General features: G+C 64.1%; 112 protein-coding genes (2 of these 112 running past the window's edge). 66 read left to right on the top strand and 46 right to left on the bottom strand.

Annotation, left to right across the window (positions count from 1 at the left end; genetic code table 11):
• The 3 genes from secD to PRtIB026_RS25090 all read left to right on the top strand — a co-directional run.
• Positions 1-112 carry the 3' end of a protein translocase subunit SecD gene (gene secD, locus PRtIB026_RS25100; protein ID WP_203650709.1) on the top strand. It extends 1751 nt beyond the left edge of the window, so the window shows 112 of its 1863 coding nt (coding positions 1752-1863); its start codon lies off the left edge, out of view; the stop codon is at positions 110-112.
• A 10-nt stretch (positions 113-122) separates the two neighbouring features.
• Positions 123-1031 carry a protein translocase subunit SecF gene (gene secF / locus PRtIB026_RS25095; RefSeq protein WP_110735797.1) on the top strand — a complete coding sequence of 303 codons (909 nt, stop codon included), beginning with the start codon at positions 123-125 and terminating at the stop codon, positions 1029-1031.
• 119 nt (positions 1032-1150) lie between these two features.
• Positions 1151-1699, top strand: coding sequence for a glycine zipper 2TM domain-containing protein (locus tag PRtIB026_RS25090; protein ID WP_050704355.1), 549 nt, complete (start codon positions 1151-1153; stop codon positions 1697-1699).
• Positions 1700-1897: 198 nt separating this feature from the next.
• On the opposite strand, the gene suhB is transcribed toward PRtIB026_RS25090, so the two are convergent.
• On the bottom strand, positions 1898-2716 hold the full coding sequence (gene suhB / locus PRtIB026_RS25085) for an inositol-phosphate phosphatase (protein WP_110735793.1): 819 nt from the start codon (positions 2714-2716) through the stop codon (positions 1898-1900).
• Positions 2717-2867: 151 nt separating this feature from the next.
• Between suhB and trmJ the strand changes: the two genes are divergently transcribed.
• From trmJ to PRtIB026_RS24980, 21 genes are all read left to right on the top strand, one after another.
• Complete coding sequence (gene trmJ, locus PRtIB026_RS25080) at positions 2868-3623, top strand: tRNA (cytosine(32)/uridine(32)-2'-O)-methyltransferase TrmJ (protein ID WP_203650711.1); 756 nt, start codon at positions 2868-2870, stop codon at positions 3621-3623.
• Positions 3624-3626: 3 nt separating this feature from the next.
• Positions 3627-4415: a serine O-acetyltransferase gene (cysE, locus tag PRtIB026_RS25075; protein ID WP_028689587.1), complete on the top strand. Its 789-nt coding sequence runs from the start codon at positions 3627-3629 to the stop codon at positions 4413-4415.
• 168 nt (positions 4416-4583) lie between these two features.
• Positions 4584-5075 carry a Fe-S cluster assembly transcriptional regulator IscR gene (gene iscR, locus PRtIB026_RS25070; protein ID WP_050704358.1) on the top strand — a complete coding sequence of 164 codons (492 nt, stop codon included), beginning with the start codon at positions 4584-4586 and terminating at the stop codon, positions 5073-5075.
• 44 nt (positions 5076-5119) lie between these two features.
• Positions 5120-6334, top strand: coding sequence for an IscS subfamily cysteine desulfurase (locus PRtIB026_RS25065; RefSeq protein WP_203650713.1), 1215 nt, complete (start codon positions 5120-5122; stop codon positions 6332-6334).
• Between the two features lie 46 nt (positions 6335-6380).
• A complete protein-coding gene (gene iscU, locus PRtIB026_RS25060; RefSeq protein ID WP_007929523.1) occupies positions 6381-6767 on the top strand; it encodes a Fe-S cluster assembly scaffold IscU in 387 nt (128 codons plus the stop codon).
• Between the two features lie 28 nt (positions 6768-6795).
• On the top strand, positions 6796-7119 hold the full coding sequence (gene iscA, locus PRtIB026_RS25055; protein ID WP_023630636.1) for an iron-sulfur cluster assembly protein IscA: 324 nt from the start codon (positions 6796-6798) through the stop codon (positions 7117-7119).
• A gap of 8 nt (positions 7120-7127) precedes the next feature.
• Positions 7128-7649: a co-chaperone HscB gene (hscB, locus tag PRtIB026_RS25050; protein WP_110735787.1), complete on the top strand. Its 522-nt coding sequence runs from the start codon at positions 7128-7130 to the stop codon at positions 7647-7649.
• Positions 7650-7692: 43 nt separating this feature from the next.
• Positions 7693-9555 (top strand): Fe-S protein assembly chaperone HscA, encoded by a 1863-nt coding sequence (gene hscA / locus PRtIB026_RS25045; protein WP_203650716.1) that lies wholly within the window; start codon positions 7693-7695, stop codon positions 9553-9555.
• 3 nt (positions 9556-9558) lie between these two features.
• The gene (fdx, locus tag PRtIB026_RS25040; protein ID WP_028689592.1) at positions 9559-9900 is read left to right on the top strand and encodes an ISC system 2Fe-2S type ferredoxin; all 342 of its coding nucleotides are present in this window, start codon (positions 9559-9561) and stop codon (positions 9898-9900) included.
• Positions 9901-9910: 10 nt separating this feature from the next.
• Positions 9911-10111: a Fe-S cluster assembly protein IscX gene (gene iscX, locus PRtIB026_RS25035; protein WP_028689593.1), complete on the top strand. Its 201-nt coding sequence runs from the start codon at positions 9911-9913 to the stop codon at positions 10109-10111.
• 89 nt (positions 10112-10200) lie between these two features.
• The gene (ndk, locus tag PRtIB026_RS25030) at positions 10201-10626 is read left to right on the top strand and encodes a nucleoside-diphosphate kinase (RefSeq protein ID WP_008092560.1); all 426 of its coding nucleotides are present in this window, start codon (positions 10201-10203) and stop codon (positions 10624-10626) included.
• Between the two features lie 28 nt (positions 10627-10654).
• A complete protein-coding gene (gene rlmN / locus PRtIB026_RS25025) occupies positions 10655-11797 on the top strand; it encodes a 23S rRNA (adenine(2503)-C(2))-methyltransferase RlmN (RefSeq protein WP_028689594.1) in 1143 nt (380 codons plus the stop codon).
• Between the two features lie 14 nt (positions 11798-11811).
• Positions 11812-12573 carry a type IV pilus biogenesis/stability protein PilW gene (gene pilW / locus PRtIB026_RS25020; protein ID WP_203650719.1) on the top strand — a complete coding sequence of 254 codons (762 nt, stop codon included), beginning with the start codon at positions 11812-11814 and terminating at the stop codon, positions 12571-12573.
• Positions 12570-13601 (top strand): RodZ domain-containing protein, encoded by a 1032-nt coding sequence (locus tag PRtIB026_RS25015; protein WP_203650720.1) that lies wholly within the window; start codon positions 12570-12572, stop codon positions 13599-13601. Before pilW ends, PRtIB026_RS25015 begins: the two co-directional genes overlap by 4 nt.
• A gap of 3 nt (positions 13602-13604) precedes the next feature.
• The gene (ispG, locus tag PRtIB026_RS25010; protein WP_011532347.1) at positions 13605-14714 is read left to right on the top strand and encodes a flavodoxin-dependent (E)-4-hydroxy-3-methylbut-2-enyl-diphosphate synthase; all 1110 of its coding nucleotides are present in this window, start codon (positions 13605-13607) and stop codon (positions 14712-14714) included.
• Between the two features lie 24 nt (positions 14715-14738).
• Positions 14739-16025, top strand: coding sequence for a histidine--tRNA ligase (hisS, locus tag PRtIB026_RS25005; protein ID WP_186712888.1), 1287 nt, complete (start codon positions 14739-14741; stop codon positions 16023-16025).
• A gap of 38 nt (positions 16026-16063) precedes the next feature.
• On the top strand, positions 16064-16705 hold the full coding sequence (locus PRtIB026_RS25000; protein ID WP_203650721.1) for a tetratricopeptide repeat protein: 642 nt from the start codon (positions 16064-16066) through the stop codon (positions 16703-16705).
• Positions 16680-17849: an outer membrane protein assembly factor BamB gene (gene bamB, locus PRtIB026_RS24995; protein WP_189656930.1), complete on the top strand. Its 1170-nt coding sequence runs from the start codon at positions 16680-16682 to the stop codon at positions 17847-17849. Before PRtIB026_RS25000 ends, bamB begins: the two co-directional genes overlap by 26 nt.
• Positions 17850-17966: 117 nt before the next feature.
• Positions 17967-19430 carry a ribosome biogenesis GTPase Der gene (gene der, locus PRtIB026_RS24990; RefSeq protein ID WP_203650724.1) on the top strand — a complete coding sequence of 488 codons (1464 nt, stop codon included), beginning with the start codon at positions 17967-17969 and terminating at the stop codon, positions 19428-19430.
• A 293-nt stretch (positions 19431-19723) separates the two neighbouring features.
• A complete protein-coding gene (locus PRtIB026_RS24985; RefSeq protein WP_203650726.1) occupies positions 19724-20872 on the top strand; it encodes a pyridoxal phosphate-dependent aminotransferase in 1149 nt (382 codons plus the stop codon).
• On the top strand, positions 20860-21651 hold the full coding sequence (locus PRtIB026_RS24980) for an amidohydrolase (RefSeq protein WP_203650728.1): 792 nt from the start codon (positions 20860-20862) through the stop codon (positions 21649-21651). Before PRtIB026_RS24985 ends, PRtIB026_RS24980 begins: the two co-directional genes overlap by 13 nt.
• 101 nt (positions 21652-21752) lie before the next feature.
• Here PRtIB026_RS24980 and PRtIB026_RS24975 read toward each other — a convergent pair whose 3' ends face one another.
• Positions 21753-24308 (bottom strand): sulfite reductase flavoprotein subunit alpha, encoded by a 2556-nt coding sequence (locus PRtIB026_RS24975; RefSeq protein ID WP_267813169.1) that lies wholly within the window; start codon positions 24306-24308, stop codon positions 21753-21755.
• A 216-nt stretch (positions 24309-24524) separates the two neighbouring features.
• Entirely contained in the window at positions 24525-26804 is a 2280-nt protein-coding gene (locus tag PRtIB026_RS24970) for a TonB-dependent receptor (protein ID WP_203650735.1), read from the bottom strand.
• Between the two features lie 222 nt (positions 26805-27026).
• Between PRtIB026_RS24970 and PRtIB026_RS24965 the strand changes: the two genes are divergently transcribed.
• Positions 27027-27707, top strand: coding sequence for a Fe2+-dependent dioxygenase (locus tag PRtIB026_RS24965; RefSeq protein WP_203650738.1), 681 nt, complete (start codon positions 27027-27029; stop codon positions 27705-27707).
• Positions 27708-27710: 3 nt separating this feature from the next.
• A complete protein-coding gene (locus PRtIB026_RS24960; protein ID WP_203650740.1) occupies positions 27711-28469 on the top strand; it encodes a tetratricopeptide repeat protein in 759 nt (252 codons plus the stop codon).
• 163 nt (positions 28470-28632) lie between these two features.
• On the opposite strand, the gene PRtIB026_RS24955 is transcribed toward PRtIB026_RS24960, so the two are convergent.
• Positions 28633-29796 (bottom strand): type III PLP-dependent enzyme, encoded by a 1164-nt coding sequence (locus PRtIB026_RS24955; protein WP_110735754.1) that lies wholly within the window; start codon positions 29794-29796, stop codon positions 28633-28635.
• A 613-nt stretch (positions 29797-30409) separates the two neighbouring features.
• On the opposite strand from PRtIB026_RS24955, the gene PRtIB026_RS24950 reads away from it, so the two are divergent.
• The 3 genes from PRtIB026_RS24950 to PRtIB026_RS24940 all read left to right on the top strand — a co-directional run bounded on the left by PRtIB026_RS24950 (position 30410) and on the right by PRtIB026_RS24940 (position 34404).
• Positions 30410-30898, top strand: a complete 489-nt coding sequence (locus PRtIB026_RS24950) for a sigma-70 family RNA polymerase sigma factor (RefSeq protein ID WP_203650742.1) — start codon at positions 30410-30412, stop codon at positions 30896-30898.
• A 17-nt stretch (positions 30899-30915) separates the two neighbouring features.
• Positions 30916-31878 (top strand): FecR family protein, encoded by a 963-nt coding sequence (locus tag PRtIB026_RS24945; protein ID WP_203652593.1) that lies wholly within the window; start codon positions 30916-30918, stop codon positions 31876-31878.
• 108 nt (positions 31879-31986) lie between these two features.
• Positions 31987-34404 (top strand): TonB-dependent siderophore receptor, encoded by a 2418-nt coding sequence (locus PRtIB026_RS24940; protein WP_203650744.1) that lies wholly within the window; start codon positions 31987-31989, stop codon positions 34402-34404.
• A 114-nt stretch (positions 34405-34518) separates the two neighbouring features.
• Here PRtIB026_RS24940 and PRtIB026_RS24935 read toward each other — a convergent pair whose 3' ends face one another.
• From PRtIB026_RS24935 to PRtIB026_RS24920, 4 genes are read right to left on the bottom strand one after another with little or no spacing between them, the layout of a single operon-like run.
• Positions 34519-35676 carry a betaine/proline/choline family ABC transporter ATP-binding protein gene (locus tag PRtIB026_RS24935; RefSeq protein ID WP_203650746.1) on the bottom strand — a complete coding sequence of 386 codons (1158 nt, stop codon included), beginning with the start codon at positions 35674-35676 and terminating at the stop codon, positions 34519-34521.
• Entirely contained in the window at positions 35673-36326 is a 654-nt protein-coding gene (locus tag PRtIB026_RS24930) for an ABC transporter permease (RefSeq protein WP_203650748.1), read from the bottom strand. The genes PRtIB026_RS24935 and PRtIB026_RS24930 overlap by 4 nt, the downstream gene beginning before the upstream one ends.
• Entirely contained in the window at positions 36323-37234 is a 912-nt protein-coding gene (locus PRtIB026_RS24925; protein WP_203650750.1) for a glycine betaine ABC transporter substrate-binding protein, read from the bottom strand. Before PRtIB026_RS24925 ends, PRtIB026_RS24930 begins: the two co-directional genes overlap by 4 nt.
• A 13-nt stretch (positions 37235-37247) precedes the next feature.
• Positions 37248-37961 (bottom strand): ABC transporter permease, encoded by a 714-nt coding sequence (locus tag PRtIB026_RS24920; protein ID WP_046854270.1) that lies wholly within the window; start codon positions 37959-37961, stop codon positions 37248-37250.
• Between the two features lie 291 nt (positions 37962-38252).
• Between PRtIB026_RS24920 and PRtIB026_RS24915 the strand changes: the two genes are divergently transcribed.
• The 3 genes from PRtIB026_RS24915 (at position 38253) to PRtIB026_RS24905 (ending at position 40726) form a co-directional block, all read left to right on the top strand.
• On the top strand, positions 38253-38699 hold the full coding sequence (locus PRtIB026_RS24915; protein ID WP_234560402.1) for a type II toxin-antitoxin system RelE/ParE family toxin: 447 nt from the start codon (positions 38253-38255) through the stop codon (positions 38697-38699).
• Positions 38700-38702: 3 nt separating this feature from the next.
• Complete coding sequence (locus PRtIB026_RS24910; protein ID WP_203650753.1) at positions 38703-39032, top strand: helix-turn-helix domain-containing protein; 330 nt, start codon at positions 38703-38705, stop codon at positions 39030-39032.
• 110 nt (positions 39033-39142) lie between these two features.
• The gene (locus tag PRtIB026_RS24905) at positions 39143-40726 is read left to right on the top strand and encodes a peptide chain release factor 3 (protein ID WP_203650755.1); all 1584 of its coding nucleotides are present in this window, start codon (positions 39143-39145) and stop codon (positions 40724-40726) included.
• Between the two features lie 159 nt (positions 40727-40885).
• Here the strand turns inward: PRtIB026_RS24905 and PRtIB026_RS24900 are convergent, their stop codons facing one another.
• The 13 genes from PRtIB026_RS24900 to PRtIB026_RS24840 all read right to left on the bottom strand — a co-directional run bounded on the left by PRtIB026_RS24900 (position 40886) and on the right by PRtIB026_RS24840 (position 56680).
• Positions 40886-41965, bottom strand: a complete 1080-nt coding sequence (locus PRtIB026_RS24900) for a polyamine ABC transporter substrate-binding protein (protein ID WP_203650756.1) — start codon at positions 41963-41965, stop codon at positions 40886-40888.
• Positions 41966-42017: 52 nt separating this feature from the next.
• Positions 42018-42359, bottom strand: coding sequence for a cupin domain-containing protein (locus PRtIB026_RS24895; RefSeq protein WP_203650757.1), 342 nt, complete (start codon positions 42357-42359; stop codon positions 42018-42020).
• Positions 42360-42392: 33 nt separating this feature from the next.
• The gene (locus PRtIB026_RS24890) at positions 42393-43799 is read right to left on the bottom strand and encodes an NAD(P)/FAD-dependent oxidoreductase (RefSeq protein WP_267813162.1); all 1407 of its coding nucleotides are present in this window, start codon (positions 43797-43799) and stop codon (positions 42393-42395) included.
• 64 nt (positions 43800-43863) lie between these two features.
• Positions 43864-44673: a helix-turn-helix domain-containing protein gene (locus PRtIB026_RS24885; protein WP_203650758.1), complete on the bottom strand. Its 810-nt coding sequence runs from the start codon at positions 44671-44673 to the stop codon at positions 43864-43866.
• 366 nt (positions 44674-45039) lie between these two features.
• A complete protein-coding gene (locus tag PRtIB026_RS24880) occupies positions 45040-46008 on the bottom strand; it encodes a peptide ABC transporter ATP-binding protein (RefSeq protein ID WP_110735730.1) in 969 nt (322 codons plus the stop codon).
• Entirely contained in the window at positions 46008-46976 is a 969-nt protein-coding gene (locus tag PRtIB026_RS24875) for an ABC transporter ATP-binding protein (RefSeq protein WP_028689621.1), read from the bottom strand. The genes PRtIB026_RS24880 and PRtIB026_RS24875 overlap by 1 nt, the downstream gene beginning before the upstream one ends.
• 10 nt (positions 46977-46986) lie before the next feature.
• Positions 46987-47913 carry an ABC transporter permease subunit gene (locus tag PRtIB026_RS24870; RefSeq protein WP_028689622.1) on the bottom strand — a complete coding sequence of 309 codons (927 nt, stop codon included), beginning with the start codon at positions 47911-47913 and terminating at the stop codon, positions 46987-46989.
• A gap of 10 nt (positions 47914-47923) precedes the next feature.
• The gene (locus PRtIB026_RS24865; protein WP_028689623.1) at positions 47924-48934 is read right to left on the bottom strand and encodes an ABC transporter permease subunit; all 1011 of its coding nucleotides are present in this window, start codon (positions 48932-48934) and stop codon (positions 47924-47926) included.
• Positions 48935-49010: 76 nt separating this feature from the next.
• Entirely contained in the window at positions 49011-50606 is a 1596-nt protein-coding gene (locus tag PRtIB026_RS24860) for an ABC transporter substrate-binding protein (RefSeq protein ID WP_203650759.1), read from the bottom strand.
• Between the two features lie 72 nt (positions 50607-50678).
• Entirely contained in the window at positions 50679-52058 is a 1380-nt protein-coding gene (locus PRtIB026_RS24855) for an OprD family porin (RefSeq protein ID WP_203650760.1), read from the bottom strand.
• Positions 52059-52215: 157 nt separating this feature from the next.
• Entirely contained in the window at positions 52216-53808 is a 1593-nt protein-coding gene (locus tag PRtIB026_RS24850; RefSeq protein ID WP_203650762.1) for an ABC transporter substrate-binding protein, read from the bottom strand.
• 212 nt (positions 53809-54020) lie between these two features.
• Positions 54021-55646: an ABC transporter substrate-binding protein gene (locus PRtIB026_RS24845; RefSeq protein ID WP_050704070.1), complete on the bottom strand. Its 1626-nt coding sequence runs from the start codon at positions 55644-55646 to the stop codon at positions 54021-54023.
• Between the two features lie 311 nt (positions 55647-55957).
• The gene (locus PRtIB026_RS24840) at positions 55958-56680 is read right to left on the bottom strand and encodes an SIMPL domain-containing protein (RefSeq protein ID WP_203650770.1); all 723 of its coding nucleotides are present in this window, start codon (positions 56678-56680) and stop codon (positions 55958-55960) included.
• A gap of 201 nt (positions 56681-56881) precedes the next feature.
• On the opposite strand from PRtIB026_RS24840, the gene PRtIB026_RS24835 reads away from it, so the two are divergent.
• Together PRtIB026_RS24835 and PRtIB026_RS24830 are read left to right on the top strand one after the other, a co-directional pair.
• Positions 56882-58141 (top strand): ATP-binding protein, encoded by a 1260-nt coding sequence (locus PRtIB026_RS24835; protein WP_203650772.1) that lies wholly within the window; start codon positions 56882-56884, stop codon positions 58139-58141.
• A complete protein-coding gene (locus tag PRtIB026_RS24830) occupies positions 58138-58698 on the top strand; it encodes a response regulator transcription factor (RefSeq protein WP_023632665.1) in 561 nt (186 codons plus the stop codon). The genes PRtIB026_RS24835 and PRtIB026_RS24830 overlap by 4 nt, the downstream gene beginning before the upstream one ends.
• Before the next feature lie 162 nt (positions 58699-58860).
• On the opposite strand, the gene PRtIB026_RS24825 is transcribed toward PRtIB026_RS24830, so the two are convergent.
• Positions 58861-59049, bottom strand: coding sequence for a hypothetical protein (locus PRtIB026_RS24825; protein WP_232857791.1), 189 nt, complete (start codon positions 59047-59049; stop codon positions 58861-58863).
• Between the two features lie 14 nt (positions 59050-59063).
• Entirely contained in the window at positions 59064-60698 is a 1635-nt protein-coding gene (locus PRtIB026_RS24820) for a phospholipase (protein ID WP_203650774.1), read from the bottom strand.
• A 189-nt stretch (positions 60699-60887) separates the two neighbouring features.
• Between PRtIB026_RS24820 and PRtIB026_RS24815 the strand changes: the two genes are divergently transcribed.
• From PRtIB026_RS24815 to PRtIB026_RS24805, 3 genes are all read left to right on the top strand, one after another.
• Positions 60888-61829: an AEC family transporter gene (locus tag PRtIB026_RS24815; protein ID WP_203650776.1), complete on the top strand. Its 942-nt coding sequence runs from the start codon at positions 60888-60890 to the stop codon at positions 61827-61829.
• Positions 61830-61877: 48 nt separating this feature from the next.
• Positions 61878-63233 carry an amino acid permease gene (locus PRtIB026_RS24810; RefSeq protein WP_203650778.1) on the top strand — a complete coding sequence of 452 codons (1356 nt, stop codon included), beginning with the start codon at positions 61878-61880 and terminating at the stop codon, positions 63231-63233.
• 688 nt (positions 63234-63921) lie between these two features.
• Positions 63922-65285, top strand: a protein-coding gene (locus PRtIB026_RS24805; RefSeq protein WP_203650780.1) for an IS3 family transposase whose coding sequence is annotated in 2 segments (ribosomal slippage) — positions 63922-64407 and positions 64410-65285 — 1362 coding nt in all. Because the reading frame shifts where the segments join, the coding sequence is not laid out codon by codon here.
• A 394-nt stretch (positions 65286-65679) separates the two neighbouring features.
• Here the strand turns inward: PRtIB026_RS24805 and PRtIB026_RS24800 are convergent.
• The 6 genes from PRtIB026_RS24800 to gatC all read right to left on the bottom strand — a co-directional run bounded on the left by PRtIB026_RS24800 (position 65680) and on the right by gatC (position 70881).
• Positions 65680-66066, bottom strand: coding sequence for a carboxymuconolactone decarboxylase family protein (locus tag PRtIB026_RS24800; RefSeq protein ID WP_203650788.1), 387 nt, complete (start codon positions 66064-66066; stop codon positions 65680-65682).
• A gap of 10 nt (positions 66067-66076) precedes the next feature.
• Entirely contained in the window at positions 66077-67120 is a 1044-nt protein-coding gene (locus PRtIB026_RS24795) for a calcium/sodium antiporter (RefSeq protein ID WP_203652595.1), read from the bottom strand.
• 61 nt (positions 67121-67181) lie between these two features.
• The gene (locus PRtIB026_RS24790; RefSeq protein ID WP_052896239.1) at positions 67182-67556 is read right to left on the bottom strand and encodes a septal ring lytic transglycosylase RlpA family protein; all 375 of its coding nucleotides are present in this window, start codon (positions 67554-67556) and stop codon (positions 67182-67184) included.
• A 113-nt stretch (positions 67557-67669) separates the two neighbouring features.
• Positions 67670-69115, bottom strand: coding sequence for an Asp-tRNA(Asn)/Glu-tRNA(Gln) amidotransferase subunit GatB (gatB, locus tag PRtIB026_RS24785; protein WP_110735697.1), 1446 nt, complete (start codon positions 69113-69115; stop codon positions 67670-67672).
• Between the two features lie 11 nt (positions 69116-69126).
• A complete protein-coding gene (gatA, locus tag PRtIB026_RS24780; RefSeq protein ID WP_203650796.1) occupies positions 69127-70578 on the bottom strand; it encodes an Asp-tRNA(Asn)/Glu-tRNA(Gln) amidotransferase subunit GatA in 1452 nt (483 codons plus the stop codon).
• A gap of 15 nt (positions 70579-70593) precedes the next feature.
• Entirely contained in the window at positions 70594-70881 is a 288-nt protein-coding gene (gene gatC / locus PRtIB026_RS24775; RefSeq protein ID WP_028689639.1) for an Asp-tRNA(Asn)/Glu-tRNA(Gln) amidotransferase subunit GatC, read from the bottom strand.
• A gap of 203 nt (positions 70882-71084) precedes the next feature.
• Between gatC and mreB the strand changes: the two genes are divergently transcribed.
• The 8 genes from mreB to tldD all read left to right on the top strand — a co-directional run bounded on the left by mreB (position 71085) and on the right by tldD (position 82175).
• The gene (gene mreB, locus PRtIB026_RS24770) at positions 71085-72122 is read left to right on the top strand and encodes a rod shape-determining protein MreB (RefSeq protein WP_003255163.1); all 1038 of its coding nucleotides are present in this window, start codon (positions 71085-71087) and stop codon (positions 72120-72122) included.
• 221 nt (positions 72123-72343) lie between these two features.
• On the top strand, positions 72344-73312 hold the full coding sequence (mreC, locus tag PRtIB026_RS24765) for a rod shape-determining protein MreC (protein ID WP_232855993.1): 969 nt from the start codon (positions 72344-72346) through the stop codon (positions 73310-73312).
• Positions 73312-73800 (top strand): rod shape-determining protein MreD, encoded by a 489-nt coding sequence (gene mreD, locus PRtIB026_RS24760; RefSeq protein ID WP_028689641.1) that lies wholly within the window; start codon positions 73312-73314, stop codon positions 73798-73800. Before mreC ends, mreD begins: the two co-directional genes overlap by 1 nt.
• 32 nt (positions 73801-73832) lie before the next feature.
• Positions 73833-74432 (top strand): Maf family protein, encoded by a 600-nt coding sequence (locus tag PRtIB026_RS24755; protein ID WP_028689642.1) that lies wholly within the window; start codon positions 73833-73835, stop codon positions 74430-74432.
• An 81-nt stretch (positions 74433-74513) separates the two neighbouring features.
• Positions 74514-75971, top strand: a complete 1458-nt coding sequence (rng, locus tag PRtIB026_RS24750) for a ribonuclease G (RefSeq protein WP_050704083.1) — start codon at positions 74514-74516, stop codon at positions 75969-75971.
• A gap of 82 nt (positions 75972-76053) precedes the next feature.
• A complete protein-coding gene (locus PRtIB026_RS24745; protein ID WP_203650798.1) occupies positions 76054-79869 on the top strand; it encodes a YhdP family protein in 3816 nt (1271 codons plus the stop codon).
• 12 nt (positions 79870-79881) lie between these two features.
• A complete protein-coding gene (locus PRtIB026_RS24740; RefSeq protein WP_203650800.1) occupies positions 79882-80733 on the top strand; it encodes a carbon-nitrogen hydrolase family protein in 852 nt (283 codons plus the stop codon).
• Positions 80734-80735: 2 nt separating this feature from the next.
• Positions 80736-82175 (top strand): metalloprotease TldD, encoded by a 1440-nt coding sequence (gene tldD / locus PRtIB026_RS24735; RefSeq protein WP_203650808.1) that lies wholly within the window; start codon positions 80736-80738, stop codon positions 82173-82175.
• Between the two features lie 122 nt (positions 82176-82297).
• Here the strand turns inward: tldD and yjgA are convergent, their stop codons facing one another.
• On the bottom strand, positions 82298-82819 hold the full coding sequence (yjgA, locus tag PRtIB026_RS24730; RefSeq protein ID WP_110735683.1) for a ribosome biogenesis factor YjgA: 522 nt from the start codon (positions 82817-82819) through the stop codon (positions 82298-82300).
• 109 nt (positions 82820-82928) lie between these two features.
• Here yjgA and pmbA point away from each other — a divergent pair, with 109 nt between their 5' ends.
• The 6 genes from pmbA to PRtIB026_RS24700 all read left to right on the top strand — a co-directional run bounded on the left by pmbA (position 82929) and on the right by PRtIB026_RS24700 (position 88270).
• Complete coding sequence (pmbA, locus tag PRtIB026_RS24725; protein WP_203650813.1) at positions 82929-84275, top strand: metalloprotease PmbA; 1347 nt, start codon at positions 82929-82931, stop codon at positions 84273-84275.
• Between the two features lie 219 nt (positions 84276-84494).
• The gene (locus PRtIB026_RS24720; protein ID WP_062572905.1) at positions 84495-84896 is read left to right on the top strand and encodes a hypothetical protein; all 402 of its coding nucleotides are present in this window, start codon (positions 84495-84497) and stop codon (positions 84894-84896) included.
• Positions 84889-86265, top strand: coding sequence for a class II fumarate hydratase (locus tag PRtIB026_RS24715; RefSeq protein WP_203650814.1), 1377 nt, complete (start codon positions 84889-84891; stop codon positions 86263-86265). The genes PRtIB026_RS24720 and PRtIB026_RS24715 overlap by 8 nt, the downstream gene beginning before the upstream one ends.
• A 25-nt stretch (positions 86266-86290) precedes the next feature.
• Complete coding sequence (locus tag PRtIB026_RS24710) at positions 86291-86752, top strand: hypothetical protein (protein WP_203650815.1); 462 nt, start codon at positions 86291-86293, stop codon at positions 86750-86752.
• A gap of 1 nt (position 86753) precedes the next feature.
• The gene (locus PRtIB026_RS24705) at positions 86754-87371 is read left to right on the top strand and encodes a superoxide dismutase (protein WP_203650817.1); all 618 of its coding nucleotides are present in this window, start codon (positions 86754-86756) and stop codon (positions 87369-87371) included.
• Positions 87372-87376: 5 nt separating this feature from the next.
• Positions 87377-88270 carry a ZIP family metal transporter gene (locus PRtIB026_RS24700; protein WP_203650819.1) on the top strand — a complete coding sequence of 298 codons (894 nt, stop codon included), beginning with the start codon at positions 87377-87379 and terminating at the stop codon, positions 88268-88270.
• Positions 88271-88428: 158 nt separating this feature from the next.
• On the opposite strand, the gene PRtIB026_RS24695 is transcribed toward PRtIB026_RS24700, so the two are convergent.
• The 10 genes from PRtIB026_RS24695 to PRtIB026_RS24650 form a co-directional block, all read right to left on the bottom strand.
• On the bottom strand, positions 88429-88701 hold the full coding sequence (locus PRtIB026_RS24695; RefSeq protein ID WP_203650821.1) for an HPr family phosphocarrier protein: 273 nt from the start codon (positions 88699-88701) through the stop codon (positions 88429-88431).
• 20 nt (positions 88702-88721) lie between these two features.
• A complete protein-coding gene (gene rapZ / locus PRtIB026_RS24690; protein ID WP_203650823.1) occupies positions 88722-89576 on the bottom strand; it encodes an RNase adapter RapZ in 855 nt (284 codons plus the stop codon).
• A 2-nt stretch (positions 89577-89578) separates the two neighbouring features.
• Positions 89579-90043 carry a PTS IIA-like nitrogen regulatory protein PtsN gene (ptsN, locus tag PRtIB026_RS24685; protein ID WP_203650825.1) on the bottom strand — a complete coding sequence of 155 codons (465 nt, stop codon included), beginning with the start codon at positions 90041-90043 and terminating at the stop codon, positions 89579-89581.
• A 12-nt stretch (positions 90044-90055) separates the two neighbouring features.
• Positions 90056-90364: a ribosome hibernation-promoting factor, HPF/YfiA family gene (hpf, locus tag PRtIB026_RS24680; RefSeq protein WP_011532415.1), complete on the bottom strand. Its 309-nt coding sequence runs from the start codon at positions 90362-90364 to the stop codon at positions 90056-90058.
• A 78-nt stretch (positions 90365-90442) separates the two neighbouring features.
• Positions 90443-91942: an RNA polymerase factor sigma-54 gene (locus PRtIB026_RS24675; protein WP_203650827.1), complete on the bottom strand. Its 1500-nt coding sequence runs from the start codon at positions 91940-91942 to the stop codon at positions 90443-90445.
• Positions 91943-92115: 173 nt separating this feature from the next.
• The gene (gene lptB / locus PRtIB026_RS24670) at positions 92116-92841 is read right to left on the bottom strand and encodes an LPS export ABC transporter ATP-binding protein (protein ID WP_011532417.1); all 726 of its coding nucleotides are present in this window, start codon (positions 92839-92841) and stop codon (positions 92116-92118) included.
• Positions 92842-93366, bottom strand: a complete 525-nt coding sequence (gene lptA, locus PRtIB026_RS24665) for a lipopolysaccharide transport periplasmic protein LptA (RefSeq protein WP_203650835.1) — start codon at positions 93364-93366, stop codon at positions 92842-92844.
• Complete coding sequence (gene lptC / locus PRtIB026_RS24660) at positions 93353-93925, bottom strand: LPS export ABC transporter periplasmic protein LptC (RefSeq protein ID WP_203650837.1); 573 nt, start codon at positions 93923-93925, stop codon at positions 93353-93355. The genes lptA and lptC overlap by 14 nt, the downstream gene beginning before the upstream one ends.
• A gap of 8 nt (positions 93926-93933) precedes the next feature.
• Positions 93934-94458 (bottom strand): KdsC family phosphatase, encoded by a 525-nt coding sequence (locus PRtIB026_RS24655; RefSeq protein ID WP_203650839.1) that lies wholly within the window; start codon positions 94456-94458, stop codon positions 93934-93936.
• Positions 94459-95433: a KpsF/GutQ family sugar-phosphate isomerase gene (locus PRtIB026_RS24650; protein ID WP_203650841.1), complete on the bottom strand. Its 975-nt coding sequence runs from the start codon at positions 95431-95433 to the stop codon at positions 94459-94461.
• Positions 95434-95677: 244 nt separating this feature from the next.
• On the opposite strand from PRtIB026_RS24650, the gene PRtIB026_RS24645 reads away from it, so the two are divergent.
• The 10 genes from PRtIB026_RS24645 (at position 95678) to hisC (ending at position 103605) form a co-directional block, all read left to right on the top strand.
• Positions 95678-96487, top strand: a complete 810-nt coding sequence (locus PRtIB026_RS24645; protein WP_028689661.1) for an ATP-binding cassette domain-containing protein — start codon at positions 95678-95680, stop codon at positions 96485-96487.
• The gene (gene mlaE / locus PRtIB026_RS24640) at positions 96487-97281 is read left to right on the top strand and encodes a lipid asymmetry maintenance ABC transporter permease subunit MlaE (RefSeq protein ID WP_110735650.1); all 795 of its coding nucleotides are present in this window, start codon (positions 96487-96489) and stop codon (positions 97279-97281) included. The genes PRtIB026_RS24645 and mlaE overlap by 1 nt, the downstream gene beginning before the upstream one ends.
• On the top strand, positions 97281-97766 hold the full coding sequence (gene mlaD, locus PRtIB026_RS24635; RefSeq protein ID WP_028689663.1) for an outer membrane lipid asymmetry maintenance protein MlaD: 486 nt from the start codon (positions 97281-97283) through the stop codon (positions 97764-97766). The genes mlaE and mlaD overlap by 1 nt, the downstream gene beginning before the upstream one ends.
• A gap of 9 nt (positions 97767-97775) precedes the next feature.
• Positions 97776-98429 (top strand): MlaC/ttg2D family ABC transporter substrate-binding protein, encoded by a 654-nt coding sequence (locus tag PRtIB026_RS24630; RefSeq protein ID WP_203650843.1) that lies wholly within the window; start codon positions 97776-97778, stop codon positions 98427-98429.
• Positions 98426-98728 carry an STAS domain-containing protein gene (locus PRtIB026_RS24625; RefSeq protein ID WP_203650845.1) on the top strand — a complete coding sequence of 101 codons (303 nt, stop codon included), beginning with the start codon at positions 98426-98428 and terminating at the stop codon, positions 98726-98728. Before PRtIB026_RS24630 ends, PRtIB026_RS24625 begins: the two co-directional genes overlap by 4 nt.
• A gap of 118 nt (positions 98729-98846) precedes the next feature.
• Entirely contained in the window at positions 98847-99086 is a 240-nt protein-coding gene (locus PRtIB026_RS24620) for a BolA family protein (protein ID WP_028689666.1), read from the top strand.
• A gap of 23 nt (positions 99087-99109) precedes the next feature.
• Entirely contained in the window at positions 99110-100375 is a 1266-nt protein-coding gene (gene murA / locus PRtIB026_RS24615; protein WP_050704103.1) for a UDP-N-acetylglucosamine 1-carboxyvinyltransferase, read from the top strand.
• A 93-nt stretch (positions 100376-100468) separates the two neighbouring features.
• Complete coding sequence (gene hisG, locus PRtIB026_RS24610) at positions 100469-101104, top strand: ATP phosphoribosyltransferase (protein WP_011532429.1); 636 nt, start codon at positions 100469-100471, stop codon at positions 101102-101104.
• Between the two features lie 126 nt (positions 101105-101230).
• Positions 101231-102553 (top strand): histidinol dehydrogenase, encoded by a 1323-nt coding sequence (gene hisD / locus PRtIB026_RS24605; protein WP_203650847.1) that lies wholly within the window; start codon positions 101231-101233, stop codon positions 102551-102553.
• Positions 102554-102555: 2 nt separating this feature from the next.
• Positions 102556-103605, top strand: coding sequence for a histidinol-phosphate transaminase (gene hisC, locus PRtIB026_RS24600; protein WP_203650849.1), 1050 nt, complete (start codon positions 102556-102558; stop codon positions 103603-103605).
• 2 nt (positions 103606-103607) lie between these two features.
• On the opposite strand, the gene PRtIB026_RS24595 is transcribed toward hisC, so the two are convergent.
• Both PRtIB026_RS24595 and PRtIB026_RS24590 read right to left on the bottom strand, forming a co-directional pair.
• Entirely contained in the window at positions 103608-103820 is a 213-nt protein-coding gene (locus tag PRtIB026_RS24595) for a hypothetical protein (protein WP_267813140.1), read from the bottom strand.
• A 698-nt stretch (positions 103821-104518) separates the two neighbouring features.
• On the bottom strand, positions 104519-105697 hold the full coding sequence (locus tag PRtIB026_RS24590; RefSeq protein ID WP_203647529.1) for an integrase core domain-containing protein: 1179 nt from the start codon (positions 105695-105697) through the stop codon (positions 104519-104521).
• 305 nt (positions 105698-106002) lie between these two features.
• Here PRtIB026_RS24590 and PRtIB026_RS24585 point away from each other — a divergent pair, with 305 nt between their 5' ends.
• From PRtIB026_RS24585 to PRtIB026_RS24570, 4 genes are all read left to right on the top strand, one after another.
• A complete protein-coding gene (locus PRtIB026_RS24585; protein ID WP_203650853.1) occupies positions 106003-106650 on the top strand; it encodes a FadR/GntR family transcriptional regulator in 648 nt (215 codons plus the stop codon).
• A gap of 13 nt (positions 106651-106663) precedes the next feature.
• Positions 106664-107944, top strand: coding sequence for a CynX/NimT family MFS transporter (locus PRtIB026_RS24580; RefSeq protein ID WP_267813139.1), 1281 nt, complete (start codon positions 106664-106666; stop codon positions 107942-107944).
• Positions 107945-108049: 105 nt separating this feature from the next.
• On the top strand, positions 108050-108508 hold the full coding sequence (locus PRtIB026_RS24575) for a nuclear transport factor 2 family protein (RefSeq protein ID WP_203650855.1): 459 nt from the start codon (positions 108050-108052) through the stop codon (positions 108506-108508).
• Positions 108509-108551: 43 nt separating this feature from the next.
• Positions 108552-108842, top strand: a complete 291-nt coding sequence (locus tag PRtIB026_RS24570) for a GIY-YIG nuclease family protein (RefSeq protein WP_203650858.1) — start codon at positions 108552-108554, stop codon at positions 108840-108842.
• A 75-nt stretch (positions 108843-108917) separates the two neighbouring features.
• Here PRtIB026_RS24570 and PRtIB026_RS24565 read toward each other — a convergent pair whose 3' ends face one another.
• The 3 genes from PRtIB026_RS24565 to yejK all read right to left on the bottom strand — a co-directional run bounded on the left by PRtIB026_RS24565 (position 108918) and on the right by yejK (position 111014).
• Positions 108918-109181 carry a DUF3077 domain-containing protein gene (locus tag PRtIB026_RS24565; RefSeq protein ID WP_198745792.1) on the bottom strand — a complete coding sequence of 88 codons (264 nt, stop codon included), beginning with the start codon at positions 109179-109181 and terminating at the stop codon, positions 108918-108920.
• 152 nt (positions 109182-109333) lie between these two features.
• Positions 109334-109576 carry a hypothetical protein gene (locus tag PRtIB026_RS24560; RefSeq protein WP_203650859.1) on the bottom strand — a complete coding sequence of 81 codons (243 nt, stop codon included), beginning with the start codon at positions 109574-109576 and terminating at the stop codon, positions 109334-109336.
• A gap of 430 nt (positions 109577-110006) precedes the next feature.
• A complete protein-coding gene (yejK, locus tag PRtIB026_RS24555; RefSeq protein WP_203650860.1) occupies positions 110007-111014 on the bottom strand; it encodes a nucleoid-associated protein YejK in 1008 nt (335 codons plus the stop codon).
• Positions 111015-111405: 391 nt separating this feature from the next.
• Between yejK and PRtIB026_RS24550 the strand changes: the two genes are divergently transcribed.
• Positions 111406-111687 carry an HU family DNA-binding protein gene (locus tag PRtIB026_RS24550; RefSeq protein ID WP_110738284.1) on the top strand — a complete coding sequence of 94 codons (282 nt, stop codon included), beginning with the start codon at positions 111406-111408 and terminating at the stop codon, positions 111685-111687.
• 50 nt (positions 111688-111737) lie between these two features.
• Here PRtIB026_RS24550 and rlmF read toward each other — a convergent pair whose 3' ends face one another.
• Positions 111738-112117, bottom strand: the 3' end of a protein-coding gene (gene rlmF / locus PRtIB026_RS24545) for a 23S rRNA (adenine(1618)-N(6))-methyltransferase RlmF (protein WP_203650861.1). The gene runs 571 nt beyond the window's last position; 380 of the gene's 951 nt are visible here — the last part of the coding sequence; the start codon falls outside the window, past its right edge; the stop codon is at positions 111738-111740.

Raw genomic sequence — 112117 nt, 5'->3', positions numbered from 1 at the left:
GGTCACCATGTCCCTCGGGATTTTCACCTCGATGTTCACCGCCGTCATGGTGACCCGCGCACTGGTCAACCTGACCTGCGGCGGGCGTGACATCAAGAAGCTGTGGGTTTGAGGGAGCTGCGATGAAAACCATCAACTTCATGGGCGTGCGCAATGTCGCGTTCGCCATCACCGTGCTCCTCACCGTGCTGGCGCTGTTCAGCTGGTGGCACAAGGGTCTGAACTTCGGCCTGGACTTCACCGGTGGCACGCTGATCGAGCTCACCTACGAGCGTCCGGCGGACCTGGAAAAGGTCCGTACCGAACTGGTCGGTTCCGGCTTCCACGACGCCGTGGTGCAGAGCTTCGGCGCCACTACCGACCTGCTGGTGCGCATGCCGGGCGATGACCCGCAGCTGGGCAACCGCGTGGCCGAGGCGCTGCAGAAGATCGGCGGCGACAACCCGGCCACGGTCAAGCGTGTCGAGTTCGTTGGCCCGCAGGTGGGCGAGGAGCTGCGTGACCAGGGCGGCCTCGGCATGCTCCTGGCCCTGGGCGGCATCCTCATCTACCTGGCCTTCCGCTTCCAGTGGAAGTTCGCCGTGGGCGCGATCATCTCGCTGATCCACGACGTGGTGGTCACCCTGGGCATCCTGTCGTTCTTCCAGATCACCTTCGACCTGACGGTGCTGGCGGCGGTGCTGGCGATCATCGGCTACTCGCTCAACGACACCATCGTCGTGTTCGACCGGGTGCGCGAGAACTTCCGCGTGCTGCGCAAGGCCTCGCTGATCGAGAACATCAACATCTCGACCACCCAGACCCTGCTGCGGACCGTCGCCACCTCGGTGTCGACCTTGCTGGCCATCGCCGCGCTGCTGTTTTTCGGCGGCGACAACCTGTTCGGCTTCTCCCTGGCGCTGTTCATCGGTGTCATGGCGGGTACCTACTCGTCGATCTACATCGCCAACGTGGTGCTGATCTGGCTGAACCTGAGCAGCGAAGACCTGATCCCGCCGGTCAAGACCGAGGGTGTGGACGAGCGTCCGTAAGGCTTGTTCCGCGCCATTTGGCGTAAAGAGAGGCGCGAGTGTTGAACTCGCGCCTTTTTTTTTGCTCCAAGGCAGGGAGAAGGCGGGCCGGAGCCCGCGGGTACGATCAGGAGGTTCACGTGAACAAATCAATGCTGGTGGGTGCGGTTCTGGGTGCTGTCGGTGTGACTGCCGGAGGTGCTGTGGCGACCTACAGCTTGGTGAACAAAGGGCCTGAGTACGCCCAGGTCACCGACGTGCAGCCGATCAAGCAGCAAGTGAAGACGCCGCGTGAGGTCTGCAAGGATGTCACCGTGACGCGCCAGGCGCCGGTCAAGGACCAGCACCAGATTGCCGGTACGGTGGTCGGTGCCATCGCTGGTGGCCTGCTGGGCAACCAGATTGGCGGCGGTACCGGCAAGAAGATCGCCACCGTGGCCGGTGCGGTCGGTGGCGGCTATGCCGGCAACAAGGTGCAGGAAGGCATGCAGGAGCGTGATACCTACACCACCACGCAAACCCGCTGCAACACGGTCAATGACATCAGCGACAAGGTGGTGGGTTACAACGTGACCTATTCCATCGGTGACCAGGTGGGCAAGGTGAAGATGGATCACGAGCCGGGCTCGACCATCCCGCTGGACAAGAATGGCAAGTTGGTCCTGGGGCAGAACCAGCCGGGGCAGTAAGCGGCAAGTGCCCCCCCTGTAGGAGCGGCCTTGTGCCGCGAAAGGGGCGCGAAGCGGCCCCGGGATCTTCGGCATATATCAAGATTGCCGGGGCTGCTTCGCAGCCCTTTCGCGGCACAAGGCCGCTCCTGCAGGCCATCGTGCAGGCACAAAAAAAGCACCTCGAGAGGTGCTTTTTTTGTGCTCGGCAATCGGTGCTTAGCGCTTCATGTGCTCCGGCAGGTGCGGCTGGATAGCAGTCAGCACAGCCTTGAAGCACTTGATGTTGCCCGCGACGATGTGGCCCTTCTCGAGGAAGTCGTGGCCACCGTTGAAGTCGCTCACCAGGCCACCGGCTTCCTGGATCAGCAGCACGCCTGCGGCCATGTCCCACTCGGACAGGCCCGACTCCCAGAAGGCGTCGAAGCGGCCGGCGGCTACATAAGCGAGGTCCAGGCTGGCGGAGCCGGCGCGGCGGATGCCGGCGGTCTGGCCGGTCAGGGCGCGGAACATGCCCAGGTAGTTGTCCAGGTCGGCCATCTGGTTGTCACGGAACGGGAAGCCGGTACCCAGCAGCGCGCCTTCCAGGCTGGTGCGCGAGCTGACGCGCAGGCGGCGGCCGTTGATCTGGGCGCCACGGCCACGGCTGGCGGTGAATTCTTCCTGGCGAACCGGGTCGACGATCACGGCGTGCTCGAGGCGACCGCGGTATTTACAGGCGATGCTGACGGCGAAGTGCGGAATGCCGCGCAGGAAGTTGGTGGTGCCGTCCAGCGGATCGATGATCCACAGGTAATCCTTGCCTTCTTCACCGCTGCCTGCATGCAGGCCGGTCTCTTCGCCCTGGATCGAGTGGTTCGGGTAGGCCTTGCGCAGGGCCTCGACGATGACCTTCTCGGCGGCGCGATCAACCTCGGACACGTAGTCCTTGGACTGCTTTTCGTCGACTTTGATGCTATCCAGGCGTTCGATGGAGCGGAAAATCAGTTCACTGGCGCTGCGAGCCGCGCGCAGGGCGATATTCAGCATAGGCTGCATGGGAAGGTCACCTGGAGATGTTAAAGAGGAAAGCCGATCATTCTAGCAGAAATCTTTGACGACAGAAGTGTCACATTTGCTTTCATGGCGTTACGCTGGTCGGTTCTGTAAGATCGAACCCTCCTGTTTCCGCATCCGAGAGCACGACACCTTGCTGCAAAATATTCGTGTTGTTCTGGTCAATACCAGCCACCCCGGCAACATCGGCGGCGCTGCGCGTGCCATGAAAAACATGGGCCTGTCGCGCCTGGTGCTGGTGCAGCCAAAAGAGTTTCCGGCCGCGGACGCCAGCGCCCGCGCCTCGGGCGCCGACGACGTGCTGGACAACGCCCAGGTGGTCGACAGCCTCGAGCAGGCGCTGGTCGGCTGCAGCCTGGTCATGGGCACCAGCGCCCGTGAGCGCAGCATCCCCTGGCCGTTGATCGACCCGCGCGAGTGCGGGGCGAAGGCCGTGGCCCAGGCCATGGGCGGCGAAGAGATCGCCCTGGTGTTCGGGCGCGAGCACGCCGGCCTGACCAACGAAGAACTGCAGCGATGTCACTTCCACGTGCACATTCCCTCGAACCCCGACTTCAGCTCGCTGAATCTGGCCGCCGCCGTCCAGGTGCTCTCCTATGAGGTGCGCATGGCCTGGCTGGCAGGGCAGGGCGCGGCGGCGAAGGTCGAGAAGGTCGAAGCCAGCGAGCTGGCGACCATGGACGAAATGGAGCTGTTCTACGACCACCTGGAAAAGACCCTGGTGGACATCGGCTTCCTCGATCCCGAGAAACCCAAGCACCTGATGGCGCGCCTGCGCCGGCTGTATGGGCGAAGCTCGGTCGAGCGTCCGGAAATGAGCATTTTGCGCGGCATTCTTACCGAGACCCAGAAGGTCGCACGGGGCGAGCCGCATAAAAGGAAGGACTGACAGATGTTCGAGCGTCTGCGTGAAGATATCCAGAGCGTTTTCCATCGTGACCCGGCGGCGCGCAACGCCTTCGAGGTCCTGACCTGCTACCCGGGGATGCATGCCATCTGGCTGCACCGCCTGGGCAATGCCCTGTGGCGGCGCGATTTCAAATGGCTGGCGCGGCTGGTGTCGAACTTCGGTCGCTGGATGACCGGTATCGAGATCCACCCGGGGGCGACCATCGGCCGGCGTTTCTTCATCGACCACGGCATGGGCATCGTCATCGGCGAGACCGCCGAGATCGGTGACGACGTGACCCTGTACCAGGGCGTAACCCTCGGTGGCACCAGCTGGAACAAGGGCAAGCGTCACCCGACCCTGGAAAACGGCGTGGTGGTCGGTGCCGGGGCCAAGGTGCTGGGGCCGTTCACCGTCGGCGCCGGGGCCAAGATCGGCTCCAATGCCGTGGTCACCAAGGCGGTGCCGGCCGGCGCCACGGCGGTGGGGATTCCGGGGCGGATCATCGTCAAGACCGAGGATGACGCCGTCGAGGCCAAGCGCAAGGCCATGGCCGAGAAGATCGGTTTCGACGCCTATGGCGTCAGCGGCGACATGCCCGACCCGGTGGCCCGCGCCATCGGCCAGATGCTCGACCACCTGCAGGCCGTCGACGAGCGCCTGGAGGGGATGTGCGGCGCGCTGACCCGGATGGGCAGTGACTACTGTGCCAAGGAGCTGCCGGCGCTGCCCGACGACGACTTCGCCGCGGCCTGCGCCGAACTGAAGCAGGGCGACACTCAGTCGCATTGATTGCGCTCTGCCGACACAAGGGGCGTGTGCTTGCGCCCCTTGTCTGCTACACTCGCGCCCGCCTCCCGCATGCATACCCGACTAAAGCACTAGGTCTAATAGTTGACTTAAATGCTCGGGAATCGCATACTCGCACACATCCTGTAACTCCCGTGGTACCCATACGCCATGCGACTGACTACCAAAGGCCGATACGCCGTGACCGCCATGCTCGACCTGGCGTTGCACGCGCAGCATGGGCCGGTGTCTTTGGCCGATATTTCCGAGCGCCAGGGCATCTCCCTCTCTTATCTGGAACAGCTGTTCGCCAAGCTGCGCCGCAGCAGCCTGGTCTCCAGCGTTCGCGGTCCGGGCGGCGGCTACCAGCTGTCGCGGGGCATGGAAACCATCCAGGTGGCCCAGGTCATCGACGCGGTCAACGAATCGGTCGATGCCACCCGTTGCCAGGGCCTGGGGGACTGCCACGCCGGTGATACCTGCCTGACTCACCACCTGTGGTGCGACCTGAGCCAGCAGATCCATGAATTCCTCAGTGGCATCAGCCTGGCCGACCTCGTCATGCGCCGCGAGGTGCAGGAAGTCGCCCAGCGCCAGGACCTGCGCCGCGTCGCAGGTCGAGTTGCCCAGCTGGACAAGATTGAGACGTCCGCCGTCGACTGAAACCGCAGCGACGAGCGACGCCACCGCCTGATAGGAGATACTCAATGAAGTTGCCGATCTACCTCGATTACTCCGCGACCACGCCGGTCGATCCCCGTGTCGCCCAGAAGATGGCCGAGTGCCTGCTGGTCGACGGGAACTTCGGCAACCCGGCCTCGCGCTCCCACGTGTTCGGCTGGAAGGCCGAGGAAGCAGTCGAGAACGGCCGCCGCCAGGTCGCCGAACTGATCAACGCCGACCCGCGCGAGATCGTCTGGACCAGCGGTGCCACCGAGTCCGACAACCTCGCCCTGAAGGGCGTGGCGCACTTCTATCAGACCAAGGGCAAGCACATCATCACCTCCAAGATCGAGCACAAGGCGGTCCTGGACACCGCTCGCCAGCTCGAGCGTGAAGGTTTCGAAGTCACTTACCTCGAGCCCGGCGAAGACGGCATCGTCACCCCGGCCATGGTCGAAGCCGTGCTGCGCGACGACACCATCCTGGTCTCGCTGATGCACGTGAACAACGAAGTCGGCTCGATCAACGACATCGCCGCCATCGGTGAACTGACCCGCTCGCGCGGCGTCTTGTTCCACGTCGATGCCGCCCAGTCGGCCGGCCGCGTCGAGATCGACCTGCAGAAGCTGAAGGTCGACCTGATGTCGTTCTCCGCGCACAAGGTCTACGGCCCGAAAGGCATCGGCGCGCTGTACGTCAGCCGCAAGCCGCGCGTGCGCCTGGAAGCCATCATTCACGGCGGTGGCCATGAGCGCGGCATGCGTTCGGGCACCCTGCCGACCCACCAGATCGTCGGCATGGGCGAAGCCTTCGCCATCGCCAAGCAGGAAATGGCCGCTGAAAACGTGCGCATCAAGGCCCTGAGCGACCGCTTCTTCAAGCAGGTCTCGGACCTCGAGGAGCTGTACGTCAACGGCAGCCAGACCCAGCGCGTGCCGCACAACCTGAACCTGAGCTTCAACTACGTCGAGGGCGAGTCGCTGCTGATGTCGCTGAAGGACATCGCCGTTTCGTCCGGTTCGGCCTGCACCTCCGCTTCGCTCGAGCCGTCCTACGTCCTGCGCGCCCTGGGTCGCAACGACGAACTGGCGCACAGCTCGATCCGCTTCTCCTTCGGCCGCTTCACCACCGAAGAAGAAGTCGACTACGCCGCGCAGGAAGTCTGCAAGGCCGTGAACAAGCTGCGTGAATTGTCGCCGCTGTGGGACATGTACAAAGACGGCGTCGACATCTCCAAGATCGAGTGGGCCGCCCACTAAGCAGTCGCCGGCAAGAGCGGCTCCCTGATGAGGAAGGAATTGCACCATGGCATACAGTGAAAAGGTCATCGACCACTACGAAAACCCACGCAACGTCGGCAAGATGAATGCCGAGGATCCGGATGTCGGTACCGGCATGGTCGGCGCTCCAGCGTGCGGCGACGTGATGCGTCTGCAGATCAAGGTCAACGAGCAAGGCATCATCGAAGACGCCAAGTTCAAGACCTACGGCTGCGGTTCGGCCATCGCCTCCAGCTCCCTCGCCACCGAGTGGATGAAGGGCAAGACCCTGGACGAAGCCGAAACCATCAAGAACACCCAGCTGGCTGAAGAGCTGGCACTGCCGCCGGTCAAGATCCACTGCTCCGTGCTCGCCGAAGATGCCATCAAGGCCGCTGTTCGCGATTACAAGCAGAAGAAAGGCTTGATCTAAGTCGACTGTCGCGAGGTAAGGAGTTCCGATGGCTATCAGCATGACAGAAGCCGCCGCCAACCACATTCGCCGCTCCCTCGACGGGCGCGGCAAGGGTGAGGGCATTCGCCTGGGCGTGCGCACCACCGGCTGCTCGGGCCTGGCCTATGTGCTGGAGTTCGTCGACGAGCTCGCCGCCGAAGACCAGGTGTTCGAGAACCATGGCGTGAAGGTCATCATCGACCCGAAAAGCCTGGTCTACCTCGACGGCACCGAGCTGGACTTCGTCAAGGAAGGGTTGAACGAAGGCTTCAAGTTCAACAACCCCAACGTGCGCGGTGAGTGTGGCTGCGGCGAAAGCTTCAACGTCTGAGGCTGGCCGTGGGTACTCCTTGTCATTTCGCCCTGTTTGAGCTGCAACCCGGTTTTCGCCTGGACCTCGACAAACTGGCTGTTCGCTACCGCGAGCTGGCCCGCGAGGTCCATCCGGACCGTTTCGCCGACGCTTCCGAGCGCGAGCAGCGCGTAGCCCTGGAAAAGTCGGCGGCCCTCAACGACGCCTACCAGACCTTACGCAGCGCGCCGCGCCGGGCCCGCTACCTGCTGGCCATCGGCGGCCACGAGGTGCCCCAGGAAGTCACCGTGCACGACCCGGACTTCCTGTTGCAGCAGATGCAGTGGCGCGAAGAGCTCGAAGAGCTGCAGGACGAAGCCGACCTCGACGGCGTCGCCGTGTTCAAGAAGCGCCTCAAGGTCGCCCAGGACACGCTGAACGAGGATTTCGCCGCCTGCTGGGATGTTGCTGCAGAGCGTGAGCAGGCCGAGCGCCTGATGCGCCGCATGCAGTTCCTCGACAAGCTCGCCCAAGAAGTGCGCCAACTCGAAGAGCGCCTCGACGATTAACCCCGGCGTTGCCCGTGATGACGCCTAAGGTACTCAGATAAGCATGGCCCTACTGCAGATCGCCGAACCCGGTCAGAGCCCCCAGCCGCACCAGCGCCGCCTGGCGGTGGGCATCGACCTGGGCACCACCAATTCTCTCGTCGCCGCCGTGCGCAGCGGGCGCAGCGAGCCGCTGCCCGATGCCCAGGGTAGTGTCATCCTGCCGTCCGCCGTGCGTTATCTCGACAACGCTGTCGAAGTCGGCCTGGCCGCGCGCGAGGCTGCCCCCAGCGACCCGCTCAACAGCATCCTGTCGGTCAAGCGCCTGATGGGGCGCGGCCTGGCGGACGTCAAGCAGCTGGGCGAGCAACTGCCGTACCGTTTTGTCGGCGGTGAATCGCACATGCCGTTCATCGACACGGTCCAGGGCCCGAAAAGCCCGGTGCAAGTGTCGGCCGATATTCTCAAGGTGCTGCGTCAGCGCGCCGAGCAAACCCTAGGTGGCGAGCTGGTCGGCGCGGTAATCACCGTGCCGGCCTATTTCGACGACGCCCAGCGCCAGGCCACCAAGGATGCGGCCAAGCTGGCCGGCCTCAATGTCCTGCGCTTGCTCAACGAACCGACCGCTGCTGCCGTGGCCTATGGCCTGGACCAGGATGCCGAAGGCGTCGTGGCGATTTTCGACCTGGGCGGCGGCACCTTCGATATCTCCATCCTGCGCCTGACTGCCGGTGTCTTCGAGGTGCTGGCCACCGGTGGTGACACCGCCCTGGGTGGCGATGACTTCGACCATGCCATCGCTGGCTGGATCATCGAGCAGGCCGATTTGTCCGCCGACCTCGATCCGGCCACCCAGCGCCTGCTGCTGCAGACCGCTTGCGCGGCCAAGGAAGCCTTGACCGACAGTGACGCCGTCGGCGTCCAGCATGGTGCCTGGCAGGGCGAGCTGACCCGTGCCGCCTTTGAAGCCATGATCGAACCGATGATCGCCCGCAGCCTCAAGGCCTGCCGCCGCGCCGTGCGCGACAGCGGCATCGAGCTGGAAGAGGTCGGCGCGGTGGTCATGGTCGGTGGTTCGACCCGCGTGCCGCGTGTGCGCGAGGCGGTCGGCGCGCTGTTCGGCCGTACCCCGCTGACCTCGATCGACCCGGACCAGGTGGTGGCCATCGGCGCTGCCATCCAGGCTGATACCCTCGCCGGCAACCGCCGCGAAGGCGGTGAGCTGCTGCTGCTCGACGTCATCCCGCTGTCCCTGGGTCTTGAGACCATGGGCGGGCTGATGGAGAAGGTGATCCCGCGCAACACCACCATTCCGGTGGCCCGCGCCCAGGAGTTCACGACTTACAAAGATGGCCAGTCGGCCATGATGATCCACGTGCTGCAGGGCGAGCGCGAGCTGATCAGCGACTGCCGTTCCCTGGCGCGCTTCGAGCTGCGCGGCATCCCGGCCATGGTCGCGGGCGCGGCGAAGATCCGCGTGACCTTCCAGGTCGACGCCGACGGCCTGCTCAGCGTCGCGGCCCGCGAACTGGGTTCGGGGGTGGAGTCGAGCATTCAGGTCAAGCCGTCCTACGGCCTGACCGACGGCGAGATCGCCCGCATGCTCAAGGACTCCTTCGAGCACGCCGGCTCCGACAAGCATGCGCGCCAGCTGCGCGAGCACCAGGTCGATGCCGAGCGCCTGCTCGAGGCGGTGCAGGGCGCCCTGGACGCCGATGGCGAGCGCCTGCTCAGCAGTGACGAGCGCGACGCGATCGAATTCCAGATGCAAGAACTACGTGATTTGCTGACCGGCACCGATGGCGCCGCCATCGAGCAACAGACCAAGCGTCTGTCGCAGGTGACCGATGCATTTGCCGCCCGTCGCCTTGATTCGACGGTCAAAGCCGCACTGGCCGGGCGCAACCTGAATGAGATCGAGGAGTAACCGATGCCGCTGGTGACATTCCTGCCGCATGAGAAGTTCTGCCCCGAGGGGTTGACCGTGGAAGTGCCGACCGGGACCAACATCCTGGAACTGGCCCACGACCATCACATCGAGATGGAAAGCGCCTGCGGCGGCGTCAAGGCCTGCACCACCTGCCATTGCATCATCCGCAAGGGCTTTGACTCCCTTGAAGAAGCGGACGAGCTCGAAGAGGACATGCTGGACAAGGCCTGGGGCCTGGAGGCGCAGTCGCGCCTGGGCTGCCAGGTGGTCGTCGGCGATGAGGACCTCACCATCGAGATCCCCAAATATTCGCTCAACCACGCCGCCGAAGCGCCGCACTGAGGGCCTGTACATGAGTCTGAAATGGGTTGATGTACTTGAGATCGCCATCCAGCTTGCGGAAAGCAAGCCCGAGGTCGATCCTCATTACGTGAATTTCGTCGATCTGCGCGCGTGGGTCATGGCTCTGCCGGACTTCGATGACGATCCGTCGCGTTGCGGCGAGAAGGTTCTCGAGGCCATCCAGGCGGCCTGGATCGAAGAAGCCGACTGAGCGCACGCCGCAGGTTAGGCAATCCCCTGGAACCCGCGTATAATTCGCGGGTTTAATTTTTCGCAACACTCATATTTCTGGAGTTTTCCATGGCTGTTCAACGTACTTTCTCGATCATCAAGCCTGACGCCGTCGCTAAAAACGTCATCGGCAAGATCACCACTCGCTTCGAAGAAGCCGGCCTGAAAATCGTCGCTTCGAAAATCAAGCAACTGTCCAAGGCCGAAGCCGAAGGCTTCTACGCCGAGCACAGCGCTCGTGGCTTCTTCGGTGACCTGGTTGCCTTCATGACTTCGGGCCCTGTCGTTGTTCAGGTTCTGGAAGGCGAAAACGCCATCGCTCTGAACCGTGAGCTGATGGGCGCCACCAACCCTAAAGAAGCTGCTGCCGGCACCATCCGTGCTGACTTCGCCGAGTCGATCGACGCCAACGCCGTTCACGGTTCGGACTCCGAAGCTGCCGCTGCTCGCGAAATCGCTTACTTCTTCGCTGCTACCGAGGTAACCACTCGCTAAGCGAAAGCTTACGGGTGAGGGTGAATCCATGACGACATCGACTGACAAGATCAACCTGCTGGGGCTGACCCTGGCGGAAATGGAACAGTTCTTCGACTCAATCGGGGAGAAGCGCTTCCGTGCCGGTCAGGTGATGAAATGGATTCACCATTTTGGCGTCGATGATTTCGCCGCCATGACCAATGTCGGCAAGGTCTTGCGCGAAAAGCTCGAGGCCGTTGCCGAGATTCGCGGTCCGGAGGTGGTCAGTGAAGACATTTCCGCCGACGGTACCCGCAAGTGGGTGGTCCGCGTTGCCTCCGGCAGCTGCGTCGAGACCGTCTACATCCCCACCGACGATCGCGGCACCCTGTGCGTGTCGTCGCAAGCCGGCTGTGCCCTGGACTGCAGCTTCTGCTCCACCGGCAAGCAAGGCTTCAACAGCAACCTCACCGCCGCCGAAGTGATCGGCCAGGTGTGGCTTGCCAACAAATCCTTCGGGACCGTCCCGGCCAAGATCGACCGCGCCATCACCAACGTGGTCATGATGGGCATGGGCGAACCCCTGCTGAATTTCGACAATGTCATCGCCGCCATGAAGATCATGATGGAAGATCTGGGCTATGGCATTTCCAAGCGTCGCGTCACCCTGTCCACCTCGGGCGTGGTGCCGATGATCGACGAGCTGGCCAAGCACATCGACGTGTCGCTGGCCCTGTCGCTGCACGCGCCGAACGACGAACTGCGCAACAAGCTGGTGCCGATCAACAAGAAGTACCCGCTGAAGATGCTGCTGGAGTCGTGCATGGGCTACATGTCCACCCTCGGCGGCAAGCGCGTGCTGACCATCGAGTACACCCTGCTCAAGGATGTCAACGACCAGCCCGAGCATGCCGCGCAGATGATCGAACTGCTGCGTGATGTGCCGTGCAAGATCAACCTGATCCCGTTCAACCCGTTCCCGCATTCGGGCTACGAGCGACCGAGCAACAATGCCATCCGTCGCTTCCAGGACCTGCTGCACCACGGCGGCTTCAACGTGACCACCCGCACCACCCGCGGTGACGACATCGACGCCGCCTGCGGTCAGCTGGTGGGTCAGGTCAACGACCGTACCCGCCGCAGCGAGCGCTACATCGCCGTACGTCAGCTGGCTGCCGACGAGCCGCAAGACAGCGCTGCGCGCCCCTGACGAGCACCTGCCCCATGAGCCTGCGCGCCGCGCTGTCGATCCTGACGCTTTCGCTGCTGGCCGGCTGCGTGTCCGGCGGCGCGGGCGACCCCCTGGCCAGCCGCCAGGGGCGTGAGGCGGCGGGGCAGGCCTACGTGCAGTTGGGGCTGGGGTATTTGCAACAAGGTTTGACCGAGCGCGCCAAGGCGCCGCTGGGCAAGGCCCTGGCCCTGGACGCCCGTGACGCCGAGGCTCATGCAGCACTGGCCCTGGTGTTCCAGGCCGAGGATGAGCCCGCATTGGCCGGCGAGCACTTCGCCAAGGCCTTGGCCATCCGCCCGGATGACACACGAATCCGCAACAATTACGGCAGTTTCCTATATGCTCAGGGCCGTTTCGACGAAGCCCGGGCGATGTTCCTCCAGGCTGGGGCCGATACCCTGTATCCTGAGCGTTCCCGCGTGTACGAGAACCTGGGGCTCACCGCCCTGAAGCAGGGGCAGGGTGATCAGGCGCGTGCCTACCTGGAAAAAGCCCTTCGGCTCAATCCGCGGCAACCGAAGGCATTGCTCGAAATGGCTGAGTTGTCCTACGAAAACAGGCATTATGTGCCGGCCCGGGATTACTACGATCGATTCAGCCAGCTGAGTGACCAGGATGCCCGCAGCCTGCTGCTCGGCCATCGCCTGGCACTCGCCCTCGACGAACAGGGCACCGCGACCCGTTTGGGCCAGCAATTACAACGACTTTATCCCGGTACGCCGGAATATCAGCAATACCTGTCGGAGCAACGATGAAAGCCGCGCACACTGAAGTAGCAGCAGCGACTCGCCAGAACCCCGGTGATGTCTTGCGCCAGGCCCGCGAAAAACGCGAATGGAGCCAGGCCGAGGTCGCTCGCAAGCTCAACCTCACGGTATCTTCGCTGAACAACCTGGAAAACGGCGCCTTCGACAAGCTGCCCGGGCACACCTTCGCCCGTGGCTACATCCGCGCCTACGCCAAGCTGATGGACATGGACCAGGCGCCCCTGGTCGAGGCCTTCGACCAGATCACCGGCACCCACGCCCAGGGCAGCGAAGTGCACGCCCTCGGCCGCATCGAAGAGCCGGTACGCCTGTCGCACAATATCCTGCGGGTGGTCAGCCTGTTGCTGCTGGTCGCGGTGGTCGGCGGTGGCTTCTTCTGGTGGCAGGACCAGAGCAGCCTGCGCGGCAAGGACCTGGCCAAGATCGCCCTGGAGCACGTCGAGGTCGAGAGCGCCGACGGCACCACGCAGATTCATCCGCTGGACGAGCCGGAAGACCAGGCCGTGAGCGAAGGCCAGCAGCCCGAGGGCCAGGCCCTGCCACTGGAGCCGAACGCTACCGAGCAGGCGCCGGTCACCGAGGCCCAGGCGCCAGTTGCGCCTGTGGCACCCGCTGCGCCAGCCACCAGCGCCGCACCGGCACCGACGGTCGCCGCACCTGTGGCACCGGTTGTCGCGCCAACCGCTCCTGCAGTGGCCGCGCCTGTCGCCGCCGCGCCAGCCGCCCCCGTCGCTTCGAGCGCACCGGCTGCGCCCGCTGAAGTCGCCCCGGCCGGCAGCGCCAAGGTTCATATCCAATTCACCGCCGATTGCTGGACCCAGGTCACCGACGGCAACGGCAAGGTGCTGTTCAGCGCCATCAAGCGCAAGGGCGACAACCTGGAACTGACCGGCAAGCCACCGTTCGCGGTGCGCCTGGGCTTCGCCCGCGGCGCCCAGGTGAGCTACAACGGCCAGGCGGTCGATGTCGCCCCGTTCACCAGTGGCGAAACCGCTCGCCTGAAGTTGGGACAGTAAGTCATGCACGGCGAATCTCCGATCAAACGTCGCGAATCCCGCAAAATCTGGGTCGGCAATGTGCCGGTGGGTGGCGATGCGCCCATCGCGGTGCAGAGCATGACCAACACCGACACCAACGATGTCGCCGCCACCGTGGCGCAGATCCAGCGCCTGGTCGATGCCGGCGTGGACATCGTGCGGGTCTCGGTGCCGGACATGGACGCCGCCGAGGCGTTCGGCAAGATCAAGAAGCTGGTCAGCGTGCCGCTGGTCGCCGACATCCACTTCGACTACAAGATCGCCCTGCGCGTGGCCGAACTGGGCGTCGACTGCCTGCGCATCAACCCGGGCAACATCGGCCGTGAAGACCGTGTGCGCGCCGTGGTCGACGCGGCCCGCGACCGCGGCATCCCGATCCGCATCGGCGTCAACGCCGGTTCCCTGGAAAAGGACCTGCAGAAGAAGTACGGCGAGCCCACCCCGGCGGCGCTGGTCGAGTCGGCGCTGCGCCATGTCGAGCACCTCGACCGCCTGGACTTCCAGGACTTCAAGGTCAGCGTCAAGGCCTCCGACGTGTTCATGGCCGTCGAGGCCTACCGCCTGCTGGCCAAGCAGATCATCCAGCCGCTGCACCTGGGGATCACCGAAGCCGGCGGCCTGCGCTCGGGGACGGTGAAATCCGCCGTCGGCCTAGGTATGCTGCTGGCCGAAGGCATCGGTGACACCATCCGCATCTCCCTGGCCGCCGATCCGGTCGAGGAAGTGAAGGTCGGCTACGACATCCTCAAGTCGCTGCACCTGCGTTCCCGTGGCATCAACTTCATCGCCTGCCCGAGCTGCTCGCGGCAGAACTTCGATGTGGTCAAGACCATGAACGAACTGGAAGGGCGCCTGGAAGACCTGCTGGTACCGCTGGACGTGGCGGTGATCGGCTGCGTGGTCAACGGCCCGGGCGAGGCCAAGGAATCGCACGTGGGCCTGACCGGCGGCACGCCGAACCTGGTCTACATCGATGGCAAGCCATCGCAGAAGCTGAACAACGACAACCTGGTCGACGAGCTGGAAAAGCTCATCCGCCAGAAAGCGGCCGAGAAGGCCGAGGCCGACGCGGCGCTGATCGCCCGCGGCTGAGACACAGATTCGTAAGGACTACTCGTGAGCAAATCGCTGCAAGCCATTCGTGGCATGAACGACATCCTGCCCGACCAGTCGCCGCTGTGGCGCTATTTCGAGGGCACCGTGGCCGGCTTGCTGGACAGCTACGGCTACAGCCAGATCCGCACGCCGATCGTCGAGTTCACCGAGCTGTTCAAGCGCTCGATCGGTGAAGTCACCGATATCGTCGAGAAAGAGATGTACACCTTCCAGGACAACAAGGACTCGCTTACCTTGCGTCCGGAAGGCACCGCCGCTTGCGTGCGCGCAGTGCTCGAGCACGGCATCATCGGTAATGGCCAGGTGCAGAAACTCTGGTACGTGGGCCCGATGTTCCGCCACGAGCGCCCGCAACTGGGACGCTACCGCCAGTTCCACCAGATCGGTGTCGAGGTGTTCAACCTGGCCGGCCCCGATATCGACGCCGAACTGATCATGCTCACCTGGCGCCTCTGGGCGTTGCTGGGTATTCAGGACGCGGTGACCCTGGAGCTCAACAGCCTGGGCACCAGCGAAGCCCGCGCGCGCTATCGTGATGCACTGGTCGAATTCCTGTCCCAGCGCATTGATCAGTTGGACGAAGACAGTCAGCGCCGCCTGAAGAGCAATCCGCTGCGTATCCTCGACAGCAAGAACGAAGGCACCCAGGCCGCCCTGGTAGGCGCGCCGAAGCTCGAAGAGTACCTGGACGAAGAGTCCCGCGTGCACTTCGATGGCGTGAAGGCCCGTCTTGACGCTGCCGGCATCCCGTTCGTGATCAACACCAAGCTGGTGCGCGGCCTGGATTACTACAGCAAGACCGTGTTCGAGTGGGTCACCGACAAGCTCGGTGCCCAGGGCACGGTCTGCGCCGGTGGGCGCTACGATGGCCTGGTCGAGCAGATGGGCGGCAAGCCGACCGCCGGCGTTGGCTTTGCCATGGGGATCGAGCGTCTGCTGCTGCTGATCGAAACCCTGGGCCAGGTGCCTGAGTCGATCAGCCGTACCATCGACGTTTACCTGTGCGCCTTTGGCGAGCAGGCGGAGCTGGCTGGTCTGAAGATCAGCGAGCAACTGCGTGATCGTCTGCCGAACCTGCGCCTGGCAGTCAATGCCGGTGGCGGCAACTTCAAGAACCAGTTCAAGAAAGCCGACAAGAGCGGCGCGCTGTTCGCGCTGATTCTGGGCGACGACGAGCTCGAGAAGCAGCAGATCGGCCTGAAGCCCCTGCGTGGCCAGGGCGAACAACAGAACATTGCCTGGGATGCGCTTGCCGCGCACCTGGAAACCGCGATCGCCCAGGCGTGACGCGGTCTGACAACGAATAGGCGAATAGGAGTATTGGGGTGTCGAGTACCGATGATGAGAGCCTGGCAGCAGCCAAGGACTGGTGGAACCGCAACGGCAAGCCGCTGCTGACCGGCGCCCTGCTGGCCGGCGTGGTGGTGTTGGGCTGGCAGACCTGGCACAAGTACCAGGCCAACCAGTCCCAGGGCGCCTCGGTGCTGTATCAGGCGCTGCTGGAAACCTCGTTGACGCCTGACGGCAAGCCCGACGCGAGCAAGGTTGCCGAGCTTTCCGGCAAGCTCAAGAGCGAGTTCGGCGGTACCGCCTACGCCCAGTACGGCAGCCTGTTCGTGGCCAAGGTCGCGGTCGAGAGCGGCAAGCTGGACGATGCGGCCAGCGAGCTCAAGGGCGTGCTGGACAAGCCGGCCGACGCCACCCTCGGCGAGATCTCGCGCCAGCGCCTGGCCCGCGTGCTCGCGGCCCAGGACAAGGCCGAGGACGCGCTCAAGCTGCTCGACGGCGACACCGACAAGGCCTTCCTGGCCAGCCGCGAAGAACTCAAGGGCGACCTGCTGGTACAGCTGGGCCGCGCCGACGACGCGCACAGCGCCTACGAAAAAGCCAAGGCCGCGCTGTCCGACGACGCCGCGATCGGTGGCCTGCAACTGAAGCTGGATGACCTGGCCAAAGGGGACGCCTGAAGTGAAGGGTTGGAAACAAGCAGCAGTGCTCACCCTCGCCGTGCTGGCGGCGGGTTGCAGCAGCAACAGCAAGAAGGAACTGCCCCCGGCCGAGCTGACCAAGTTCACCGAGGAAGTGGTGCTGAAGAAGCAGTGGAGCCGTTCGATCGGTGACGGCCAGGGTGAGACCTACAACACCCTGGTACCGGCCATCGAGAACGACCGCATCTACGCCTCCGACGTCAACGGCGAGGTCTTCGCGCTGAACCGCATCACCGGCGACGTGGTGTGGAAGAAGGACCTCGAGCTGCCGGTTTCCGGCGCCGTGGGCGTGGGCTACGGCCTGGTCATGCTGGGTACCCTCAAAGGCGAGGTCATCGCCCTGGATTCCAGCACCGGCGAGGAGCGCTGGCGCTCGCGCGTCAGCAGCGAAGTGCTGGCGCCGCCGGCCAACAACGGCGACGTGGTGGTGGTACAGACCCAGGACGACCGTCTGGTCGGCTTCGACGCCGCCACCGGCGACCGTCGCTGGATCTACGAGAACAGCCCGGCCGTGCTGACCCTGCGCGGCACCGGCGCGCCGGTGGTGACCAACCGCCTGGCCGTGGCCGGCCTGTCCACCGGCAAGGTGGTGGCGGTCGACATCAGCAACGGCGTGCCGGTGTGGGAGAGCCGCGTGGCGATTCCGCAGGGCCGTTCCGAGCTGGACCGGGTGGTGGACATCGACGGCGGCCTGCTGCTGTCCGGTGGTACCCTGTACGTCGGCACCTACCAGGGTCGCGTCGCCGGCCTGGAGCTGGAAAGCGGTCGCGTGCTGTGGCAGCGCGATGCCTCCAGCTACGTGGGTGTCGCCCAGGGCTTCGGCAACGTCTACGTAAGCGAAGCGTCGGGTACCGTGCAAAGCGTCGACGAGCGTTCCTCCAGCTCGCTGTGGAGCAACGACTCGATGGCTCGCCGTCAGCTGTCGGCGCCGGAAGTGTTCTCCAGCTATGTGGCGGTGGGCGACTTCGAAGGTTACCTGCACCTGCTCAGCCAGGTCGATGGCCGCTTCGTCGGCCGTGAGCGTATCGACAGCGATGGCCTGCGCGCCCGACCCCTGGTGGTCGGCGACACCATCTACGTCTTCGGCAACAGCGGCAAGCTCGAGGCACTGACCATCCGCTGAAGCTATGCTTGAGCTCGCTCGCGGGCTCAGGCCGCGGCGCATGAAGCGCCGCCCGAACTCCGGCCGCTGCCTTGCAGCGGCCTTTGCATTTTCAAGAATTCAAGAGTGGAGAGCCGCATGGTTCCCGTAATCGCCCTGGTGGGCCGGCCGAACGTCGGTAAATCCACCATGTTCAACCGCCTGACCAAGACCCGCGACGCCATCGTCGGTGACCTGTCGGGCCTGACCCGTGACCGCCAGTACGGCGATGCCAGCTGGCAGGGTCGTTCGTACATCCTCATCGACACCGGCGGTATCACCGGTGACGAAGTGGGCATGGACGAGAAGATGGCCGAGCAGTCGCTGATGGCCATCGAGGAAGCCGACTACGTGCTGTTCCTGGTCGATGCCCGTGCCGGCATGACCGCCGCCGACCAGATGATCGCCGATCACCTGCGCAAGCGGAACAAGGAAGCGATCCTGGTCGCCAACAAGATCGACAACATCGACCCCGATATCGCCCGCGCCGAGTTCTCGCCGCTGGGCATGGGCAACGCCATTCCGGTGGCGGGCTCCCAGGGCCGTGGTATCAACGCCCTGATGGAGTCGCTGCTCGGCCATATTCCCCGTGATCCCGAGGAAGAAGCCCTCGACGAGGATGTCGCCGAAGGCGAGGAAGCCACGCGCATCCCCGGCCCGAGCGAGAAAGACGGTATCAAGATCGCCATCATCGGCCGCCCCAACGTGGGCAAGTCGACCCTGGTCAACCGCATGCTCGGCGAAGAGCGCGTGGTGGTGTACGACCAGCCGGGCACCACCCGCGACAGTATCTACATCCCGTTCGAGCGTGATGGCGAGAAGTACACCTTCATCGACACCGCCGGCGTGCGCAAGCGCGGCAAGATCCACGAGGAAGTCGAGAAGTTCTCGGTGGTGAAGACCCTGCAGGCGATCAAGGACGCCAACGTGGTGATCTTCGTCATGGACGCCCGCGAAGGCGTGGTCGACCACGACCTCAACCTGCTGGGCTTCGCCCTGGACGCCGGCCGCGCCGTGGTCATCGCCCTGAACAAGTGGGACGGCATGGAGTCGGGTGAGCGCGACTACGTGAAGACCGAGCTGGAACGCCGGCTGTTCTTCGTCGACTTCGCCGACATCCACTTCATCTCGGCGCTGCACGGCACCGGCGTGGGCCACCTGTACAAGTCGGTGCAGGCCGCGTTCAAGTCGGCGGTCACCCGCTGGCCGACCAGCCGCCTGACACAGATCCTCGAAGACGCCATCAGCGTGCACCAGCCGCCGCTGGTCAACGGTCGCCGGATCAAGCTGCGCTATGCCCACCTCGGTGGTGCCAACCCGCCGCTGATCGTGATCCACGGCAACCAGACCGACAAGATCCCCAACTCCTACTCGCGTTACCTGGAGAACACCTACCGGCGGGTGCTCAAGCTGGTCGGCACGCCGATCCGCATCGAGTACAAGGGCGGTGACAACCCGTTCGAGGGCAAGAAAAACACCCTCACCGATCGTCAGGTCAACAAGAAGCGTCGCCTGATGTCGCACCACAAGAAGGCCGAGAAGAAGCGTCGCGACAAGCGTTAACAACCGCTTGGCGTGCCTTCCCAGGCCGTGCGCCCCCTGTAGGAGCGGCCTTGTGCCGCGAAAGGGCTGCGTAGCAGCCCCAGGGTTCAGAATGCGCTGCAAGGAAGCCGGGGCTGCTTTGCAGCCCTTTCGCGGCACAAGGCCGCTCCTACAGGGATGTGCGTAAATCCTGATCTCCCCCTACACGTTGACCCACCGCAATCCCCCTATTGTTTCAACCTTTTTCCTGACTGCTCGATCCGCTATGCTCGGACCCAACCCCGTGCCGGACAAACCCCAGGAAAGAGGGCTCCATGATCCGCAGCAAACTGCCGAACGTCGGCACGACCATCTTCACCACCATGTCGCAACTGGCCATGCAGACCGGTGCGCTCAACCTCTCCCAGGGCTTCCCTGACTTCAACGGCCCCCAGGCCTTGCTCGATGCCGTCGGTCGCCATGTGGCCGCCGGGCACAACCAGTACTCGCCCATGACCGGCCTGCCGGCACTGCGTCAGCAGGTGGCGGCGAAGATTACCCGGCTGTACGGCGCGAATGTCGATGCCGACCAGGAAGTGACCATCACCCCCGGTGCCACCGAGGCGATCTTCTGCGCCATCCAGGCGGTCATCCATGCCGGCGACGAGGTGATCGTCTTCGACCCCAGCTACGACAGCTACGAGCCGTCCGTGGAACTGGCCGGCGGGCGCTGCGTGCATGTGCCGCTGACCGACGGCAGCTTCGGCATCGACTGGCAGAAATTCAGCGATGCCCTGAGCCCGCGCACGCGCATGGTCATCCTCAACTCGCCGCACAATCCCAGCGGCGCGCTGATCAGCCGCGACGACCTGGACCAACTGGCCAGGCTGATCGGTGACCGCGATATCTACCTGATCAGCGACGAGGTCTACGAGCATCTGATCTACGACGGCGTGCGCCATGCAAGCGTGCTGGCCCACCCGCAGCTCTATTCGCGGGCGTTCGTGGTCAGCTCGTTCGGCAAGACCTACCACGTCACCGGCTGGAAGACTGGCTATGTGGTTGCCCCGCCGGCCCTCAGCGCGGAACTGCGCAAGGTGCACCAGTACGTCAACTTCTGCGGCGTGACCCCCTTGCAGTGCGCCCTGGCCGACTTCATGGCCGAGCACCCCGAGCATATCGACGAGCTGCCGGCCTTCTACCAGGCCAAGCGCGACCTGTTCTGCGACCTGCTGCAGGCCTCGCGTTTCACCTTCACCCGTACGCCGGGCACCTATTTCCAACTGGTGGACTATTCGCAGATCCGGCCCGACCTGAACGATGTCGACATGGCCCTGTGGCTGACCCGTGAGCATGGCGTGGCCAGCATCCCGGTGTCGGTGTTCTACCAGCAACCCATCCCCGAGCAACGCCTGGTGCGCCTGTGCTTTGCCAAACGCGAGGAGACGCTGCGCCAGGCAGCGGAGAAACTATGCGCGATCTGAGCCAACTGCCGAACCTGAAAATCGCCCTGGTGCAGACCACCCTGGCCTGGCACGACCGCGAGGCCAACTATGCGCACTTCGAGGAACTGATCGGGCAGGCCGGCGAGGTGGACCTGGTGGTCCTGCCGGAAATGTTCACCACCGGTTTCTCGATGGAGTCCGAAAGCCTGGCGGAGCCGGAGAACGGCCCGACCTACAAGTGGCTCAAGGCCCAGGCGAAGAAAGCCAACGCGGTGATCACCGGCAGCGTGATCATCCAGGCCGCCGACGGCAGCCACCGTAACCGGCTGCTGTGGGCACGGCCCGACGGTGAGATCCTGCACTACGACAAACGCCACCTGTTCCGCATGGCCGGCGAGCACAAGCACTACACCCCGGGCGAGCGCCAGGTGCAGTTCGAGCTCAAGGGTTGGCGGATCCGCCCGCTGATCTGCTACGACCTGCGCTTCCCGGTGTGGAGCCGCGACGCCCAGGACACCGACTTGCTGCTGTACACCGCCAACTGGCCGGCGGCGCGGCGCCTGCACTGGAACCGCCTGCTGCCGGCGCGGGGCATCGAGAACCTGTGCTTCGTCGCGGCGGTGAACCGGGTGGGCACCGATGGCAAGGGCTTCGCCTATTCCGGCGACAGCCAGGTGCTGGACTTCCAGGGCGAGAGCCTGCTGAGCGCGGGTGAGGCCGACGGGGTGTTCACCGTGGTGCTGCGGGCTGCGGAGCTGGCAGCGTACCGGGCGCGGTTCCCGGCGAACCTGGATGCCGATACCTTCGAGTTGCATTGATCATCGGTGTCGCCTTCTTCGCGGGTAAACCCGCTCCCACAGGATCTTCGAAACCCTGTGGGAGCGGGTTTACCCGCGAAGTAGGCGACGCCGTTGTGTGATCAATAGACGTCTCGCCGATATCGCCCATCCTCGATCAACTGCTGCACGACAGCTTCACCCAGCATCCCCTGCAACGCCGCATCCACCCCGGCAGCCATCCCTTGCAGGCTCCCACAGACATACACGCAAGTGCCGTCATCCACCCAGCGCTTGAACTCGGCGGCCTGCTGCAACAGCACGTCCTGCACATAGATTTTCTCGGCCTGGTCCCGCGAAAACGCCAGGTCCAGTCGTTGCAGATCGCCGCTTTCCACCCAGCCTTGCAGTTCCTCACCGCACAGCAGATCGTGCGCCCGGTTGCGTTCGCCGAACAGTAGCCAGTTGCGCTGTTCGCCCCCGGCAATCCGGGCCTTGAGCAGGCTGCGCAGACCGGCCAGGCCGGTGCCATTGCCGATCATTACCAAGGGCGCCGACTCGGCGGGCAAATGGAAACCGCTATTGCGACGCAGGCGCGCGCTGACGCTGCCTTGCAGCGGCAGGTATTCGGTCAGCCAGCCGGAGCCCAGGCCGAGGTTGCCATCGGCGTGGCGTTCCTGTCGCACGATCAGCTCCAGCACGCCATCGCTGGCGATGGAGGCAATCGAGTATTCACGGGCGGTGAGCGGGATCAGGGCATCGACCAGTGCCTGGGCATGCAGTCCGACCAGGTGTTCGCGGCTGACCGGCAACTGGCGGGTGGCCAGGGCCTGCACCAGGGTTTCCTGCAGGTCGTCGAGCTGCACCGGGCTGCCTGGGTCGAGGCCCAGGCCGGCAAGGAAGGCATCGACACGAGGCTGGCCGTTGCGCGGCAGGACCTCGATCAGGTCGCCGGCTTCCCAGGTCGCGGGCGCTTCTGCCTGCAGGCCCAGCAGGTACACCGGCGCCCCCTGGCTGCCCGGGTTGATCCGTTCGCGGCGCAACAGTTGCCAGTTGCCGAAGCTCGGCGGCTGCCAGGCGGCGACCGGGCGGGCGCCAGTGAATTGCGTCAGTTCCTGTTGCCACAGCTGCAGGGCGGCGGGGTCGGCGTTGTCCACCTCCACCGGGCTGAAGGCGCAGGTGGCGCCGCGTTCGCCGAGCCAGGCCTGGAGCCGGCGGGCGAAGCCGCAGAAGTGCGGGTACTGGCGGTCGCCCAGGGCCAGCAGGGCGTAGTCCAGGTGATCCAGCGGCCAAGGTTGGCCGAGCACCTTGCGCTCGAATCCACGGGCGCTGTCCGGGGCCTCGCCGTCGCCGAAGGTGCTGACCACGAACAGCACGCGGTTGGCCTGGCGCAATTCGGCCTCGCCCAGTTCGGCCAGCGGGCGTACCTGCACCGGCAAGCCGGCGGCTTGAAGTTGGCCGGCGCTCTGCCAGGCGAGCTGCTCGGCAAAGCCGCTCTGGCTGGCGAAACCGATCAGCCAGCGGTCGCCGTCATTCGACTGCGGGGCCAGCGCGCCACGGGCGGTGCGGACCTGGCGCTTCTTGCGCCGGCGGTCGAGGTACAGCAGCCAGCCGGTGACGAAGAACAGCGGCATGGTCAGGCTGGCGAGGGTGACGATGATTCGCCCCGGCAGGCCGAAGTAGCTGCCCACGTGCAGGGCATAGACACTCTGCAGCAACTGGGCCTTGAACGACTTGTCGGTGTAGCGCTCGTGACGCTTGACCTGGCCGGTGGCCGGGTCGAGGGTGAGGGTGTTCAGGGCGCGCTCGTGGTCGGCGCCCTGCAGCAGGTAGAACAGGGTCGCCGGTTGCCCGCCGGCCGGCGGCAGGCGCAGGTTGTAGGTGGACAGGCCGGGGCCTGCCGCGGCCTTGAGATTGGTCCAGATGGCGTCATAGTCGACCACCAGTGGCGGGGCGTTCTTGTCGGCCTTGGGCGGCCCATGGCGACCGCCACGGCCTTCGCCACGCTTCTGTTCGCCCGCCGCAGGCTGGTCGGCCAGCAGGCGATTGAGGCCTTCGCGGTACCACTCGTAGGACCAGAACAGCCCGGTCAGGGCGAACAGCAGGTAGAACAGCAGGCACCAGGTGCCGAACACCGCGTGCAGGTCCCAGTTGAAGGCACGGCCTTTCTTCGCCCAGTCCAGCGTCAGCCAGGTCCGCCAGTTCAGTGCCTTGCGCGGCCAGCGCAGGTACAGCCCGGAGAGGCAGAAGAAGATCAGCATCAGGGTGCAGGCACCGGTGATCTGCCGGCCTGTGTCGCCCATGGCCAGGAACCGGTGCAGGTTGAGCATGAGGTTGAAGAAGCCCAGCCCGGCTACATCACCTTTGAGCTCGCCGGTGTACGGGTCGGCGTAGCGCAGCGCACCGCGTCGCTCGCCGGGGGCGGGGGTGAAGAAGATCCGTGCGGCGTTGCCCTCGCGGGTATCGACCCAAAGCATGGAGACCTTGTCGCCTTGCGCGGCCTCGACCCGGCGCACCAGCTCGGCCGGCGGCAGCACGCCTTCCTGGCGTACCTCGACCTTGAGCATCTCGGCGTTGAACGCGCGCAGCAGTTCTTCCTGGAACGACCAGATCGCGCCGGTCACGCCCATCAGCGCCAGCACCAGGCCGGCGGTGATGCCAAAGAACCAGTGCAATTGGAACAGCGTCTTCTTCACCACATCGATCACCTTGTATTGCCGCCAGCAACTGCGCGGCGTGCATTATGCCTTGGTACGCAAACGCCCCGTTCACGGGAATGAACGGGGCGGGGTGTCCTGTGCCGGCCTCTTCGCGGGCAAGCCCGCTCCCACAGGTACAGCACTGACCTTCAGAGCGGTGGCGAACCTGTGGGAGCGGGTTTACCCGCGAAGAGGCCGGTGCAGGCGCCGCTTACATCAGAAGTGCACGCTGGTGGTCAGCAACGCCGTGCGCCCCGCCGCCTGGTTGGCGAAGTGGGTGGAGTAGGCCTTGTCGTAGTAGACCTCGTTGGTGAGGTTCTGCACGTTCAGCTGCAGGTCGATGTTCTTGGTCAGCTTGTAGGCGGCCATGGCGTCGTAGCGTACGTAGCTGTCGACCATGGTGGTGTTGGCCACGCTGCCGTAGACGTCATCGACATAGAAGGCGCCGCCACCGACGGTCAGCTTCGGCGTCAGCTGGTAGGTGGTCCACAGGCTGGCGCTGTTGTTCGGCGTGTTGGGCAACTGGTTGCCGTCGTTCGCCTTGCCCAGCGGGCCACCGTCGATCTGGCGGGCCTGCATGTAGGTGTAGCCGGCGAACACCTGCCACTTGTCGGTCAGCTTGCCGCTGGCCGACAGCTCGATGCCCTGCACACGGGTTTCACCGACGTTCTCGTAGGTGTTGGTGTTGACCTGGACCCGGGCGTTCTCCTTCTCGGTGCGGAACAGCGCCGCAGCCAGGGACAGGCGCTGGTCGAGCAGGTCCCACTTGGTGCCGAGCTCGTAGTTGGTGGTTTCTTCCGGCTCCATGTCACTGCCCAGCAGGTTGCCGGAACGGTCGGTGGTGTTGCCCAGCGGGTTGCCTTCGGTGCCCTCGCCGAGCATGGCGCCAGGCGGCGTGGCGGAGGTGGCGTAGGACACATAGATGCTGCCGTTGTCCGCCGGTTTCCACACCAGGCCCAGCTGGCCGGTGATGAACTCGCTGGTGTCCGAGCCTTTGGCGGGTACGCCCTTGCTGCTCACCGCGGTGCTGCCGTCGGCATTGTAGCCACGGTAATCGGTGTCGAAGTGGTCATAGCGCAGGCCCATGTTCAGCAGCCACTGCGGGGTCAGCTCCAGGGTGTCGAACACATAGAGTGCGCGAGTCTTGCTGTTGGTCCTGGTGCCGGCGTAGTTGCGCGTGACGGTGCCGACCCAGTTGTCGTCCGGGTTCGGGTTGTCCAGCGAGGTGCAGCTGCCGCCACTGCCCGGGCCGGTGCAGGTGAGCTTGCTGTTGGGGGTGACGGTGTAGCTCTGGCGGTCGGACTCTTCCTTGGTGAACTCGACGCCGGTGGAGAAGCTGTTCTTCAGGCCGCCCAGGTAGAACTCGCCGAACAGGTCGGTCTGGTTGGTGGTGGTGGCGGTGTTGCCCACACGGCTGTTGGCGCGACGCCAGACGCCGTTGTTGTTGACGTTGCCGGCGCTGTCGTCGGGCTGGGTCAGCACGTAGTCCTGCATGCTGTTGCCGTGGCGCAGGGTGTTCTTGATGGTCAGCGTGTCGGTCAGGTCGTGCTCGATGGCGAAGGTCGCGATATCGACGCGGGTCTTGCGGAAGTCGCGTCCGGTCAGACCGTAGAAGTTGTCGCTGTCGCCACCGTCGACTGGTTTGTCCGGATGCGCCGAAGTCCGTGCGGTGCTGCCTGCACGGGGCACGCTGTAGGGGATGCCGGAGTCCGGCAGGTCGTCGCTTTCCAGGTGGTAGTAGTCGAGGTTGACGCGGGTCGGCGTGCCCAGGCCGAAGGCCAGCGAGGGGGCGATGCCCCAGCGGTCGTAGTTGACCTTGTCGCGACCGGCGACATTGCTTTCGTGGGTCATCAGGTTCAGGCGCCCGGCAACGCTGTCGCTGAACTGGTAGTTGCCGTCGAAGGTGTAGCGTTGAGTCTGGTCGCTGCCCCAGGTCCAGGCGCCGTCCAGCGAGTTGCCCAGGTGCGCGCGCTTGCTCACCAGGTTGATGGTGCCGCCTGCGGCGCCACGGCCACCGACCGCCGAGTTCGGCCCCTTGGCCACTTCGACAGACTCGATGGCGAAGATTTCGCGGGTCTGGGCACCCGTGTCGCGCACGCCGTCCAGGTAGGTGTCGCCCTGGGCGTCGAAGCCACGGATGAAGGGACGGTCGCCTTGCGGGTTACCGCCTTCACCGGCACCGAAGGTGATACCCGGCACGGTGCGCAGAGCATCCTGCAGGGACATGGCGTTGGTGTCCTTGATCACCTGCTGCGGGATCACGGTGACCGACCGTGGGGTGTCCACCAGCGGCGCGGTGTACTTCTGCGACGAGGCCTTGTCGACCTTGTACTCGGTGCTTGCCTGTTCGGCCTTGCCATTGACGCTGGTGGCGTCCAGGGTGATGGCGGTATTGGCGGCCGGGTCGGCGGCATAGGCCGAGGTGGCGGTGATCGCCATGCCGATGGCGGAGGCGAGCAGACGTGGTGAACTCACAGCAGATGGCACGTGACGCATTGTTGTAGACCTTCCCCAAGGTATGAAGGCCGCGGAGCATAATGTAAGTGATTGTAACGAACAATTGAGAAGCGTTTCCATTCGCCATAAATTTACATTCTTTACAATTTCACCTTACGGTTTTTACGGTCTCATCCGTCGTGCCATGGATAAAGGGCTTGTGGTAGGTAAAAGGGAATCAATATCATTGGCGCTCCTTCAGTCATACCTGGTGCCGCCGCCATGCTGCTTCATATTCCCGGGCTGTTCGACGCCGACGAGATCTCGCGCATTCGCGAGGCCCTGGAGCAGGCCGACTGGGCAGACGGCAAGATCACCGCGGGGTACCAGTCGGCCAAGGCCAAGCACAACCTGCAGTTGCCCGAGGGCCATGCGCTGGCCAAGGAGATCGGCAGTGCGCTGATCGAGCGGCTGTGGCGCAACCCGTTGTTCATGTCGGCGGCCCTGCCGCACAAGGTGTTCCCGCCGCTGATCAACTGCTACCGCGAAGGGGGCAATTTTGATTTCCACATCGACAACGCCCTGCGCCAGCCCAAGGGCAGCCCGGAGCGGGTGCGCACCGACCTGTCCTCGACGCTGTTCCTCAGCGATCCGGACAGCTACGACGGTGGCGAGCTGGTGATCCAGGACACCTTTGGCATGCGCGAGGTCAAGCTGGCCGCCGGCGACCTGGTGCTGTACCCCGGCACCAGCCTGCACAAGGTCAACCCGGTCACTCGCGGGGCGCGCTATGCGGCGTTCTTCTGGACCCAGAGCCTGGTGCGCGAGGACAGCCAGCGCACCTTGCTGTTCGAGATGGACAACGCGATCCGCCAGCTCACCGCCGATGTGCCCGAGCATCCGTCGCTGCTGCAACTGACCGGTACCTATCACAATCTGTTGCGCCGCTGGGCCGAGGTCTGAGCCGTGTCCTATCAGTTGCGTCGTGAAGAGGTGGTGGATGTTGCCGGGTTGCAGGCGATGCTCGAACACAGTCCAGGCCAGGCCGCCCAGGCGATCCTGGCGGCGGCGGGGCAGGGGGTGGTCGAGGCGCAATTGTTGCTTGGGCAGATCCTGCTCGATGGGCGCGGTATCGAAGAGGATGCCGGCGTGGCCCGCCGTTGGTTCGCCATCGCCGCCCAGGGTGGCAGCGCCATGGCGCACAACATGCTCGGCCGTTGCCTGGAGCACGGCTGGGGTGGCGAGGTGGAGCTCGCGCAGGCGGCCATTCACTATGCCCGTGCGGCCGACGCCGGCCTGGACTGGGGGATGTACAACCTGGCCAACCTGTTGGCCACCGGGCGCGGGGTGCCGGCCGACCAGGCCCAGGCGTTGATGTGCTACGAGAAGGCCGCGCAGCTGGGGCATGCCAAGTCGATGAACCTGTATGGGCGCTACCTGGAGCAAGGTATTGCCACTGCGCCAAGCCCTGCCCGGGCCGTGCGCTGGTATCGGCGCTCGGCCGAGGCCGGGGATTTTCGCGGGATGTTCAGCCTGGCGCTGGTGCTGGTCGAGCGCGGGGAAATCGGCGAGGCCGGGCCTTGGCTGGAGCGGGCCAGGGTCGAGGGCAACCTGAGTTTCCTGCGCAGTGCGCTGGTGACGTTGCAGGGGGCGGGGCCGGCGCTGATGGCCCATGCGGCGCGCTATGCCGAGGAGATCGAACGAAGGCCGGCGCCACCCCTGTAGGAGCGGCCTTGTGCCGCGAAAGGGCCGCGCAGCGGCCCCAGGTTTTCAGCGTTGACGCATCAATCGCCGGGGCCGCTGCGCGGCCCTTTCGCGGCACAAGGCCGCTCCTACAGAGTGGGGCAGGGCGGCAAATGAAAACGGGGCCTTGCGGCCCCGTTGTGCATTACAGGTAGTAGGCCTTCAGCGGCGGGAAGCCGTTGAACTCCACCGCGCTGTAGCTGGTGGTGTAGGCACCGGTGGACAGCCAGTACAGGCGGTCGCCGATGGCCAGGTTCAGCGGCAGGCCGTACTTGTAGTTCTCGTACATGATATCGGCGCTGTCGCAGGTCGGGCCGGCGATCACCACTTCCTCGGTCTCGCCTTTCTTCTCGGTCCAGATCGGGAACTTGATCGCCTCGTCCATGGTTTCGATCAGGCCGGAGAACTTGCCCACGTCGGTGTAGATCCAGCGCTCGACGGCGGTACGCGACTTGCGCGCCACCAGCACCACTTCACTGACCAGGATGCCGGCGTTGGCGATCAGCGAACGGCCTGGCTCGAGGATGATTTCCGGCAGGTCGTCGCCGAAGTCTTCCTTGAGGAAGCGGATGATTTCTTCGGCATAGGTCTCGAGGCTGTTGGTGCGGGTGATGTAGTTGGCCGGGAAGCCACCGCCCATGTTGATCAGCTTCAGTTCGATGCCGTCTTCTTCCTTCAGGCGCTCGAAGATCACCTTGACCTTGGCGATGGCCGCGTCCCACACGCTGATGTCGCGCTGCTGGGAGCCTACGTGGAAGGAGATGCCGTAGGGTACCAGGCCCAGGTCGCGGGCGAGGATCAGCAGGTCCATGGCCATGTCGGTCTGGCAGCCGAACTTGCGCGACAGCGGCCAGTCGGCGGTGGTGGAGCCTTCGGTGAGGATGCGCACATAGACTTTCGAACCCGGCGCGGCCTTGGCGATGTTGCGCAGGTCCGCTTCGGAGTCAGTGGCGTACAGGCGCACGCCCTTCTCGAAGAAGTAGCGGATGTCCTTGGACTTCTTGATGGTGTTGCCGTAGCTGATGCGATCGGCGCTGACGCCACGGCCCAGCACCTTGTCCAGCTCGTAGATCGAGGCGATGTCGAAGCTCGAGCCTTTTTCCTTGAGCAGGTCGATGATCTCGACCGCCGGGTTGGCCTTGACCGCGTAGTAGACCTTGGCGAACTCGAAACCGGCGCGCAGGTCGTCATAGGCCTGGCTGATCATCTGGGTATCGATGAGTACGAACGGGGTTTCCTGCTTGTCGGCGAACGCCTTCATTTTCTGGAAGGTGTCACGCGCAAAGTAGTCTTCGACCTGGATCGACATGCTCAAGGGCTCCATGGGCAAACTGAAAAGATAAGTGGCAGCAAACTGAACGTCCTCCGTATCCCCACTTTGGTTCGCCTACTTCCCAAGGCATGTCGCCGAAAGCAAAAAGGTCAACCGTGCCGGAAAAGGGCGGCGGGTGACCTTGCTGTCTCGTCGTCAGTACTTGAGCCGGATGGATCGTTTCCAGCATGGACGTTCGGCGCGCACTTTAGGGCGTGAAAACCGCAAGATCAACAGGCGAACCCGGTGGTTTCGCCGTGGATCGATGAGCTGTTACCTGAGTAACCGACCCTCATGGCTGGTAGATGTTCCCCAGGCTTTGGCAAGCGTAAATAATTGTGGAATGGACTGTACTGACCCCTTCGCGGGCAAGCCTGCTCCCACAGGGGGTGGGCGTTTTTCTGTGGGAGAGGGCTTGCCCGCGAAGGGGCCCGGAGTGTTCATATTTATGGCCACGCAGGACGCCCGTCTTTTTTTTCGAAATCGCCATAAATTTTTTGTTACCGACACCGGAAACCACCCTTGGTCGGCTCAGGACTGGGCCGATTGCCGTCATTGATGAGAAGAATTACTATTCGCGACCTCATCTGCCTCCCTGACGACCCCGAACGTGTCCGGACACAAAGGCTTCCTCGACCACTACCATGAGCTGATCGGCACCTGGACGCGCAAGTTGCGCAGTCGTCAGCAGGCCGAGGACCTCGCTCACGACGCCTTTGTCCGGGTTCTGGAAAACCCCAACGAGCAGGTCGAGCAGCCGCGTGCCTACCTGCACCAGACCGCCCGCAACATCGCCGTCGATGGCTTTCGCCGCGAGGACCGTCGCCAGGCGCTGGAACTTGAGGCGTTCGCCGACGGCGCCGCCAATGGCAGCGACCCGGAGGCCTACGTGCATGCCCTGGAACTGGCCGACAGCGTCGAGCGGGCGCTGGCCGAACTGCCGCTGAACTGCCGCCGGGTGTTCATCTGGCAGAAGCTCGAGGGCCTGACCCAGGCAGAGATCGCCGAGCGCATGGGTTTGACCAAGAACATGGTCGAAAAGTATATGATCCGCACGCTCCGACATCTGCGTGAGCACCTGGATGTGTCGGCCAGATGAGTCAGGAGAGCCCATTGATCAGACAGCATGCGCCCGATCCCGTGGGCGAGCAGGCGGCCAGCTGGTTTGCCCGGGCCCAGGAAACGCCGCATGACAGCGCCGTGCAGCAGGCCTTGCAGGCATGGCTGGCGCAGCACCCACGCCATCGCGAGGAATACCAGCGCCTGGTGCAGCTGTGGCGCGCCGCCGATTTCATCCCCCGACAACGCCTCGAAGCGCTGTGCCAGCCCGAGCCGGTGCGCCAGCTCCCACGCCGCCGCCTGCTGCGCCAGGCATTGGCGGCCGGCGTGGCGGTGGTCGCGCTGGGGCTGGGCTGGACGGGTTGGCAGTATCAGCAGCTCAACCATCAGGACACGTTGACTACAGCCCTGGGCGAGCGGCGTCCGGTCGAGCTGCCGGACGGATCACGGCTGGAACTCAACAGTGCCACCCAGGTGCAGGTGATGTTCTCTTCGGGGCGTCGCCATGTGCGCCTGGCTGCGGGCGAGGCGATGTTCATCGTTGCCCACGACAGTGGCCGACCATTCGTGGTGAGCACCGCACAGGGCGAGGTCACCGTCACCGGCACCCGCTTCGATGTGCGCCAGGAGCCGACCAGCACCCGCGTGGCGGTGGAGCAGGGTTCGGTGAAGGTGCAGGGCGCGGCCGAGTCGCTGGCGCTGCTCGGTGCCGGGCAGGGTTCGCACATCGACGCCCAGGGCAAGGTCGCCGCGCCCTATGCAGTCGACGCCAACGCCGTGACCGCCTGGCGCCAGGGCAAGCTGGTGTTCGACAACGCGCCGCTGAGCGAGGTGGCGGCGGAGGTCTCGCGCTATCGCGCCCAGCCGCTGCATGTGGCACCCGGCAAGGCCGCCGCGCTACGCCTGTCGAGCACCTTCAGCACCGATGACCCGGACGCGCTGCTGCGGGCGTTGCCAAGCATCCTGCCGGTGCAGGTGAACACCCGTCCGGATGGCTCCAGCGAAATTGTTCTGAAATAAATTCAGGTTTTTTTCCGTTCGTTCGTCTTCCCCGCCAGCTGCAACTGCCAAGCATTTACATTTGCATGCGGTTGGCGTTTATCCCGACTCTCAGGACCTCTCGAAGACGTGAACAACAATAAGCCCCTTCTCCAGCTGCGCCGCCTGGCGCTTGCCCTGGCGGTCAGCGCCGCCGCTGGCAACAGCTACGCCGATACCATCCAGATCCAGGCCCAGCCGCTGGCGGGCGCGCTCAAGCAGCTTGGCCAGCAGACCAACCTGCAACTGTTCTTCAGCCCCGAGCTGGTGGACGGCAAGCAGGCCCCGGCGGTGTCCGGCAACCTGGCGCCGGAGCAGGCCCTGCAGCAACTGCTGCAAGGCAGCGGGCTGACTTTCGAGCAGTCCGCGGACACCGTGGTGGTCAAGCCGGTCCAGGCCGCCGGCAGCCTGACCACCGGCAGCCTGGAGCTGGCGCCCACCGATGTGAAAGTGGTCGGTGACTGGCTGGGCGACGCCCAGCAGAGCGTGGTGCAGAACCATCCTGGCGCGCGCACCGTGGTGCGCCGCGAAGCGATGGTGGAGAAGGGCACGATGAACGTGCGCGACGCCCTGCGCGGCATTCCGGGCGTGCAGGTGCAGGACTCCAACGGCACCGGCGGCAGCGACCTGTCGCTGAACGTCGGCGTGCGCGGCCTTACCTCGCGCCTGTCGCCGCGTTCGACCGTGCTGATCGACGGCATCCCGGCGGCCTTCGCCCCTTACGGCCAGCCGCAGCTGTCGATGGCGCCGATCTCCTCGGGCAACCTCGACAGCATCGATGTGGTACGCGGCGCCGGTTCCGTGCGCTACGGACCGCAGAACGTCGGCGGGGTGATCAACTTCGTGACCCGGGCGATTCCCGAGAAGGCGACCGGCGAGTTGTCCACCACCCTGGAGACTTCCCGCCATGGCGGCTGGAAACATACCGAATCGGCCTTCGTCGGTGGCACCGCCGATAACGGCATGGGCGTGGCGCTGCTGTACACCGGCGTAAACGGTGACGGCTACCGCAGCAGCAACAACGACAACGATATCGACGACGTGATGCTCAAGACCCACTGGGCACCGACCGATGTCGACGAGTTCTGGCTCAACTTCCACTACTACGACGGCCGTGCCGACATGCCTGGCGGGCTGACCCAGGCCCAGTACGACCACGACCCCTACCAGTCGGTGCGTGACTACGACTACTTCAGCGGTCGACGCAAGGATGTGTCGTTCAAGTGGCTGCGCCAGATCGACGACGCCACCCAGTTCGAGGTGCTGACCTACTACACCGACAGCTTCCGTGGCAGCGCCATCGCCGCGCGCGACATGAAGACCCTGTCGTCGTACCCGCGCAACTACCACACCTTCGCCATCGAGCCACGCCTGTCGCGGATCTTCTTCGTCGGCCCGACCACCCAGGAAGTCAGCGTCGGCTATCGCTACCTGAAGGAAGCCATGCGCGAGCAATCCACGCGCCTGGCCCTGGTCGACAATGTGCCCACCGTCACCCCGACCTCCGACGGCCATGTGTTCCAGGACCGCAGCGGCGGCACCGAGGCCAGCGCCTACTACATCGACGACAAGATCGACGTCGGCAACTGGACCATCACCCCGGGCATCCGCTTCGAGCACATCAACACCGACTGGCGCGACCGCCCGGTGCCGGACGCCAACTACCGCCCGGTGCCGGAGAAGAATCGCAGCATCACCAGCAACGAACCGCTGCCGGCGCTGAGCGTGATGTACCACATGTCCGACGCCTGGAAGCTGTTCGCCAACTACGAGACCTCGTTCGGCAGCCTGCAGTATTTCCAGCTGGGCCAGGGCGGTACCGGCAACAGCACGGCCAATGGCCTTGAGCCGGAAAAAGCCAAGACCTACGAAGTGGGTACGCGCTACGACAACGGCGGTTTTGCCGGTGAGCTGACCGCGTTCTACATCGACTTCGACGACGAGCTGCAGTACATCAGCAACGATGTCGGCTGGACCAACCTGGGGGCGACCAAGCACCAGGGCATCGAGGCCTCGGTGCGCTACGACCTGGCCGGGCTCGATCCGCGCCTGGAAGGCCTGTCGGTCAATGGTGGCTACACCTACACCCGCGCTACCTATGAAGGGGAGATTCCCGGCTTCAAGGGGCGCGACCTGCCGTTCTACTCGCGCCAGATAGCCACCGCCGGGCTGCGTTACGCCGTCAACCGCTGGACCTGGAACCTGGATGCCTACGCCCAATCCAAGCAGCGCGCGCCGGGGACCGGGATCAATGCCAACGGCAGCTTCAACGGTGACTACATCACCGAGCCGAGTGCCGACGGGCAGTATGGCGATATTCCGGGGTACGTGACCTGGCATGCCCGTGGCGGCTATGACTTCGGGCCGCAGCTGTCGAACCTGAAGCTGGCGGCGGGGGTGAAGAACCTCTTCGACAAGCAGTACTTCACCCGTTCCAGCGACAACAACGCCGGGATCTATGTGGGTGAGCCGCGCACGTTCTATGTGCAGGCCAGTGTAGGATTCTGAATGGGACCGCTTTGCGGTCCTTTCGCGGCACAAGGCCGCTCCTACAATGGAATGCGGTCCCCTGTAGGAGCGGCCTTGTGCCGCGAAGGGGCGCAAAGCGCCCCCGGCTTTCTATCAGGAGGCCACTGCTTCAGCCGGCGACACGATACTGGTCTTGCCACCCCGCGAGCGTCCAGAACTCAGGTACGCCGCAATCGACTCCTGCGTCACCTCCCCCAAGAACATCCCTTCGGCATCCAGCACCGGCAACCATGCCCGGTTGAACTCGTACATCCGCGACAGCAGGATGCGCAAGTGCTCGTCATGGGCCGCGGTGGCATTGAACGTCCGCAGGAAATCCCCGCACGTCCCCTGCTGGCGGTGCATGTCGCGCCTGCGCACATAGCCCAACGCCTTGTTCTGCCCATCGGTGACCACCACGTATCGGCGGTCATGCTCGTCCAGCAGTTCCAGCGCGTCGCTCACCGCTGTTTCCGGGCTCACCGATGGCGCGTTGTCCGCGGCATCCTCGGCGCGGACCAGCAGCAGGCGCTTGAGCGTGCTGTCCTGGCCGACGAAGTTGCTGACGAAATCGTCCACCGGATGGGCCAGCAAGGTGTCCGGGTGATCCAGCTGAAGCAACTTGCCTGCGCGGAAGATGGCGATCTTGTCGCCCAGCTTGATGGCCTCGTCGATGTCGTGGCTGACCATGATCACGGTCTTGTTCAGTGCCCGCTGCATCTCGAAGAACTCGTTCTGGATCATCTCGCGGTTGATCGGGTCGACCGCGCCGAATGGCTCGTCCATCAACAGCACCGGCGCCTCGGCGGCCAGGGCGCGGATCACGCCGATGCGCTGCTGCTGGCCACCGGAGAGTTCGCGTGGGTAGCGCTGCAGGTACTGCTTGGGCTCGAGCTTGATCATGTGCATCAGCTCGCGGGCGCGGTCGTGGCAGCGCTGCTTGTCCCAGCCGAGCAGGCGCGGGACCACGGTGATGTTCTCTTCGATGGTCATGTTGGGGAACAAGCCGATTTGCTGGATCACGTAGCCGATATGACGGCGCAGGGTCACTTCGTCCAGCGCGCTGGTGTCCTCGCCATTGATGAACACCTGGCCGGCGGTCGGGGTGATCAGGCGGTTGATCATCTTCAGCGTGGTGCTCTTGCCGCAGCCCGAGGGGCCGAGGAACACGCAGATTTCCCCTTCGTTGACGGTGAGGCTGACCGCGTCGACGGCTTTGACGTCCTTGCCGTTGACGTTGAAGGTCTTGCTGAGGTTCTTCAGTTCGATCATGGGCGCAGTCCTTCCGGAGTCAGGGCACGTTGCAGGGTTTGCAGGAGCAGGTCAGCGATGATCGCCAGCAGGCTGACCAGTACGGCGCCGACCAGCAGCATCGACATGTCGCTGCGGCTGATGGCGGTGAGGATGAGCACGCCCAGGCCGCCGGCGCCGATGGTCGCGGCGATGGTCATCACGCCGATGTTCATCACCACGGCAGTGCGCACGCCGGCGAGGATCACCGGCACGGCGATGGGCAACTCGACCATGCGCAGGCGCTGGCCGAAGGTCATGCCGATGCCGCGTGCGGCCTCGCGGATGCCCGGTTCGACGTTGGTCAGGGCCAGGTAGGTGTTGCGCAGGATCGGCAGCAGTGAATAAAGGAACACGGCGGTGATCGCCGGCAGCGGTCCCAGGCCCTGGCCGAACTTCGAATAGAACGGCAGCAGCAGGCCGAACAGGGCAATCGAGGGGATGGTCAGCAACACCGTGGCGCTGGCCTGCAGGGGGCCGGCGAACACCGGGAAGCGGGTCATCAGGATGCCCAGCGGCACGCCGACGATGATGGCCAGGCTCACCGCGATGCCGACCAGCATGATGTGCTGCCAGGTCAGTTGCAGGACCTGCGCCCAGTCGAGGTGGGCAAAGGTGTCGAGCAGGTTCATGGTTGTACCTCGCCGAGTGAATGCTCACGCAGGAATGCCGCGGCGACCACGGTCGGGCTCTGATGCTCGACATCGACCTGGGCGTTGAGCTTGCGCATGGTCTGGTCGTCGAGCTGATTGGCCAATGGCTCGAGCAGGGTGGCCAGTTGCGGGTGGGCGTCGAGCACCGCCTTGCGCAGCACGGGCGCTGCGGTGTAGTCGGGGAAGTAGTGCTTGTCGTCTTCCAGTAGCTTGAGGTCGAAGGCGTCCAGGCGCCCATCGGTGGTGTAGACCAGGCCGGCGAACACCTGGTTGTTGCGCATTGCGGTGTAGACCAGGCCGCCATCCATCTGGCGGATGTTGCGCCGGTCCAGGGGCAGCCCGTACATCTCGCGCAGGCCGACCAGGCCATCGGGGCGGTTGGCGAACTCGGTGTCCAGCGCCACCAGGTGGTTGCGGCCGGGCTCGTCACGCAGTACCTGGTTGAGATCGCTGATGGTGTTGACCTGCGGGTAGGTCGCAGCGACCTGCCTGGGCAGCCCCAGGGCGTAGGTGTTGCTGAATTTCGACGGAGTCAGCCAGACCAGTCCTTTTTCTGCGTCGAGTTTTTTGACCCGGGCGTAGGTGGCCTCGGCGCTGGGCATGCGTTCGTCGATATGGTTGTAGGACACCAGCGAGACCCCGGTGTATTCCCACATCAGGTCGAGCTGACCGGTTTCCTGGGCCTGGCGGGCGATGTTGCTGCCAAGGCCGGCGGTCACCCGCACGTCGAAGCCGTTGGCGCGCAGGTACTGGGCGGTGATTTCGGCGAGCACGGTCTGTTCGGTGAACACCCGCGCGCCGATGCGGATCAGCGGTTTTTCCGCCGCCTGGGCAAAGCCTGCGCATAGCAGGACCGCGCCCAGCAACAGGGCGATTGTCTTCTTCATGGTTTCCCTCTCGTTATCGGGCCAGGCCACGTTCCAGCCAGCGCTTGCTGGAGAAACTCACCAGCGCGTCGAGCGCCAGGGCCAGCAGCGCGGTACACGCGGCGCCCAGCAACAGCTGCGGCTGGTTGTTCAGGGCGATGCCGGGGAAGATCAGGCTGCCCAGGCTGTTGGCGCCGATCAAAAACGCCAGCGGCGCCGTACCCACGTTCAGCGCCAGGGCCACGCGCACGCCGCCGACGATGATCGGCACGGCATTGGGCAGTTCCACCTGCCACAGCTGCTGGCGCGGGGTCATGCCGATGCCGGTGGCGGCTTCCTTGAGCGAGGCGGGGACGTTTTTCAGGCCCTCGTAGGTATTGCGCACGATGGGCAGCAGGGAGGCGAGGAACAGCGCGAAGATCGCAGGACCCGCGCCGATGCCCAGGATACTCAGGGCGATGGCCAGGACGGCCAGGGGAGGAATGGTGTTGCCAACGTTGAAAAACTGCATGAAGCGCTCGGCCTTGTCGACCCGGTGCGGTCGACTCAAGGCAATGCCGGCGGGGATGCCCACGGCCAGCGCCGCCGCCATCGAAGCCAGCACCAGGACCAGGTGCGCTTGCAGGTAGAACCCAAGATCGTCGCGGTAGCGGTCGATCGTGTCGATGCCGATCCAGTGGACCAGCAGGGCCAGGATGACGAGCACGGCGGCCCATCCCAACAGCCCTTTTCCGTAGCGTGCAGCCACAGGCGGACTCCTTTTTTATAGTCGGCGATCACACCCCCGTGTGGCCGGCCATTCCTGGCGGCGGGCAGCGTGGTCGCGAGCAGCAGCCCGATGCGCGGCATCAGGCCATGAGCCGAACCCCGTCGGGCTCGTGAAGCAGGTGAAACCAGCCCTGAACCGAAGCGGGTTGCAGGGGAGTGGACGTCTCCGTGGAGGGAAAGGTTCCCATCTGGGGCGGCGTTTGGCCAGTGCTAATCACTGGGCTGTAGGAAATTTCACGCGAAAATCAAGCGTAAATATTACGTTGAGACGTTGAAGTACCTGCTATCGAGGCATCTTGCAGATGTTCAGGATTTCTTCTCGAAGAATCTTGATATGCGCTTGAGGGAATATTCCCTTAGAGGTATTTTAATGGGGTGGTCTATTGGAATGTGCCGGGAGTTCAATGCCGAGCTGCAGGTGTTGACCGAGGTGGTACAGAATGAATTGCTGGCGCAGCTCCATCTGCTCAAGCATTTTGGCCCCGCATTGGGGCGTCCACATGTGGACACGCTGAAGGGCTCGAGGCATTCGAACATGAAAGAGTTGAGGTTCAACGCAGATGGCGGTGTATGGCGAGTCGCATTCGCTTTCGATCGTTCGCGCTCCGCGTTGCTGCTCGTTGCGGGGGACAAGGCTGGCATCAATGAGCGTAGATTTTATGGAAGCCTGATTACCCGTGCCGATGAACGGTTTGATCGACATTTGTCCAGAGGTTGATAAATGTACAAGACACTTGAAGACGTGATGAACGAGCTGACGCCTGAGCGCAGGGCAAGAATCGAGGAGCGTGGTCGCGAACTGATTCGTGAGGAAATGACGCTTCAGGCCTTGCGTAAACAACTCGAGATCACCCAGGAAAGCATGGCCGAGCGCCTTGACGTTCGTCAGGGCAATGTTTCCAGGTTCGAGAACCGTAGCGATATGTTGATCTCTACGTTGCGTGACTATCTGGAAGCCATGGGGGGGAGACTGGAGCTGGTCGCTCATCTGCCTGGCCGCGCTCCTATAACCATCGAGGGGCTTGCCGGCGATTCGCTTGTCGATGGTTAACCAATGCGGCAGGGGCGAATTGGGTCGAACCGTTGGGGCTTGTTTTGGCCTGACGCCCGACTTCAGGTATGATATCGCCCCTTTTTGAATCCCCAGTCAGGCGATTTCCCATGACCAACCAGGCCGCCGAAGTCGCGAAGCGCCGCACTTTCGCAATCATTTCCCACCCCGACGCCGGTAAGACCACCATCACCGAAAAGCTCCTGCTGATGGGCAAGGCGATCGCCGTCGCGGGCACCGTGAAGTCGCGCAAGTCCGACCGCCACGCCACCTCCGACTGGATGGAAATGGAGAAGCAGCGCGGTATCTCCATCACCACCTCGGTGATGCAGTTCCCCTACCGCGAGCACATGATCAACCTGCTCGACACCCCCGGCCACGAGGACTTCTCGGAAGATACCTACCGCACCCTGACCGCGGTGGACTCGGCGCTGATGGTGCTCGACGGCGGTAAGGGTGTAGAGCCGCGTACCATCGCCCTGATGGACGTCTGCCGCCTGCGCGACACGCCCATCGTCAGCTTCATCAACAAACTCGACCGTGACATCCGCGACCCGATCGAACTGCTCGACGAGATCGAGGCGGTGCTGAAGATCAAGGCCGCGCCGATCACCTGGCCGATTGGTTGCTACCGCGACTTCAAGGGCGTGTACCACCTGGCCGGCGACTACATCATTGTCTACACCCCGGGCCACGGCCATGAGCGTACCGAGGCGAAGATCATCGAGAAGCTCGACTCCGATGAAGCCCGTGCGCACCTGGGTGACGAGTACGATCGCTTCCTCGAGCAGCTGGAGCTGGTACAGGGTGCCTGCCATGAGTTCGATCAGGACGAGTTCATCAATGGCCAACTGACGCCGGTGTTCTTTGGTACCGCACTGGGCAACTTCGGAGTCGACCATGTGCTCGACGCCGTTGTCGACTGGGCGCCGCGCCCACTGGCCCGTGTCGCCCACGAGCGTACCGTGGAGCCGGTGGAAGAGAAGTTCTCAGGCTTCGTGTTCAAGATCCAGGCGAACATGGACCCGAAACACCGCGACCGTATCGCCTTCATGCGCATCTGCTCGGGCAAGTACGAGAAGGGCATGAAAATGCGTCACGTGCGGACCGGCAAGGACGTGCGCATCGGTGACGCGCTGACCTTCTTCTCCTCCGAGCGCGAGCAACTGGAAGAAGCCTATGCCGGCGATATCATCGGCCTGCACAACCACGGCACCATCCAGATTGGCGACACCTTCACCGAAGGCGAGGCGCTGGGCTTCACCGGTATCCCGCACTTCGCCCCGGAGCTGTTCCGCCGCGTGCGCCTGAAGGATCCGCTGAAATCCAAGCAACTGCGCCAGGGCCTGCAGCAGTTGGCCGAAGAGGGCGCGACCCAGGTGTTCTTCCCCGAGCGCAGCAACGACATCATCCTTGGCGCGGTCGGCGTGCTGCAGTTCGACGTGGTCGCCAGCCGCCTGAAGGAAGAATACAAGGTCGAGTGCGCCTACGAGCCGATCACCGTCTGGTCGGCGCGCTGGATCAGCTGCGACGACAAGAAGAAGCTCGAGGAATTCCAGAACAAGGCCGTGGAGAACCTGGCCATCGACGGTGGCGGTCACCTGACCTACCTGGCCCCGACCCGGGTCAACCTGGCGCTGATGGAAGAGCGCTGGCCGGACATCAAGTTCCGCGCGACCCGCGAGCATCATTGATTCCGCAGGCCTGCACTTGACCCTGTAGGAGCGGCCTTGTGCCGCGAAAGGGCCGCAAAGCGGCCCCAGAGATCTTTGCCTAACACTGAACCCTGGGGCCGCTACGCGGCCCTTTCGCGGCACAAGGCAGCTCCTACAGGGGGCGCGTAATGCCTGCAATCAATTCCCGGCCTTGATACTGGTCCAGATGCGTGTGCGAATGCGGTCGATCTTCGCCGGCATCGCCTCCAGCGCATACAGCTTGCCCATCACATCCGCGCTCGGGTAGATCATCGTGTTGCCCTTCATCGCCGGGTCCACCAGCGTGTCAGCTTGCTGGTTGCCATTGGCGTACTGCACGAAGTTGCTGATGTTCGCCATCACCTGCGGCTGCAACAGGTAGTTCATGTAGGCGTAGCCGGCCTTCTCGTTGGGCGCATCGGCCGGCATGGCGACCATGTCGAACCACATCGGCGCGCCTTCCTTCGGGATCGAGTAGCCCACCTTCACCCCGTTCTTCGCCTCCTCGGCACGGTTCTTCGCCTGCAGCACGTCACCCGAGAAGCCCACCACCAGGCACACGTCGCCATTGGCCAGGTCGCCGGTGTACTTCGAGGAATGGAAGTAGCTGATGTACGGGCGCACTTTCATCAGCAGTGCCTTGGCCTTGTCGTAGTCGGCCGGGTTCTGGCTGTGGTGCGGCAAACCCAGGTAGTGCAGGGCGATCGGCAGCAGCTCGGGGCCATTGTCCAGCACCGCCACGCCGCAGCTCTTGAGCTTGGAAAGATATTCGGGCTTGAAGAAAAGGTCCCACGAATCGATGGGGGCGCTGTCGCCGAGCACCGCCTTGACCTTGTCGATGTTGTAGCCGATCCCGGTGCTGCCCCACAGGTACGGGAAGCCGTACTGGTTGCCAGGGTCGTTCACCTCCAGGGCCTTGAGCAGCACCGGGTTGAGGTTCTTCCAGTTCGGCAGCTGCGACTTGTCCAGTTTTTTCAGGGCCTTGCCCTGGATCTGCCGGGCCATGAAGTGGTTGGAAGGGAACACCACGTCGTAGCCGGAGTTGCCGGTCATCAATTTGCCGTCGAGGGTCTCGTTGCTGTCGAACACATCGTAGGTGGGCACGATGCCGGTGGTTTGCTGGAAGCTCTTCAGGGTGTCCGGGGCGATATAGCTCGACCAGTTGTAGATCTTCACCGAGTCGGCGGCGCCAGCCACGCCTGCGGCCAGCATCAGAGGAGCGATAAGGAGCGTGCGCATGTCGGGGTTACCTTGCTTTGTCTGTTGTTATCGAAGGCAGGCGATCAGCGGATCAGAAAATCAGTACGTAGGTCTTGCGCACGGTCTCCTGGATATCCCAGGTGCCGAGGCTGTTGGCCGGTAGCATCAGGGCGTCTCCGGCTTCTATGAATAGTGGCTCGCCACCGTCCGGGGTGAAGGTGCAGCGGCCCTTGAGGAAGTGGCAGAACTCCTGCTGCACGATCTGCCGCCGCCAGCGCCCCGGGGTGCACTCCCAGATTCCGGTCTCGACGCCGTCACTGCGTTCGACGCAAGTGACCGAGGTGACCGCGACCGGCTCGCCGAGGGGCACGGCGACCGGGGTGGAGCTGTCCAGAATGGCGCTGTCGGTGTGCTTGAACTGGGTGATGCTCATGACCGGTGGATCCTGTGTGGTGATGAAGGGAAGTCAGTGCATGAAACCTTCCATGAAGTCGGCCAAACCGCTGGCCAGGCGCCGCCGCCAGGGGGCGCTGGCCGGGTTGGCGAGGGTCCGGTCCTCGTGGACGAAACTCTGGATGATTGCGTTGTAGCCCAGCCAGCGGCAGGGCTCCGGTGGCCAGCTGGCCAGGCTCGACAACGGGCGGTTGTCGTGCACCCAGGGCTGGGCCGTGAGTTCGTTGTGTTGGCCGAGGATCAGCGCGGCCAGGGTGCGCCCGCCCAGGTTGGTGGCGCCGACGCCTTCGCCGCCGTAGCCACCGGACAAGGCGATGCCGCGCTGGCGGTCACACAGCATATGTGGGCGAAAGCGCCGGGCCATGCCCAGGTTGCCGCCCCAGGAGTGGGTGATGCGCACATGCTTGAGCTGCGGGAACAGTTCGCCGAACAGGTAGCGGCGCAGTTCGACCTCGTTGTCGGTGAGGGTGAAGTCTTCGCGCAGGCGACCGCCGAAGCGGTAGCCGCCGCGGGCGCCGAACACCAGGCGGTTGTCGGCGCTGCGCTGGCCGTAGGTGACCTGGCGGCTGTTTTCGCTGAAGGCCTGGCCCTGGCTCAGGCCGATCTGTTCCCAGGTCGACTCGGGCAGCGGCTCGGTGGCCACGAGCAGGCTCTGCACCGGCAACTGGTGCCGCCCGAGCGGTGGCAGACTGGCGGCGTAGCCTTCGACGGCCGGCACCACCCAGTGGCTGCGGATACGCGCCAGCGGGGTGCGCACTTCGCCGGTCTGCCAGTCGATGGCCGGGGTGTTCTCGTAGATCGGCACGCCCATGGCCTCGACCGTCCGCGCCAGGCAGCGCACCAATCTGGCCGGTTGGATCGTGGCGACATGCGGGCTGTAGAGGGCACCGTAGGGATTGCTCACCTTCAACTGGGCATCCAGCTGTTCGGGGCGCAGCCAGCGGTAGTCGTCCTCGTTCATGCCCTGGCGGTAGAGATCATCGAGCCAGGCGCGCAGGCTGCGCTCCTGTTCCGGGTAACGTGCGGCGCAGTAGAGCACGCCGCCTTTGCGGAAGTCGCAGGCGATACCTTCGCGCAGCAGCACGTCGTGGACTTCGTCGGGGATGCCGTGCAGCAGGTCGATGCTCTCACGCCGCTGTTGCGGCGAGAGCGTGGCAAGCAGGCGGTCCTCGCCCAGCAGGTTGCCCATCAGCCAGCCGCCGTTGCGCCCGGAGGCGCCGAAGCCGGCGATATTGGCTTCGATCACGGCGATGTTCAGCTGAGGTGCCTGGCGCTTGAGGTAGTAGGCGGTCCACAGGCCGGTGTAGCCGGCGCCGATGATGCACACATCGAGGTCCAGGTCCTGGTGCAGTGCGGGGCGTGCGCACAGGGGCTCGTCGAGCTGGTCCATCCACAGGCTGATCGTGCGCAGGGGTTGCATCGGGTCGGGCTCCACATCCGCTGGGGTCTGTGGGCGATCCTAGTGAAGCGCGGGCGGGGCTGTCTTACGTGCGTGCACGCAGGGAAATTTGCTTCAGATACGCCTTGGGCGACAGGCCGGTGTGTTCGCGGAAGCACTTGTAGAAGGCCGACAGCGAGTTGAAGCCGGCATTGAACGCCAGTTCGTCGATGGGCGTGCGCACACTGCCGTCGCCTAGGCTGGCCATCAGGTGTTGCAGGCGCGCCTGGTTTACGTACCGGTAGAAACTCTGGCCGAGCACCTGGTTGAGCAGGTAGGAGATCTGGTTGCGGCTGTAGCCGCTTGCGTCGGCGACATGCTGCAGGTCGAGTTCCGGGTCGAGATAGGGGCGTTGGGCCTGGAAGTAGTGCTCCAGGTCCTGGGCCATGGTCGACAGCTGGCGCGGTGACAGGCCCAGGCGGCTGGTGGCCGGACGCGGGCCGTCCGGCAGGCTGGCGTTGCCGCCCTGGCGTACCAGGGTGGCGTATTCGTTGACCCGCCAGATCAACCCGTCCCTGACCGTGATCGCCTCGCTGGACTGGAACGCCACCAATCCCTCGCCACCCTGGACCGTGACCTGGTACTGGATGAACGCGGTGCAGCCGTCGACGCGGATACGGTCGCTGTGGACGATGTCCTCGCCGGCTTCATGGGGCAGGCAGGCGCGCACGTAGTCGCGCAGCTCGTCGAAGCCGAGCACGCGGTTCTGGAAGAAGTCGTGGTACTGGACATGTGGGTGGTAGAGGGCCATCACCCCGTCCAGGTCGCGATGCTTCCAGCACAGGTGGTAGCGCATGACGGTGTCGGCGGTGAGCGGGGTCTGCCCGGGGCCGTCGGGGAGGGGAGTGGCGGTCATGGGCTTGATAGTGCATTGCAGAAAACCCAGGCGCAAGGCCACGGATCCGGCATTTTGCACGGTTTCTGCAAGCGGTTACCGGCTAAGGCTTTGATTCATATGCGTGTAATTTTTTGATACAGCTGGCATGCAGGGTGCACCTCTTTTGTTCAACACCGAACGAGGAGAACGGCCATGCGCTCGATACTGCTGTGGATGATTGGGGTGCCGATTCCGGTGATCATCCTGATCTGGTTCTTTATGCATTGAGAGCCCAGGGGCCGCCTTGCGGCCCTTTCGCGGCACAAGGCCGCTCCTACAGGGGGTTGCGTTCACCTGTAGGAGCGGCCTTGTGCCGCGAAAGGGCTGCGAAGCAGCCCCAGCTATCTAGAGGAACTGCTCGGCATAGTGGCAAGCCACCTGCCGCGTACTCACCTGTCGCAACGCCGGCACTTCCTTGGCACAACGCTCGGTGGCATACGGGCAACGTTTGTGGAACGCGCAGCCATCCGGCGGATTCAACGGGTTGGGCAGTTCGCCGGCAATGCGGATCTTCGGCTTCAGAGGATCCGGATGGATCGCCGGGGTCGCCGACAACAGCGCCTGGGTGTACGGGTGCAGCGGCTTCTCGTAGATATCCTCCTTCGGCCCCATCTCCGCCGGCCGCCCGAGGTACATCACCAGCACCTGGTCCGCCACATGGCGCACCACCGCCAGGTTGTGGGAGATGAACACGTAGGCGGTGTTGAACTCCTTCTGCAGGTCCATGAACAGGTTCAGCACCTGGGCCTGGATAGACACGTCCAGCGCCGAGGTGGGTTCGTCGGCCACCAGCACCTTGGGTTGCAGCATCATCGCCCGGGCCAGGGCGATACGCTGGCGCTGGCCGCCGGAGAACATGTGCGGATAGCGCTGGTAGTGCTCGGGGCGCAGGCCCACCTGCTCCATCATCTTCTGCACTTTCTCGCGGCGCTCGGTCTTGCTCAGCGAGGTGTTGATCAGCAGCGGCTCGGCGAGCTGGTCGCCGATCTTCTGCCGTGGGTTGAGCGAGGCGTAGGGGCTCTGGAACACCATCTGCACGTCGCGGCGCAGTTGCTTGCGCTGGTCCTTGCTGGCGCCCTTGACCTCGTGGCCGGCGATCTGCAGCGAGCCGGAGGAGGGTTCCTCGATCAGGGTCAGGGCCCGGGCCAGGGTCGATTTGCCGCAGCCGGACTCGCCGACCACGGCCAGGGTCTTGCCGGCCTCCAATTCGAACGACACACCATTGAGCGCGCGGACCAGCGCATGGCCCTTGAACATGCCGCGGGAGACTTCGTAGTGGCGGGTCAGCTCACGAGCGGAAAGAACGACGGCCATCACGCCACCTCCTGGTTCAGCGGATAGAAGCAACGCACCAGGCTGTGAGCCTGGGGATCGAGGGCCGGGCGCTGCCGGCGGCAGTTTTCCTGCACATAAGGGCAGCGCGGCGACAGCAGGCAGCCCTGCGGCCGGTCATAGCGACCGGGGACGATGCCGGGCAGGGTGGCCAGGCGCTCGGCGCCGATGCTGTGCTCGGGAATGGCCGCCAGCAGCGCTTCGCTGTACGGGTGGGCGGGGATGTCGAACAGCTCCGGCACCTGGCCGACTTCGACGGCCTGGCCCGCGTACATCACGCACACGCGCTTGGCGGTCTCGGCAACCACCGCCAGGTCGTGGGTGATGAGAATGAGCGCCATGTTGCGCTCTTTTTGCAGGTTGACCAGCAGCTCCATGATCTGCGCCTGGATGGTCACGTCCAGGGCGGTGGTCGGCTCGTCGGCGATCAGCAGTTTCGGCTCGCCGGCAATGGCCATGGCGATTGCCACGCGCTGGCTCATGCCGCCGGACAGCTGGTGCGGGTAGGCGTCCAGGCGGCTTTCGGCGGCTGGGATCTCGACCTTCTTCAATAGCTCCAGGGCACGCTGGCGCGCGGCCTTGCCCTTCAGACCGAGGTGCTGGCGCAGCACTTCCTCGATCTGGTAGCCCACGGTGTAGCTGGGGTTGAGCGCGGTCATCGGGTCCTGGAAGACCATGGCGATGTCCTTGCCCACCACCTTGCGGCGCTGGCGGCCGCTGAGCTTGAGCATGTCGATGCCGTCGAAGTTGAGCACGTCGGCGGTGATGCGCCCGGGGGCGTCGATCAGGCCCATCAGGGCCATCATGGTGACGGACTTGCCGGAGCCGGACTCGCCGACGATGGCGAGGATCTCGCCGGCGTCCACGCTCAGCTCGAGGCCGTCCACCACGGGCACGGCATTGGCGTCGCCGAAGCGCACGTTCAGGTTGTTGATCTGCAACAGTGACATGGCGTTCTCCTCAGGCGGCGTTCTTGAGTTTCGGGTCCAGCGCGTCGCGCAGGCCGTCGCCCATCAGGTTGATTGCCAGCACACTGAGCAGGATCGTCAGGCCGGGCAGGCTCACCACCCACCAGGCGCGCTCGATGTAGTCGCGGGCCGAGGCCAGCATGGTGCCCCACTCGGGGGTCGGCGGCTGGACGCCAAGGCCAAGGAAGCCCAGGGCGGCGGCGTCGAGGATCGCCGAGGAGAAGCTCAGCGTTGCCTGGACGATCAGCGGCGCCATGCAGTTGGGCAGCACGGTGACGAACATCAGGCGTGGCAGGCCGGCGCCGGCCAGGCGCGCGGCGGTGACATAGTCGCGGTTCAGCTCGCCCATCACCGCGGCGCGGGTCAGGCGCACGTAGGAGGGCAGCGAGACGATGGCGATGGCGATCACCGTGTTGATCAGGCCTGGGCCGAGGATGGCGACGATGGCCACGGCCAGCAGCAGCGACGGCAGGGCCAGCATCACGTCCATCAGGCGCATGATCGAGGGGCCGAGGATCTGCGGGAAGAAGCCGGCCAGCAGGCCCAGCAGGATACCCGGGATCAGCGACATCACCACCGACGACAGGCCGATCAGCAGCGACAGGCGGGCGCCCTGGATCAGCCGCGAGAGCAGGTCGCGACCCAGTTCGTCGGTGCCGAGGATGAACTGCCAGGTGCCGCCTTCGAGCCACACCGGCGGGGTGAGCAGGAAGTCGCGGTATTGCTCGCTGGGGTTGTGCGGCGCGACCCAGGGGGCGAACAGGGCGCAGAACACCACCAGGGTCATGAAGGCCAGGCCGGCCACCGCGCCCTTGTTGCGCGAGAAGGCCTGCCAGAACTCTTTGTACGGCGAGGGATAGAGCAAGCTTTGGTCAACCACGCTGGGCGGGGTGACGGATTTCGGAATCGGGCTGGTCATGGCGGAGTCCTCAGCGCTGATGACGGATGCGTGGGTTGGCCAGGCCGTAGAGGATGTCCACGACGAAGTTGACCAGGATCACCAGGCAGGCGATCAACAGGATGCCGTTCTGGACCACGGGGTAGTCACGGGCACCGATGGCTTCGATCAGCCATTTGCCGATGCCCGGCCAGGAGAAGATGGTTTCGGTGAGCACGGCGCCGGCCAGCAGCGTGCCGACCTGCAGGCCGAACACGGTCAGTACCGGGATCAGCGCGTTGCGCAGGCCGTGGATGAACACCACGCGCGACGGCGACAGGCCCTTGGCGCGGGCGGTACGGATGTAGTCCTCGCGCAGCACTTCGAGCATCGACGAACGGGTCATCCGGGCGATCACCGCCAGCGGGATGGTGCCCAGTACGATGGCCGGCAGGATCAGGTGCATCACCGCGTCCTTGAACGCGCCTTCCTCGTCGCTGAGCAGGGTGTCTATGAGCATGAAGCCGGTTTTCGGCTCGATGTCGTAGAGCAGGTCGATGCGCCCGGAGACCGGTGTCCAGCCCAGGCTTACCGAGAAGAACATGATCAGGATCAGGCCCCACCAGAAGATCGGCATCGAGTAGCCGGCCAGCGAGATCCCCATCACCCCGTGGTCGAACAGCGAGCCGCGCTTGAGCGCGGCGATCACCCCGGCCAGCAGGCCGATGACCCCGGCGAACAGCAGGGCGGCCATGGCCAGCTCCAGCGTTGCCGGGAACAGGGTGAGGAATTCGTTCCATACGCTTTCACGGGTGCGCAGGGATTCGCCCAGGTCGCCCTGGGCGAGCTTGCCGACATAGTCCAGGTACTGGGCCGGCAGCGGTTTGTTCAGGCCCAGGCGCTCCATGGCCTGGGCGTGCATTTCGGGGTCGACACGGCGCTCGCCCATCATCACCTCGACCGGGTCGCCGGGGATCAGGCGTATGAGCGCGAAGGTCAGCAGGGTGATACCGAAGAAGGTCGGGATCAGCAGGCCCAGGCGTCGGGCAATAAAACTCAACATTGTCAGGGGTACCTCATCAGCCGGTAACGGCGCGCCGCCGGGGCCTCTTGCACAAGGTCCGGCGGCTGTTGTTGTTCTACTTCACCTGGGTGGTGGCGAAGTTGTTGTTGGTCAGTGGGTTGATCACATAGCCTTCGACGTTCTCGCGCATGGCGGTGAACATCTTCGGGTGGGCCATGCTGATCCACGGCTGGTCTTCATCGTACACCGCCAAAGCCTCGTTATAGAGCCTGGCGCGTTCGTCGTTGTCGATCACTTCGCGGGCGCGGGTGATCAGGTCCTGGAATTTCTGGTTGCACCAACGCGCGTAGTTTTCGCCGCTCTTGACCGCATCGCAGCTGAGCATCGGCGTGAGGAAGTTGTCCGGGTCGCCGTTATCGCCGGCCCAGCCCGCCGACACCAGGTCGGCCTCGCCCTTCTTGGCGCGACGCAGCATCTCGGCCCATTCCATCACGCGGATGTCGAGCTTGATGCCGATCTTGGCCAGGTCGGACTGGAGCATTTCGGCCGACAGGCGCGGGTTGGGGTTGGTCGGGCCGCCGCCGTTGCGGGTGAACAGGGTGATCACGGTGCCTTCCGGCACGCCGGCTTCCTTGAGCAGGGCGCGGGCCTTGTCGAGGTCGTGGGGCGGGTTCTTGTTGTCGGTGTTGTAGCCGATCATGGTCGGCGGGTACGGGTTGACGCCCGGCAGCGCGTTGCCCTTGCCGAACAGCTGGTCGACGTGGGTCTGGCGGTCGAAGGCCATGTTGATCGCCTTGCGCACGCGCACGTCGCTCAGGTACTTGTGCTGGGTGTTCATCGAGATATAGCCGGTGACCAGCGCCTCGATCTCGGCAACTTTGAGTTTCGGATCGGTCTTGATCCCCGGCACGTCGTCAGGCTTGGGGTACAGGGCGATCTGGCACTCGTTGGCGCGCAGTTTCTGCAGGCGCACGTTGCTGTCGGTGGCGATGGCGAAGATCAGCCCGTCGGCCGGCGGCTTGCCGCGGAAGTAGTCCGGGTTGGCCTTGTAGCGAACCTGGGCATCCTTGCTGTAGCGCTGGAACACGAACGGGCCGGTGCCGACCGGCTTGCTGTTGAGGTCGCCGGTCTTGCCGGCCTTGAGCAGCTGGTCGCCGTACTCGGCGGAGTAGATCGAGGTGAAGGCCATGGCCAGGTCGCGCAGGAAGGGCGCTTCCGGGCGGGTCAGGGTGATCACCACGGTGTGGTCATCGGTCTTCTCGACCGACTTGAGCAGGTCCTTGAAGGCCATGCTCTCGAAATAGGGGTAGCCGACGCTGGTCTTGTCGTGCCACGGGTGGTCTTTCTTCAACTGGCGGTTCAGGCTCCACAGCACGTCATCGGCGTTGAAGTCGCGGGTCGGCTTGAAGTAGTCGGTGGTGTGGAACTTGACGCCTTCGCGCAGGTGGAAGGTGTACACCAGCCCGTCGGGGCTGACCTCCCAGCTCGTGGCCAGGGCCGGCTGGATCTCGGTGGTGCCGGGCTTGAAGTCGACCAGGCGGTTGAAGATGGCCTCGGCCGTGGCGTCGGCGGTGACGGCGGTGGTGTACTGGACGATGTCGAAGCCTTCCGGGCTGGCTTCGGTGCACACCACCAGCGGCTTGGCCGCCAGATTCGATGCGGCGCCCAGGATGACGGCTGCCAAGGCAGCACGTAGCGGTAGCATTTTCATGGAACCTCCCTGCAGTGCTAGTTCCAGCGTAGCCGCCACGGCCCGTGGGGAGGCGGGCCGTGGCGCCAACGGTCAGAGGATGTTGAACGGAATGGTGGTGACGACGCGGAACTCGTCGAGGCTGCCGTCGCTCTGTGCCTTGCTGGCACGGTGGGCGGTATAGGTGGCGCGGATGGTGGTGTCCTTCAGCATGCCGCTCTGTACTGCGTAGCTGGTGCCGATGCCCCACTCGTAGTGGTTTTCGCCGTCCTGGCCACGGACGTCATAGGCGGTGCCCTTGTAGTGGGTACCGTCGATGTCCCAGCCGCGGGCGTTGTAGACGTTGAACTTCAGGCCCGGCACGCCATACGGCGCCATGTTCAGCACATAGCTGATCTGCAGGGATTTCTCGTTCGGGCCGTTGAAGTCCGACAGCAGGGAGTTGGCCAGGTAGATGCCGTTGGTTTCGTGCAGGTAGTCGAAGTACTCGTTGCCGTTGACCTGCTGCCAGGAGGCGGTGAGGGTGTGGGCCTGGTGGGTCAGGCCGAACGACAGGCTGTAGGTGTCGTTATCGATCTCGCCCATCTTCTTGCTGCCTTCGTCCACGGTCTTGTAGTAGTTCAGACCGGTGGTCAGGCTCAGCACCGCGCTGTCGCCCAGCACGTGGTTGGCGCCGAAGTAGTACTGGTTCCAGAAGTCCTCGACCTTGGTGGCGTAGAGGCTGGTGGTCAGGCTCTTGAGCGGCTGGTAGTTGATGCCGACGGTGCTGGCGCGGTCGGTTTCCACACCGTTGCCGTATTCGCTGCGGAACTTGCTCAGGCTCTGCTCGGTACGCGGCGAGACGCGGTCGAAGGTACCCACATCGAACGACAGGTTCTCGAATTCGGCGCTGTGCAGGAACGCACCCTGGAAGCTCGAAGGCAGCGCACGGTTGCCGATATAGGCGATCATCGGCGTGTCCACCGACTGGCGGCCCACGGTCAGCGTGGTGTTGGAGATGCGCGCCTTGACGTTGCCCAGGCCCATCTTGCTCCACTGGCCGATGGGATCACCATCGCTGTGGGTCAGCGTACGGTTGTTCGGGCCGGCCACGGCGGCGCGGCCTTGCTCGAGGGCGATGGCGTTGTAGGCTGCGGCCTCGACGGCGAAGCCCACGGTACCTTCGGTGAAGCCCGAGCTGTAGTTGAGGATGGTGCCCTGGACCCAGTTGTCACGGCTGTGGGTGTCGTGGCGGGTGCCGTCGCTCTTGGTGTACTTCCACAGCGGCGCGCGGGTGGCGCGTTCGCGGGCGTACCAGTTGCGGGTGCTGCCGGACAGGCTCTGGCCATCGATGAAGCCCTTGGCTTCGGCCTGCTCGCTGCTGGATTTGAGCGCGATCGGCACGAAGTCCTGGCTCATCGGTTCGGCCTGGGCGAGGGCGCAGAAGGCGCCCACGGACAAGGCCAGTGCGGTGGTGGTGGTACGAATCAACATGAAAGCTCCCTGATATTTTTTTAGTTATCACCCGACCTCGTGGGCCGGGCTTGTCACGGTGACGCGGTACTGCAGTGTCTGCCTTGGGGTTGCCAGGCAAATCCGGGCTGCACGCGGGCGCGGGAGTGGGTCGCACTCCCGGCCGGGCAATGCAGGGTCAATCGATGCTGACGCCGGAAAAAACGTTGCGTCCGAAGGGGCTGACCTTGAAGTCTTTCACGCTGATGCTCAGCGGCTGGTTGACCGTGGAGTGCGCGACCGGGGTGATCGGCACCTGTTGCTTGAGACGTTGCTGGGCTTGTTCGTAGAGGCTGGTGCGCTGGTCGCGGTCGGTGACCTGCTTGGCTTTCTTGACCAGGGCGTCGTACTGCGCGTCGCACCACAGCGAGTAGTTGTTGCTGCCGATGGCGTCGCAGCTGAACAGCGTGCCCAGCCAGTTGTCCGGGTCGCCGTTGTCGCCGGTCCAGCCGATCAGGGCGATGTCGTGCTCGCCGTTCTTCATGCGCTTGAGGTACTCGCCCCACTCGTAGCTGACAATGCGCACCTTGAAGCCGAGCTTGCTCCAGTCGGACTGGAGCATTTCGGCCATCAGCTTGGCGTTGGGGTTGTAGGGGCGCTGCACCGGCATGGCCCACAGGGTGATCTCGGTACCTTCCTTGACCCCGGCCTGCTTGAGCAGCTGCTTGGCTTTTTCCGGGTCGAAGGGCGCGTCCTTGATCGACTTGTCGTAGGACCACTGGGTCGGCGGCATGGCGTTCGATGCGGCTTGGCCGGCGCTCTGATAAACCGCGCCGATGATGGCTTCCTTGTTCACCGCCATGTCCATGGCCTGGCGCACCTCCAGCCGGTCGAATGGCGGGTGCTGGGTGTTGTAGGCGATGTAGCCGAGGTTGAAGCCAGGCTGGGTCATCACCTGCAGCTGCTTGTCGGTCGAAAGCGCTGGCAGATCGGCGGGGCGTGGGTGCAGGGTTACCTGGCATTCGTTCTTGCGCAGCTTCTGGATACGTACCGAGGGGTCGACGTTGATGGAGAAGATCAGGTTGTCGATCTTCACCCGGTCCGGCGCCCAGTAGTCCTTGTTGCCCTTGAAGCGGATCTGCGAATCCTTCTGGTAGCGCTGGAACACGAACGGGCCGGTGCCGATCGGCTTCTGGTTGATGTCGCTGGCCTTGCCGCCGGCCAGCAGATGATCGGCGTACTCGGCGGAGAGGATCGCGGCGAAGGCCATGGCGATGTTCTGCAGGAACGCGGCGTCGACCTTGTTGAGGGTGAAGACCACGGTCAGCGGGTCGGTCTTCTCGACGCTGGCGATGTTCTTGTCCAGGCCCATGCTGATGAAGTACGGGAACTCGGTGGGGTAGGCCTGGCGGAAGGGGTGGTTCTTGTCGAGCATGCGGTTGAAGGTGAACAGCACGTCGTCGGCGTTGAAGTCGCGGGTGGGCTTGAAGTCCTTGTTGGCGTGGAACTTCACCCCGGGTCGCAGGTGGAAGGTGTACTTCAGGCCGTCCTCGGACACCTGCCAGTCGGTGGCCAGGCCCGGCTGCACGGCGGTGCCGCCACGCTCGAACTCGACCAGGCGGTTGTAGATCGGCTCGGCGGCGTCGTTGTCGGTGGCCGCGGTGTACTGGGCGGTGTCGAAGCCCGCCGGGCTGCCCTCGGAGCAGAACACCAGGTTGTTGGCGAGGCTCGCCGGGGCCTGGCTCAGCAGGCCGAGGGCAAGCAGGGTGGAACACAGTGTGGTCAGGCGCATGGCAGATCCTTTGTCCGTCTTTTTCGTGCCGCGACAGGCAAAACGCGGCTGCAACATCCCGGTCCTGACGATAGGTGCGCCAGAATGTGGGAGCCAGGGTTCGCTACTGATTTGGGTGCGGGAGCGTTCCGGCGAGCGTGAGGGAATTGCCCTACGTATCGCCCGTTTGTGTCATCGTCCCGCCGGCAAGCCCGGCGGGACGATCACGGCCGTTACTTGCTCACGCTGACCCCGTAGAAGGAGTTCAGGCCGAAGGGGCTGATCTTGAAGTCCTTCACGGACGTGCTCATTGGCTGATACACGGTGGAGTGGGCGATCGGGGTGATCGGCACCTGCTCCTTGAGGATGTGTTGCGCCTGCTTGTACAGCTCGGTGCGCTTGGCCTGGTCGGGGGTGGCCTTGGCCTGCTTGATCAGGTCGTCGTAGGGCTTGAAGCACCACTTGGAGAAGTTGTTGCCGCTCATGGCGTCGCAGCTGTACAGGGTGCCGAGCCAGTTGTCCGGGTCACCGTTGTCGCCGCTCCAGCCGATCAGCATGGCGCCTTGCTCGCCGCCCTTGGAGCGTTTGATGTACTCGCCCCATTCGTAGCTGACGATCTTGGCCTTGATGCCGACCTTGGCCCAGTCGGACTGGAGCATTTCGGCCATCAGCTTGGCGTTGGGGTTGTAGGGGCGCTGCACCGGCATGGCCCACAGGGTGATCTCGGTGCCTTCCTTGACGCCGGCTTCCTTGAGCAGCTGCTTGGCTTTCTCAGGATCGTACTTGGCGTCCTTGATGGTGGTGTCGTAGGACCATTGGGTCGGCGGCATGGCGTTGACCGCCAGCTGGCCGGCGCCCTGGTACACCGACTCGATGATCTGCTGCTTGTTGACGGCCATGTCCAGCGCTTCGCGCACCTTGAGTTGCGACAGCGGGTTGGCGTCGTTGCTGCCCTTGACCTTGTCCATCACGTTGTAGGCGATGTAGCCGAGGTTGAAGCCGGCCTGTTCAGGCATCTGCAGCTTCTTGTCTTCCTGCAGCGGCTTGATGTCGGCCGGGCGCGGGAACAGGGTGACCTGGCATTCGTTCTTCTTGAGCTTCTGCATGCGCACCGAGGCGTCGGTGCTGATGGCGAAGATCAGGTTGTCGATCTTGACGTCCTCGGGCTTCCAGTAGTCCTTGTTGCCCTTGTAGCGGATCTGCGCGTCCTTCTGGTACTTGCTGAACACGAACGGGCCGGTGCCGATCGGCTTCTGGTTGATATCGGCGGCCTTGCCCTGCTTGAGCAACTGGTCGGCGTACTCGGCGGACTGGATCGAGGCGAAGCTCATGGCCAGGTTCTGGATGAACGCGGCGTCGACGTCGTTGAGGGTGAACTTCACGGTGTGCTCATCGACTTTCTCGAGCTTGGCGATGTTCTTGTCCATGCCCATGTCGGTGAAGTACGGGAACTCGGTGGGGTAGGCCTTGCGGAAGGGGTGGTCCTTGTCGAGCATGCGGTTGAAGGTGAACAGCACGTCGTCGGCGTTGAACGCACGGGTCGGCTTGAAGTACTCGGTGGTATGGAACTTCACGCCTTCGCGCAGGTGGAAGGTGTAGGTCTTGCCGTCATCGGAAACCTCCCACTGGGTGGCCAGGCCCGGAATGACCTTGGTACCGCCGCGCTCGAACTGGGTCAGGCGGTTGAACATGGTTTCGGCGGAGGCGTCAAAGTCGGTCCCGGTGGTGTACTGGCCAGGGTCGAAACCGGCCGGGCTGCCTTCGGAGCAGAACACCAGGTTGGTCGCGGCGTGGGCGAACGGTGCGCCGGCTAGCAAGCCTGCACCTACCAGGAACGGAATGACTGCGTGTTTGAGCATGGTGGCCTCATTGTTGTCATTTTTCGAATTGAGGCGGCCTCGTGAGCCGACCTGCGGATACTTATGCAGGGGGTGTTCCCAATGCAACACTCAGCGGGATGGTTGGCGCCAATTTTGTGGTACGGACGTACATGGATGTCGCATCCATATAACTTTGGCGAATGTTGATCGTTTGCGCGGGAGAAAAGGGCGAAAATTACAAGATATTTCGCACTTTATGTGACAAGCAGACGCACCCGTTTGGTGCGTAGGAAAGGTCTGAAACTGCTGTCCGAGACGCTTTACGCGACTCGGACATCCAGTTGGAGGGGTCAGGGGACCTGGACTTCGATCAGGCCATCGGCACTCATGCTGACTTCGCTGGTGCCCGCCTCGATATCCGGCGCTGGCGCGGCCTCGTCGGCGGCGCCCTTGGCCATCATCGCCATCGGTGCGCTGCGCAGGTACGGACGTGGGTAGCCGCTGCTGTTGAGGTTCAGGCTGACCACCTTGTAGCCTTTGCCGCCCAGGGCCTCGGTGGCCAGCTGGGCGCGGGCCTTGAAGGCGGCGACGGCGTCCTTGAGCAGCTCGTCCTCATTGGACTTGCGCGTGGTCGGGGCGATGGAGAAGTCCATGCCGCCCATTTTCAGGTCTTGCAGGAGCTCGCCGGTGAGCTTGGACAGGGCCGGGAAGTCGGCGCCTTCCAGGCGCAGCTCGGCGCGCTCGCGCCAGCCGGTGATCTTCTGGCCCTTGGTGTCGTAGATCGGGTAGCTGTTGCGGCTGCCCTGGCTGATCTTCACGTCCTTGACCTGACGGGCCTGCTGCACGGCCTTGTTCATGGTCTCGGTGATCTCCTTGGCGAGCTTGCCCGGGTCGCTGTTCTGGGCTTCGCTGTACAGCGTCACGACCATCAGGTCGCGCGCCACTTCCTTGCTGACTTCGGCGCGCAGCGACACCTGGTTGTAGCGAGGCTCATCGGCGGCCAGGGCCGGCAGACTGGCGAGCATGCCGCAGGACAGGGCAACGGCGGCGGCGCCGCGACGGGAAATGTGCATGTGGAGCTCCTTGGCAAGGTAAGGCGTGGATGAGGACATCCGTTCCACGCATGGCCGATCAGACCGGCAACAGTGTAGTGGGTTCAAAAATGCCATCATGAGTCTGTGACAAACTGTGGCGCTTTGCCGCATCGCTGCAGCGAGGCGCCCGGCTTCGGTATACTCCAGCCGATTTTCCTGGAGCACTCATTGGGAGAGCTCATGCTCGCCGTCGCACAACCGTTGTCCGCTACACGCCAGAACCTCTGGCGCCTGACCTTCATCCGCATTCTCGTGCTGGCGGCCCAGGCCGGCTCCGTGGGCGTTGCCTACTGGACCGAACTGCTGCCGCTGCCGTGGTTCTCGCTGGCGGTGACGCTGGCCCTGTCATCGTTGCTGTGTGCGTTCACCGCCCTGCGCCTGCGCCTGTCGCTGCCGGTCACCGAACTCGAGTACGCCCTGCAGCTGGCCTGCGACCTGTTGATCCACAGCGCCCTGCTTTATTACTCGGGTGGATCGACCAACCCCTTCGTCTCTTATTACCTGGTACCGCTGGCGATCGCCGCGGTCACGCTGCCGTGGCTCTACTCGCTGGTGCTCTCGGGCATTGCGCTGGTGGCCTACAGCCTGCTGCTGGTGCAGTACTATCCTCTGGAGACGCTGCCGCTGGCGCGTGACACCATGCAGGTCTACGGCATGTGGCTGAGTATCGCCCTGGCCGCCGGGGTGATCACCTTCTTCGCCGCGCGCATGGCCGAGGAGCTGCGTCGGCAGGAAAACCTGCGCGCCGAGCGTCGCGAAGAGAGCCTGCGCGACGAGCAGTTGCTGGCAGTGGCCACCCAGGCAGCCGGCGCTGCCCATGAACTGGGCACACCGCTGGCGACCATGAGCGTGCTGCTCAACGAGATGCGCCAGGATCACGCCGACCCCCTGTTGCAGGAGGACCTGCAGATCCTTCAGGACCAGGTCAAGCTGTGCAAGGAAACCTTGCAGCAACTGGTGCGCGCCGCCGAGGCCAACCGACGGCTGGCGATCGTCGAGCAGGACGTCACCGCCTGGCTCGACGAGGCGCTCAACCGCTGGCACCTGATGCGCCCCGAGGCCAGCTACCGCTTCCAGCGCCTGCGCGACGGCGTGGTGCCGCGGCTGACACCGCCGCCGGACCTGACCCAGGCCCTGCTGAACCTGTTGAACAATGCCGCCGATGCCTGCCCGGACGACCTGGAGGTGCGCCTGGACTGGGATGCCCACGACATCGTCATCAGCATCCGCGACCACGGCCCCGGCGTGCCGCCGGCCATCGCCGAGGCGATCGGCAAACCCTTCATTACCACCAAGGGCAAAGGCTTCGGCCTGGGCCTGTTCTTGAGCAAGGCCAGCGTGACGCGTGCGGGCGGTTCGGTGAAACTCTATAGTCATGAGCAGGGTGGCACCCTGACCGAATTGCGCCTGCCCCATGGCAAGCGAGGAGATGCAAGATGAGCGAAGAAAACCAGGTCGAAGGCGAAGAACTGCCGCACCTGCTGCTGGTGGATGACGACGCCACCTTTACTCGGGTGATGGCCCGGGCTATGTCGCGTCGTGGGTTCCGTGTGAGCACCGCGGGTTCCGCCGAGGAAGGCTTGAAACTGGCCGAGCAGGACTTGCCCGACTACGCCACGCTGGACCTGAAGATGGAAGGCGACTCGGGCCTGGTGCTGTTGCCCAAGCTGCTGGAGCTGGACCCGGAGATGCGCGTGGTGATCCTGACCGGTTACTCGAGCATCGCCACGGCGGTCGAGGCGGTCAAGCGCGGGGCTTGCAATTACCTGTGCAAGCCGGCGGACGCCGACGATGTGCTGGCGGCGCTGCTCTCGGAGCACACCGACCTGGACACCCTGGTGCCGGAAAACCCGATGTCGGTGGATCGCCTGCAGTGGGAGCACATCCAGCGGGTGCTGGGTGAGCACGAAGGCAACATCTCCGCTACGGCGCGGGCGCTGGGGATGCACCGGCGCACGCTGCAGCGCAAGTTGCAGAAGCGCCCGGTTCGGCGCTGACGCATATTCCTGTAGGAGCGGCCTTGTGCCGCGAAAGGGCTGCGCAGCAGCCCCTATCTCGGTGGAACGCTGAAACCGCCGGGGCCGCCTTGCGGCCCTTTCGCGGCACAAGGCCGCTCCTACAGGGATTGCGCATGATCTGATGAGAGGCCCGGCCTTGTATCAGGCTTTCACCCCCGAACGATCAACCCGCACCGCCAGCTGTCCTGCCCCCGATGGCGCCTCGAACGCCACCTGTCCCCCTGCCGGCACTTTCGCCCGGCCAATCACCTTGCCGGCACGCAGCAACTCCAGCGGCATGCCTTCCATCGACTGGCCCGAAGCCAGTTCCAGTTTGACCTTGATATTCATCGGTGACCTCCTTGTCACGCGTTGCGATCGATATAGAGCGTGGTCTTGCCGTCCAGGCTGGCGATCAGTTCCGGTGAACCGCCGCGGAACTGGCGGAACAGGTTGCGCCCGCGCTGCTTGCCGTCCGCCGGCACTTGCACGCTCGGGTGGAACTGGTCGGTCAACTCGACATAGGCGCTCCACGGGCCGATGTACGACTCGTTGAGTTGGTCGGTGACGCTGAAGGCGTAGCGCACCGCGTTGCCGCGCTGCCAGTTCAGGCCATCGGGCTCGCGGCGCTCCCAGCCGGTGATCGCTGGCGAGGTGGCCGGGGCATCGATGAAACCGGTGGGCTTGTTCGGCTTGTAGTCCTTGAGCAGCAGGTAGGTGCTCCAGCCCCACCAGTCGCCGATGCGGTTGCGGTCGTTGAGGTCGTTGACGTCCTTGCGTCGCAGCACGGCCTTGCCGTCCTGGACGTACAGCGGGGCGAAGTTGCCGGGTACCAGGTCCTGCTCGGCGGCCCGCAGGTCGGGCGCCAGGCGCAGCGCCGCGAAGTCCTTCGCCGCTGGCGCGCGGCCTTCGGCGAAGGTCTGGAACACCTCGTCGGCCGAACGTTGCACGGCGCGGCCCACCTGGCGACGGTTGGCCACATCGACGCTGTCGAAGTAGCGCTTGTCGCCGTAGGCGCGCCATTGCTCGCCTTCGGCATTGCGCACGGCCAGGCCGTACTTGCTGTCCTCGTCGTGCATGAAGCGCGAGATCAGCGAGCCGACGTCACTCGGCGTGACGGTATCGGCCAGGGCCTTGCGCGGCACCCGCAGGTGGCCGGCGGAGAACAGGTCGGTGAGGAAGTGGTCGGCGAAGGCGTTCATCGCATAGGCCAGTTGCAGGTCGCGCTCCTCGCCGCTGGCGCGGGCTTTCAGCGCCTGCTGCAGGGCGGCGGCGTGGCCGGCCTGGTAGGCCGCCAGCGCCCAGGGGCCGAAGTGGTCCCAGTTGCTGGCGGCCAGTTTCAGGTAGCGGCCCAGGGGGAACAGGTCGGATGCGAAGCTGCCGCCACCGGTGATGCGGTTCCAGCGTGCCGACAGGCTGTCACCCAGCGCGTCATAGGCCTCGTGGGGCTGGCGGCCTTCCTTTATGGCCTGGTTGGCGGCGCCGATTTCTTCCTGCATGACCGCGAGGATCTGTGCCGCTTCCGCCTTGGCCGCCGGCAGGCGCGCCAGGGAGTCGAAGGCCTGGGTAAAGCGTTCGATCCGCTCGGCGTCGTTGGCGCCATCGGCGATCGGGCGCTCGGGCAAACCGTAGAAATCGCCGCCCAGGGCGATCACCTGGCCATAGGTCAGGCTCAGGCCGTTGGGCAACGGCAGCGGCGACTGGTGGGCGGGGATACCCGGTTGACCCGCTTCAAAGCGCAGCAGGGTGTTGTCGCCGATGGCGGTATGTTCGCCGCCTTCAAAGAACAGCTCCGGCCCGCGCCGTGCGGATGGGCCGCGAGCCGGTGGCGGCGCAAGGCGGTGGTACTTGACGGTGTGGTGGCCATGCATGACCAGCATCAGATGGCTGTCGGTGCCGGGCAGGGCGACGCCCTGTTCCTCGAACAGTTGCTCGAGGTCGGCGACCACCAGTGTTGCCTGGGCCTTCGCGGCCGCAGGCAGAGTGTGCATTCCTGACATGATTTGCTCCTTGCGATGTCCGGATAATCCATTTTTTTACTGTACATATATACAGTAATCCTTACTATATTCAGGAAAATTCCTACGTCAAGATCTCTTTGTGCGGGTATCTGGCGGCTGTGGCGGGCGCAACTCCCCGGCACTCACGTATGATTGCGCCCTTGACGGCATTTCCCGGGAACACGTTGCATGCTTGCCCTTCTTATCCAGACACTGAACATCACGGCCCCTGTGTTCGCCATGCTGTTCATGGGCGTGCTGCTCAAGCGCATCCGCTTGATCGACGACAACTTCAACCGGGTCGCCTCGAAGCTGGTGTTCAACGTGTGCATGCCGGCGCTGCTGTTCCTCGGCATCTACCACGCCGACCTGGCGGCGGCGGTGAAGCCCGGGGTGATCCTCTACTTCGTGGTCGCGACGCTGGCGTGTTTCGGCCTGGCCTGGGGCCTGGCGATCTGGCGCTGCCCGCGGGCGGACCGGGGCGTCTACACGCAAGGCGCGTTTCGCGGCAACAACGGCGTGATCGGCCTGGCACTGGCGGCCAGCCTGTATGGCGACTACGGTATATCCCTCGGCGCGGTGCTGGCCGGGTTGGTGATCCTCATGTACAACTCGCTGTCGGCGGTGGTCCTGGCGGTGTACAGCCCGGACCTGAAGTCCGACCCGTGGAGCATCTGCAAGAGCATCCTCAGCAACCCGTTGATCATCAGCGTGCTGCTGGCCACGCCCATGGCCTATGGTCAGGTGCCGTTGCCCAACTGGCTGCTGACTTCGGGGGATTACCTGGCGCAGATGACCCTGCCGCTGGCGCTGATCTGCATCGGCGGCACCCTGTCACTGGCGGCGTTGCGCGACAGTGGCCGGCTGGCCTTCGACGTCAGCCTGGTGAAGATGGTCTGGCTGCCGGTGCTGGGAACGCTGGGCGCCTGGTTGTGCGGTTTTCGCGGTGCGGAGCTTGGCATCCTGTTCCTCTACATCGGCAGCCCCACCGCGGCGGCCAGTTATGTGATGGCGCGGGAGGCCAACGGCAACCATGAACTGGCGGCGTCGATCATCGTGATCACCACGCTGATGGCCGCCGTCACCACGAACATCGGGATTTTCTTCTTGCAATGGGGTGGATGGATCTAGTCGATTGCAAGCAAAACCAATAACACTGCCTCACCTAAAGGACACTTCATGCAAGACCAGAGCACGCCCGAGCGCTTGCAGCGCGGGCTGAAGAATCGCCATATCCAGCTGATCGCGCTGGGCGGAGCCATCGGCACCGGGCTGTTCCTGGGCATCGCCCAGACCATCCAGCTAGCCGGCCCGTCGGTGCTGCTGGGCTACGCCGTCGCTGGCCTGATGGCCTTCCTGATCATGCGCCAGCTGGGCGAGATGGTGGTCGAGGAGCCGGTCGCCGGCAGCTTCAGCCACTTCGCGCACCAGTACTGGAGCGAGTTCGCCGGTTTCGTCTCGGGCTGGAACTACTGGGTGGTGTACGTGCTGGTCGGCATGGCCGAGCTCACCGCAGTGGGCATCTACGTGCAGTACTGGTGGCCGGATTTCCCCACCTGGGCCACGGCGGCGATCTTCTTCGTGGCGATCAACGCCATCAACCTGACCCAGGTGAAGGTGTACGGCGAAATGGAGTTCTGGTTCGCCCTGGTCAAGGTGGTGGCGATCGTCAGCATGATCGGTTTCGGCGCCTGGCTGCTCACCAGTGGCCATGGCGGACCGGATGCCAGCGTCGCCAACCTGTGGCAATACGGTGGCTTCTTCCCCAATGGCGTCACCGGGCTGATCATGGCCCTGGCGGTGATCATGTTCTCGTTCGGCGGCCTGGAGCTGGTGGGCATCACCGCCGCCGAGGCGGCCAACCCGCGTGAGAGCATCCCGAAGGCCACCAACCAGGTGGTCTATCGCATCCTGATCTTCTACATCGGCGCGCTGGCCGTACTGCTGTCGCTGTATCCGTGGCAGAAGGTGGTGCAGGGCGGCAGCCCGTTCGTGATGATCTTCCACGAGCTGGACAGCGACCTGGTGGCGACGATCCTCAACATTGTGGTGCTGACCGCCGCGCTGTCGGTCTACAACAGCTGTGTATACGCCAACAGCCGCATGCTGTTCGGCCTGGCCACGCAGGGTGACGCGCCGCGCCAGCTGCTCAAGGTCAGCCGTCGTGGCGTGCCGCTCACCGCACTGGGCGTATCGGCCTTCGCTACCGGCTTGTGCGTGCTGATCAACTACCTGATGCCGGGCGAAGCCTTCGGCCTGCTCATGGCCCTGGCGGTGTCGGCGTTGGTGATCAACTGGGCGAGTATCAGTATTACCCACCTGAAGTTCCGCAAGGCCAAGCTGGCGGCGGGTATCCAGCCGTTCTACCGGAGCCTGGGGCATCCGCTGACCAACTACCTGTGTCTGGCGTTCATCGTGTTGATCCTGGTGGTGATGTACCTGACGCCGCCGATTCGTATTTCGGTGATGTTGATTCCGGCGTGGATTGCTGTGTTGTGGGTGGCATTCCGGATCAAGAAGGCGCGGCAGGCCTGATTTTATCTAGTTCGGTTTCGGGATGTTCATGGCGTCCTGAAACCGAGCAGGCTTGGATGGCGTATTATGGTCCTTCAAGTTTGTTTTCAAACTCTCGGTTGCCATCGCAGGCAGTTAACACATTGCCAATGATCTAACCTCCAACTTCGCATCTCTTGATCGTGATCGTGATCGTGATCTTGATCTTGATCTTGATCTTGATCTTGCTGTTGCTTCTAAGTGCGCGATAGTTCAGGCGACGCCAATTGCGACTTCAGGAGGCCGAGCGGAGTTCTTGCGAAGGGAGGTGACGGGCATGGATGCCCGTCAAGCGCTGCGCCCCAGGATGGGGCGTTCAGCGCGGTCCTCCCGGGAGCAAGAACGGAGCGAGGGGACCCCGGAGCGAAGCGTAGGGGCCGGATGAATGGAGCGAGGATTTTTTGGTTCCTTTTTGATCCTTCAAAAAGGGACCCGCCGTAAGGGCGGAAAGGTGACTATGCGTCGCCATCGCAAATGAATGCGCATATAACTTTCAAAACACACGCTCTGAAAGTCAAAGTCAAAGTCAAAGTCAAAGTCAAAATCGGTCGGCGCGGGTTTCTACAGGTGCAAGCGCATTCATTTACGATGTCGACGCATAGTCACCCTTTCGCCCCCCGTGAACTGACCCCCGAAAGTTGGACGCCTGACCCCAACCGGAGGGTGTTCCATGACGAAATACAATCTAGCGCTCAAGCAGGCACTCATCGAAGAGTGCCTTTCTGCACGGAGTGTTCATGAGGTAGCACTGAAGCATAGCCTGAGTCCATCGCTGCTACGCCGTTGGATCAAAGGCTATGAGCAACACGGTGCAGCAGGTCTGACTACCAAGTACAGCTACTACGACGCCCAGTTCAAGTTGACGGTTTTGCAGTGCATCGAGCAAGACGGACTGTCAGCCCAGCAAGCCTGCATACGGTTTGATATCCGCGGCCCGAGTAGCATCAGGCAGTGGAAAAGGCTGTACGATGAAGGTGGACTAGAAGCACTTCACCCGCATCGTGCCCGAGAATCCCGCATGCCCCGCAAAGTATCAAAACAACCCAGCGTAAGCCCAGCTACCCCTGCAGATACTGAGCTGACACCTGAGCAGATGCTCGAAGAGCTGGAATATCTGCGTGCGGAGAATGCCTATCTAAAAAAGCTCGATGCCTTGATCCAAGCGGATCCACGCACTGCGCAATCAAGAAAGCGCAGGCTGTCCAAGGATTGAGGCATGAACATCGACTGGCTCTGCTGCTACGTGCTGCAGGGTTGGCACGCAGTACCTTCTATTACCAAAGCAAAGCATTGGTTACCGACAAGCATGCGGCCCTCAAAGAGCGCATCAATAGCGTCTATCACAGGCATAAGGGGCGGTATGGCTATCGCCGCATCACCGCAGTGCTTGGGCGCCATGGCGAGGTGATCAATCACAAGAAGGTGCAGCGGTTGATGCAGTTGATGGATCTAAAATCGCTGGTAAAAGTGAAGAGATATCGCTCCTACCGAGGTTCCGAAGGGCTTGTTGCATCTGATCTGCTCAAACGTGAATTCAAGGCAGACGCCCCTAATCAGAAATGGGTAACCGACGTGACAGAATTCAAGGTTAAAGGGCAGAAGCTGTATCTTTCGCCTGTGATGGACCTGTACAACGGCGAAATTCTTGCCTATCAGGTCAATCCGCGCCCTGAGTTCAAGATGGTCTCGACGATGTTGGAGCAAGCTTTCGAGCGGCTGAACCAAGATGACAAACCGATATTGCACTCCGATCAAGGTTGGCAATACCGACAGCCTGCTTATCGACATATGCTAGCCGGAAAGGAAATCCAGCAGAGCATGTCGCGTAAGGGTAACTGCCTGGACAATGCCGCGATGGAAAGCTTTTTCGGCACACTCAAGAGCGAGTTTTTCTATTTGGAATCGTTTGAGAGTGTTGAGCAACTGGCATCAGGGCTAAAGGACTACATCGCCTACTACAACCAAGAGCGTATCAGTCTAAGACTGAATGGCTTGAGTCCGGTACAATTTCGGACCCAAGCGCTGACCCCATAGCGTGCCCCGTCCAACTTTCGGGGGTCAGTTCACCGGCGAGTCACTTTTTGTCAAACGCGACAAAAAGTAACCAAAAAACGCTGCGCTCCATTCATCCGGCCCTCCGCTTCGCTCCGGGTCCCCTCACTCCGGCCTTGCTCCCGGGAGGACCGCGCTGAACGCCCCATCCTGGGGCGCAGCGCTTGACGGGCATCCATGCCCGTCACCTCCCTCCGCAAGGCCTGCGTTCGGCCTCCTGAAGTCGCGAAGGTACGGGCGGCGCCTGGGCTGGCGCAGCTGTCGCTAGTGGACGGGGTGGTTAATCTTCTGATCGCCAAGCTGTATGGATCACCCACATGGGTTACACAGTAGTTCACCCACATAGGTAACAGTCCCGAGGCCAGGGCACCCGCCCTTAATCGCTAGAACTCGCCTGATAACTATCAATGACTTCCTGCGCCGCCCGAAACGCATCGATCGCCGCCGGCACCCCGGCATACACCGCGCAATGCAGCAGCGCCTCGCGGATCTCCTCAACGCTGCAACCGTTGTTAAGCGCCCCGCGTACGTGCCCCTTGAGCTCCTGCGGGCACTTGAGCGCGGTCAGGGTGGCCAGGGTGATCAGGCTGCGGGTCTTCAGCGGCAGCCCGTCACGGGCCCAGACACTCCCCCAGGCATGTTCGTTGACGAAGTCCTGCAGCGGTTGGGTGAACGCGGTCGCGTTGCCCAGGGCGCGATCGACGAAGGCATCGCCCATCACCTGGCGACGAATGCTTTCGCCGGTCTGTTTCGTGTCAGCCATGTTGTTTTCCTTAGTGTTGGCGGCGCCAGGCGCGGGCCGTGGTGTACAGCAGCGCGACCCCGAGCACGGGCATCACATAGAACAGCATCAATCGCTCAAGGCGTCCGGCCAGCGGCATCCCGGTGGTGAAGGCCACCACGTGCAGGCCGTAGGCCAGGTACAGGCACAGGAACACCAGGCCTTCGGCGCGGGTGACCCGGTAGCCGGAATAGAACACCGGCAGGCACAGGGCGGCGACGCCGAGCATCACCGGCAGGTCGAAGTCCAGGGCGTTGGGTGAGATCGACAAGGGATCGGGGGTGATCACTGCAGTGAACCCCAGCACTGCCAGCAGGTTGAACAGGTTGCTGCCGATCACCGTGCCCACGGCGATCTCCCGTTCACCACGCAGGGCCGCGATCAGTGCGGCGGCAAGCTCCGGGAGCGAGGTACACACGGCAACAACGGTCAGTCCGATGATGCGCTCGGACAGGCCCAGGTCGGTGGCCACCTCGACCACGGCCTCTAGCAGCAGGTGGCCGGCCAGGCTCAAGAGGCCCAGGCCCACGACAATCTGCAGTACTGTCCTGCTCCAGAACCGCAGCGGGCTGGCATGCGTGGTGCTCGGCGCGGGGTAGGTACGGGCGTAGTGGCGCGACTGATGCCAGAGCATGGCCAGGTAGCCCAGCAGGCCAAGCAGCAGCAGGGCGCCTTCCAGGCGCCCGAGTTGGCCGTTGAGCGCGAGCAGGTACACCAGGGCGCTGGCCAGGATCATCAGTGGGATGTCCAGGCGCACCAGCTGGCGCGACACGCGCAGCGGAATGATCAGTGCCGCCAGGCCGAGGATCACCAGCACGTTGAAGATATTGCTGCCCACGACACTGCCCACCGCCACATCCGGCGCGCCCTGGTAGGCGGCCTGCAGGCTCACGGTCAGCTGTGGCGCGGTACTGCCGAAAGCCACCAGGCTCAGGCCGATGATCAGTGGGCGCACATGCAGGCGGCCGGCCAGGCGCAGGGCGGCGCGCACCAGCAGTTCGGCGCCGATGATCAGCAGCATGAGGCCCAGGCCCAGTTGCAGCAGGCTGAAGGCGGGGAGGGTGGCCAGGTCGAAAATGGCGAGGGCTCCAGTCAGGTCAATCGCTCAGACCTTGTACCCGGACTCGCGCGGTTCCGCTACGGAGCATGCCGATTTTTTCTGCGGCGGCCCGTGACAGGTCGATCAGTCGGCCACGGGTATGCGGGCCACGGTCGTTGATGCGCACCACGACGCTGCGCTGGTTGGACAGGTTGGTGACCAGTACCCGGCTGCCGAAAGGCAGGCTGCGGTGGGCGGCGGTGAGGCCGTGCTGGTTGAAGGGTTCGCCGCTGGCGGTGCGTTTGCCGTGGTGGCGGGCGCCGTAGTAGGAGGCGGTGCCGGTCTGGTCGTAGCCGCGCGGGTCGATGTCATGGCTGGCGCAGCCGGCCAGGAGGGAGAAGAGGGTCAGGGTGGTGAGGGAACGCTTGATCAAGTCGAATGCTCCGATTCAGGCACTGGGACCGCTACGCGGTCCTTTCGCGGCACAAGGCCGCTCCTACAGGTGCAGCGTGAACCTGTAGGAGCGGGCTTGCCCCGCGATCGGGATCATCCTTCGAGCTTGGCCTTGAGCAATTGGTTCACTTGCCCCGGGTTGGCCTTGCCTTTGGACGCCTTCATCGCCTGGCCGACGAAGAAGCCGAACATCTTGCCGCGCTTGGCCTCGTCGGCGGCGCGGTACTGTTCGACCTGTTCGGCGTTGGCGGCGAGCATCTCGTCGAGCATCTTGTCGATCGCGCCGGTGTCGGTGACCTGCTTGAGGCCGCGGCTGGAGATGATGCCGTCGGCATCGCCTTCACCGGCGGCCATGGCTTCGAACACGGTCTTGGCGATCTTGCCGCTGATGGTGTTGTCGCGAATGCGCAGCAGCATGCCGCCGAGGTGCTCGGCGCTGACCGGCGACTGGTCGATCTCGACACCCAGCTTGTTCAGCAGGCTGCCCAGCTCGACCATGACCCAGTTGGCGGCCAGCTTGGCGTCGCCGCCGATCTTCACCACCTGCTCGAAGTAGTCGGCCTGCTCGCGGCTGGAGGCCAGCACGTTGGCGTCGTAGGCCGACAGGCCGTACTGGCTCTGGAAGCGCTCGACCTTCTGCGGCGGCAGCTCTGGCAGGGCGGCGCGCACGCTGTCGAGGAAGCTCGGTTCGATGACCACCGGCAGCAGGTCGGGGTCGGGGAAGTAACGGTAGTCGTTGGCTTCCTCCTTGCTGCGCATGGAGCGGGTCTCGTCCTTGTTCGGGTCGTACAGGCGGGTTTCCTGCACCACCTTGCCGCCGTCCTCGATCAGGTCGATCTGGCGCTGGATCTCGCTGTTGATCGCCCGCTCGATGAAGCGGAACGAGTTGACGTTCTTGATCTCGCAGCGGGTGCCGAACTCGGTCTGGCCCTTCGGGCGGATCGAGACGTTGCAGTCGCAGCGCAGCGAACCTTCGGCCATGTTGCCGTCGCAGATGCCCAGGTAGCGCACCAGGGCGTGGATGGCCTTGACGTAGGCCACCGCCTCTTTGGCGCTGCGCATGTCCGGCTCGGAGACGATCTCCAGCAGCGGCGTGCCGGCGCGGTTCAGGTCGATGCCGGTGGCGCCGTTGAAGTCTTCGTGCAGGCTCTTGCCGGCATCCTCTTCAAGGTGCGCGCGGGTCACGCCGATGCGCTTGATGGTGCCGTCTTCCAGGGCGATGTCCAGGTGGCCCTTGCCGACGATCGGCAGGTCCATCTGGCTGATCTGGTAGCCCTTGGGCAGGTCGGGGTAGAAGTAGTTCTTGCGCGCGAATACGTTGCGCGGCCCGATTTCGGCATCGATCGCCAGGCCGAACATGCACGCCATGCGCACGGCTTCCTGGTTGAGCACCGGCAGCACGCCGGGCATGCCCAGGTCGACCAGGCTGGCCTGGGTGTTCGGCTCGGAGCCGAAGGTGGTGGCGCTGCCGGAGAAGATCTTCGACTGGGTGGCGAGCTGGGTATGAATCTCCAGCCCGATCACAACTTCCCATTGCATGTGTGAACTCCTCAGAAGCCGTTGGGGGCGCGGGTGTGCCAGTCGGTGACTTGCTGGTAACGGTGCGCGATGTTGAGCAGGCGGCCTTCCTGGAAGTACGGGGCCAGCAGTTGCACGCCCACCGGCAGGCCGTCGACGAAGCCGGCCGGCATCGACAGGCCTGGCAGGCCCGCCAGGTTGGCGGTGATGGTGTACAGGTCTTCAAGGTACTCGGCGACCGGATCGCCGGCCTTGGCGCCGATCTTCCAGGCCGGGTTCGGCGTGGTCGGGCCGATGATCACGTCGACCTCGGCGAAGGCGGCCATGAAGTCGTTCTTGATCAGGCGGCGGATCTGCTGCGCCTTGACGTAGTAGGCGTCGTAGTAGCCGGCCGACAGGGCGTAGGTGCCGACCATGATGCGGCGCTGCACTTCGGCACCGAAGCCTTCGCCACGGGAACGCTTGTACAGGTCGGTGAGGTCCTTGGGATCCTCGCAACGGTAGCCGAAGCGCACGCCGTCGAAACGCGACAGGTTGGAGGAAGCCTCCGCCGGGGCGATCACGTAGTACGCCGGGATGGCGTGCTGCATGTTCGGCAGGCTGATTTCCTTGACCACCGCGCCGAGCTTTTCCAGCTCCTTGACGCTGGCCTGGACCAGGTCGGCGATGCGCGGGTCGAGGCCGGCGCCGAAGTATTCCTTCGGCAGGCCGATGCGCAGGCCTTGCAGCGAGGCGTTGAGGTTGGCGCTGAAGTCCGGCACCGGCTCGTCGACCGAGGTCGAGTCCTTGGCGTCGAAGCCGGCCATGCCTTGCAGCAGCAGGGCGCAGTCCTCGGCGGTGCGGGCCAGCGGGCCGCCCTGGTCGAGGCTCGAGGCGTAGGCGATCATGCCCCAGCGCGACACGCGGCCGTAGGTCGGCTTGAGGCCGGTGAGGTTGGTCAGCGCCGCCGGCTGGCGGATCGAGCCGCCGGTGTCGGTGCCGGTGGTGACCGGCAGCAGGCGCGCGGCCACGGCGGCGGCCGAACCGCCGGACGAGCCGCCCGGCACGTGCTCGAGGTTCCACGGGTTCTTCACCGCGCCGTAGTGGCTGGACTCGTTGGCCGAGCCCATGGCGAACTCGTCCATGTTGGTCTTGCCCAGGCTGACCATGCCGGCCTCGGCGAGCTTGGCGACCACGGTGGCGTCATACGGGGCGGTGAAGTTGTCGAGCATCTTCGAGCCGCAGCTGGTGCGTACGCCGTTGGTGCAGAACAGGTCCTTGTGCGCGATCGGCGCGCCCAGCAGCGCGCCGGTCTCGCCGGCGGCGCGACGGGCGTCGGCGGCGCGCGCCTGCTCCAGGGCCTGGGTTTCGGTGACGGTGATGAAGCTGTTGAGCTGCGGGTCGAGCTGCTTGATGCGCGACAGCAGGGCGCCGGTCAGTTCTTGCGAGGAGAACGACTTGTCGGCGAGGCCACGGGCGATCTCGGCCAGAGTGAGTTGATGCATGGCAGGCGCTATCCCTTAATCGATGACTTTCGGAACCAGGTACAGACCGTTCTCGGTCGACGGGGCGACGGCCTGGTAGCGGTCGCGCTGGTTGCTTTCGGTGACCTGGTCGGGACGCAGGCGCTGGGTGGTCTCCAGCGGGTGGGCGAGGGGTTCCACGCCGGTGGTGTCGACGGCTTGCATCTGGTCGACCAGCCCTAGAATACTGTTCAAGGCATCGGTGGTGCGTGGCAATTCGCCTTCATTCAGGCCCAGGCGGGCCAGATGGGCGATCTTTTCCACGTCGGAGCGTTGAAGCGCCATGGGGATCTCCAGGAAAACGACAGACGGAATGAGTCCGCAAATGAGGAACATGCTGGGATTCTGGCGGTCAAAGGGCCGCGATCATCGGCAGGCATGCTCGGAAAAACAGCCAATTTAACATATTGGCTCCTTGCCCAAAATCCCTGCCATTGTTAGAGTTTGCCGCACTTTTTTACCCACGCTTTCCCCAGGGTCACTTTCCCATGTTCAAGAAACTGCGTGGCATGTTTTCCAGCGATCTGTCCATCGACCTGGGTACTGCCAACACCCTTATTTACGTGCGTGAGCGCGGTATCGTCCTGAATGAGCCCTCGGTGGTTGCCATCCGCACCCACGGCAACCAGAAAAGCGTCGTCGCAGTCGGTACCGAAGCCAAGCGCATGCTGGGCCGTACGCCTGGCAACATCGCGGCCATTCGCCCGATGAAAGATGGCGTGATCGCCGACTTCAGCGTTTGTGAAAAAATGTTGCAGTACTTCATCAACAAGGTGCACGAAAACAGCTTCCTGCAGCCCAGCCCTCGCGTGCTGATCTGCGTGCCGTGCAAGTCGACCCAGGTCGAGCGCCGTGCCATCCGTGAGTCGGCCCTTGGTGCCGGTGCCCGCGAAGTATTTCTGATCGAAGAACCAATGGCCGCCGCCATCGGTGCCGGCCTGCCGGTTGAAGAAGCCCGCGGCTCGATGGTCGTCGACATCGGTGGCGGTACCACCGAAATCGCCCTGATCTCGCTCAACGGCGTGGTCTACGCCGAGTCCGTTCGCGTCGGCGGCGACCGCTTCGACGAAGCCATCGTCACCTACGTGCGCCGCAACTACGGCAGCCTGATCGGCGAGTCCACCGCCGAGCGCATCAAGCAGGAAATCGGTACCGCCTACCCGGGCGGCGAAGTGCGCGAAGTCGACGTCCGTGGCCGCAACCTGGCCGAAGGCGTGCCGCGTGCCTTCACCCTGAACTCCAACGAAGTGCTCGAAGCGCTGCAGGAATCCCTGGCGACCATCGTCCAGGCGGTCAAGAGCGCCCTGGAGCAGTCGCCGCCCGAGCTGGCCTCGGACATCGCCGAGCGCGGCCTGGTGCTGACCGGCGGTGGCGCGCTGCTGCGCGACCTCGACAAGCTGCTGGCCCAGGAAACCGGTCTGCCGGTGATCGTCGCCGAAGACCCGCTGACCTGTGTCGCCCGCGGCGGTGGTCGTGCGCTGGAGATGATGGACAAGCACGCCATGGACCTGCTCTCCAGCGAGTGATCGCTGTGCAGTAGCATCCTCAGGTTTACAGGTGGCACGCACAGTGCTACCTGTATGCGCTGTGCTGGCGCCCGCCCGGGCGCCGTTTCCGTCAACCCGCAGCAGGCCGGTGCATTGCCCCATGTCCCATGACCTCCTGAGTCGTCCACGAGGAACGGCCCATTAAACCGCTTTTCTCCAAGGGCCCCTCGCTGGGCGTTCGCCTGCTCGTGCTGGTAGTGATGTCGGTCGCGCTGATGGTGGTCGATTCGCGCTTCGACCTGCTCAAGCCGGTGCGCAGCCAGATGGGCCTGGTGCTGATGGAATCCTACTGGATCACCGACCTGCCGCAGCGCATGTGGCAAGGTGTGGCCGGCCAGTTCGGCAGCCGCACCGAGCTGATCGCCGAGAACGAGAAACTCAAGACCGAGGCCCTGCTGCTGCAGGGGCGCCTGCAGAAGCTGGCGGCCCTGACCGAGCAGAACGTGCGCCTGCGCGAGTTGCTCAACTCCTCGGCGCTGGTCAACGAGAAGGTCGAGGTCGCCGAGCTGATCGGTGTCGACCCCAACCCCTTCACCCACCGCATCCTGATCAACAAGGGCGAGCGCGACGGCGTGTTCCTCGGCCAGCCGGTACTCGATGCCCGTGGCCTGATGGGCCAGGTGGTCGAGCTGATGCCGTACACCTCGCGGGTGCTGCTGCTCACCGACACCACCCACAGCATTCCGGTGCAGGTCAACCGCAACGGCCTGCGCGCCATCGCCAGCGGCACCGGCAACCCGGAGCGCCTCGAACTGCGCCATGTGGCCGACACCGCCGACATCAAGGAAGGCGACCTGCTGGTCAGCTCCGGCATGGGCCAGCGTTTCCCGGCCGGTTACCCGGTGGCCACGGTCAATGAAGTGATCCACGACTCCGGCCAGCCGTTCGCCATCGTCCGTGCCATTCCGACCGCCGCGCTCAACCGCAGCCGCTACATGCTGCTGGTGTTCAGCGACCGGCGCACGCCGGAAGAGCGCGCCACCGAGGCGGCGATCGCCCAGGAAGAGGCCGACCGCCAGGGCGCCGGCCACACTCCGCCGGCGGCCACGCCCGCACCGGCCCATGCCGCGCAGCCTGCGCCTGGCACCGCTCCTGCGGCTGCGCCTACGACGACCAGCCCGGCGCCGGTCCAACCGGCTGCCGCGCCCGCTCAACCCCGGAGACAATAATGGCCAGCACCCGTAGCAGAAACGGCTGGGCCATCTGGCTGACGTTCGCCATCGGCCTGTTGCTCAGCGTCTCGCCCATGCCGCAGTTCATGGAAGTGTTCCGGCCCATGTGGCTGGCCCTGCTGCTGGCCTTCTGGACCCTCGCCGTGCCCGGCAAGGTCGGCATGACCACGGCATTCCTGCTCGGCCTGGCCGAGGATGTGCTGTACGGTACCTTGCTTGGCCAGAATGCCCTGATTCTCACCCTGATCACCTTCCTGGTGCTGTCGTTGCAGCAGCGCCTGCGCATGTTCCCCATGTGGCAGCAGAGCCTGGTGATCCTGGTGATCTTCGGCATCGCCCAGTTGATCCAGCTGTGGCTAAGCGCGCTCACCGGCAATCGCCTGCCGACCCTGGCCCTGGTCTGGTCGGCGGTGATCAGCGCCTTGCTCTGGCCCTGGGTCAGCTTCGCCCTGCGCGGCCTGCGCGTTCGCCTGCACATTCACTGACGACCCGCCGCCACTGACAGGGAGATGTCCATATGACTCAGCTGTACCTGGCCTCCGGTTCGCCGCGCCGGCGTGAACTGCTGACCCAGATCGGCGTGCCGTTCACCGTTGTCAGCGCACCCATCGATGAAACCCCGCTGCCGGGTGAAGCCCCGGCGGCCTATGTCGAACGTCTGGCCCAGGCCAAGGCCGTGGCGGGCTTCGCCCACACCGACGGCGCCGGAGTGGTACTGGGCGCCGACACCACCGTGGTGCTCGATGGCCAGATCCTCGGCAAACCGGAGAACCGCGAGCAGGCGCTGGCCATGCTTGGCGACCTGTCCAAGCGCGAGCACCAGGTGCTCACCGCCGTCGCGCTGACCGACGGCCAGCGCAGCATCAGCCGCTGCGTCAGCACCACCGTGCGTTTTCGCACCATCTCCTTCGAGGAAGCGCTGCGCTACTGGGACAGCGGCGAACCGGTCGACAAGGCCGGCGGCTATGCCATCCAGGGCCTGGGCGCGGTGTTCGTCAGCGCTATCGAGGGCAGCTACTCGGCGGTGGTCGGTCTACCTTTGAGCGAGACCGCCGAACTGCTCGAGCAGTTCGCCATCCCCTGTTGGCAACAGCAAGAGGACACGACACCGCGCTAGGGCCTTTACATTTCGTATAGTGCCTAGCCAGCCATCCCGCAGCGATCCATCATTACCCGAGACCTTTGACGAGAGCCTGCCATGAGTGAAGAGATCCTGATCAACATCACCCCGATGGAGTCACGCGTGGCGGTGGTGGAGAACGGCGTCCTGCAGGAGGTGCACGTTGAGCGCACCCAACGCCGTGGCATCGTCGGCAATATCTACAAGGGCAAGGTGGTGCGGGTCCTGCCGGGCATGCAGGCGGCATTCGTCGACATCGGCCTGGAGCGGGCGGCGTTCATCCACGCCTCGGAGATCTCCCAGCGCGAAGGTTCGGCGGTGGAGAACATCACCGCGCTGGTGCACGAAGGCCAGGCGCTGGTGGTGCAGGTCACCAAGGACCCCATCGGCAGCAAGGGCGCGCGCCTGACCACCCAGCTGTCGATTCCGTCGCGCTACCTGGTGTACATGCCGCGCAGCAGCCATGTCGGCATTTCCCTGAAGATCGAGGAAGAAGCCGAGCGTGAGCGCCTCAAGCAGGTGGTCACCGACTGCATGGCCCAGGAAGACATGAAGGACGCCGGCGGATTCATCCTGCGCACCGCCGCCGAGGGCGCCCGTGCCGAGGACATCCTTCAGGACATTCGCTACCTGCGCCGCCTGTGGGAGCAGATCGGCTCGCAGATCAAGACCTGCGGGGCGCCGGTGGTCATCTACGAGGACCTTGGCCTGGCCCTGCGCACCTTGCGCGACCTGGTCAACCCCAAGATCGAGAAGATCCGCATCGACTCGCGGGAAACCTTCCAGAAGACCACGCAGTTCGTTGCCGAGCTGATGCCGGAGATCGCCGATCGCCTGGAGCATTACCCTGGCGAGCGGCCGATCTTCGACCTGTATGGCGTGGAAGACGAGATCCAGCGCGCCCTCGAGCGCAAGGTGCCGCTCAAGTCCGGCGGCTACCTGGTGGTCGACCCGGCCGAGGCGATGACCACCATCGACGTCAACACCGGGGCGTTCGTCGGCCATCGCAACCTCGAGGAGACCATCTTCAAGACCAACCTCGAGGCCGCCACCGCTATTGCCCGGCAACTGCGCCTGCGCAACATCGGCGGGATCATCATCATTGACTTCATCGACATGGAAGACGAGGAGCACCAGCGCCAGGTCCTGCGTACCCTGGAGAAGCAGCTCGAACGTGACCATGCCAAGACCAACATCATCGGCATCACCGAGCTGGGCCTGGTGCAGATGACCCGCAAGCGCACCCGCGAAAGCCTTGAGCAGGTACTGTGCGAACCCTGCGCGGCGTGCCAGGGGCGCGGCAAGCTGAAGACCCCCGAGACGATCTGTTACGAAATTTTCCGCGAGATCCTGCGCGAGGCCCGTGCCTACCAGGCCGAGGGCTATCGGGTACTGGCCAACCAGAAGGTGGTGGACCGCCTGCTCGATGAAGAGTCGGGCAACGTCGCCGAACTGGAGACGTTCATCGGGCGAACCATCCGCTTCCAGGTGGAGTCCATGTACTCCCAGGAACAATACGATGTGGTGCTGCTCTGACCCGCGCTAATGGCGGTCGCCCCATGGACGGGCTGGCAAAGCGCTATTCACCGGCCATAGTTAAGGGACGACTTGGAGGGCCATGGCCATGGAACGTCTGACCCGCGTTCTGGGCGCCTTGACCCGCTGGGGGCTGGGAATCTGCGCCCTGCTGGCGGTGCTGGTGGCGCTGTATGTCAGCCTCGGTCGGCAACTGGTACCCCTGGTCGCCGAATACCGAGCCGACGCCGAACTCAAGGCCGAACAGGCCTTGGGCATGCCCGTGCACGTCGGTGCCCTGGAGGGGCGCTGGAGTGGCCTGGCGCCGGTGTTGCGCGTACGCGACTTGCAGCTGGGCGAAGGCAAGGCGGCCTTGCGCCTGGACGACGTCAAGCTGGTGCCCGACCTGTGGGCCAGCCTCAAGGCCCGCGAAGTGCGCCTGGCGCGCATCCAGCTCAGCGGGCTGCAACTGATCCTGCGCGAGAGCGAGCAGGGCGCCTGGACCCTCGAAGGCCTGCCGCAGAAGGATGATGCGCCGCTCGATCCGGCCGATGCGCTCAAGCGCCTGCGCCAACTGGGGCGGATCGATGTGTTCGACAGCCAGGTCACCCTGCATCCCTGGCAGCGTGATCCGCTGACCCTCACCTATGTCAGCCTGGGATTGCAGGCCGGCGCGTCGCGCCAGAGCGTCGACCTGCGCGCCACGCTGCCCGATGGCCAGCCCCTGGCCCTGAGCCTGAACAGCCGCGCCACCGCCAAGGCCTGGCGCGACGGTCGCGTGCAGGCCTACCTGAGCCTGCCGCAAAGCGATTGGGCGCGCTGGCTGCCGCCGCGGCTGCTGGGCCAGTGGCAGGCCGACACCCTGCGCGCCGGTGGCGAGTTCTGGATCGACTGGAACAAGGGGCAGTTGCAGCAGGCGATGGTTCGCCTCAACGCCCCGCAGCTCAAGGGTGCCTACACCGGACGCAAGGCCATCACCCTGGACAACCTGGCCCTGTCGGCCTGGTTCCAGCGCCAGGACCAAGGTTTCGACGTCGTTGTCGACTCCCTGGGCATGAGCCTTGGCAAGACCCGTTGGGAGTCCCATCTGCAACTGGCACAGCGCCCTGGTCAGAGCCCGGCCGAGGAAAGCTGGCAGGTGCAGGCCGATCGCCTCGACCTGACCCCGCTGACTCCGGTGATCGACGCCTTGGCGCCGTTGCCGGACAAGCTGATGACGGTGGTCGACGCGCTCAAGGTGACCGGCGCCCTGCGCAACGTACGCCTGGATATCCGCCCCAAGGCCGAGGGCGACCAGCGCCTGCAGTTTGCCGCCAACCTGGAGAAAGTCGGCTTCGACGCCTATCACGGGGCGCCGGCCGCCGGCAACGTCAGCGGCGCCATCAGCGGTGACCTCGGGCACGGCGAGCTGCGCCTGGATACCCAGGCCTTCATGCTGCATCTGTATCCGATCTTCGGCAAACCCTGGCATTACCCGAAAGCCAACGCACGGCTGACCTGGACCCTGGACAAGGAAGCCTTCACCCTGGTCGCCCCTTATATCAAGGTGCTGGGCGACGAGGGCAAGATCGCCGCGGACTTCCTCATCCGCATCCACCTGCAACCGGGCCACGAAGACTACATGGACCTGCGCGTAGGCCTTACCGAGGGCGACGGTCGCTACACCGCCAAATACCTGCCCGAGGTGCTCAGCCCGGCCCTGGACGAATGGCTGCGCAGTGCCATCGTCAAGGGCAATGTCGACGAGGGCTACTTCCAGTACCAGGGCTCGCTGCATCACAACGCGCCGCCCCATGCCCGCGATATCAGCCTGTTCTTCAAGGTCCACGACGCCGCGCTGGATTTCCAGCCGGGCTGGCCGCAGGTGCAGCAGGTCGACGGCAATGTCTACATCGAGGACACCGGCGTGCGCATCCAGGCCCGCAAAGGGCTGCTGCTGGATACCCAGGTCAGCGATGTCAGCGTCAACATTCCCCATGTCGAGGGCGATCAGCACAGCCACCTGTTCCTCGATGGCGACTTCGACGGCAGCCTCGGCGATGGCCTGAAGATCCTCAAGGAAGCGCCCATCGGTACGGGCGAGATCTTCGCCGGTTGGGAAGGTGAAGGCCCGCTTGAGGGCAAGGTCAAGCTCGATATACCCCTGGCCCATGGGCAGCGGCCCAAGGTGCTGGTGGACTTCGCGACCCGCGACGCGACCCTGAAAGTGGCGCCGCCCAGCCTGGAACTGACCCAGCTCAAAGGCGACTTCACCTTCGATTTCGACAAAGGGCTGAGCGGCAAGGACATCAGCCTGCACGCCTTCGGCAAGCCGGTGACCGCGCAGATCACCGCCGAAGGGCAGGGTGGGCAGATTCAGACCCGCATCAACGCCAATGGCCAGGTCGGCCTCAAGGCCCTGACCGACTGGTTGCAGTACCAGCAACCGCTGCCGGCCTCCGGTGAGCTGCCCTATCAGTTGCAGGTGACACTCGGCAGTCGCGACAACCGCTTGAGCGTCAGTTCTTCGCTCAAAGGATTGGCCATCGACTTGCCGGCGCCTTTCGGCAAGGCTGCCGGGGAAACCCGCGACAGTCGTTTCGGCCTGACCCTGCAAGGCCCCGAGCGGCGCATCGATGCCAGCTACACAGACCTTGCCCGCTTCGCCTACGCCGCGCCGGCCGACAAGCTGGCCCAGGGGCGTGGCGAGCTGCTGTTGGGCACGGGCGAAGCCAGCCTCCCAAGCGGCCAGGGCCTGCGCGTGCGTGGCCGGCTCGAGGCCTTGGACCTGGCACCCTGGCAGCAGCAGATGGAGCGCTTGGCCGGCAAGGATCCGGGTGGCAGCGCCCGGCAGAACCTGCAGAGCGTGGACCTGAGCATCGGCCAGCTCAAGGCCTTCGGCATGGACCTCAACCAGGCGGTGATCCGCCTGATGCGCGGCGGCCCGGCCTGGGACCTGCGCCTGGACAGCCAGGAAATCATCGGCAACGCCCGTATTCCCGATGCCAAGGCCACGCCCATGACCGTCCGCCTGCAGAGCCTGCGCCTGCCGCCGGCCGACCCGGATGAAGCCCAGGACGAGAACGCGCCGGACCCATTGGTCGGGGTCGACCCGCGCAAGGTGCCGCCGCTGGACCTGACCATCGACAAGCTGTACCGCGGCGACGACCTGTTCGGCAGTGTCAACCTGAAACTGCGCCAGACCGCCAAAGGCATGGCCATGAGCGATGTCGACCTGGACCTCAAGGGGCTGCACATTGATGGCAGCGGTGGCTGGGAAGGCGAGCCGGGCAGCAGTTCGAGCTGGTACAAGGGGCGGCTGGACGGCAAGAACCTGGGCGATGTGCTCAAGGCCTGGGGCTTCGCGCCCACCGTCACCAGCCGCGACTTCCGCATGGACGTGGACGGCCGCTGGCCGGGTTCGCCAGCCTGGGTCAGCCTCAACCGTTATTCCGGCAGCCTCGACGCGGCCCTGCGCAGCGGCCAGTTCGTCGAGGTCGAGGGCAGCGCCCAGGCCTTGCGGGTGTTCGGGCTGCTCAACTTCAACTCCATCGGCCGGCGCCTGCGCCTGGACTTCTCCGACCTGTTCAGCAAGGGCCTGGCCTATGACCGGGTCAAGGGCCTGCTGGTGGCCAGCGAAGGGGTCTACGTGACCCGTGAGCCGATCACCGTCACCGGGCCGTCGAGCAACTTCGAGCTCGACGGCACCATGGACTTCGTTCGTGACCGGGTCGATGCCAAGCTGCTGGTGACGCTGCCGGTGACCAACAACCTGCCGCTGGCCGCGCTGATCGTCGGCGCGCCGGCGATCGGCGGCGCGTTGTTCCTGGTCGACCGCCTGATCGGTGACCGGGTCGCGCGTTTCGCCAGTGTGCACTATCGCGTCGAAGGTCCGGTCAAAGAGCCTAAAATCACCTTTGTGAAACCTTTCGACAAATAACCCGGGGTGGTCATGACGTCAGCTGTGATCCAGATGGTCAGCCAGGACGATGTGCTGGCCAACCTGCAACGTGCCACGGCACTGCTCGAACAGGCCGCCGCCGGTGGCGCGCGCCTGGCGGTGCTGCCGGAGAACTTCGCCGCCATGGGCCGACGCGATGCCGCGGCCATCGGTCGGGCCGAGGCGCTGGGCGAGGGGCCAATCCTGCCCTGGTTGAAACGCACTGCCCGCGACCTCAGGTTATGGATAGTCGCGGGTACCTTGCCGCTGCCGCCGGTCGGCCAGCCGCATGCCAAGGCCCACGCCTGCTCGTTGCTGGTCGATGAGCACGGCGAGATCGCCGCCCGCTACGACAAGCTGCACCTGTTCGATGTGGACGTGGCCGACAACCGTGGCCGCTACCGCGAGTCGGACGACTACGCCCACGGCAGCCAGGTGGTGGTGGCTGACACACCCGTTGGCCGCCTGGGCCTGTCGGTGTGCTACGACCTGCGCTTCCCCGAGCTGTACAGCGCCTTGCGCGCCGCCGGGGCCGAGCTGATCAGCGCGCCGGCGGCGTTCACCGCGGTGACCGGAGCGGCGCATTGGGAAGTACTGATTCGCGCACGGGCCATCGAGACCCAGTGCTATGTATTGGCGGCCGCCCAGGGCGGCGTGCATCCAGGGCCGCGGGAAACCCACGGCCAGGCGGCGATCGTCGATCCCTGGGGGCGGATCGTCGCGCAACAGGCGCGGGGCGAAGCGGTATTGCTCGCCACGCGCGACAGTGAAGAACAGGCGTCCATCCGGGCGCGCATGCCGGTGGTCACGCACCGGCGCTTTTTCTCGCAGGACGCCTTGCGGCCTGCGCACACCTCGGAGTGACTATGAGCGAGATTTTATCCACCGTCAGCGAGCAGCTCCTGGCCCCGGGCGGTCTGACCCTCGAAAGCCTGCAGACGGTGCTGGGCGAGCTGGCCGGCCCCGGCATCGATGCCGCCGACCTGTATTTCCAGGGTCAGATCTCGGAAACCTGGGCGCTGGAGGACGGCATCGTCAAAGAGGGCAGCTTCAACCTCGACCAGGGCGTGGGCGTGCGCGCCCAGTCCGGCGAGAAGACCGGCTTCGCCTACAGCAATGCGATCAACCTCGAAGCCCTGACCTCGGCGGCCCGCGCCGCCCGCTCGATTTCCCGCGCCGGGCAGGACGGCAAGGTGCAGGCGTTCCGCAGCCAGGATGTGACCGCCCTGTACGCGTCTTATAACCCCCTGGATGTGCTGAGCCGCGCCGAGAAGGTCGACCTGCTCAAGCGCGTCGATGCCGCCACCCGCGCCCTCGATCCGCGCATCCAGCAGGTCAGCGTAAGCATGGCCGGGGTCTGGGAGCGGATCCTGGTCGCCGCCGCCGATGGCAGCCTGGCCGCCGATGTGCGTCCGCTGGTGCGTTTCAATGTCAGCGTGATCGTCGAGCAGAATGGTCGTCGCGAGCGTGGCGGGCAGGGCGGTGGTGGGCGTACCGACTACCGCTTCTTCACCGAGGAGCGGGTGATGGGCTATGCCCGCGAGGCGCTGCGCCAGGCCTTGGTCAACCTCGAGGCTATTCCGGCACCTGCTGGCACGCTGCCGGTGGTGCTTGGCCCGGGCTGGTCCGGCGTGCTGCTGCACGAGGCGGTCGGTCACGGCCTGGAGGGCGACTTCAACCGCAAGGGCAGTTCGGCGTTCAGCGGGCGTATCGGCGAGAAAGTGGCCTCGAGCCTGTGCACCATCGTCGACGACGGGACCCTGGAGGGCCGCCGCGGCTCGCTCAGCATCGACGACGAAGGCACCCCGACCGAGTGCACCACACTGATCGAGAACGGCATCCTCAAGGGCTACATGCAGGACAAGCTCAACGCCCGCCTGATGGGCATGGCGGTCACCGGCAACGGCCGGCGTGAATCCTACGCTCACCTGCCGATGCCGCGCATGACCAACACCTACATGCGTGCCGGCGACAGCGACCCCGAGGAAATCATCCGCTCGGTGAAGAAGGGCATCTACTGCGCCAACCTCGGTGGTGGCCAGGTGGACATCACCAGCGGCAAGTTCGTGTTCTCCACCAGCGAGGCCTACCTGATCGAGGACGGCAAGATCACCGCGCCAGTGAAGGGCGCGACCTTGATCGGCAATGGTCCGGAGGCGATGCGGGGTGTGTCGATGGTCGGCAATGACCTGGCGCTGGACAGCGGCGTGGGCACGTGCGGGAAGGATGGGCAGTCGGTGCCGGTAGGCGTTGGCCAGCCGACCCTGAAGCTGGATGCGATTACCGTGGGCGGTACAGGGGCTTGATGCCGGCAGGGACCGCTTTGCGGTCCTTTCGCGGCGCAAGGCCGCTCCTACAGGTGTGCGCGTTCCCTGTAGGAGCGGCCTTGTGCCGCGATGGGCTGCGTAGCAGCCCCAGGATGTCGGGTTTAACGCAGACCGCGCTGGACCTCGTCGAGGTCGCGGATGTACTTGAACACTTTACGCGCAGCCGCAGGCGGCTTGTTCCGCGCCTTCTCGTGCTGGGCATGACGGATCAGCGAGCGCAGGTGCTGGCGATCGGTGTCGGGAAACTCGTTGACGAAGCGTTCGAGGTCCTCGTCGTTACCGTCGATCAGGCGGTCGCGCCAGCGCTCGAGGCCGTGGAAGCGCTCGTTGTACTGGCGGCTGGAGCTGTCGATCTGATCGAGCACGGCATGAATGGCGTCCAGGTCCTGGTCGCGCATCAGCTTGCCGACGAACGACATGTGGCGTTTGCGGGCACCGTGTGCAACGTGCTTGCAGGCCTCGGCCAGCGCCTTGCGCAGCTCGTCGGTCAACGGCAGGCGGGCCAGGGTGTCGGCCTTGAGGGTGGTGAGGCGCTCACCGAGCTCGACCAGCGCATGCAGCTCGCGCTTGATCTGGGTTTTGCTTTTTTCGCCATCGAAGGCGTCGTCGTAAGAATCAACCATGGGGGCAGTCCGCAGGAAATCGCCGCCATGATAACCAGTCGGGGGCCGCTTGTCCGGCCCGGTCGTAGAATGACCCAAGCCGTACGCAGAATTTTCAGTGGAGAGAACCATGAGTGCAGTCCAGAGCGTAGGCCCCAAGGACCTGCCGGCGTTGCAGGAACAGGTCGAGGCGATCGTCGCCGAGGCGCGCCGTCAGGGCGCCAGCGCCTGCGAAGTGGCGGTGTCGCTGGAGCAGGGCCTGTCCACCACGGTGCGTCAGCGCGAAGTCGAGACGGTCGAGTTCAACCGCGACCAGGGCTTCGGCATCACCCTCTACGTTGGCCAGCGCAAGGGTTCGGCCAGCACCTCGGCCAGTGGTCCTGAGGCGATCCGCGAGACCGTCGCGGCAGCCCTGGCAATCGCCAAGCACACCTCCGAGGACGCGTGTTCGGGGCTGGCCGATGCCGCCCTGATGGCCCGCGAGATCCCTGACCTTGACCTGTACCACGACTGGGACATCGAGCCGGAGAAGGCCATCGAGATGGCGCTGGCCTGCGAGGCGGCGGCGTTCGACGCCGACAAGCGCATCCTCAACGCCGATGGCACCACCCTCAATACCCACCAGGGCGTGCGGGTCTATGGCAACAGCCACGGCTTCATCGGCGGCTACGCGTCCACCCGGCACAGCCTGAGCTGCGTGATGATCGCCGAGGCCGACGGGCAGATGCAGCGTGACTACTGGTACGACGTCAATCGCCAGGGCAACCTGCTGGCCGACCCGCGCAGCATCGGCCAGCGCGCCGCGCAACGCGCCGCCAGCCGCCTCGGCGCGCGTCCGGTGCCGACCTGCGAGGTGCCGGTACTGTTCTCGGCGGAGCTTGCCGGCGGCCTGTTCGGCAGCTTCCTGTCGGCGATTTCCGGCGGCAACCTGTACCGCAAGTCGTCGTTCCTCGAAGGCACCCTCGGCCAGCGCCTGTTCCCCACCTGGCTGACCCTCGACGAGCGGCCGCACATCCCGCGCGCGCTGGGCAGCGCGGCATTCGACGGCGACGGCCTGGCCACCTACGCCAAGCCGTTCGTCGACAAGGGCGAGCTGGTGTCCTACATCCTCGGCACCTATTCCGGGCGCAAGCTGAGCCTGCCGAGCACCGCCAACGCCGGGGGCGTGCACAACCTGTACGTCAGCCATGGCGTGGAGGACCAGGCGGCACTGATTCGCCGCATGGGCCGCGGCCTGCTGGTAACCGAGCTGATGGGGCATGGCCTGAACATGGTGACCGGTGACTATTCCCGTGGCGCTGCGGGCTTCTGGGTCGAAAACGGCGAGATCCAGTTCCCGGTCCAGGAAGTGACCATCGCCGGCAACATGAAGGACATGTTCCAGCAGATCGTGGCGATCGGCAGCGATATCGAGACCCGCAGCAATATCCACAGTGGCTCGGTGCTGATCGAGCGGATGACGCTGGCTGGCAGCTGATCGGCGCTCTGTCATCAGCAGGGGAGTAGGGGAGCGTGGGAGCGGGCTTGCCCCGCGATATTCTTACCTGCAATCGCGAGGCAAGCTCGCTCCCACGCTGCCCTGCTCATGCCTTGCAAAGGACCCGGCCATCGCGCCGGGTTTCTTTTGCCCATCGTCTAGCTTGAACTGATTCTATTTCTCACATAATAATGAATATCATTATCCAGCAACCCGGCGATGATGTTCATGAAACCCGTCCTCCACGAACTGCCCTACCTGGAAAACTGGCGCTGGCTCAGCCGGCGCATCCGCTGCGCGCTCGAACCCGACGAGCCGCGTCTGATCGAGCATTACCTGGCCGAAGGGCGCTACCTGGTGTGCTGCACCGAAACCTCGCCCTGGACCGTGGCGCTGACCGCCTTCCGCCTGCTGCTGGATACCGCCAACGATCGCATGCTGCCGTGGCATTGGCGCTGCCTGTGCCTGGACCAGGCCTGGCGGCCCTTGCTCGACCTGCGCAACCTTGATCGCCGCGAACAAAACCTGCGCTGGCAGCCCTACGCGATGCAGCTCGCCAACAGCGTGCTGCTGCCGTCGATTTCTCCCGAAGAACTGATGCAAGGACTTGAAGATGAGTGATACCCGTATCGAGCGTGACAGCATGGGCGAACTGCAGGTGCCGGCCCAGGCCCTGTACGGTGCCCAGACCCAGCGCGCGGTCGACAACTTCCCGGTCAGCGGCAAGCCGATGCCGGCCCAGTTCATCCGTGCCCTGCTGCTGGCCAAGGCGGCGGCGGCCAAGGCCAACGTCGAGCTGTCCCAGCTGAGCGCGGGGCAGGGCGAGGCCATCGTCAAGGCGGTCGAGCAACTGCTGTCCGGCGACTTTATCCAGCATTTCCCGGTGGATGTGTTCCAGACCGGTTCCGGCACCAGCTCGAACATGAACGCCAACGAGGTCATCTCCACCCTGGCCAGCCGCGTGCTGGGCGAGCCGGTCAATGCCAACGACCATGTCAACTGTGGCCAGAGCAGCAACGACATCATCCCCACCACCATCCACGTCAGCGCCGCCCTGGCTCTGCACGAGCAGCTGCTGCCGGCCCTGCGTCACCTCACCCAGGTGATCGAGGCCAAGGCGCTCGAAGTGCACAAGCATGTGAAGACCGGCCGCACCCACCTGATGGATGCCATGCCGGTGCGCATGAGCCAGGTGCTCGGTGGCTGGGCCGCGCAGGTCAAGGGCGCCCAGGCGCATATCGAAGCCACCCTGCCGAGCCTGCAGGCGCTGGCCCAGGGCGGTACCGCCGTGGGCACCGGCATCAACGCCCATCCGCAGTTCGCCGCAGGCTTTGCCCGCCAGTTGAGCGGCCTGACCCAGGTCGAATTCACTCCTGGCGAGAACCTGTTCGCCCTGATCGGCTCCCAGGACACCGCCGTGGCCTTGTCCGGGCAGCTCAAGACCGCCGCCGTGGCGCTGATGAAGATCGCCAACGACCTGCGCTGGATGAACTCGGGCCCGCTCGCCGGCCTCGGTGAAATCGAGCTGCAGGGCCTGCAGCCGGGCTCATCGATCATGCCGGGCAAAGTCAATCCGGTGATCCCGGAAGCCACCGCCATGGTCGCCGCCCAGGTGATCGGCAACGATGCCACCATCGCCGTGGCCGGGCAGTCGGGCAACTTCGAGCTCAACGTGATGCTGCCGGTGATTGCCCGCAACCTGCTGGAAAGCATCGAGCTGATGGCCAACGTCAGCCGCCTGCTGGCCGACAAGGCCATCGCCAGCTTCAAGGTCAACGAAACCAAGCTCAAGGAAGCGCTGTCGCGCAACCCGATCCTGGTTACCGCGTTGAACCCGATCATCGGCTACCTCAAGGCCGCCGAGATCGCCAAGACCGCCTACAAAGAGGGCCGCCCGATCATCGACGTGGCGCTGGAGCACTCCGACCTGTCGCGTGATCAGCTCGAGGCGCTGCTGGATCCGGAAAAACTCACCGCCGGCGGCATCTGAGCCCGGGCCGCCCAGGAGACACGTCATGCAGCACTGGAAACGCACCACGCAAGACGCCAACCGCCTGTTCGAGCAGGGCGAGCTGGTCGATGCCCGGGAACACTACCTGCAAGCCCTGGCCCTGGCCCAGGTGCTGTTCGAGCGCTGGCATGACGTCGACGAGGCGGTGGCCGCACTGGTCATCGCCCATCACAACCTGGCCGATCTGCACCTGCGCCTGAACCAGCCGCACGAAAGCGCCGACTACCTCTGCGCGGCACACCAGCGGCTGCTCCAGGCCAGCCAGGATCAGCGCCTGCCCCAGGCCCTGCGCGACGCCGCGTTGCGCCACAGCGGGCGCACCTACACCGAGTTGCTGAGTTTCATCGCCGAATACGGCCAATACCCGCGTACCGAGCGCCTGCTCAGCCGACAGGCCCCGGTGGCCAGCGAGCTGGTCGCGCATACGGATATCACTGATCGCACACCTGCCTACGGAATCCACTGACATGCCGCATACCTTGCCTGCGTTGCCCTATGCCTACGATGCGCTGGAACCGCACATCGACACCCAGACCATGGAGATCCACCACAGCAAGCATCACCAGACCTACATCAACAACCTCAACGCCGCCATCGAGGGCACCGAGTGGGCCGAATGGCCGGTGGAACAACTGGTGGGCGCGGTCAAGCAACTGCCCGAGAAGCTCCAGGGCGCGGTGATCAACCAGGGCGGTGGGCATGCCAACCACACCCTGTTCTGGACCGTCATGTCGCCCAAGGGCGGCGGCCAGCCGGCAGGGCAGGTGGCCAGGGCCATCGACGCGCAGCTTGGCGGCTTCGAGGCGTTCAAGGAGGCCTTTACCAAGGCCGCGCTGACCCGCTTCGGCAGCGGCTGGGCCTGGTTGAGCGTGACCCCGCAGAACACTCTGGTAGTTGAGAGCAGCGGCAACCAGGACAGCCCGCTGATGCACGGCAACACGCCGATCCTCGGTCTGGACGTGTGGGAGCACGCCTACTACCTGAAGTACCAGAACCGTCGTCCGGAATACATTGGCGCCTTCTACAACGTGGTCGACTGGGCCGAAGTGGAACGTCGCTACCTTGAAGCCCTGAAACGAGTCTGACCGGTATGCGCTCCGAGGTGATGTCTGTCAGCAGTGTGCGCCTGTTCCGCCTGGCGCTTGGGACCTTGCTGTTGCTGGTCGGCACCGCGTTGCTGGTGGCGCGGGGCATCGCCTGGCTGGACCTGGAACCGCGCATGTTGCGTGCCCTTGAGGGCGGCGCATTGTGCGCGCTGGGGACGGCGTTGGGCGCGGTACCGGTATTGGTGATCCGCAACATGCCGGTGGCCGTGGCCGACACCTTGCTCGGCTTCGGCGCCGGGGTGATGCTGGCGGCCACCGCGTTCTCGCTGATCATTCCCGGGCTGGATGCGGCACAATCCATCGGCTTCAGCCCATGGGGCGCCGGTGGGGTGATCAGCAGCGGCCTGCTGTTCGGCGCGTTGTGCCTGTTCCTGGTCGATCTCAAGGTCTCCGGCGCTTCGCCAGAGGCCTTGGTCGGCAGCGATCAGCAACCGGTGATCGCTGCACGGATCTGGTTGTTTGTCATCGCCATCATTGCCCACAACATTCCCGAAGGCATGGCCATCGGCGTGTCCGCGGGCGGTGGCATGCCCGATGCCGACAGCCTGGCCATGGGCATCGCGCTGCAGGATGTGCCGGAGGGACTGGTGATCGCCCTGGTGCTGGCTGGGGCGGGCATGTCGCGGTTCAAGGCGTTCCTGATCGGCGCGGCGTCTGGGCTGGTCGAGCCACTGGCCGCGGTGATCTGCGCCTGGCTGGTGAACATCGCCGAACTGCTGTTGCCGCTGGGCCTGGCCTGCGCGGCGGGGGCAATGCTGCTGGTGGTGACCCAGGAGATCATTCCCGAATCGCGCAGCAACGGGCATCACCGCCTGGCGAGCCTGGGGCTGTGTGTCGGGTTCTGCCTGATGATGGTGATGGACACGGCGATGTCCTGAGCCCGGCACGGTCCCTGTAGGAGCGGCCTTGTGCCGCGAAAGGGCTGCATGGCAGCCCCTGGTTTTCAGCAACATTGCTGCATTGCCGGGGCTGCTACGCAACCCTTTCGCGGCACGAGGCCGCTCCTACACGAAGCGTGCGCAGTCGCTAGCGGCGCTTACTCGCCTTCGTCGAAGAAATTGTTGATCAACGCGACCAGTGCATCCATGGCCTCACCGTCCTGCTCGCCCTCGGTGTGCAGGTGCACCGGCGTGCCCTTGCCCGCGGCGAGCATCATCACCGCCATGATGCTCTTGCCGTCCACCAGCTTGTCCGGCGCGCGACCGACCCGTACCTGGCAAGGGAAGCGACCGGCCACGCCGACGAACTTGGCGGCCGCCCGCGCATGCAGGCCCAGCTTGTTGATGATGGTGATTTCGCGGGCGGGCATCGTGGGGCGGATCCTGTGGGCTATAGGTCGCGGTGGCGGACCTGGACGTTTTTCAGGGATTGCTGGAGCAGTTGGCCAAGCCGTTCGGTGATGTACACCGAGCGGTGGTGGCCGCCGGTACAGCCGATGGCGATGGTGACATAGGCGCGGTTGCTGGCGGCGAAGCGCGGCAGCCACTTGAGCAGGTAACCGGAGATGTCCTGGAACATTTCCTCGACGTCCGGCTGGGCGGCCAGGTAATCGATCACCGGCTGTTCGAGGCCGGAATGCTCGCGAAGTTCCGGCTTCCAGTATGGATTGGGCAGGCAGCGCACATCGAACACCACATCGGCGTCCACCGGCATGCCGCGCTTGAAGCCGAACGACTCGACCAGGAACGCGGTGCCTGGCTCGGGCTGGTTGAGCAGGCGCAGCTTGATCGAATCGCGCAGCTGGTAGAGGTTCAGATTGGTGGTGTCGATCTTCAGGTCGGCGAGGTCGGCGATCGGCCCGAGCAGCTCGCTTTCCACGCGGATCGCCTCGGCCAGCGAGCGGCTGTCGTTGGTCAGCGGATGGCGGCGGCGGGTTTCCGAGAAGCGCTTGAGCAGGGTGTCTTCGTCGGCGTCCAGGTACAGCACGTCGCACTGGATATGCCGCGAACGTGCCTCATCCAGCAGTTCGGGGAAGCGCGACAGGTGGCTGGGGAGGTTGCGCGCATCGATGGATACCGCGACCTTCGGTTGCAGCAACTCGGTGTTGATCAGCGCGTTTTCCGCCAACTGCGGCAACAACCCGGCAGGCAGGTTGTCGATGCAGTAGTAGCCGTTGTCTTCCAGCACGTCGAGGGCGGTACTCTTACCGGAGCCGGAGCGGCCGCTGACGATGATCAGGCGCATGTTCAGTGCTCGTTCTGTACGTCCAGGACGACCTGGTAAAGGGTCTCGCTGCTGTCGGCGGCACGCAGGCGATCGCGGACCTCCTTGCGATCGAGCATGCTGGCGATCTGGCGCAGCAGTTCAAGGTGGGCATCGGTGGCGGCTTCCGGGACCAGCAGGACGAACAGCAGGTCGACCGGGGCGCCATCGATGGCATCGTAATCGATGGGGGCATCCAGGTGCAGCAGGGCGCTCACTGGCGCGGTGCAGCCTTCGAGCCGGCAATGGGGAATGGCGATGCCATTGCCAAAACCGGTGGAGCCCAGCTTTTCCCGAGCGATGAGCTTGTCGAAGACATCTTGCATCCCCAGCTCGGGTACTTGCTCGGCGATCAGGTTGGCGACCTTTTCCAGGGCGCGCTTCTTGCTGCCGCCCGGCACGTTCACGAGGGAACGGCCGGGGGTCAGGATGGTTTCAAGTCGGATCATGGATGAGGGGGATCAGCGGGCGGCTGCGCCTTGCAGCAGGCTTTGCTGTTTTTCCTTGTGTTTTTTCAGTTGGCGATCAAGTTTGTCTGCCAAGGCGTCGATCGCCGCATACATGTCTTGATGTTCGGCGTTGGCGACGACTTCGCCACCGGGAATCTGGAGTGTGGCTTCCACCTTCTGCTGCAGCTTCTCGACCTTCATGATCACCGTCGCATTGGTGATCTTGTCGAAATGACCCTCCACGCGGGCGAGCTTCTCAAGCACGTAATCGCGCAGTGGTTGGGTGACTTCTACATGCTGTCCACTGATGTTGACTTGCATACAGCTTCTCCTTTGTTGCCCGTGCATAAAGAGGCAGGTATTGCACCTGCCACTGAAACGCTGTGGCACATCCCGGGGCTACATCAGTCGCTTGCGCTCGCTCGACGGGGCGATGCCCAACGATTCGCGGTACTTGGCGACGGTGCGACGGGCTACCTGGATGCCTTGTGCCTCCAGTAAACCAGCGATCTTGCTGTCACTCAATGGCTTTTTCTGATTTTCCGCCGCCACCAGTTTCTTGATGATCGCGCGGATCGCCGTGGACGAGCATTCGCCGCCTTCGGCGGTGCTCACGTGGCTGGAGAAAAAGTATTTCAGTTCGTAGATGCCGCGCGGGGTGTGCATGTATTTTTGCGTGGTCACCCGGGAAATGGTCGACTCGTGCATGCCCACCGCCTCGGCGATATCGTGCAGCACCAGTGGCTTCATGGCCTCGTCGCCGTGGTCGAGGAAGCCGCGCTGGTGCTCGACGATCTGCGTCGCCACCTTCATCAGCGTCTCGTTGCGGCTCTGCAGGCTCTTGATGAACCAGCGCGCTTCCTGCAACTGGTTGCGCATGAAGGTGTTGTCGGCGCTGGTGTCGGCGCGGCGGACGAAGCCGGCGTACTGCGGGTTGACCCGCAGGCGCGGTACCGCTTCCTGGTTGAGCTCGACCAGCCAGCGCTCGCTGTCCTTGCGCACGATGACGTCAGGCACGACGTACTCGGGCTCGCTGGACTCGATCTGCGAGCCGGGCCGCGGGTTGAGGGTCTGCACCAGTTCGATGACCTGGCGCAGTTCGTCTTCCTTGAGCTTCATGCGGCGCATCAGCTGGCTGTAGTCGCGGCTGCCGAGCAGGTCGATGAAGTCGGTGACCAGGCGCTGGGCCTCGCTCATCCACGGTGTCGAGGCCGGCAGCTGGCGCAGTTGCAGCAGCAGGCATTCGCCCAGGGAACGGGCGCCGATGCCGGCAGGTTCGAACTGCTGGATGCGGTGCAGCACCGCCTCGACCTCGTCCAGCTCGATGTCGAGCTCCGGATCGAAGCCTGCGCAGATCTCCTCGAGGGTGTCTTCCAGGTAGCCCTGGCTGTTGATGCTGTCGATCAGGGTGACGGCGATCAGGCGGTCGGTGTCGGACATCGGCGCCAGGTTGAGCTGCCACAGCAGGTGGCTCTGCAGGCTCTCGCCGACCGAGGTGCGGGTGGTGAAGTCCCACTCGTCGTCATCGTTGCTCGGCAGGCTGCTGGCGCTGGTCTGGTAGATGTCTTCCCAGGCGGTGTCGACCGGCAGTTCGTTGGGGATGCGCTCGGCCCATTCGCCGTCTTCGAGGTTTTCCGCGGTGCTGCTGGTACTGGTTTCCTGGAAACTGTTGTCCTGGACTTCGGCGGTCGGCTTGTTCTCGGCGTTGTCCGCCATCGGATCGCTGTTGTCGAAGTCCTCGCCGTCTTCCTGACGTTCGAGCATCGGATTGGACTCCAGCGCTTCCTGGATTTCCTGCTGGAGGTCCAGGGTGGAGAGCTGAAGCAGACGGATGGCCTGTTGCAACTGCGGGGTCATCGTCAGTTGCTGGCCCATTTTTAGGACGAGCGATGGTTTCATGGCTGGGGCTTGATACCTTGTTGCCGGCGCGCATGCGCCATCCACTACACGGAGGGCGCCTGGGCGCCGATTTTAAGCAAGTTGTATGCCTGAAATTGCAGCGTTTGCCTAGAGCACTGTAACAACTTAAGCCTCGAACAGGCGCTTGCGCCAGTGCTCCGGGCAGGCCGGGGTCAGAGTCGGAACTCGTGCCCCAGGTACACTTCCTTGACCAGCTGGTTGGCCAGGATGGTCTCGGCGTCGCCTTCGGCGATCAGCTGGCCATCGTTGACGATGTAGGCGGTCTCGCAGATGTCCAGGGTCTCGCGAACGTTGTGGTCGGTGATCAGTACGCCGATGCCCTTGTTCTTGAGGTGGTGGATGATCTGCTTGATGTCGCCCACGGAGATCGGGTCGACACCGGCAAAGGGTTCGTCCAGCAGGATGAACTTGGGCGCGGTGGCCAGGGCGCGGGCGATCTCGACGCGGCGGCGTTCACCGCCGGAGAGGCTCATGCCGAGGTTGTCGCGGATGTGGCTGATGTGGAATTCCTGCAGCAGGCTTTCCAGCTCCTTGCGCCGGCCGTCGCGGTCGAGGTCCTTGCGGGTCTCGAGGATGGCCATGATGTTGTCGGCCACCGACAGCTTGCGGAAGATCGAGGCTTCCTGCGGCAGGTAGCCGATACCGGCCTGGGCGCGGCCGTGCATGGGCTGGTGGCTGACGTCGAGGCTGTCGATCAGCACGCGACCCTGGTCGGCCTGGACCAGGCCGACGATCATGTAGAAACAGGTGGTCTTGCCGGCGCCGTTGGGGCCGAGCAGGCCGACGATCTGGCCGCTGTCGATGGACAGGCTGACGTCGCGAACGACCTGCCTGCCCTTGTAGCTCTTGGCCAGGTGCTGGGCTTTGAGGGTTGCCATTTACTCGGCCTTTTTCTTCGGTTGAATGACCATGTCGATGCGCTGACGTGGTGCAGTCACGTTGCCACCGCGACCGGCGGTAGCCACCTGGGTCTTGGTGTTGTAGACGATCTTCTCGCCTTCGGTGGTGTTGCCTTCGTTCTCGACCTTGGCGCGGTCGGTAAGGATCACCGTGTCTTTCTGCGCCTGGTACTGGATAGTCACGGCCCAGCCTTTCATCTTGTCGGGCTTGGCGGCGCTCTGCTGCTGCTCGAAGTAGGCCAGGTTGCCCACCGAGGTGACCACGTCGATGTCGCCGGAGGCGGAGCGGGTCATGGTCACGGTGTTGCCTTTGATCATCATCGAACCTTGGGTGATGATCACGTCGCCGGTGTAGGTGGCAACGCCCTGCTTGTCGTCCAGGTGGGCGTTGTCCGCCTGGATGCGGATCGGCTGGTCACGGTCGTTCGGCAGGGCGAAGGCGCTCGCGCTTCCCAGTGCTACGCCCAGGCTGAGCAGAAGGGGGATGGTTTTAACGAGCCTCATACTGTCCTCTTACGTTAGAGAGCAGGTCCATCCTGCCTTCTTTCAAATACGCTTTCATTCCTTTGCCCGTAGTCGTGCCACCGGCGCCGTCGATTCTAACGGCTTGCTCGGTCTGCGCATATTGCTTCTGCGGGAACACGGTCATGCGTGTGCTGGTGATGATGGTTTCACGTTGCTTGTCGTCGGTGCGCGCCACGCGCACATCGTCGATCAGTTCGACCTCGGTGCCGTCCGGGTTGACCTCGGCGCGCTTGCTCTGCACGTGCCAGGGGTACTCGGTGCCGCGGTACATGTGCAGGTCGGGCGTGGTCACCAGGGTGACCTCGCTGGCCTTGAGGTGCTCGACCTTGGCGGCGGTCATCTCGTACTGCAGCTTGCCGTCGGGCAAGAACTGCAGGCTGTGGGCGTTGATCGCGTAGTAGTCGATGGCACTCTGGTCGACCTGGGCCTGCGGCTGGTCGAGGAAGGTCTCCGGGCTGATGTTCCAATAGCCTACCGCAACCAGCACGGCGGCGATCCCGCCTAGCAGCGCGACATTTCTGATCTTCTTGCTGAGCATGGGCAGCCTTACAGGTAATGGGCGTTGGCAGCGTCCAGGGTGCCCTGGGCCTGCATGATCAGTTCGCAGAACTCGCGGGCGGCGCCTTCGCCGCCGCGAGCCAGGGTGACGCCGTGGGCGTGCTGGCGAACGAATGCCGCGGCGTTGTGCACCGCCATGCCCAGGCCCACGCGGCGGATCACCGGCAGGTCGGGCAGGTCGTCGCCGAGGTAGGCGACCTGTTCATAGCTTAGATTGAGTTCGGCGAGCAGGCCGTCGAGCACCACCAGTTTGTCCTCGCGGCCCTGGAACAGGTGCGGGATGCCGAGGTTCTTCGCCCGGCGCTCGACCACCGGGGTCTTGCGCCCGCTGATGATCGCGGTGGTCACGCCCGCGGCCATGAGCATCTTGATGCCGTGGCCGTCGAGGGTGTTGAAGGTCTTGAACTCGCTGCCGTCCTCGAGGAAATACAGGCGGCCGTCGGTGAGCACGCCGTCGACGTCGAATACCGCCAGCTTGATGGCCTTGGCGCGTTGCATCAGGTCCTGGTTCATTTACATCACTCCGGCGCGCAGCAGGTCGTGCATGTTCAGGGCGCCGGTCGGGCGGTCTTCCTGATCGACCACCACCAGCGCGCTGATCTTGTGGTCTTCCATGATCTTCAGTGCCTCGGCGGCGAGCATCTCGGCGCGGGCGGTCTTGCCGTGCACGGTCATGACCTCGTCGATGAGGGTCTTGTGCACGTCGATGTTGCGGTCCAGGCTGCGGCGCAGGTCGCCGTCGGTGAATACGCCGGCAAGCTTGCCGTCGTCACCCAGGACCACGGTCATGCCCAGACCTTTGCGAGACATTTCAAGCAGCGCGTCCTTGAGCAGGGTGCCGCTCTTGACCACCGGGAGTTCTTCGCCGGCATGCATGACGTTCTCGACCTTCAGCAACAGGCGGCGGCCCAGTGCGCCACCGGGGTGGGAGAAGGCGAAATCCTCGGCGGTGAAGCCGCGGGCCTCCAGCAGGGCGATGGCCAGGGCGTCGCCCAGCGCCAGCGCCGCAGTGGTGGAGGAGGTCGGCGCCAGGTTGAGCGGACAGGCTTCCTGGGCGACGCTGGCGTCGAGGTTGACCTCGGCGGCCTGGGCCAGGGGCGAGTCGGGGTTGCCGGTCAGGCTGATCAGCTGGATGCCCAGGCGCTTGATCAGTGGCAGCAGGGTGACGATCTCGGCGGTGCTGCCGGAGTTGGACAGGGCAAGAATGACATCGTCCCGGGTGATCATGCCCATGTCGCCATGGCTGGCTTCGGCCGGGTGCACGAAGAACGCCGGAGTGCCGGTGCTGGCCAGGGTGGCGGCGATCTTGTTGCCGATGTGCCCCGACTTGCCCATGCCCACCACCACGACCCGTCCCTTGCTGGCCAGGATCAGTTCGCAGGCCTTGACGAAGTCACCGTCGATGCGGGCCAGCAGGGCTTCCACGGCCTCGAGTTCGAGGCGCAGGGTGCGCTGGGCGGATTGGATCAGCTCGCTGGATTGGGTCATGTCGAAACGCAATGCCTGATGAAAAGGCGGCGATTATAGCCGCAATGTGTGAAAGGCTCATCCTTCGAATGTCATATGGATGCCGCGCCAGCCTGTCTGTGCCCTGAACGAGTGCGGGGACGCCCTTGGGGCGGGCCTATCAGCGGTGCTATAGTTCGCCGCTATTCGGCCCGCCGGGGACCTGTGTGCCTTCAAGATGAAGGCAGGCGTCCACATGACGAGGCTGCACTAGCAAGGAGTCTAGATGAGTGTGGATAGCGCCTACGCGGTCGAGTTGAAGGGTGTCACCTTCAAGCGCGGTTCGCGCAGCATTTTCAGCAACGTGGACATACGCATTCCCCGCGGCAAGGTCACCGGCATCATGGGGCCTTCGGGGTGCGGCAAGACCACCTTGCTGCGCCTGATGGGCGCGCAGTTGCGCCCGTCCGGTGGCGAGGTCTGGGTCAACGGGCAGAACCTGCCCGCGTTGTCGCGCAGCGACCTGTTCGATGCGCGCAAGCAGATGGGCGTGCTGTTCCAGAGCGGCGCGCTGTTCACCGACCTGGATGTGTTCGAGAACGTGGCCTTCCCGCTGCGGGTGCATACGCAGCTATCGGACGAGATGATCCGTGACATCGTGCTGATGAAGCTGCAGGCCGTGGGCCTGCGCGGCGCCATCGACCTGATGCCCGACGAGCTGTCCGGCGGCATGAAGCGCCGCGTGGCACTGGCCCGGGCGATCGCCCTCGACCCGCAGATCCTCATGTACGACGAACCGTTCGTCGGCCAGGACCCGATCGCCATGGGTGTGCTGGTGCGCCTGATCCGCCTGCTCAACGATGCCCTGGGCATCACCAGCATCGTGGTGTCCCACGATCTCGCGGAAACCGCGAGCATCGCCGACTACATCTATGTGGTCGGCGACGGCCAGGTGCTGGGGCAGGGCACGCCGGACGAACTGATGGGCTCGGACAATCCGCGCATCCGCCAGTTCATGAAAGGCGACCCGGACGGCCCTGTACCCTTCCACTTCCCTGCGCCTGACTACCGCGCCGATCTGCTGGGGACGCGTTGATGCGCAGAAAATCCTTACTCGAACGTATCCGTCTGTTCGGCCGTTCGGCCATCGATGTGCTGGCCGTGCTGGGACGCTCGTGCCTGTTCCTCGGCCATTCGCTGGGCGGGCGCAGCGGCATCGGTGGCTTCCAGCTGCTGGTCAAGCAACTGTATTCGGTGGGCGTGCTGTCGCTGGCGATCATCGTCGTGTCCGGCGTGTTCATCGGCATGGTGCTGGCCCTGCAGGGCTACAGCATCCTCGCCAGGTACGGCTCGGAGCAGGCCGTGGGGCAGATGGTCGCCCTGACCCTGCTGCGCGAGCTGGGGCCGGTGGTCACCGGTTTGCTGTTCGCCGGCCGCGCGGGCTCCGCGCTGACCGCCGAGATCGGCAACATGAAGTCCACCGAGCAGCTGTCGAGCCTGGAGATGATCGGCGTCGACCCGCTCAAGTACATCGTCGCCCCGCGCCTGTGGGCCGGCTTCATCTCGCTGCCGCTGCTGGCGCTGATTTTCAGCGTGGTCGGCATCTGGGGCGGCTCGTGGGTCGCCGTGGACTGGCTGGGCGTCTATGAGGGTTCGTTCTGGGCCAACATGCAGAACAGCGTTTCGTTCAGCGACGACGTGATCAACGGGCTGATCAAGAGCCTGGTGTTCGCCTTCGTCGTCACCTGGATCGCCGTATTCCAGGGGTACGACTGTGAGCCCACTTCAGAAGGGATCAGCCGTGCCACCACCAAGACCGTGGTCTATGCCTCGTTGGCAGTCCTGGGTCTGGACTTTATTCTGACCGCCTTGATGTTTGGAGATTTCTGATGCAAAACCGCACCCTGGAAATCGGTGTCGGCCTGTTCCTCCTGGCCGGGATCCTGGCGCTGCTGCTGCTGGCCCTGCGTGTCAGCGGGCTGTCGGCCAGCCCGAGCAGCGACACGTACAAAGTTTATGCGTACTTCGACAATATCGCCGGTTTGACGGTCAGAGCTAAAGTGACCATGGCCGGTGTGACCATCGGCAAGGTCACGGCCATCGATCTGGACCGCGATTCCTACACCGGTCGGGTCACGCTGCAGCTGGACAAGCATGTCGACAACCTGCCGACCGACTCCACTGCCTCGATCCTGACCGCAGGCCTCCTGGGCGAGAAGTACATCGGCATCAGCGTGGGCGGCGAGGACGCGGTACTCAAGGACGGCAGCACCATCCACGACACCCAGTCGGCGCTGGTGCTGGAAGACCTGATCGGCAAGTTCCTGCTCAACTCGGTGGGCAAGGAACCGAAAGAAGCGCAACCGGCTAATTAAGGAGTTTCCATGATTTCGATCCTGCGACGTGGCCTGCTGGTTCTGCTGGCGGCCTTCCCCCTGCTGGCCCTGGCGGCGCCGGGGCAATCCGCCCGTGATGTGATCCAGGGCACCACCACGCAGCTGCTCAGCGACCTGAAGGCCAACAAGGAGCAGTACAAGGCCAACCCCGAGGCGTTCTACAACGCGCTCAACAGCAATCTCGGCCCGGTGGTCGATGCCGATGGCATCTCCAGGAGCATCATGACCGTCAAGTACTCGCGCAAGGCGACGCCCGAGCAGATGCAGCGCTTCCAGGAGAACTTCAAGCGCAGCCTGATGCAGTTCTACGGCAACGCCCTGCTGGAGTACAACAACCAGGGCATCACCGTAGACCCGGCCAAGGCCGAGGACGGCGACCGCACCAGCGTCGGCATGAAGATCACCGGCACCAACGGCGCGGTCTATCCGGTGCAGTACACCATGCAGAAGCTCGATGGCGAGTGGAAGGTGCGTAACGTCATCGTCAATGGCATCAACATCGGCAAGCTGTTCCGCGACCAGTTCCAGGACGCCATGCAGCGCAACGGCAACAATCTGGACAAGACCATCGACGGCTGGGCTGGCGAAGTGGCCAAGGCCAAGGCGACCGCCGATACTTCGCCGGATAAGGAAGTCAAATGAGCGACGCCGCCGTGAGCATGGCCGAGCCGGGCGTCCTCGCCCTGGCCGGCGTGCTGGACTACCGCAGCGGTCCGGCCCTGCGCAAGCAGGGCAAGGCGTTGGTCGCGGCGTGCCGCGAGCAGCGCCTGGTGCTCGACTGCACCGCGGTGGTGAAGTCGAGCAGTGTCGGCCTGTCGTTGTTGCTGGGCTTCATGCGCGATGCCCAGGCGGCCGGCAAGACCTGGGAACTGCGCGGTATCCCCGAGGATATGCGGGAAATTGCCGGGGTCTATGACCTCGATGAAGTGTTGGCAGGCTGATGCCCTGCCGTTCGGGAAAGGCCCCTCGGTCAGCGCGCCTTGTCATGGGCTTCGCAGGCGAGGGGCTTTTTTGTATGATGGCCGACCCGCGCGCGTTGGGCGCCGATCGAGGTTGAGCATGCAGGCCGTAGAAGTCAAAAGCTTTCTGGAAGAGAAATTGCCGGGAACCCGGGTCGAAGTTGAAGGCGAAGGCTGCAACTTCCAGTTGAACGTGATCAGCGACGAGCTGGCCGGCCAGAGCCCGGTCAAGCGTCAGCAGGCGATCTATGCTCACCTCAATCCGTGGATCGCCAACGGCAGCATTCACGCGGTAACCATGAAATTCTTCAGCAGCGCAGCCTGGGCTGAGCGCACCTGAGCCAACTTGGCGGCGAGATACGTATGGACAAACTGATAATTACTGGCGGCGCGCGCCTCGACGGCGAGATCCGCATTTCCGGCGCGAAGAACTCGGCGCTGCCGATTCTCTCGGCCACCCTGCTGTGCGATGGTCCGGTCACGGTCGGCAACCTGCCGCACCTGCACGACATCACCACCATGATCGAGCTGTTCGGTCGCATGGGCATCGAGCCGGTGATCGACGAGAAGCTCTCGGTGGAAATCGATCCACGCACCATCAAGACCCTGGTCGCTCCCTACGAGCTGGTCAAGACCATGCGCGCCTCGATCCTGGTGCTCGGCCCAATGGTCGCCCGTTTCGGTGAGGCCGAAGTGGCCCTGCCGGGCGGTTGCGCCATCGGTTCGCGTCCGGTCGACCTGCACATCCGCGGCCTGGAGGCCATGGGTGCGAAAATCGACGTCGAAGGCGGCTACATCAAGGCCAAGGCGCCTGAAGGCGGCCTGCGCGGCGCGCACTTCTTCTTCGACACCGTCAGTGTTACCGGCACCGAGAACATCATGATGGCCGCCGCCCTGGCCAAGGGCCGCAGCGTGCTGCAGAACGCCGCCCGCGAGCCGGAGGTGGTCGACCTGGCCAACTTCCTGATCGCCATGGGCGCGAAGATCCAGGGCGCGGGCACCGACACCATCACCATCGATGGCGTCGAGCGTCTGCAGCCGACCACCTATCGCGTCATGCCCGACCGTATCGAGACCGGCACCTACCTGGTCGCCGCTGCCGTGACCGGTGGCCGCGTCAAGGTCAAGGACACCGATCCGACCATCCTCGAAGCCGTCCTCGAGAAGCTCAAGGAAGCCGGCGCCGACATCACCACCGGTGAAGACTGGATCGAGCTGGACATGCACGGCAAGCGTCCGAAGGCCGTGAACCTGCGTACCGCCCCGTACCCGGCGTTCCCGACCGACATGCAGGCGCAGTTCATCTCGCTCAACGCCATCGCCGAAGGCACGGGCGCAGTGATCGAGACCATCTTCGAAAACCGCTTCATGCACGTCTACGAGATGCACCGCATGGGCGCACAGATCCAGGTCGAGGGCAACACCGCCATCGTTACTGGCGTCAAGGCGCTCAAAGGTGCTCCGGTAATGGCCACCGACCTGCGCGCTTCCGCCAGCCTGGTGCTGTCGGCGCTGGTCGCCGAAGGCGATACCCTGATCGATCGCATCTACCACATTGACCGTGGCTACGAGTGCATCGAGGAAAAACTGCAGATGCTGGGCGCGAAGATCCGTCGCGTACCGGGCTAGCAGTCATCACGGCGCAGGGACGCGCCAGCCGAATCGTATGCGGTCGGGCTCACGGGCCCGGCCGGCAGTAGACGCTTAAGGACCGACGTTCCAATGTTGACCATCGCGCTATCCAAAGGCCGTATTCTCGACGATACCCTGCCACTGCTGGCCGAAGCCGGCATCGTGCCGACCGAGAATCCGGACAAGAGTCGCAAGCTGATCATCCCGACCACCCAGGATGATGTCCGCCTGCTCATCGTGCGTGCCACCGACGTGCCGACCTATGTCGAGCATGGCGCCGCCGACCTCGGAGTGGCCGGCAAGGACGTGCTGATGGAATACGGCGGCCAGGGCCTGTACGAGCCCCTGGACCTGCAGATCGCCCAATGCAAGCTGATGACCGCCGGCGTAACCGGCGCGCCCGAGCCCAAGGGCCGCCTGCGCGTGGCCACCAAGTTCGTCAACGTAGCCAAGCGCTATTACGCCGAACAGGGTCGTCAGGTCGACATCATCAAGCTGTACGGTTCCATGGAGCTGGCCCCGCTGATCAACCTCGCCGACAAGATCATCGACGTGGTCGACACCGGCAACACCCTGCGCGCCAACGGCCTCGAACCCCAGGAACTGATCGCCACGATCAGCTCGCGCCTGGTGGTCAACAAGGCCTCCATGAAAATGCAGCACGCCCGTATCCAGAGCCTGATCGACACCCTGCGCAACGCCGTCGAATCGCGACACCGCGGCTGACCTCTGCGCGCGACCTCCGCTGTCGCGCCCGTCTATCCGCGTCATAGCCAATTTTCTCAGGTGCCCGCGCGGATGGAGTGGTAGCTTTAGGGCGCCTGAACATCCGCTAATAACGAGGCCCTCGCCATGACCGTGTCCACTGCAATTGCCCGTCTCAACGCCGCTGACCAGGATTTCGCCCGACATCTGGATCATCTGCTGAGCTGGGAAAGCGTGTCCGATGACGCGGTCAACCAGCGCGTGCTCGACATCATCAAGGCTGTGCGCGAGCGCGGTGATGCGGCGTTGGTGGAGTTCACCCAGCGTTTCGACGGTGTCGATGCCACATCGATCAATGATCTGATCCTCGACCGTGCCCGCCTTGAGCTGGCCCTGACCCGCATCACCCCGGTGCAGCGCGAAGCTCTGGAGAAAGCTGCCAGCCGTGTGCGTATCTACCACGAGCGGCAGAAGCAGGACTCCTGGCAGTACACCGAGGCCGACGGCACCGTGCTCGGCCAGAAGGTCACTCCGCTGGACCGCGCCGGCCTGTACGTGCCGGGTGGCAAGGCATCGTACCCATCGTCGGTGCTGATGAATGCGATTCCGGCGAAAGTGGCCGGCGTGGCCGAAGTGGTAATGGTCGTGCCGACCCCGCGTGGCGAGGTCAACGAGCTGGTGCTGGCCGCGGCCTGCATCGCCGGGGTCGACCGGGTATTCACCGTCGGTGGCGCCCAGGCAGTCGCGGCTCTGGCCTATGGCACCGAAAGCGTGCCGCAGGTGGACAAGATCGTCGGCCCGGGCAACATCTACGTGGCCACCGCCAAGCGTCATGTATTCGGCCAGGTCGGTATCGACATGATTGCCGGCCCTTCTGAGATCCTGGTGGTGTGCGACGGCCAGACCGATCCGGACTGGATCGCCATGGACCTGTTCTCCCAGGCCGAGCACGACGAAGACGCCCAGGCCATCCTGGTCAGTCCGGACGCCGAGTTCCTCGATCGCGTGGCCGCCAGCATCGACAAGCTGCTGCCGACCATGGAGCGCGCCGAGATCATCGAGAAGTCGATCAACGGCCGTGGCGCGCTGATCCAGGTGCGTGACATGCAGCAGGCCATCGAGGTGGCCAACCGCATCGCTCCCGAGCACCTGGAACTGTCGGTGGCCGACCCGCAGGCCTGGTTGCCGCAGATTCGCCACGCCGGCGCGATCTTCATGGGTCGCCACACCAGCGAGGCGCTGGGCGACTACTGCGCCGGTCCCAACCACGTGCTGCCGACTTCCGGCACCGCGCGCTTCTCTTCGCCACTGGGCGTGTATGACTTCCAGAAGCGTTCGTCGATCATCTTCTGCTCCGAGCAGGGCGCGTCCGAGCTGGGTCACACCGCTTCCGTGCTGGCCCGGGGCGAATCGCTGACCGCTCACGCGCGCAGCGCCGAATACCGCATCCTCAACGAGAAGGGGAACTGAGCATGAGTCGATTCTGGAGTCCCTTCGTCAAGGACCTGGTGCCTTACGTGCCGGGCGAGCAGCCCAAGCTTGCGCGGCTGGTCAAGCTGAACACCAACGAGAACCCCTATGGCCCGTCGCCCAAGGCGCTGGAAGCCATGCGTGGCGAGCTCAACGACAACCTGCGGTTGTATCCGGACCCGAACGGTGACCGGCTCAAGCAGGCGGTGGCCGAGTATTACGGCGTGACGCCGGCGCAGGTGTTCGTCGGCAACGGCTCGGACGAGGTGCTGGCGCACATCTTCCACGGCCTGTTCCAGCATGACTGTGGGCCGCTGCTGTTCCCGGACGTGAGCTACAGCTTCTACCCGGTGTATTGCGGTCTGTACGGTATCGCGTTCGAGCAGGTGGCGCTGGATGAGCAGTTCCAGATCCGGGTTTCGGACTACAGCAAGCCCAATGCCGGGGTCATCTTCCCCAACCCCAATGCGCCGACCGGTTGCCTGTTGCCGCTTGAGGCGGTCGAGCAGCTGCTGCAGGCCAACCGGGATTCGGTGGTGGTGGTCGATGAGGCCTACATCGATTTCGGTGGCGAGACGGCCATCAGCCTGGTCGATCGCTATGACAACCTGCTGGTGACCCAGACCTTGTCCAAGTCGCGTTCGCTGGCGGGGCTCAGGGTTGGCCTGGCGGTGGGGCATCCTGATCTGATCGAGGCGTTGGAGCGGATCAAGAACAGTTTCAACTCCTACCCATTGGATCGCATGGCGATTGTCGGGGCGGCGGCGGCGTTTGATGACCGTGCGTATTTCGATGAGACCTGTCGCAAGGTTATCGATAGCCGAGAGGTGCTGGTTGCCGAATTGGTGGCGCGTGGGTTCGAGGTGTTGCCTTCGGCGGCGAACTTCATCTTTGCCCGGCATCCCGGGGAGGATGCTGCGGGGATCGCGGCGCGGTTGCGTGAGCAGGGGGTGATTGTTCGGCACTTCAAGCAGGAGCGGATTGCGCAGTTCCTGAGGATTACCGTTGGGACGCCGGAGATGAACCAGGCTTTGCTTGATGCTTTGAATTGATTTCAGAGGTTTGGCTGGGGGCGGATTGGAAGTGGTTGTTCTGACTTCTGATTTGCCCCTTGTTGTTGTTGTTGTTGTTGTTGTTGTTGTTGTTGTTGTTGTTGTTGTTGTTGTTGTTGTTGTTGTTGTTGTTGTTGTTGTTGTTGTTGTTGTTGTTGTTGTTGTTGTTGTTGTTGTTGTTGTTGGGTGGTTTTGGAAGTTGTATGCGCATTCATTTGTGATGTCGACGCTTATTCACCTTTCCGCCCTTACGGCGGGTTACTTTGGTCTTGGCCAAAGTAACCAAAGCCGCTGCGCTCCATTCATCCGGCCCTACGCTTCGCTCCGGGTTCCCTCACTCCGGCCTTGCTCCCGGGAGGACCGCGCTGCAGGGCCCATCCTGGGCCCCAGCGCTTGACGGGCATCCATGCCCGTCACCTCCCTCCGCAAGTCCTGCGTTCGGCCTCCTGAAGTCGCGCAAGTTACGGGCGGCGCCTGGGGTGGCGCAGCTGTCGCTAGTTGAAAGTTTAATTAATCTCTCGATCGCATCGCGGGGCAAGCCCGCTCCTACACGACAGTCGCCGTTATATAAATCCCTGTAGGAGCGGGCTTGCCCCGCGAATGGGCCGGAACAGCCAATACATAACTAACTGTAAAACAACTAACTTCGCATTTCTTGCTCTTGCTCTTGCTCTTGCTTCTAAGTGCGCGGTAGCTCAGGCAACACCAATTGCGACTTCAGGAGGCCGAGCGGAGTTCTTGCGTAGGGAGGTGACGGCCATGGATGGCCGTCAAGCGCTGCGCCCCAGGATGGGGCGTTCAGCGCGGTCCTCCCGGGAGCAAGAACGGAGCGAGGGAACCCCGAAGCGAAGCGTAGGGGCCGGATGAATGGAGCGATGTACGGGTCACCCACATGGGTTACACAAAAGTTCACTCACATAGGTGACAACACCTTGAGTGTTACATAACCATCAGTGGCATCTCGCACATCGACCCTGCCAAGGATGATGGGACCGAAAATAACATCCCAGACGCCATCCCCAACCTGCTCCAGGCCAATGGTCTGGTGCTTGAGCACATAACCTACGTAGATCCTCAAGCCGCGGCGGTTGATGATGCCGCAGCTATCCGCTGGCAAGCTCTCAATATGGCTGGGATAGGTCATCTCGGGGAGTTTTTCAGGGAATGGGCGCGGCGAGGGTTGGTAGCAAGACGCCGGTGTTTTCTGCTTCAACGCTTCATGCAAGCGCTCGTGATTGTAGTGCTGCCGGAAGCGATCAAAGTGCCGTTGTTGAGCCTCCCAGGCCACTGCCGGCGGCGATGGTAGCGTGCTTTTGAGCGTCCGATGCATGCGTTCGTGGCGGCCATTTTGTTCAGGCCGACCAGGCGCAATGCGCTCGGGAATGATGCCTAGACGCAGCCACCAGATCGACAGCTGGGAAAGTCCCGCACGCCCCTTACTGGCAAACGGCACACCGTTATCGGTACGAATCCGCTCAGGCAGGCCATTCTCCCGGAACACTTGGGTGAAAACGGCCTGCGTTTCCAGAAGATTGGTGTTGGGCATGCTGTGGCAGGCGAGCAGGAAGCGACTGGCGTGATCCATGATCGTCAGCGGATAGCACCAGACGCCTGCACCTGTCAGAAATTGGCCTTTGTAGTCCGCACTGAACAGTTGGTTAGGCGACTCTGCCTTCTCCAGGGGCTTGGGATAGACCGCTACCCGCTGACGTAAGCGGCGTGGTTTGACCAACTCGGCCTTCTTGAGGATGTTGTAGATCGCTGTCTTCGACGGCGGCGCCTGATCAGGGAAACGCTCCTGCAGCGCAGCCTGGATCTTTTTCGGACCCGGTTCCGTTTCGCCTCGACTGCGCAGTTCGATAATGGCTTCGCGAACTGCAACAGGCACGATCCAGTCCTGGGTCAACCGGCGGCGGCTGCGTTCTTCCAGCCCCGAAGGCCCCTCTTTCTCATATCGCTCGACCCATTTGTAGCCGGTCTTTCGGCTGATCTCGTAGGCCTGGCACAGGGCGCTGAAGCTGGGCGCCCCCTGTAGGTAATCCGCGATGAAAAGCATTTTCAGGTCCATAGGTTTCAGCTCTCGCCAAGGCATGGTCAGATCCTCGAAAACCGACCCTGCCAGTTAAAGACTGTTACCTATGTGCGTGAACTGATTTGTAACCCATGTGGGTGAGTCATACCGCGAGGATTTTTTGGTTCCTTTTTGATCCTTCAAAAAGGGACCCGCCGTAAGGGCGGAAAGGTGACTATGCGTCACCATCGCCAATGAATGCGCATAAAAAAATAAAAACAATCATCCCCGAACCCGAACCCGAACCCGAACCCTTGCCCAATCCCCCACCAACCGCTATCGTCCAACCCAAGAAAATTCATCCGATGACTGGACGTACCCACCCCATGACCCCGCTCATCAAACGCTCCCTGGTAGAACAAGCCGTAGACCAGCTCCGCGACCGCATCGCCAAGGGCACCTGGTCCATAGGCCAACGCCTGCCCACCGAACCGGAGCTGGCCAGCGACCTGGGCATCAGCCGCAACACCGTCCGCGAGGCCATGCGCGTCCTGTCCTTCAGCGGCCTGGTAGAAATCCGCCAGGGCGACGGCAGCTACCTGCGTACCGCCGTCGACCCCTTGCAGGCCGTGCAGGTCATGTCCCGCTGCGCAGTCGAACACGCCCGCGAAACCCGCCATATCCTCGAAGCAGAAGCCATTGGCCTGGCCGCCGTGCGCCGCACCGACGCCGACCTGCAGGCCCTGCGCGAGGCCCTGCAGCACAGCGCGGAGCACTTCCATGGCGACGTCGACGCCTACGTCGAATGCGACCTGGTGTTCCACCAGCGCCTGGTGGACGCCGCCCACAACCCCGCCCTGAGCGAGCTGTACCGCTACTTCTCCAGCGTGGTCCGCGCCGCCCTGCAGCACAACATGACCACCGTCCCCCGTTGCCAGGCCGTGTTCGACCTGCACGGGCAGATCCTCGACGCCCTCGAACAACGTGATCCGGAGCGGGCCAAGCACCTGAGCCGGACCCTCATCGAATCCTGATAACGAGAAGGCCATGGCCGAACAACTGACCCGCAACACCGCTCCCCGCGAGGCGGAGCTCGAAGAACTGCTGATCGATGCCGAAGCCGACGACGAGCAGGTCCAGCAACAGCCCGTGGTGCTGCGCAGGCCCTGGCTGTTGCTGCTGGGCCTGGTGCTGGTGGCGCTGAACCTGCGCCCGGCGCTGTCGAGCATGTCGCCGGTGCTCGGCCAGGTCTCTGAAGGGCTGGGGCTCAGCGCATCGCAAGCCGGCCTGCTGACCACCTTGCCGGTGCTGTGCCTTGGGCTGTTCGCGCCACTGGCGCCGATCCTGGCGCGACGCTTCGGTAGCGAGCGGGTGATCTTCGGCATTCTGCTGACCCTGGCGCTGGGCATCCTGGTGCGCAGCACACTGGGCGCCACTGGCGTGTTCCTCGGCAGCCTGATGGCGGGGGCGAGCATCGGCATCATCGGCGTGCTGCTGCCAGGTATCGTCAAGCGCGACTTCCCCCAGCACGCCGGTACCCTGACCGGCGTCTACACCATGGCGCTGTGCCTGGGCGCCGCGATGGCCGCCGGGGCCACGGTGCCCTTGACCCGGCACTTCGATGACAGCTGGGCGCTGGGGCTGGGTTTCTGGCTGCTGCCTGCCTTGCTGGCGATGCTGGTCTGGCTGCCCCAGTCCCGTCAGGGCCATGGCATGCACAAGGTGGCCTACCGGGTACGTGGCCTGTGGCGCGACCCGCTGGCCTGGCAGGTGACCCTGTACATGGGCCTGCAGTCGTCGCTGGCCTACATCGTGTTCGGCTGGTTGCCTTCGATCCTGATCGGCCGCGGGCTGAGCCCGACCGAGGCGGGGCTGGTGCTGTCCGGTTCGGTGATCGTGCAACTGATCAGTTCCCTGAGCGCGCCCTGGCTGGCCACGCGGGGCAAGGACCAGCGCCTGGCCATCGTGGTGGTGATGCTGGTGACCCTGGGCGGGTTGTTCGGTTGCCTGTATGCGCCGATCGAGGGGCTGTGGGGCTGGGCGATCCTGCTCGGCCTGGGGCAGGGCGGTACCTTCTCCCTGGCACTGACCCTGATCGTGCTGCGCTCCAAGGACGCCCATGTGGCGGCGAACCTGTCGAGCATGGCTCAGGGTGTGGGCTACACGCTGGCCTCCATGGGGCCGTTCGCGGTTGGCCTGGTGCATGATCTGACCGGAGGCTGGAGCGCGGTGGGCTGGATCTTCGCGGTGCTGGGCGTCGGGGCGATCCTGTTCGGTCTCGGCGCCGGGCGGGCGCTGCATGTGCAGGTCAGCAGCGAGCACGTTTAAGGCGCTGACTTGACCCGCGATCGTCATTCACGACGCGAATGGGCATGGTGTTGCTGGCATCCAGGCAGTATCTTGCGGGTTTCGCACCTTGCGCAGGAACAGTCCATGAGTGATGCCAACAGCGCCCTGATCACCCGTTTCTACCAGGCCTTCCAGCGCCTGGACGCCGAGGCCATGGTGGCCTGCTACAGCGATGACATCGTTTTCAGCGACCCGGTCTTCGGCACCCTGCGCGGGCGTGACGCGGGTGACATGTGGCGGATGCTCACCGCCCGCGCCAAGGACTTCACCCTGACCTTCGACGACGTGCGCAGCGATGGCGCGCACTGGGTGGCGACCTACCTGTTCAGCCAGACCGGGCGGGTGGTGGTCAACGATATCCAGGCGCGCTTCGTGATTCGCGACGGGCTGATCTGCCAGCACGACGATACCTTCGACCTGTGGCGCTGGGCGCGTCAGGCGCTGGGCACGCCGGGTGTGCTGCTGGGCTGGACACCGATGCTGCAGAACAAGGTGCGCCAGCAGGCGTTCAAGGGGCTTCGCGCATTCCAGCAGGCGCGCTGAGGCGTTAAGCTGGCGGCCTTCTTCCGTTGCACCGAACCGAGCCGTGAGCGAAACAGCGACTTCCCCCGACTGCAAACCCTGGTACGTCTACCTGGTGCGTGCCGCCAATGGCTCGTTGTACTGCGGTATCAGCGACGATCCGCAGCGGCGTTTCATCAAGCACCAGAAAGGGCAGGGCGCGCGCTATTTCAAGACCAGCCCGGCGCAGGCGCTGGTGTATGTGGAGCAGTGGCCGGACAAGGGCGAGGCCTTGCGCCAGGAGCGGTTGGTGAAGAAGCTGCGCAAGGCGGCGAAGGAGGCGTTGGTGGCGTCCTATGCCGGACTCGGGGGGTAGTGTCCTCGCCAGGGCACCCGAGACGGGTTGCGGCGCCTTGGCCCTGCACACCTATGGCGCCGCCTTGTTCCCTGTTCAGTGCTTCATGCCGAGCTCGGCATCATCCATCAATGCCTTGGCCAGGGCACTCAGGTAATACGAGGCCCAGAGTAACTGGGGCTTTTCCTCCATGATCCCGGTGATGGTCAGGTCGCGTACGCAGCCCATCAGTTCCGAGGCTTGGTCGCGGGCGTGCTGGCAGGGGATGCCGGGTTCGATGCAGAACAGCGGGTCGGTCATGCCTTCGCCCTGGTAGAACTTGGTCTTGCCGACGGTGGTGGGGGTATCTTCTGTAGTCATAATTCTCTCCCTGAAATGGTCGGTGCCTGTGCGGGCCTCTTCGCGGGTAAACCCGCTCCCGCAAGTACAGCGCTGGCTCCAAGGCACAGGTGATTCTGTGGGAGCGGGTTTACCCGCGAAAGGGCCCGCACAGGCAACACATGCATCGCGGCCTAGTGCAACGTCGGCATCTGCGCTGGCATCTGCACCTGGATCAACGCCGCTTCGAGCAACACGCGCAGCGACTCCATTTCATGCATCGACGCCATCATCAGCACGGCAGCCGGCGACCTGGGTTTGAGCTGCACGGCATGATGGGCCACGGTCAAGGCGCACAGGGCGTACTCGGTGGCCTGGATGAGGGTGTCTTCGAGGGAGTGAGGGTTGTGGGGTGGATCGGGGACGATCTTTAGCATTGGCTTGGCTCTCTCAGAAGGGCCGCCACCAACTGCTGTCAAACAAGTGGGTGGCAGCTATACGTGGGTTGACAGACCGGTGAGAGAACCTGACCCGGCGCACACGAGGTGCCCCACGCACAGCCGCCATAGAGCGAAATCCATGCGGAAGGTTCTCAGCGGCCTGTCAAAGCCGATCGCTGAATGTGCAGCGACTGCCCGAGACTAGAGGCCAACCCAGACCACCGCAATGGCTTGAAAGGGCTTGGGAGTATGTTTGGGAAATGGACTACAGGGAATGGGGAAAGTCTGATGAATCGGTGATCCGTTCGAGATCGCTGGGGCTGCTTTGCAGCCCTTTCGCGGCACAAGGCCGCTCCTACAAAGGGAGCGCGATTCCTGTAGGAGCGGCCTTGTGCCGCGAAAGGGGCGCAACGCACCCCCGGCGATTTCAGTCCTTGCGTCGCTTCAACTGGTCGATCAGTTGCGTCGGCAAGCCCTTGATCACCAGCGTCCCCGCTTCTTCGTCATACTCCACCTTCGAGCCCAGCAAATGCGCCTCGAAACTGATCGACAACCCCTCGGCACGCCCAGTAAAGCGGCGGAACTGGTTGAGGGTACGTTTGTCGGCGGGGATCTCCGGCGACAGCCCGTAGTCGCTGTTGCGGATATGGTCGTAGAACGCCTCGGGCCGATCCTCGTCGATCAGGCTGGAGAGCTCTTCCAGCGTCACCGGCTCGCCCAGCTTGGTCTGGGTGGTGGCGTAGTCGACCAGGGTCTGGGTCTTCTCCCGGGCGGACTCTTCCGGCAGGTCTTCTTTCTCGACGAAATCGCTGAAGGCCTTGAGCAGGGTGCGGGTCTCGCCCGGGCCGTCGACGCCTTCCTGGCAGCCGATGAAATCACGGAAATAATCCGAAACCTTCTTGCCGTTCTTGCCCTTGATGAACGAGATGTACTGCTTGGAGTTCTGGTTGTTCTTCCACTCGGACAGGTTGACCCGCGCCGCCAGGTGCAGCTGGCCCAGGTCCAGGTGGCGCGACGGGGTGACGTCGAGTTCGGCGTTCACCGCCACGCCTTCGCTGTGGTGCAGCAGGGCGATGGCCAGGTACTCGGTCATGCCCTGCTGGTAATGGGCGAACAGCACGTGGCCGCCGGTGGACAGGTTGGACTCTTCCATCAGCTTCTGCAGGTGCTCGACCGCGATGCGGCTGAAGGCGGCGAAGTCCTTTTCCTCATCCAGATACTGCTTGAGCCAGCCACTGAACGGGTAGGCGCCGGACTCGCCGTGGAAAAAGCCCCAGGCTTTGCCTTGCTTGGCGTTGTAGCTGTCGTTGAGGTCGGCCAGCAGGTTCTCGATGGCGTCGGAGGCTACCAGTTCGCTGTCGCGCGCATGGAGCACGGCGGGGCTGCCATCGGGCTTCTTGTCGATCAGGTGAACGATGCAATGACGGATTGGCATGGAATTCTCGGTGGTCTGAGCGGTGAAAAGCCGCGCTGCAAAAGTCGCTCAGTTTACCTCAGGGTAGGGGTGATGCAGTGGCCAGATATTGGCACAAATGCCGGTTGTTCGTTTTTTGCTCATTTTTTTGCGATTTTTCCGAAAACCCCCGAAAAACCTGCACAAAATCAATGTCGACAGCGGATATTTCTCGATTCCTGTGGTAGCTTTGCGCGGTCTTGCGCCCCTTGGGTGGCGCATTGCTGGCAGATCGCTTGCGCGGTGTCGAACCAAACGCCGATTTGCGTATCTACATACGCGATCGACGCGGCCTCTGGATTGTCCCGGGCTGGCCCGACCACCGACCAAGCATGCTGCACAACCTCTGATTTGATAGGGAAGGAACACCACCATGGCACTGACCAAAGACCAACTGATTGCCGACATCGCTGAAGCTATCGACGCGCCGAAAACCACCGCGCGTAATGCACTGGAGCAACTGGGCCAGATCGTTGCCGACCAACTGGAAAACGGCGCCGAAATCACCCTGCCAGGCATCGGCAAGCTGAAAGTCTCCGAGCGTCCTGCCCGTACCGGCCGCAACCCTTCGACTGGCGCCGCCATCGAAATCGCTGCCAAGAAAGTCGTCAAGTTCGTTCCAGCCAAAGTGCTGACCGACTCGATCAACAAGTAATTGTTGATGCGTTGACGAAACCGCGCCCGGCTTGCCCGGGCGCGGTTTTTTCATGCCTGTGATTTGCGCGCGGCATGCCATTGCTGGCGTGCGCTGTCGTCCTGGAAACTCCAGGCGACCATGCGACTCTGCTTCTGCCCCTGGCCCATCTCGACGATGCGCAGGGCCTTCACCCCGGCCTTCTTCAAGGCCGCCTCGATACCCGGCAGGTTGCTGGCCTTGGACACCAGGCTGGTGAACCACAGTACCTGGGTCGCGTACTGGGCGCTTTCGGCGACCAGTTGGCTGACGAAGCGGATCTCGCCGCCTTCGCACCACAGTTCGTTGTTCTGCCCGCCGAAGTTCAGTACCGGCAATTTGCGCTTGGGGTCCTGTTTGCCGAGGTTCTTCCACTTGCGCTGGCTGCCGCGGGTGGCTTCCTCGCGGGAGG

The organism is Pseudomonas sp. RtIB026 (genome assembly GCF_016861355.2).
GTDB classification, from domain to species: domain Bacteria; phylum Pseudomonadota; class Gammaproteobacteria; order Pseudomonadales; family Pseudomonadaceae; genus Aquipseudomonas; species Aquipseudomonas peradeniyensis.
Note: the sequence above shows the minus strand (reverse complement) of the source record. Positions and strands in the feature narration are given on the sequence as shown.

Bases quoted from the DNA above. Each gene is read 5' to 3' on its own strand.
- secF (WP_110735797.1), top strand. From the start codon at position 123: ATGAAAACCATCAACTTCATGGGCGTGCGCAATGTCGCGTTCGCCATC.
- suhB (WP_110735793.1), bottom strand. From the start codon at position 2,716: ATGCAGCCTATGCTGAATATCGCCCTGCGCGCGGCTCGCAGCGCCAGT.
- cysE (WP_028689587.1), top strand. From the start codon at position 3,627: ATGTTCGAGCGTCTGCGTGAAGATATCCAGAGCGTTTTCCATCGTGAC.
- iscR (WP_050704358.1), top strand. From the start codon at position 4,584: ATGCGACTGACTACCAAAGGCCGATACGCCGTGACCGCCATGCTCGAC.
- PRtIB026_RS25065 (WP_203650713.1), top strand. From the start codon at position 5,120: ATGAAGTTGCCGATCTACCTCGATTACTCCGCGACCACGCCGGTCGAT.
- iscU (WP_007929523.1), top strand. From the start codon at position 6,381: ATGGCATACAGTGAAAAGGTCATCGACCACTACGAAAACCCACGCAAC.
- iscA (WP_023630636.1), top strand. From the start codon at position 6,796: ATGGCTATCAGCATGACAGAAGCCGCCGCCAACCACATTCGCCGCTCC.
- hscA (WP_203650716.1), top strand. From the start codon at position 7,693: ATGGCCCTACTGCAGATCGCCGAACCCGGTCAGAGCCCCCAGCCGCAC.
- fdx (WP_028689592.1), top strand. From the start codon at position 9,559: ATGCCGCTGGTGACATTCCTGCCGCATGAGAAGTTCTGCCCCGAGGGG.
- iscX (WP_028689593.1), top strand. From the start codon at position 9,911: ATGAGTCTGAAATGGGTTGATGTACTTGAGATCGCCATCCAGCTTGCG.
- ndk (WP_008092560.1), top strand. From the start codon at position 10,201: ATGGCTGTTCAACGTACTTTCTCGATCATCAAGCCTGACGCCGTCGCT.
- rlmN (WP_028689594.1), top strand. From the start codon at position 10,655: ATGACGACATCGACTGACAAGATCAACCTGCTGGGGCTGACCCTGGCG.
- pilW (WP_203650719.1), top strand. From the start codon at position 11,812: ATGAGCCTGCGCGCCGCGCTGTCGATCCTGACGCTTTCGCTGCTGGCC.
- PRtIB026_RS25015 (WP_203650720.1), top strand. From the start codon at position 12,570: ATGAAAGCCGCGCACACTGAAGTAGCAGCAGCGACTCGCCAGAACCCC.
- ispG (WP_011532347.1), top strand. From the start codon at position 13,605: ATGCACGGCGAATCTCCGATCAAACGTCGCGAATCCCGCAAAATCTGG.
- bamB (WP_189656930.1), top strand. From the start codon at position 16,680: ATGACCTGGCCAAAGGGGACGCCTGAAGTGAAGGGTTGGAAACAAGCA.
- der (WP_203650724.1), top strand. From the start codon at position 17,967: ATGGTTCCCGTAATCGCCCTGGTGGGCCGGCCGAACGTCGGTAAATCC.
- PRtIB026_RS24985 (WP_203650726.1), top strand. From the start codon at position 19,724: ATGATCCGCAGCAAACTGCCGAACGTCGGCACGACCATCTTCACCACC.
- PRtIB026_RS24980 (WP_203650728.1), top strand. From the start codon at position 20,860: ATGCGCGATCTGAGCCAACTGCCGAACCTGAAAATCGCCCTGGTGCAG.
- PRtIB026_RS24970 (WP_203650735.1), bottom strand. From the start codon at position 26,804: ATGCGTCACGTGCCATCTGCTGTGAGTTCACCACGTCTGCTCGCCTCC.
- PRtIB026_RS24965 (WP_203650738.1), top strand. From the start codon at position 27,027: ATGCTGCTTCATATTCCCGGGCTGTTCGACGCCGACGAGATCTCGCGC.
- PRtIB026_RS24955 (WP_110735754.1), bottom strand. From the start codon at position 29,796: ATGTCGATCCAGGTCGAAGACTACTTTGCGCGTGACACCTTCCAGAAA.
- PRtIB026_RS24935 (WP_203650746.1), bottom strand. From the start codon at position 35,676: ATGATCGAACTGAAGAACCTCAGCAAGACCTTCAACGTCAACGGCAAG.
- PRtIB026_RS24930 (WP_203650748.1), bottom strand. From the start codon at position 36,326: ATGAACCTGCTCGACACCTTTGCCCACCTCGACTGGGCGCAGGTCCTG.
- PRtIB026_RS24925 (WP_203650750.1), bottom strand. From the start codon at position 37,234: ATGAAGAAGACAATCGCCCTGTTGCTGGGCGCGGTCCTGCTATGCGCA.
- PRtIB026_RS24910 (WP_203650753.1), top strand. From the start codon at position 38,703: ATGTACAAGACACTTGAAGACGTGATGAACGAGCTGACGCCTGAGCGC.
- PRtIB026_RS24905 (WP_203650755.1), top strand. From the start codon at position 39,143: ATGACCAACCAGGCCGCCGAAGTCGCGAAGCGCCGCACTTTCGCAATC.
- PRtIB026_RS24900 (WP_203650756.1), bottom strand. From the start codon at position 41,965: ATGCGCACGCTCCTTATCGCTCCTCTGATGCTGGCCGCAGGCGTGGCT.
- PRtIB026_RS24895 (WP_203650757.1), bottom strand. From the start codon at position 42,359: ATGAGCATCACCCAGTTCAAGCACACCGACAGCGCCATTCTGGACAGC.
- PRtIB026_RS24890 (WP_267813162.1), bottom strand. From the start codon at position 43,799: ATGCAACCCCTGCGCACGATCAGCCTGTGGATGGACCAGCTCGACGAG.
- PRtIB026_RS24885 (WP_203650758.1), bottom strand. From the start codon at position 44,673: ATGACCGCCACTCCCCTCCCCGACGGCCCCGGGCAGACCCCGCTCACC.
- PRtIB026_RS24880 (WP_110735730.1), bottom strand. From the start codon at position 46,008: ATGGCCGTCGTTCTTTCCGCTCGTGAGCTGACCCGCCACTACGAAGTC.
- PRtIB026_RS24875 (WP_028689621.1), bottom strand. From the start codon at position 46,976: ATGTCACTGTTGCAGATCAACAACCTGAACGTGCGCTTCGGCGACGCC.
- PRtIB026_RS24870 (WP_028689622.1), bottom strand. From the start codon at position 47,913: ATGACCAGCCCGATTCCGAAATCCGTCACCCCGCCCAGCGTGGTTGAC.
- PRtIB026_RS24865 (WP_028689623.1), bottom strand. From the start codon at position 48,934: ATGTTGAGTTTTATTGCCCGACGCCTGGGCCTGCTGATCCCGACCTTC.
- PRtIB026_RS24860 (WP_203650759.1), bottom strand. From the start codon at position 50,606: ATGAAAATGCTACCGCTACGTGCTGCCTTGGCAGCCGTCATCCTGGGC.
- PRtIB026_RS24855 (WP_203650760.1), bottom strand. From the start codon at position 52,058: ATGTTGATTCGTACCACCACCACCGCACTGGCCTTGTCCGTGGGCGCC.
- PRtIB026_RS24850 (WP_203650762.1), bottom strand. From the start codon at position 53,808: ATGCGCCTGACCACACTGTGTTCCACCCTGCTTGCCCTCGGCCTGCTG.
- PRtIB026_RS24845 (WP_050704070.1), bottom strand. From the start codon at position 55,646: ATGCTCAAACACGCAGTCATTCCGTTCCTGGTAGGTGCAGGCTTGCTA.
- PRtIB026_RS24840 (WP_203650770.1), bottom strand. From the start codon at position 56,680: ATGCACATTTCCCGTCGCGGCGCCGCCGCCGTTGCCCTGTCCTGCGGC.
- PRtIB026_RS24835 (WP_203650772.1), top strand. From the start codon at position 56,882: ATGCTCGCCGTCGCACAACCGTTGTCCGCTACACGCCAGAACCTCTGG.
- PRtIB026_RS24830 (WP_023632665.1), top strand. From the start codon at position 58,138: ATGAGCGAAGAAAACCAGGTCGAAGGCGAAGAACTGCCGCACCTGCTG.
- PRtIB026_RS24825 (WP_232857791.1), bottom strand. From the start codon at position 59,049: ATGAATATCAAGGTCAAACTGGAACTGGCTTCGGGCCAGTCGATGGAA.
- PRtIB026_RS24820 (WP_203650774.1), bottom strand. From the start codon at position 60,698: ATGTCAGGAATGCACACTCTGCCTGCGGCCGCGAAGGCCCAGGCAACA.
- PRtIB026_RS24815 (WP_203650776.1), top strand. From the start codon at position 60,888: ATGCTTGCCCTTCTTATCCAGACACTGAACATCACGGCCCCTGTGTTC.
- PRtIB026_RS24810 (WP_203650778.1), top strand. From the start codon at position 61,878: ATGCAAGACCAGAGCACGCCCGAGCGCTTGCAGCGCGGGCTGAAGAAT.
- PRtIB026_RS24800 (WP_203650788.1), bottom strand. From the start codon at position 66,066: ATGGCTGACACGAAACAGACCGGCGAAAGCATTCGTCGCCAGGTGATG.
- gatB (WP_110735697.1), bottom strand. From the start codon at position 69,115: ATGCAATGGGAAGTTGTGATCGGGCTGGAGATTCATACCCAGCTCGCC.
- gatA (WP_203650796.1), bottom strand. From the start codon at position 70,578: ATGCATCAACTCACTCTGGCCGAGATCGCCCGTGGCCTCGCCGACAAG.
- gatC (WP_028689639.1), bottom strand. From the start codon at position 70,881: ATGGCGCTTCAACGCTCCGACGTGGAAAAGATCGCCCATCTGGCCCGC.
- mreB (WP_003255163.1), top strand. From the start codon at position 71,085: ATGTTCAAGAAACTGCGTGGCATGTTTTCCAGCGATCTGTCCATCGAC.
- mreC (WP_232855993.1), top strand. From the start codon at position 72,344: ATGTCGGTCGCGCTGATGGTGGTCGATTCGCGCTTCGACCTGCTCAAG.
- mreD (WP_028689641.1), top strand. From the start codon at position 73,312: ATGGCCAGCACCCGTAGCAGAAACGGCTGGGCCATCTGGCTGACGTTC.
- PRtIB026_RS24755 (WP_028689642.1), top strand. From the start codon at position 73,833: ATGACTCAGCTGTACCTGGCCTCCGGTTCGCCGCGCCGGCGTGAACTG.
- rng (WP_050704083.1), top strand. From the start codon at position 74,514: ATGAGTGAAGAGATCCTGATCAACATCACCCCGATGGAGTCACGCGTG.
- PRtIB026_RS24745 (WP_203650798.1), top strand. From the start codon at position 76,054: ATGGCCATGGAACGTCTGACCCGCGTTCTGGGCGCCTTGACCCGCTGG.
- PRtIB026_RS24740 (WP_203650800.1), top strand. From the start codon at position 79,882: ATGACGTCAGCTGTGATCCAGATGGTCAGCCAGGACGATGTGCTGGCC.
- tldD (WP_203650808.1), top strand. From the start codon at position 80,736: ATGAGCGAGATTTTATCCACCGTCAGCGAGCAGCTCCTGGCCCCGGGC.
- yjgA (WP_110735683.1), bottom strand. From the start codon at position 82,819: ATGGTTGATTCTTACGACGACGCCTTCGATGGCGAAAAAAGCAAAACC.
- pmbA (WP_203650813.1), top strand. From the start codon at position 82,929: ATGAGTGCAGTCCAGAGCGTAGGCCCCAAGGACCTGCCGGCGTTGCAG.
- PRtIB026_RS24720 (WP_062572905.1), top strand. From the start codon at position 84,495: ATGATGTTCATGAAACCCGTCCTCCACGAACTGCCCTACCTGGAAAAC.
- PRtIB026_RS24715 (WP_203650814.1), top strand. From the start codon at position 84,889: ATGAGTGATACCCGTATCGAGCGTGACAGCATGGGCGAACTGCAGGTG.
- PRtIB026_RS24710 (WP_203650815.1), top strand. From the start codon at position 86,291: ATGCAGCACTGGAAACGCACCACGCAAGACGCCAACCGCCTGTTCGAG.
- PRtIB026_RS24705 (WP_203650817.1), top strand. From the start codon at position 86,754: ATGCCGCATACCTTGCCTGCGTTGCCCTATGCCTACGATGCGCTGGAA.
- PRtIB026_RS24700 (WP_203650819.1), top strand. From the start codon at position 87,377: ATGCGCTCCGAGGTGATGTCTGTCAGCAGTGTGCGCCTGTTCCGCCTG.
- PRtIB026_RS24695 (WP_203650821.1), bottom strand. From the start codon at position 88,701: ATGCCCGCCCGCGAAATCACCATCATCAACAAGCTGGGCCTGCATGCG.
- rapZ (WP_203650823.1), bottom strand. From the start codon at position 89,576: ATGCGCCTGATCATCGTCAGCGGCCGCTCCGGCTCCGGTAAGAGTACC.
- ptsN (WP_203650825.1), bottom strand. From the start codon at position 90,043: ATGATCCGACTTGAAACCATCCTGACCCCCGGCCGTTCCCTCGTGAAC.
- hpf (WP_011532415.1), bottom strand. From the start codon at position 90,364: ATGCAAGTCAACATCAGTGGACAGCATGTAGAAGTCACCCAACCACTG.
- PRtIB026_RS24675 (WP_203650827.1), bottom strand. From the start codon at position 91,942: ATGAAACCATCGCTCGTCCTAAAAATGGGCCAGCAACTGACGATGACC.
- lptB (WP_011532417.1), bottom strand. From the start codon at position 92,841: ATGGCAACCCTCAAAGCCCAGCACCTGGCCAAGAGCTACAAGGGCAGG.
- lptA (WP_203650835.1), bottom strand. From the start codon at position 93,366: ATGAGGCTCGTTAAAACCATCCCCCTTCTGCTCAGCCTGGGCGTAGCA.
- lptC (WP_203650837.1), bottom strand. From the start codon at position 93,925: ATGCTCAGCAAGAAGATCAGAAATGTCGCGCTGCTAGGCGGGATCGCC.
- PRtIB026_RS24655 (WP_203650839.1), bottom strand. From the start codon at position 94,458: ATGAACCAGGACCTGATGCAACGCGCCAAGGCCATCAAGCTGGCGGTA.
- PRtIB026_RS24650 (WP_203650841.1), bottom strand. From the start codon at position 95,433: ATGACCCAATCCAGCGAGCTGATCCAATCCGCCCAGCGCACCCTGCGC.
- PRtIB026_RS24645 (WP_028689661.1), top strand. From the start codon at position 95,678: ATGAGTGTGGATAGCGCCTACGCGGTCGAGTTGAAGGGTGTCACCTTC.
- mlaE (WP_110735650.1), top strand. From the start codon at position 96,487: ATGCGCAGAAAATCCTTACTCGAACGTATCCGTCTGTTCGGCCGTTCG.
- mlaD (WP_028689663.1), top strand. From the start codon at position 97,281: ATGCAAAACCGCACCCTGGAAATCGGTGTCGGCCTGTTCCTCCTGGCC.
- PRtIB026_RS24630 (WP_203650843.1), top strand. From the start codon at position 97,776: ATGATTTCGATCCTGCGACGTGGCCTGCTGGTTCTGCTGGCGGCCTTC.
- PRtIB026_RS24625 (WP_203650845.1), top strand. From the start codon at position 98,426: ATGAGCGACGCCGCCGTGAGCATGGCCGAGCCGGGCGTCCTCGCCCTG.
- PRtIB026_RS24620 (WP_028689666.1), top strand. From the start codon at position 98,847: ATGCAGGCCGTAGAAGTCAAAAGCTTTCTGGAAGAGAAATTGCCGGGA.
- murA (WP_050704103.1), top strand. From the start codon at position 99,110: ATGGACAAACTGATAATTACTGGCGGCGCGCGCCTCGACGGCGAGATC.
- hisG (WP_011532429.1), top strand. From the start codon at position 100,469: ATGTTGACCATCGCGCTATCCAAAGGCCGTATTCTCGACGATACCCTG.
- hisD (WP_203650847.1), top strand. From the start codon at position 101,231: ATGACCGTGTCCACTGCAATTGCCCGTCTCAACGCCGCTGACCAGGAT.
- hisC (WP_203650849.1), top strand. From the start codon at position 102,556: ATGAGTCGATTCTGGAGTCCCTTCGTCAAGGACCTGGTGCCTTACGTG.
- PRtIB026_RS24595 (WP_267813140.1), bottom strand. From the start codon at position 103,820: ATGAATGCGCATACAACTTCCAAAACCACCCAACAACAACAACAACAA.
- PRtIB026_RS24590 (WP_203647529.1), bottom strand. From the start codon at position 105,697: ATGCCTTGGCGAGAGCTGAAACCTATGGACCTGAAAATGCTTTTCATC.
- PRtIB026_RS24585 (WP_203650853.1), top strand. From the start codon at position 106,003: ATGACCCCGCTCATCAAACGCTCCCTGGTAGAACAAGCCGTAGACCAG.
- PRtIB026_RS24580 (WP_267813139.1), top strand. From the start codon at position 106,664: ATGGCCGAACAACTGACCCGCAACACCGCTCCCCGCGAGGCGGAGCTC.
- PRtIB026_RS24575 (WP_203650855.1), top strand. From the start codon at position 108,050: ATGAGTGATGCCAACAGCGCCCTGATCACCCGTTTCTACCAGGCCTTC.
- PRtIB026_RS24565 (WP_198745792.1), bottom strand. From the start codon at position 109,181: ATGACTACAGAAGATACCCCCACCACCGTCGGCAAGACCAAGTTCTAC.
- PRtIB026_RS24560 (WP_203650859.1), bottom strand. From the start codon at position 109,576: ATGCTAAAGATCGTCCCCGATCCACCCCACAACCCTCACTCCCTCGAA.
- yejK (WP_203650860.1), bottom strand. From the start codon at position 111,014: ATGCCAATCCGTCATTGCATCGTTCACCTGATCGACAAGAAGCCCGAT.
- PRtIB026_RS24550 (WP_110738284.1), top strand. From the start codon at position 111,406: ATGGCACTGACCAAAGACCAACTGATTGCCGACATCGCTGAAGCTATC.